At 71.2% G+C, this 113,592-nt stretch carries 108 protein-coding genes, 1 tRNA gene and 4 pseudogenes (2 of these 113 only partly in view); 51 read left to right on the top strand and 62 right to left on the bottom strand.

The genetic code is table 11. From position 1 onward, the window contains the following. From ACYVF7_RS34740 to ACYVF7_RS34790, 11 genes are all read right to left on the bottom strand, one after another. On the bottom strand, nt 1-391 hold the 5' end (the start) of the coding sequence (locus ACYVF7_RS34740) for an FKBP-type peptidyl-prolyl cis-trans isomerase (RefSeq protein WP_460349050.1). 518 nt of this gene lie to the left of the window's left edge; 391 of the gene's 909 nt are visible here — the first part of the coding sequence; its start codon is at nt 389-391; its stop codon lies off the left edge, out of view. 25 nt (nt 392-416) lie between these two features. After that, a complete protein-coding gene (locus ACYVF7_RS34745) occupies nt 417-1,772 on the bottom strand; it encodes an FKBP-type peptidyl-prolyl cis-trans isomerase (protein ID WP_460349052.1) in 1,356 nt (451 codons plus the stop codon). Nucleotides 1,773-1,857: 85 nt separating this feature from the next. After that, complete coding sequence (gene pafA, locus ACYVF7_RS34750) at nt 1,858-3,216, bottom strand: Pup--protein ligase (protein ID WP_345436671.1); 1,359 nt, start codon at nt 3,214-3,216, stop codon at nt 1,858-1,860. Between the two features lie 255 nt (nt 3,217-3,471). Then, nucleotides 3,472-4,212, bottom strand: coding sequence for a proteasome subunit alpha (gene prcA / locus ACYVF7_RS34755; RefSeq protein WP_460358273.1), 741 nt, complete (start codon nt 4,210-4,212; stop codon nt 3,472-3,474). Between the two features lie 49 nt (nt 4,213-4,261). Then, on the bottom strand, nt 4,262-5,065 hold the full coding sequence (prcB, locus tag ACYVF7_RS34760; RefSeq protein WP_460358275.1) for a proteasome subunit beta: 804 nt from the start codon (nt 5,063-5,065) through the stop codon (nt 4,262-4,264). Between the two features lie 168 nt (nt 5,066-5,233). Beyond that, a complete protein-coding gene (locus ACYVF7_RS34765; RefSeq protein ID WP_460349056.1) occupies nt 5,234-6,319 on the bottom strand; it encodes an endonuclease VII domain-containing protein in 1,086 nt (361 codons plus the stop codon). A 130-nt stretch (nt 6,320-6,449) separates the two neighbouring features. Next, nucleotides 6,450-6,659 (bottom strand): ubiquitin-like protein Pup, encoded by a 210-nt coding sequence (locus tag ACYVF7_RS34770; protein ID WP_360879454.1) that lies wholly within the window; start codon nt 6,657-6,659, stop codon nt 6,450-6,452. A 235-nt stretch (nt 6,660-6,894) separates the two neighbouring features. After that, complete coding sequence (dop, locus tag ACYVF7_RS34775) at nt 6,895-8,409, bottom strand: depupylase/deamidase Dop (protein WP_460349058.1); 1,515 nt, start codon at nt 8,407-8,409, stop codon at nt 6,895-6,897. Nucleotides 8,410-8,715: 306 nt separating this feature from the next. Further along, nucleotides 8,716-10,488, bottom strand: coding sequence for a proteasome ATPase (gene arc / locus ACYVF7_RS34780; protein ID WP_460349060.1), 1,773 nt, complete (start codon nt 10,486-10,488; stop codon nt 8,716-8,718). A gap of 238 nt (nt 10,489-10,726) precedes the next feature. After that, a complete protein-coding gene (locus ACYVF7_RS34785; RefSeq protein ID WP_460349062.1) occupies nt 10,727-11,698 on the bottom strand; it encodes a tRNA (adenine-N1)-methyltransferase in 972 nt (323 codons plus the stop codon). Nucleotides 11,699-11,707: 9 nt separating this feature from the next. Then, nucleotides 11,708-12,838: a site-2 protease family protein gene (locus ACYVF7_RS34790; RefSeq protein WP_460349064.1), complete on the bottom strand. Its 1,131-nt coding sequence runs from the start codon at nt 12,836-12,838 to the stop codon at nt 11,708-11,710. Between the two features lie 174 nt (nt 12,839-13,012). Here ACYVF7_RS34790 and ACYVF7_RS34795 point away from each other — a divergent pair, with 174 nt between their 5' ends. The 6 genes from ACYVF7_RS34795 (at nt 13,013) to ACYVF7_RS34820 (ending at nt 20,175) form a co-directional block, all read left to right on the top strand. Continuing rightward, entirely contained in the window at nt 13,013-13,927 is a 915-nt protein-coding gene (locus ACYVF7_RS34795) for a RecB family exonuclease (RefSeq protein WP_460349066.1), read from the top strand. Nucleotides 13,928-13,990: 63 nt separating this feature from the next. Next, a complete protein-coding gene (locus ACYVF7_RS34800; protein ID WP_460349069.1) occupies nt 13,991-14,620 on the top strand; it encodes a 3'-5' exonuclease in 630 nt (209 codons plus the stop codon). A 74-nt stretch (nt 14,621-14,694) separates the two neighbouring features. Further along, the gene (locus ACYVF7_RS34805; RefSeq protein ID WP_460349071.1) at nt 14,695-15,882 is read left to right on the top strand and encodes a sensor histidine kinase; all 1,188 of its coding nucleotides are present in this window, start codon (nt 14,695-14,697) and stop codon (nt 15,880-15,882) included. After that, on the top strand, nt 15,883-16,560 hold the full coding sequence (locus ACYVF7_RS34810) for a response regulator (protein WP_252783550.1): 678 nt from the start codon (nt 15,883-15,885) through the stop codon (nt 16,558-16,560). Nucleotides 16,561-16,870: 310 nt separating this feature from the next. Continuing rightward, nucleotides 16,871-17,665: an ABC transporter ATP-binding protein gene (locus ACYVF7_RS34815; protein WP_460349074.1), complete on the top strand. Its 795-nt coding sequence runs from the start codon at nt 16,871-16,873 to the stop codon at nt 17,663-17,665. Next, entirely contained in the window at nt 17,662-20,175 is a 2,514-nt protein-coding gene (locus tag ACYVF7_RS34820; RefSeq protein ID WP_460349075.1) for an ABC transporter permease, read from the top strand. Before ACYVF7_RS34815 ends, ACYVF7_RS34820 begins: the two co-directional genes overlap by 4 nt. A 32-nt stretch (nt 20,176-20,207) precedes the next feature. Here the strand turns inward: ACYVF7_RS34820 and ACYVF7_RS34825 are convergent, their stop codons facing one another. The 9 genes from ACYVF7_RS34825 to metH form a co-directional block, all read right to left on the bottom strand. Then, entirely contained in the window at nt 20,208-21,911 is a 1,704-nt protein-coding gene (locus ACYVF7_RS34825; RefSeq protein WP_460349077.1) for an ABC transporter substrate-binding protein, read from the bottom strand. Between the two features lie 239 nt (nt 21,912-22,150). Next, the gene (locus tag ACYVF7_RS34830; protein WP_460349079.1) at nt 22,151-23,239 is read right to left on the bottom strand and encodes an ABC transporter ATP-binding protein; all 1,089 of its coding nucleotides are present in this window, start codon (nt 23,237-23,239) and stop codon (nt 22,151-22,153) included. A gap of 76 nt (nt 23,240-23,315) precedes the next feature. Continuing rightward, the gene (locus ACYVF7_RS34835; protein ID WP_460349081.1) at nt 23,316-24,368 is read right to left on the bottom strand and encodes an ABC transporter ATP-binding protein; all 1,053 of its coding nucleotides are present in this window, start codon (nt 24,366-24,368) and stop codon (nt 23,316-23,318) included. Further along, nucleotides 24,365-25,378: an ABC transporter permease gene (locus ACYVF7_RS34840; RefSeq protein ID WP_460349083.1), complete on the bottom strand. Its 1,014-nt coding sequence runs from the start codon at nt 25,376-25,378 to the stop codon at nt 24,365-24,367. The genes ACYVF7_RS34835 and ACYVF7_RS34840 overlap by 4 nt, the downstream gene beginning before the upstream one ends. A gap of 79 nt (nt 25,379-25,457) precedes the next feature. Continuing rightward, complete coding sequence (locus tag ACYVF7_RS34845) at nt 25,458-27,209, bottom strand: ABC transporter substrate-binding protein (protein ID WP_460349085.1); 1,752 nt, start codon at nt 27,207-27,209, stop codon at nt 25,458-25,460. Between the two features lie 47 nt (nt 27,210-27,256). Beyond that, nucleotides 27,257-28,255, bottom strand: coding sequence for an ABC transporter permease (locus ACYVF7_RS34850; RefSeq protein WP_460349087.1), 999 nt, complete (start codon nt 28,253-28,255; stop codon nt 27,257-27,259). Between the two features lie 251 nt (nt 28,256-28,506). After that, nucleotides 28,507-28,941, bottom strand: a complete 435-nt coding sequence (locus tag ACYVF7_RS34855; RefSeq protein WP_460349089.1) for a hypothetical protein — start codon at nt 28,939-28,941, stop codon at nt 28,507-28,509. 214 nt (nt 28,942-29,155) lie between these two features. Next, nucleotides 29,156-29,806, bottom strand: coding sequence for an HAD family hydrolase (locus ACYVF7_RS34860; protein ID WP_460349091.1), 651 nt, complete (start codon nt 29,804-29,806; stop codon nt 29,156-29,158). An 81-nt stretch (nt 29,807-29,887) separates the two neighbouring features. Then, nucleotides 29,888-33,361, bottom strand: a complete 3,474-nt coding sequence (metH, locus tag ACYVF7_RS34865) for a methionine synthase (protein WP_460349094.1) — start codon at nt 33,359-33,361, stop codon at nt 29,888-29,890. Between the two features lie 257 nt (nt 33,362-33,618). Between metH and ACYVF7_RS34870 the strand changes: the two genes are divergently transcribed. Both ACYVF7_RS34870 and ACYVF7_RS34875 read left to right on the top strand, forming a co-directional pair. Next, nucleotides 33,619-34,077 (top strand): universal stress protein, encoded by a 459-nt coding sequence (locus ACYVF7_RS34870; protein ID WP_460349096.1) that lies wholly within the window; start codon nt 33,619-33,621, stop codon nt 34,075-34,077. A gap of 101 nt (nt 34,078-34,178) precedes the next feature. Further along, nucleotides 34,179-35,027, top strand: coding sequence for a PAC2 family protein (locus tag ACYVF7_RS34875; RefSeq protein ID WP_460349098.1), 849 nt, complete (start codon nt 34,179-34,181; stop codon nt 35,025-35,027). Nucleotides 35,028-35,245: 218 nt separating this feature from the next. Here the strand turns inward: ACYVF7_RS34875 and mshC are convergent, their stop codons facing one another. After that, nucleotides 35,246-36,508: a cysteine--1-D-myo-inosityl 2-amino-2-deoxy-alpha-D-glucopyranoside ligase gene (gene mshC / locus ACYVF7_RS34880; RefSeq protein WP_460358278.1), complete on the bottom strand. Its 1,263-nt coding sequence runs from the start codon at nt 36,506-36,508 to the stop codon at nt 35,246-35,248. 195 nt (nt 36,509-36,703) lie between these two features. Between mshC and ACYVF7_RS34885 the strand changes: the two genes are divergently transcribed. Further along, nucleotides 36,704-37,675: an alpha/beta hydrolase gene (locus tag ACYVF7_RS34885; RefSeq protein ID WP_460349100.1), complete on the top strand. Its 972-nt coding sequence runs from the start codon at nt 36,704-36,706 to the stop codon at nt 37,673-37,675. 4 nt (nt 37,676-37,679) lie between these two features. Here the strand turns inward: ACYVF7_RS34885 and ACYVF7_RS34890 are convergent, their stop codons facing one another. Genes ACYVF7_RS34890 through ACYVF7_RS34900 form a run of 3 tightly spaced genes read right to left on the bottom strand, consistent with a single transcriptional unit; the run spans nt 37,680 to nt 39,696 of the window. After that, a complete protein-coding gene (locus ACYVF7_RS34890; RefSeq protein ID WP_460349103.1) occupies nt 37,680-38,444 on the bottom strand; it encodes an SCO1664 family protein in 765 nt (254 codons plus the stop codon). 27 nt (nt 38,445-38,471) lie between these two features. Then, nucleotides 38,472-39,023 (bottom strand): DUF3090 domain-containing protein, encoded by a 552-nt coding sequence (locus tag ACYVF7_RS34895; protein WP_460349105.1) that lies wholly within the window; start codon nt 39,021-39,023, stop codon nt 38,472-38,474. Between the two features lie 10 nt (nt 39,024-39,033). Next, nucleotides 39,034-39,696, bottom strand: a complete 663-nt coding sequence (locus ACYVF7_RS34900; protein WP_460349107.1) for a histidine phosphatase family protein — start codon at nt 39,694-39,696, stop codon at nt 39,034-39,036. Between the two features lie 103 nt (nt 39,697-39,799). Here ACYVF7_RS34900 and corA point away from each other — a divergent pair, with 103 nt between their 5' ends. Continuing rightward, nucleotides 39,800-40,771: a magnesium/cobalt transporter CorA gene (gene corA / locus ACYVF7_RS34905; RefSeq protein WP_460349109.1), complete on the top strand. Its 972-nt coding sequence runs from the start codon at nt 39,800-39,802 to the stop codon at nt 40,769-40,771. A gap of 6 nt (nt 40,772-40,777) precedes the next feature. On the opposite strand, the gene ACYVF7_RS34910 is transcribed toward corA, so the two are convergent. After that, complete coding sequence (locus tag ACYVF7_RS34910) at nt 40,778-41,596, bottom strand: undecaprenyl-diphosphate phosphatase (protein ID WP_460349111.1); 819 nt, start codon at nt 41,594-41,596, stop codon at nt 40,778-40,780. A 152-nt stretch (nt 41,597-41,748) separates the two neighbouring features. On the opposite strand from ACYVF7_RS34910, the gene ACYVF7_RS34915 reads away from it, so the two are divergent. The 4 genes from ACYVF7_RS34915 (at nt 41,749) to ACYVF7_RS34930 (ending at nt 46,583) form a co-directional block, all read left to right on the top strand. Next, a complete protein-coding gene (locus tag ACYVF7_RS34915) occupies nt 41,749-42,687 on the top strand; it encodes an aldo/keto reductase (protein WP_460349113.1) in 939 nt (312 codons plus the stop codon). Between the two features lie 277 nt (nt 42,688-42,964). Continuing rightward, a complete protein-coding gene (locus tag ACYVF7_RS34920; protein ID WP_460349115.1) occupies nt 42,965-44,569 on the top strand; it encodes a helix-hairpin-helix domain-containing protein in 1,605 nt (534 codons plus the stop codon). A gap of 434 nt (nt 44,570-45,003) precedes the next feature. Continuing rightward, nucleotides 45,004-45,306 (top strand): hypothetical protein, encoded by a 303-nt coding sequence (locus ACYVF7_RS34925; protein ID WP_460349118.1) that lies wholly within the window; start codon nt 45,004-45,006, stop codon nt 45,304-45,306. A 185-nt stretch (nt 45,307-45,491) separates the two neighbouring features. Continuing rightward, nucleotides 45,492-46,583 (top strand): serine hydrolase domain-containing protein, encoded by a 1,092-nt coding sequence (locus ACYVF7_RS34930; protein ID WP_460349121.1) that lies wholly within the window; start codon nt 45,492-45,494, stop codon nt 46,581-46,583. Between the two features lie 101 nt (nt 46,584-46,684). Here the strand turns inward: ACYVF7_RS34930 and fabI are convergent, their stop codons facing one another. Together fabI and ACYVF7_RS34940 are read right to left on the bottom strand one after the other, a co-directional pair. Beyond that, on the bottom strand, nt 46,685-47,452 hold the full coding sequence (fabI, locus tag ACYVF7_RS34935; protein WP_460349124.1) for an enoyl-ACP reductase FabI: 768 nt from the start codon (nt 47,450-47,452) through the stop codon (nt 46,685-46,687). Between the two features lie 247 nt (nt 47,453-47,699). Further along, nucleotides 47,700-48,404, bottom strand: a complete 705-nt coding sequence (locus tag ACYVF7_RS34940) for a beta-ketoacyl-ACP reductase (RefSeq protein WP_460349127.1) — start codon at nt 48,402-48,404, stop codon at nt 47,700-47,702. Nucleotides 48,405-48,520: 116 nt separating this feature from the next. Here ACYVF7_RS34940 and ACYVF7_RS34945 point away from each other — a divergent pair, with 116 nt between their 5' ends. Both ACYVF7_RS34945 and ACYVF7_RS34950 read left to right on the top strand, forming a co-directional pair. Beyond that, the gene (locus ACYVF7_RS34945) at nt 48,521-50,020 is read left to right on the top strand and encodes a TldD/PmbA family protein (protein ID WP_460349130.1); all 1,500 of its coding nucleotides are present in this window, start codon (nt 48,521-48,523) and stop codon (nt 50,018-50,020) included. Further along, a complete protein-coding gene (locus ACYVF7_RS34950; protein ID WP_460349133.1) occupies nt 50,017-51,408 on the top strand; it encodes a metallopeptidase TldD-related protein in 1,392 nt (463 codons plus the stop codon). The genes ACYVF7_RS34945 and ACYVF7_RS34950 overlap by 4 nt, the downstream gene beginning before the upstream one ends. A 78-nt stretch (nt 51,409-51,486) precedes the next feature. Here ACYVF7_RS34950 and ACYVF7_RS34955 read toward each other — a convergent pair whose 3' ends face one another. After that, a complete protein-coding gene (locus tag ACYVF7_RS34955) occupies nt 51,487-51,699 on the bottom strand; it encodes a dodecin (RefSeq protein WP_460349136.1) in 213 nt (70 codons plus the stop codon). Nucleotides 51,700-51,784: 85 nt separating this feature from the next. Between ACYVF7_RS34955 and ACYVF7_RS34960 the strand changes: the two genes are divergently transcribed. From ACYVF7_RS34960 to ACYVF7_RS34995, 8 genes are all read left to right on the top strand, one after another. Beyond that, entirely contained in the window at nt 51,785-52,840 is a 1,056-nt protein-coding gene (locus ACYVF7_RS34960; RefSeq protein WP_460349139.1) for an alpha-hydroxy acid oxidase, read from the top strand. After that, the gene (locus ACYVF7_RS34965; RefSeq protein ID WP_460349141.1) at nt 52,837-53,190 is read left to right on the top strand and encodes a DUF3099 domain-containing protein; all 354 of its coding nucleotides are present in this window, start codon (nt 52,837-52,839) and stop codon (nt 53,188-53,190) included. The genes ACYVF7_RS34960 and ACYVF7_RS34965 overlap by 4 nt, the downstream gene beginning before the upstream one ends. A gap of 355 nt (nt 53,191-53,545) precedes the next feature. Continuing rightward, complete coding sequence (locus tag ACYVF7_RS34970; RefSeq protein WP_460349143.1) at nt 53,546-54,580, top strand: cation diffusion facilitator family transporter; 1,035 nt, start codon at nt 53,546-53,548, stop codon at nt 54,578-54,580. After that, entirely contained in the window at nt 54,577-55,011 is a 435-nt protein-coding gene (locus ACYVF7_RS34975) for a hypothetical protein (RefSeq protein WP_460349146.1), read from the top strand. The genes ACYVF7_RS34970 and ACYVF7_RS34975 overlap by 4 nt, the downstream gene beginning before the upstream one ends. After that, the gene (locus tag ACYVF7_RS34980) at nt 55,005-55,250 is read left to right on the top strand and encodes a monovalent cation/H+ antiporter complex subunit F (RefSeq protein ID WP_460349149.1); all 246 of its coding nucleotides are present in this window, start codon (nt 55,005-55,007) and stop codon (nt 55,248-55,250) included. Before ACYVF7_RS34975 ends, ACYVF7_RS34980 begins: the two co-directional genes overlap by 7 nt. Continuing rightward, nucleotides 55,247-55,516, top strand: coding sequence for a monovalent cation/H(+) antiporter subunit G (locus ACYVF7_RS34985; RefSeq protein WP_460349152.1), 270 nt, complete (start codon nt 55,247-55,249; stop codon nt 55,514-55,516). The genes ACYVF7_RS34980 and ACYVF7_RS34985 overlap by 4 nt, the downstream gene beginning before the upstream one ends. Continuing rightward, entirely contained in the window at nt 55,509-55,637 is a 129-nt protein-coding gene (locus ACYVF7_RS34990; RefSeq protein WP_460349155.1) for a hypothetical protein, read from the top strand. Before ACYVF7_RS34985 ends, ACYVF7_RS34990 begins: the two co-directional genes overlap by 8 nt. A 53-nt stretch (nt 55,638-55,690) precedes the next feature. Then, nucleotides 55,691-55,957 carry a hypothetical protein gene (locus ACYVF7_RS34995; RefSeq protein ID WP_460349157.1) on the top strand — a complete coding sequence of 89 codons (267 nt, stop codon included), beginning with the start codon at nt 55,691-55,693 and terminating at the stop codon, nt 55,955-55,957. Here the strand turns inward: ACYVF7_RS34995 and ACYVF7_RS35000 are convergent. Next, nucleotides 55,902-56,069: a hypothetical protein gene (locus tag ACYVF7_RS35000; RefSeq protein WP_460349159.1), complete on the bottom strand. Its 168-nt coding sequence runs from the start codon at nt 56,067-56,069 to the stop codon at nt 55,902-55,904. The two genes, ACYVF7_RS34995 and ACYVF7_RS35000, sit on opposite strands and share 56 nt — an antisense overlap. A gap of 111 nt (nt 56,070-56,180) precedes the next feature. On the opposite strand from ACYVF7_RS35000, the gene ACYVF7_RS35005 reads away from it, so the two are divergent. Then, on the top strand, nt 56,181-56,351 hold the full coding sequence (locus ACYVF7_RS35005) for a hypothetical protein (RefSeq protein ID WP_460349162.1): 171 nt from the start codon (nt 56,181-56,183) through the stop codon (nt 56,349-56,351). On the opposite strand, the gene ACYVF7_RS35010 is transcribed toward ACYVF7_RS35005, so the two are convergent. Next, complete coding sequence (locus ACYVF7_RS35010; protein WP_460349166.1) at nt 56,341-57,012, bottom strand: hemerythrin domain-containing protein; 672 nt, start codon at nt 57,010-57,012, stop codon at nt 56,341-56,343. The genes ACYVF7_RS35005 and ACYVF7_RS35010 overlap by 11 nt on opposite strands. Nucleotides 57,013-57,262: 250 nt before the next feature. On the opposite strand from ACYVF7_RS35010, the gene ACYVF7_RS35015 reads away from it, so the two are divergent. Both ACYVF7_RS35015 and ACYVF7_RS35020 read left to right on the top strand, forming a co-directional pair. Then, nucleotides 57,263-57,469: a hypothetical protein gene (locus tag ACYVF7_RS35015; protein ID WP_460349169.1), complete on the top strand. Its 207-nt coding sequence runs from the start codon at nt 57,263-57,265 to the stop codon at nt 57,467-57,469. 339 nt (nt 57,470-57,808) lie between these two features. Then, on the top strand, nt 57,809-58,462 hold the full coding sequence (locus ACYVF7_RS35020) for a DUF1275 family protein (protein WP_460349172.1): 654 nt from the start codon (nt 57,809-57,811) through the stop codon (nt 58,460-58,462). Between the two features lie 254 nt (nt 58,463-58,716). Here the strand turns inward: ACYVF7_RS35020 and ACYVF7_RS35025 are convergent, their stop codons facing one another. The 4 genes from ACYVF7_RS35025 to moaA form a co-directional block, all read right to left on the bottom strand. Then, nucleotides 58,717-58,947, bottom strand: coding sequence for a DUF6457 domain-containing protein (locus ACYVF7_RS35025; protein ID WP_460349174.1), 231 nt, complete (start codon nt 58,945-58,947; stop codon nt 58,717-58,719). Beyond that, entirely contained in the window at nt 58,940-59,524 is a 585-nt protein-coding gene (gene mobA / locus ACYVF7_RS35030; protein ID WP_460349176.1) for a molybdenum cofactor guanylyltransferase, read from the bottom strand. Before mobA ends, ACYVF7_RS35025 begins: the two co-directional genes overlap by 8 nt. A 395-nt stretch (nt 59,525-59,919) precedes the next feature. Further along, nucleotides 59,920-60,231 carry a DUF3467 domain-containing protein gene (locus ACYVF7_RS35035; RefSeq protein ID WP_460349178.1) on the bottom strand — a complete coding sequence of 104 codons (312 nt, stop codon included), beginning with the start codon at nt 60,229-60,231 and terminating at the stop codon, nt 59,920-59,922. A gap of 9 nt (nt 60,232-60,240) precedes the next feature. Next, nucleotides 60,241-61,230 carry a GTP 3',8-cyclase MoaA gene (gene moaA, locus ACYVF7_RS35040; RefSeq protein ID WP_460349180.1) on the bottom strand — a complete coding sequence of 330 codons (990 nt, stop codon included), beginning with the start codon at nt 61,228-61,230 and terminating at the stop codon, nt 60,241-60,243. 224 nt (nt 61,231-61,454) lie between these two features. On the opposite strand from moaA, the gene ACYVF7_RS35045 reads away from it, so the two are divergent. Continuing rightward, nucleotides 61,455-61,949, top strand: coding sequence for a hypothetical protein (locus tag ACYVF7_RS35045; RefSeq protein WP_460349182.1), 495 nt, complete (start codon nt 61,455-61,457; stop codon nt 61,947-61,949). Nucleotides 61,950-62,446: 497 nt separating this feature from the next. Here ACYVF7_RS35045 and ACYVF7_RS35050 read toward each other — a convergent pair. Further along, nucleotides 62,447-62,913: pseudogene (locus ACYVF7_RS35050) on the bottom strand (transposase); the annotation flags it as partial. Between the two features lie 187 nt (nt 62,914-63,100). Between ACYVF7_RS35050 and ACYVF7_RS35055 the strand changes: the two are divergent. The 3 genes from ACYVF7_RS35055 to ACYVF7_RS35065 all read left to right on the top strand — a co-directional run bounded on the left by ACYVF7_RS35055 (nt 63,101) and on the right by ACYVF7_RS35065 (nt 65,173). Further along, nucleotides 63,101-63,628 carry a helix-turn-helix domain-containing protein gene (locus ACYVF7_RS35055; RefSeq protein ID WP_460349184.1) on the top strand — a complete coding sequence of 176 codons (528 nt, stop codon included), beginning with the start codon at nt 63,101-63,103 and terminating at the stop codon, nt 63,626-63,628. Next, entirely contained in the window at nt 63,625-64,005 is a 381-nt protein-coding gene (locus ACYVF7_RS35060) for a transposase (RefSeq protein ID WP_460349186.1), read from the top strand. The genes ACYVF7_RS35055 and ACYVF7_RS35060 overlap by 4 nt, the downstream gene beginning before the upstream one ends. A gap of 532 nt (nt 64,006-64,537) precedes the next feature. Then, the gene (locus ACYVF7_RS35065) at nt 64,538-65,173 is read left to right on the top strand and encodes a DUF6082 family protein (protein ID WP_460349188.1); all 636 of its coding nucleotides are present in this window, start codon (nt 64,538-64,540) and stop codon (nt 65,171-65,173) included. Between the two features lie 490 nt (nt 65,174-65,663). Here the strand turns inward: ACYVF7_RS35065 and ACYVF7_RS35070 are convergent, their stop codons facing one another. The 8 genes from ACYVF7_RS35070 to ACYVF7_RS35105 form a co-directional block, all read right to left on the bottom strand. Further along, a complete protein-coding gene (locus tag ACYVF7_RS35070; protein ID WP_460349190.1) occupies nt 65,664-66,857 on the bottom strand; it encodes an RtcB family protein in 1,194 nt (397 codons plus the stop codon). 119 nt (nt 66,858-66,976) lie between these two features. Then, the gene (gene selB, locus ACYVF7_RS35075; RefSeq protein ID WP_460349192.1) at nt 66,977-68,737 is read right to left on the bottom strand and encodes a selenocysteine-specific translation elongation factor; all 1,761 of its coding nucleotides are present in this window, start codon (nt 68,735-68,737) and stop codon (nt 66,977-66,979) included. Further along, nucleotides 68,728-70,032: an L-seryl-tRNA(Sec) selenium transferase gene (gene selA / locus ACYVF7_RS35080; protein ID WP_460349194.1), complete on the bottom strand. Its 1,305-nt coding sequence runs from the start codon at nt 70,030-70,032 to the stop codon at nt 68,728-68,730. The genes selB and selA overlap by 10 nt, the downstream gene beginning before the upstream one ends. A 9-nt stretch (nt 70,033-70,041) precedes the next feature. Continuing rightward, a complete protein-coding gene (locus tag ACYVF7_RS35085; protein WP_460349196.1) occupies nt 70,042-70,188 on the bottom strand; it encodes a hypothetical protein in 147 nt (48 codons plus the stop codon). A gap of 611 nt (nt 70,189-70,799) precedes the next feature. Further along, nucleotides 70,800-70,946 (bottom strand): DUF397 domain-containing protein, encoded by a 147-nt coding sequence (locus ACYVF7_RS35090; protein WP_460349198.1) that lies wholly within the window; start codon nt 70,944-70,946, stop codon nt 70,800-70,802. A gap of 10 nt (nt 70,947-70,956) precedes the next feature. Beyond that, a complete protein-coding gene (locus ACYVF7_RS35095; RefSeq protein ID WP_460349201.1) occupies nt 70,957-71,832 on the bottom strand; it encodes a helix-turn-helix domain-containing protein in 876 nt (291 codons plus the stop codon). Between the two features lie 353 nt (nt 71,833-72,185). After that, nucleotides 72,186-72,785, bottom strand: coding sequence for a DJ-1/PfpI family protein (locus ACYVF7_RS35100; RefSeq protein ID WP_460349203.1), 600 nt, complete (start codon nt 72,783-72,785; stop codon nt 72,186-72,188). After that, nucleotides 72,782-73,738: a GlxA family transcriptional regulator gene (locus ACYVF7_RS35105; protein ID WP_460349205.1), complete on the bottom strand. Its 957-nt coding sequence runs from the start codon at nt 73,736-73,738 to the stop codon at nt 72,782-72,784. Before ACYVF7_RS35105 ends, ACYVF7_RS35100 begins: the two co-directional genes overlap by 4 nt. A 144-nt stretch (nt 73,739-73,882) precedes the next feature. Between ACYVF7_RS35105 and ACYVF7_RS35110 the strand changes: the two genes are divergently transcribed. Then, on the top strand, nt 73,883-74,407 hold the full coding sequence (locus ACYVF7_RS35110) for a DinB family protein (RefSeq protein WP_460349207.1): 525 nt from the start codon (nt 73,883-73,885) through the stop codon (nt 74,405-74,407). 14 nt (nt 74,408-74,421) lie between these two features. Here the strand turns inward: ACYVF7_RS35110 and ACYVF7_RS35115 are convergent, their stop codons facing one another. Next, a complete protein-coding gene (locus tag ACYVF7_RS35115; protein ID WP_460349209.1) occupies nt 74,422-75,093 on the bottom strand; it encodes a hypothetical protein in 672 nt (223 codons plus the stop codon). A 328-nt stretch (nt 75,094-75,421) separates the two neighbouring features. Continuing rightward, the gene (locus ACYVF7_RS35120) at nt 75,422-75,817 is read right to left on the bottom strand and encodes a MarR family winged helix-turn-helix transcriptional regulator (RefSeq protein ID WP_460349211.1); all 396 of its coding nucleotides are present in this window, start codon (nt 75,815-75,817) and stop codon (nt 75,422-75,424) included. A gap of 85 nt (nt 75,818-75,902) precedes the next feature. On the opposite strand from ACYVF7_RS35120, the gene ACYVF7_RS35125 reads away from it, so the two are divergent. After that, nucleotides 75,903-77,372 (top strand): MFS transporter, encoded by a 1,470-nt coding sequence (locus tag ACYVF7_RS35125; RefSeq protein WP_460349213.1) that lies wholly within the window; start codon nt 75,903-75,905, stop codon nt 77,370-77,372. A 42-nt stretch (nt 77,373-77,414) separates the two neighbouring features. On the opposite strand, the gene ACYVF7_RS35130 is transcribed toward ACYVF7_RS35125, so the two are convergent. The 5 genes and pseudogenes from ACYVF7_RS35130 to ACYVF7_RS35150 all read right to left on the bottom strand — a co-directional run. Beyond that, nucleotides 77,415-78,215: a protein phosphatase 2C domain-containing protein gene (locus ACYVF7_RS35130; protein WP_460349215.1), complete on the bottom strand. Its 801-nt coding sequence runs from the start codon at nt 78,213-78,215 to the stop codon at nt 77,415-77,417. A gap of 311 nt (nt 78,216-78,526) precedes the next feature. After that, nucleotides 78,527-79,210: an alkylmercury lyase family protein gene (locus ACYVF7_RS35135; RefSeq protein WP_460349217.1), complete on the bottom strand. Its 684-nt coding sequence runs from the start codon at nt 79,208-79,210 to the stop codon at nt 78,527-78,529. A gap of 75 nt (nt 79,211-79,285) precedes the next feature. Next, nucleotides 79,286-79,858, bottom strand: a complete 573-nt coding sequence (locus ACYVF7_RS35140) for a TetR/AcrR family transcriptional regulator (RefSeq protein ID WP_460349219.1) — start codon at nt 79,856-79,858, stop codon at nt 79,286-79,288. Between the two features lie 114 nt (nt 79,859-79,972). After that, on the bottom strand, nt 79,973-80,614 hold the full coding sequence (locus ACYVF7_RS35145; RefSeq protein ID WP_460349221.1) for a sensor histidine kinase: 642 nt from the start codon (nt 80,612-80,614) through the stop codon (nt 79,973-79,975). A gap of 172 nt (nt 80,615-80,786) precedes the next feature. Continuing rightward, nucleotides 80,787-81,089 (bottom strand): annotated as a pseudogene (locus tag ACYVF7_RS35150) (HAMP domain-containing protein); the annotation flags it as partial. On the opposite strand from ACYVF7_RS35150, the gene ACYVF7_RS35155 reads away from it, so the two are divergent. The 7 genes from ACYVF7_RS35155 to ACYVF7_RS35185 all read left to right on the top strand — a co-directional run bounded on the left by ACYVF7_RS35155 (nt 80,992) and on the right by ACYVF7_RS35185 (nt 89,843). After that, on the top strand, nt 80,992-81,501 hold the full coding sequence (locus ACYVF7_RS35155; RefSeq protein ID WP_460349223.1) for a hypothetical protein: 510 nt from the start codon (nt 80,992-80,994) through the stop codon (nt 81,499-81,501). The pseudogene ACYVF7_RS35150 and the gene ACYVF7_RS35155 overlap by 98 nt on opposite strands. Before the next feature lie 189 nt (nt 81,502-81,690). Then, nucleotides 81,691-82,338 (top strand): HAD family hydrolase, encoded by a 648-nt coding sequence (locus ACYVF7_RS35160; protein WP_460349225.1) that lies wholly within the window; start codon nt 81,691-81,693, stop codon nt 82,336-82,338. A gap of 47 nt (nt 82,339-82,385) precedes the next feature. After that, on the top strand, nt 82,386-83,120 hold the full coding sequence (locus ACYVF7_RS35165) for a hypothetical protein (protein ID WP_460349227.1): 735 nt from the start codon (nt 82,386-82,388) through the stop codon (nt 83,118-83,120). Between the two features lie 107 nt (nt 83,121-83,227). Continuing rightward, entirely contained in the window at nt 83,228-83,611 is a 384-nt protein-coding gene (locus ACYVF7_RS35170; RefSeq protein ID WP_460349229.1) for a hypothetical protein, read from the top strand. Between the two features lie 2 nt (nt 83,612-83,613). After that, nucleotides 83,614-84,534, top strand: a complete 921-nt coding sequence (locus tag ACYVF7_RS35175) for a hypothetical protein (protein WP_460349231.1) — start codon at nt 83,614-83,616, stop codon at nt 84,532-84,534. 2 nt (nt 84,535-84,536) lie between these two features. Then, nucleotides 84,537-88,793 (top strand): CHAT domain-containing protein, encoded by a 4,257-nt coding sequence (locus ACYVF7_RS35180; protein WP_460349233.1) that lies wholly within the window; start codon nt 84,537-84,539, stop codon nt 88,791-88,793. Between the two features lie 153 nt (nt 88,794-88,946). After that, complete coding sequence (locus tag ACYVF7_RS35185; RefSeq protein ID WP_460349235.1) at nt 88,947-89,843, top strand: LysR family transcriptional regulator; 897 nt, start codon at nt 88,947-88,949, stop codon at nt 89,841-89,843. A 69-nt stretch (nt 89,844-89,912) separates the two neighbouring features. Here ACYVF7_RS35185 and ACYVF7_RS35190 read toward each other — a convergent pair whose 3' ends face one another. The 4 genes from ACYVF7_RS35190 to ACYVF7_RS35205 all read right to left on the bottom strand — a co-directional run bounded on the left by ACYVF7_RS35190 (nt 89,913) and on the right by ACYVF7_RS35205 (nt 92,178). Next, nucleotides 89,913-90,707 carry an SDR family oxidoreductase gene (locus ACYVF7_RS35190; protein ID WP_460349237.1) on the bottom strand — a complete coding sequence of 265 codons (795 nt, stop codon included), beginning with the start codon at nt 90,705-90,707 and terminating at the stop codon, nt 89,913-89,915. Between the two features lie 264 nt (nt 90,708-90,971). Then, nucleotides 90,972-91,067: transfer RNA gene (locus tag ACYVF7_RS35195), tRNA-Sec, on the bottom strand. 14 nt (nt 91,068-91,081) lie between these two features. Next, nucleotides 91,082-91,786, bottom strand: a complete 705-nt coding sequence (locus ACYVF7_RS35200) for a YidC/Oxa1 family membrane protein insertase (RefSeq protein WP_460349239.1) — start codon at nt 91,784-91,786, stop codon at nt 91,082-91,084. A gap of 125 nt (nt 91,787-91,911) precedes the next feature. Continuing rightward, nucleotides 91,912-92,178: a DUF6412 domain-containing protein gene (locus ACYVF7_RS35205; RefSeq protein WP_460349242.1), complete on the bottom strand. Its 267-nt coding sequence runs from the start codon at nt 92,176-92,178 to the stop codon at nt 91,912-91,914. A 179-nt stretch (nt 92,179-92,357) separates the two neighbouring features. Here ACYVF7_RS35205 and selD point away from each other — a divergent pair, with 179 nt between their 5' ends. The 3 genes from selD (at nt 92,358) to ACYVF7_RS35220 (ending at nt 94,988) form a co-directional block, all read left to right on the top strand. Next, complete coding sequence (gene selD / locus ACYVF7_RS35210; RefSeq protein WP_460349244.1) at nt 92,358-93,365, top strand: selenide, water dikinase SelD; 1,008 nt, start codon at nt 92,358-92,360, stop codon at nt 93,363-93,365. Between the two features lie 72 nt (nt 93,366-93,437). After that, nucleotides 93,438-94,079: a trimeric intracellular cation channel family protein gene (locus ACYVF7_RS35215; protein WP_460349246.1), complete on the top strand. Its 642-nt coding sequence runs from the start codon at nt 93,438-93,440 to the stop codon at nt 94,077-94,079. A 150-nt stretch (nt 94,080-94,229) separates the two neighbouring features. Continuing rightward, entirely contained in the window at nt 94,230-94,988 is a 759-nt protein-coding gene (locus tag ACYVF7_RS35220; RefSeq protein WP_460349248.1) for an LppU/SCO3897 family protein, read from the top strand. Nucleotides 94,989-95,009: 21 nt separating this feature from the next. On the opposite strand, the gene nrfD is transcribed toward ACYVF7_RS35220, so the two are convergent. The 4 genes and pseudogenes from nrfD to ACYVF7_RS35240 form a co-directional block, all read right to left on the bottom strand. Further along, entirely contained in the window at nt 95,010-95,969 is a 960-nt protein-coding gene (gene nrfD, locus ACYVF7_RS35225; protein ID WP_460349250.1) for an NrfD/PsrC family molybdoenzyme membrane anchor subunit, read from the bottom strand. After that, on the bottom strand, nt 95,969-96,805 hold the full coding sequence (locus tag ACYVF7_RS35230) for a 4Fe-4S dicluster domain-containing protein (RefSeq protein ID WP_460349252.1): 837 nt from the start codon (nt 96,803-96,805) through the stop codon (nt 95,969-95,971). The genes nrfD and ACYVF7_RS35230 overlap by 1 nt, the downstream gene beginning before the upstream one ends. A 2-nt stretch (nt 96,806-96,807) precedes the next feature. After that, nucleotides 96,808-100,022: pseudogene (gene fdh, locus ACYVF7_RS35235) on the bottom strand (formate dehydrogenase). 142 nt (nt 100,023-100,164) lie between these two features. Next, on the bottom strand, nt 100,165-100,791 hold the full coding sequence (locus ACYVF7_RS35240; protein ID WP_460349254.1) for an FMN-dependent NADH-azoreductase: 627 nt from the start codon (nt 100,789-100,791) through the stop codon (nt 100,165-100,167). 94 nt (nt 100,792-100,885) lie between these two features. On the opposite strand from ACYVF7_RS35240, the gene fdhD reads away from it, so the two are divergent. Both fdhD and ACYVF7_RS35250 read left to right on the top strand, forming a co-directional pair. Continuing rightward, nucleotides 100,886-101,695, top strand: a complete 810-nt coding sequence (gene fdhD, locus ACYVF7_RS35245) for a formate dehydrogenase accessory sulfurtransferase FdhD (RefSeq protein WP_460349256.1) — start codon at nt 100,886-100,888, stop codon at nt 101,693-101,695. Nucleotides 101,696-101,737: 42 nt separating this feature from the next. After that, nucleotides 101,738-102,631 carry an alpha/beta fold hydrolase gene (locus ACYVF7_RS35250; protein WP_460349258.1) on the top strand — a complete coding sequence of 298 codons (894 nt, stop codon included), beginning with the start codon at nt 101,738-101,740 and terminating at the stop codon, nt 102,629-102,631. Between the two features lie 99 nt (nt 102,632-102,730). Here the strand turns inward: ACYVF7_RS35250 and yczR are convergent, their stop codons facing one another. Continuing rightward, on the bottom strand, nt 102,731-104,149 hold the full coding sequence (gene yczR, locus ACYVF7_RS35255) for a MocR-like transcription factor YczR (RefSeq protein WP_460349261.1): 1,419 nt from the start codon (nt 104,147-104,149) through the stop codon (nt 102,731-102,733). 128 nt (nt 104,150-104,277) lie between these two features. Between yczR and yczE the strand changes: the two genes are divergently transcribed. Further along, a complete protein-coding gene (yczE, locus tag ACYVF7_RS35260) occupies nt 104,278-104,913 on the top strand; it encodes a membrane protein YczE (RefSeq protein ID WP_460349263.1) in 636 nt (211 codons plus the stop codon). A gap of 1 nt (nt 104,914) precedes the next feature. Here yczE and ACYVF7_RS35265 read toward each other — a convergent pair whose 3' ends face one another. Then, nucleotides 104,915-106,171, bottom strand: coding sequence for a LuxR C-terminal-related transcriptional regulator (locus ACYVF7_RS35265; RefSeq protein ID WP_460349265.1), 1,257 nt, complete (start codon nt 106,169-106,171; stop codon nt 104,915-104,917). A 31-nt stretch (nt 106,172-106,202) separates the two neighbouring features. On the opposite strand from ACYVF7_RS35265, the gene ACYVF7_RS35270 reads away from it, so the two are divergent. Continuing rightward, nucleotides 106,203-106,859, top strand: coding sequence for a hypothetical protein (locus tag ACYVF7_RS35270; RefSeq protein WP_460349267.1), 657 nt, complete (start codon nt 106,203-106,205; stop codon nt 106,857-106,859). A 384-nt stretch (nt 106,860-107,243) separates the two neighbouring features. Here the strand turns inward: ACYVF7_RS35270 and ACYVF7_RS35275 are convergent. After that, a pseudogene (locus ACYVF7_RS35275) lies at nt 107,244-107,705 on the bottom strand (AAA family ATPase); the annotation flags it as partial. 233 nt (nt 107,706-107,938) lie between these two features. On the opposite strand from ACYVF7_RS35275, the gene ACYVF7_RS35280 reads away from it, so the two are divergent. Both ACYVF7_RS35280 and ACYVF7_RS35285 read left to right on the top strand, forming a co-directional pair. Continuing rightward, nucleotides 107,939-108,841 carry a hypothetical protein gene (locus ACYVF7_RS35280; RefSeq protein WP_460349270.1) on the top strand — a complete coding sequence of 301 codons (903 nt, stop codon included), beginning with the start codon at nt 107,939-107,941 and terminating at the stop codon, nt 108,839-108,841. Next, complete coding sequence (locus tag ACYVF7_RS35285; RefSeq protein WP_460349272.1) at nt 108,838-109,515, top strand: hypothetical protein; 678 nt, start codon at nt 108,838-108,840, stop codon at nt 109,513-109,515. Before ACYVF7_RS35280 ends, ACYVF7_RS35285 begins: the two co-directional genes overlap by 4 nt. 131 nt (nt 109,516-109,646) lie before the next feature. On the opposite strand, the gene ACYVF7_RS35290 is transcribed toward ACYVF7_RS35285, so the two are convergent. Beyond that, nucleotides 109,647-111,182 (bottom strand): MFS transporter, encoded by a 1,536-nt coding sequence (locus tag ACYVF7_RS35290; protein ID WP_460349274.1) that lies wholly within the window; start codon nt 111,180-111,182, stop codon nt 109,647-109,649. Nucleotides 111,183-111,338: 156 nt separating this feature from the next. On the opposite strand from ACYVF7_RS35290, the gene ACYVF7_RS35295 reads away from it, so the two are divergent. Both ACYVF7_RS35295 and ACYVF7_RS35300 read left to right on the top strand, forming a co-directional pair. Further along, nucleotides 111,339-113,138, top strand: a complete 1,800-nt coding sequence (locus tag ACYVF7_RS35295) for a glycoside hydrolase family 15 protein (RefSeq protein ID WP_460349276.1) — start codon at nt 111,339-111,341, stop codon at nt 113,136-113,138. A 20-nt stretch (nt 113,139-113,158) separates the two neighbouring features. Further along, a protein-coding gene (locus tag ACYVF7_RS35300) for a flavoprotein (RefSeq protein WP_460349278.1) crosses the window boundary here: on the top strand, nt 113,159-113,592 show its 5' portion. 94 nt of this gene lie beyond the right edge of the window; only the first 434 of its 528 coding nucleotides appear in the window; its start codon is at nt 113,159-113,161; the stop codon falls past the right edge of the window.

Genomic DNA, 113,592 nt, shown 5'->3' on the forward strand with positions numbered 1-113,592 from the left:
CATAACCCTGGTTCGGCGGGATGACCGCCAGCACCCGGCCGCCCGGCCGCTGGCCCTCGAGGGCCTTGTTCAGGCCGGTGACCAGGCGGCCGTACGGGAACATCGCCGGCCGCCCGGCGTCGTAGCTGCTGGCGACCAGCTTGTGGTCGCCGCCGTTCCAGCGGTACCCGACGTAGTTGGCGACCACGAGGTCACCGTCGGTCACCTCCGGGCCCTTGCCCTTGCGCAGCGTCTCGACCTTCAGCTTCCCCGACGGTGACGACCCCGGGATCGTCACCGTCGGCTGCCGGCCCACGACACCGGCGACCTTCAGGCCGTCGGGCAGGTCGCCCCCACTGCACGCCGTGACGGCGGCGAGGGGAAGCACCGCCAGTGCGGCAACCCGCCGCATGCGCGAACCTCCGGACACCAGGCGATCAGTACGAGCCGAGGACGTCGACGACGAACACCAGCGTGTCGGTGCCCTTGATGCCGCCCTGCGGGGAGCCCTGCTTGCCGTACCCGTCGTTCGGCGGCACGACGAGCAGGACCCGGCTGCCGGCCTTCACGCCGACCAGACCGGTGTCCCAGCCCGGGATGACCTGCTTGACGCCGATCGGGAACGACGCCGGCGCGCCGCGCTTCCAGGACGAGTCGAAGACCTGCCCGTTGCGCCACAGCACGCCGTGGTACTGCGCGATCAGCGTCTGGCCCTTCTGCACCACCGGGCCGTTGCCCTGGATCAGGGTCTTGACCTGGAGCTTGTCGGGCGCGCCCGTGGACGGGATCTTGACCGTCGGGGCGGTGCCGGCCGCTCCGGCGGTCACCGTCGGCAGCTTGGGATCGTCGACCTTCTGCGGCGTGCCCTGCGCCGACGAGGTCTTGCCGTAGGCGTTCAGCAGGTCGACCGCGACGACGACGTCGTCGGTCTTGGCGAGCTGCAGCGACTGGGCGATCTGGTCGCCGACCTCCTGGTACGGCAGGGTCATCACCAGACGCGTGCCCGCCTTGCGGCCGACCAGGGCCTTGTCGAGCGGGGACAGGCCGGTCAGCTGGCCCGACTGCCCGACGATCGGCTGCTTCTTCGTGTAGGTGTTCAGCAGCTCCTTGCCGCCGCCCTTGGCCGCCCACTTGTAGGCGACCAGCTGGGCGACCACCAGGTCGCCGTTGGCCACGGCGGCGCCCGACCCGCGGACGGCCTCCACGACCTGCCGCTTCGCACTCGGCTTGTCCTTCGGCACCTTGATCGTCAGCGCCTTGCCGAACGCACCCGTGGCCTTCGCCGCCGGCGCCGGGAGCGTCTCGTACCAGACCGCCGCGCCGGTCGCCAGCCCGACGAGCACCACGGCTGCCGTCACGAACAGGATCCTGCGCCGCTTCGCCTGCGCGCGAGTGCCCGAGCGCGGCGCGCCACGGCCCTTGGCGCCCAGCGCGTGCGGCTGGAAGTCCGTCTGGGTGATCTCCTGGGCCGCCGGCATCCTCAGCTTGATCGGGTCCGGATGCGCGAACCGGCTCTTCGGCTCGTCGTCCGCGTCGTCCTCGCCCGAGTCGGTGTCGGTCGCGTCGGCGGCCTCGGAGCCGGAGGCGGCCGCCTCGGCGTCCTCAGCGGCCTCCTCGGACTCGCCCACGGTGTCCTGCGGCTCCTCGGCCTCCGCGCGCGCTTCCTCAGTCTCGGGCCGCTCGGCGGCTCCGGGCTCGCCGCCCGCCGGCGCGTCCGCCGCCGGGGCGTCCGCCCCCTCGGCGTCCTGCGGCTCGTCCGTACGCGTCTGCGCGCGGCCTTTGACTTCAGACATCTTCTCCACCGTTCGCGGGTCGACGACTATCGCGACAAGGTACCCACCCTGTCAGCGGGCATCTAAAGGTAGCGTGAGATCGCCGCTACATTCCCGCGATCAGCTTGTCGACGCGGTCATCGACCGACCGGAATGGGTCCTTGCACAGCACCGTCCGCTGTGCCTGGTCGTTCAGCTTCAGGTGCACCCAGTCGACCGTGAAGTCCCGCCGTTTCTCCTGCGCCTTGCGGATGAACTCCCCGCGCAGCCGCGCCCGCGTCGTCTGCGGCGGCACCGACTTGGCCTGGAAGATGTCCAGGTCCCGGGCCACCCGCTCGACGGCGCCCTTGCGCTCCAGCAGGTAGTACAGGCCGCGGCCGCGGTGCACGTCGTGGTAGGCCAGGTCGAGCTGTGCCACCCGCGGCGAGCTCAGCGGCAGGTCGTACTTGCGCCGATACCGCTCGATGAGCTGGAACTTCGTCACCCAGTCGATCTCGCGGGCGACCAGGTCCAGATCACCCGTCTCGACCGCGCGCACGGTCCGCTCCCACAGGTCGAGCACCCGCAGCACCACCGGATCCGCGCCGCGCCGGTCGATGAACTCCCGCGCCTTGTCGAGGTACTCCTTCTGGATCTCCAGCGAGCTGGCCTCCCGGCCGTTGGCCAGGCGAACCTTCCGCCGGCCGGTCATGTCGTGGCTGACCTCCCGGATCGCCCGGATGGGGTTCTCCAGCGTCAGGTCACGCATCACGACCCCGGCCTCGACCATGCGCAGCACCAGGTCCGTCGCGCCGACCTTGAGCAGCATCGTCGTCTCGCTCATGTTCGAGTCGCCGACGATGACGTGCAGCCGGCGGAACCGCTCGGCGTCCGCGTGCGGCTCGTCCCGGGTGTTGATGATCGGCCGCGACCGTGTCGTCGCCGACGACACGCCCTCCCAGATGTGCTCGGCGCGCTGGCTCACGCAGTACACCGCGCCCCGGGGAGTCTGCAGCACCTTGCCGGCGCCGCAGATGATCTGCCGGGTGACGAGGAACGGGATCAGCACGTCGGCCAGCCGGCCGAACTCGCCGTGCCGCCCGACGAGGTAGTTCTCGTGGCAGCCATAGGAGTTGCCGGCCGAATCGGTGTTGTTCTTGAAAAGGTAGATGTCACCCGCGATGCCCTCCTCGCGGAGACGCCGCTCGGCGTCGACGAGCAGACCCTCAAGGATCCGCTCCCCCGCCTTGTCGTGTACGACGAGCTCGTCGACGCTGTCACACTCGGGCGTCGCGTACTCAGGATGACTGCCGACATCGAGGTACAGCCGTGCCCCATTGCGCAGGAACACGTTGCTGCTACGGCCCCACGACACCACTCTGCGGAACAGGTACCGCGCCACCTCGTCGGGTGACAACCGCCGCTGCCCTCGGAAGGTGCACGTTACGCCGTACTCGTTCTCCAACCCGAAGATGCGCCTATCCACATCCGCAAGGCTATGCGTCCGAGGGCCGCCGACGGTAGAGATCGCGGAGGGGATGACGTGACGGTTGCGACGGTCCCCACCGGCGGACGACGCTCGGCGGGCTCGCCAAGGCCGTCCCACGGCGGGCTGGAGCACCGCCTACAGGCCCGTGGCCAGGCACAACGATGAACACCACCGGCCACGATCTTTACGTTGTAGATCAATAAAAGGGACAGCGCCCGCCGCGCCCCGAAGGGCACGACGGGCGGCGTCACGTCACTCCGCGGCGCTGTCCTCCGCCTCGGAACCCGACTCGCCCTGCTCCGCGGCGGACTCGGCCTCCTCCAGCAGCGCCCGGATCCGCGCCGCCGGCAGCCGCCGGAACAGCCGGTGCGTCCGATTCCGGTCCAGCACCGCGACCTCCAGCTGCTCGGCCTCCAGGTGCCGGTCGGCGTCCTGCCGCTCCAGCGCCCGCACCCCCAGCCGAAGCGCCCGCGCCAGCGTGAGCTCCTCCTCGAAGTGCTCCTGCAGCGCCGCCGCGACCTGGTCGGCCTGCCCGCCCATCGCGACATAACCGCGCTCATCGGCGACCGACCCGTCGAAGGTCAGCCGGTAGATCTGGTCCGAGGCGGCGTCCTCACCCAGCTCCGCGACGACCAGCTCCACCTCGTACGGCTTGTTCATCTCGGTGAACACCGTGCCCAGCGTCGTCGCGTACGCGTTCGCCAGGCCCCGCGCGGTCACGTCACGGCGGTCGTACATGTACCCGTTGACGTCGGCGTAGCGCACACCGGCCTGACGGAGGTTCTCGAACTCGTTGTACTTGCCGACCGCGGCGAACGCCATCCGGTCGTAGATCTCACTGATCTTGTGCAGCGCACGGGACGGATTGTCGGCCACGAACAGGATGCCGTCGTCGTACTGCAGCACGACGACGCTGCGGCCGCGCGCGATGCCCTTACGCGCGTAGTCGGCCTTGTCCTTCATCTGCTGTTCGGGCGACACGTAGAACGGCATGGACACCGGTGGCGTTCCTTACTACTCGTTCAGTACTCGATCGCGGACGTTACAGCAGCGGAGCCGACGGCCCGCCGGGCGATTGCATCCGCCCCTCGACGACCCGCTCCGCCAGACCACCGACCTCCTCGTCCGGCATCCGCCGGTACCCGTCGGCGGTGACCACGGCGACCACCGGGAAGATGCGGCGCGCCAGATCCGGTCCGCCGGTGGCCGAATCGTCGTCCGCCGCGTCGTACAGCGCCTGGAGGGAGGCGATCACCGCGTCCTCCTCCGCCAGGTCCCGCTGGAACAGCTTCTTCAGCGCACCCTTGGCGAACACCGACCCCGAGCCGATGCTGTAGAACTCGTGCTCCTCATAACGCCCGCCGGCCGGGTCGTAGCTGAAGATCCGGCCCTGGTCCCGGTCCTCGTCGTAGCCGGCGAACAACGGCACGACCACCAGCCCCTGCAGGGCCATGCCGAGGTTGCCCCGGACCATCGTGGCCAGCCGGTTGGCCTTGCCCTCCAGCGAGAGCGTACGGCCCTCCATCTTCTCGTAGTGCTCCAGCTCGACCTGGAACAGGCGCACCACCTCGAGACCGATGCCCGCGGTGCCCGCGATCGCGACGGCGGAGTACTCGTCGGCGCGGTAGACCTTCTCGATGTCCCGCTGAGCGATCACATTCCCCGCGGTCGCCCGCCGGTCGCCCGCCATCACCACCCCGCCCGGGAACGTGATCGCGACGATCGTCGTACCGTGCGGGATCTGATCCCCGGCCGACACCCCCGCCGGAAGCTCGCGCGCGCCCGGCAGCATCCCCGGCGAGTACGACGACAGGAACTCGGTGAACGACGGGGGGCCCTGGCTCATGAACGCGCCCGGCAGACGCCCCGGCGCGGAACCTTGCGACGTCACACGACTCCTTCCAAAGGCAACGGATGCGATGCGCCTCCGCAACTCAGACCCTACTGTCACTGCGACGTCAGGCGCATTCCGCGTGATCCCTGCCCTCGTCCGCCCAGGGCGAACCCGACTCCCTCAGTCAGCGGACGTCAAGACATACTCCGGCGGCCCCAGCGGCTCCCGCGGCAACGCCTCGAGATCGGGAAACCCCGGATCACTCAGATCCAGAGCGGGAAACCACAACTCGGCCGGCTCCGCACTCGCGACCGTCACGTCCGTCTCCCAGGGGTCCACGGAGTCCCCCTCGGCCATGGCGTGCAGCAGCGCGAGATCGTCCGTGCAGGCCCGCCCCAGCTCCCAGCCGGGATCGACCATCTCACCGGACCGTCGCGGCCGTACGACTGCCACCTCGTAGCCGCCGTCCTCGGTCAGCAGCAGCCCCGACAACCCACCGGTGAGGTACTCGATCGCCCTGCGCACCACCCACGGATCGTCCCGGAGCTGCCCCATCCCCGTATTGCAGTCGGCGCACAGGATCCCCCGTACGTCACTGGTGACGTGATCGTGATCGACATGCACGGCGGCCGCCGTACGGCAGATCGGGCAGACGCCGCCCTGCCGTTCGATCAGCCGCTCGACCTCGTCCGCACCGATTCCATACCGCTGCGTCAGCCGGTAGTGGCGACGGCTCTTCGCGTCTCCTCGCGAGCGGCGTGACACCCGTTTCGGCTGATACGGCTCCCCCAGCCTGCACTCGAGATAGTCCACGGCGCGCCGCATCACTGTGGGATCGTCCTTGAACTGGCCGAGTGCACCATTGCAGCTGAAGCAGAGCATGCCCCGGACCTCTCCCGTGGCATGGTCGTGATCGACGTGCAATGAACGACGGTGCAGGCAGATGAGGCAGAGGTCCCCGTGCCTCCTCGAAAGCTCCTCGACCTCTTGCTCGGTCAGCCCGTATCGACGCTTGAGGTGATAGCTGCGCACACTGCCGTGCTTGTTGGCCTTGATCTCGGCCATGATCTGGTTGTGGCACGGCTTGCAGTATGCAGTCAGACCCGTCGAGGTGGATCGATTACGACCAAACTCAGAGACCGGTTTTGTCTCTTCGCATTGCGGACAGTATTTCATGCCACCCGGAACTGCCGAATGGCGTCGATATTCGCGCGCCGACTTCCCTTCCGCCGCCTGCTTCTTTCGATAAGCGGCGGCGTTGCGCAAGCCGAAGCACTCTTTGCAGTACAGGGCGAGCCCGTCGGGTGACTGCTTCCGGCGCCAGAACTCTGACGCCGGTTTAACCTCTCCGCAGTCTTTGCATCTTTTGTCCGGAGGGATTAAATCGGACATATCCTCACTGGCCGCCCTTTTGTACGTATGAACGGACAAATTCCTCTGCGTTCTCTTCGAGAACTTCGTCGATTTCGTCCAGAATTGCGTCGACGTCGTCGGTCAGTTTCTCCTGGCGTTCCTGGACGTCCTCGCTGGGCGCGGCCTGGGTCTCGTCGACCTCTTCCTCGCGCCGGGTCGTCTGCTTCTGACCGCCAGTGTCCCTCGTTGCCATGAGTGATCCTCCCGTTCGTGCCGAGACCTTGACTCTATCGTCGCCCGCCGACATGGAGTGGATCACGCACCGTGTGCCACGCCGATCGACGGTTGGTCTTCTGACGCCGTTATCGCCAGTGGCGATCTCCGCGAAACGGGCATAGCCGTCACAACTGTGCAGCGATCACAGCCGCCACCCGCTCACGCGACCGCCCGTACGCGGTCCGAGGAGGGCGTACGGGCGGGCGTGCGGGTCATTCGCCGGTGAGGGCGGTGACGAGGTCCGCGGCGGTGCGGCAGCGGTCCAGGAGCGTCCCGACGTGCGCCTTGGTGCCGCGCAGCGGCTCGAGCGTCGGGACCCGCTGCAGCGACTCCCGGCCGGGCACGTCGAAGATGACCGAGTCCCAGGACGCCGCCGCGACGGAGTCGGCGTACTGCCGCAGGCACCGGCCCCGGAAGTAGGCGCGGGTGTCCTCCGGCGGGTTCTCGATCGCCGCCTCGATGTCGGCGTCCGTGATGATGCGCTCCATGCGCCCACGGGCGGCGAGGCGGTTGTACAGGCCGCGCTCGGCGCGGACGTCGGAGTACTGCAGGTCGACGAGCTGCAGGCGCGGGTGGGACCAGTCGAGCCCGTCGCGGCTGCGGTAGCCCTCGAGGAGCTCGAGCTTGGCGACCCAGTCGAGCTCGCGGGACAGCTGCATCGGGTCCTCGCCGAGCCGCTGCAGGACCGACTCCCAGCGGGCCAGGATGTCGGTGGTCAGCTCGTCGACGTCGCTGCCGAAGCGGTCCTCGACGTACTTGCGGGACTGCTCGAGGTACTCCATCTGCAACTGGACTGCGGTCATCTTGCGGCCGTCGCGCAGCGTGAGCAGGTGCTTGCAGCTGGGGTCGTGGGAGATCGCCCGCAGAGTGGCGACCGGCATGTCCACCGACAGGTCCACGGTGAGGAAGCCGTCCTCGATCATGGCGAGGACCAGGCCCGTCGTGCCGAGCTTGAGGTAGGTGGAGACCTCGCTCATGTTCGCGTCGCCGATGATGACGTGCAGCCGGCGGTACTTCTCCGGGTCGGCGTGTGGCTCGTCACGGGTGTTGATGATGGGACGTTTGAGGGTGGTCTCGAGGCCGACCTCGACCTCGAAGAAGTCGGCCCGCTGGCTGATCTGGAAGCCGTCGCCGCGGCCGTCGACACCGATGCCGACCCGGCCGGCGCCGCAGACCACCTGCCGGGTGACGAAGAACGGCGTGAGGTGCCGGACGATGTCGGAGAACGGGGTCTCCCGGCGCATCAGGTAGTTCTCGTGGCAGCCGTAGGAGGCGCCCTTGTTGTCGGTGTTGTTCTTGTAGAGCTGGATGGGGTGGGTGCCCGGCACCCGGGCGGCCCGGGCGGCGGCGTCGGCCATGACGCGCTCTCCGGCCTTGTCCCAGATCACGGCGTCCCGGGGGTTGGTGCACTCGGGCGTGGAGTACTCCGGGTGGGCGTGGTCGACGTAGAGGCGGGCCCCGTTGGTCAGGATGACGTTGGCCAGCCCGAGGTCCTCGTCGGTGAGCTGGGAGGGGTCGGCGACCTCCCGTGCCAGGTCGAAGCCGCGGGCGTCGCGGAGGGGGTTCTCCTCCTCGAAGTCCCACCGCGCCCGCCTGGCCTTCGCCGCCGATGCCGCGAGGTAGGCGTTGACGACCTGCGAGGAGGTCACCATCGCGTTGGCCCCTGGCTGACCGGGAACGGAAATGCCGTACTCGGTCTCGATACCCATCACCCGCCGCACGCTCATAGGTCCGAGCCTAATGCGCCATGGCCGTGGTCCAGCGCGGCACGGCGGGATCGTGATGCGAAACGCGTCGTAGGAGCAGGGCCGGGGTGCCCGCAAGCGGTCATCACAGGCCCGCTGGGGACGGCGGGCGGGCCGGGACGGCGAACGTGTCGTAGGCGGCGTGCGGAGCCGTGGGAGCGCCTGACGCGGCCGGGCGCGGCCTCCCCCGTACTAGCGCTTCCGGATGCGGTCCAGAGCCGTACGGGTGCCGGAAATGCCGCGTGGCGGCCGGAACGGGTGTTCCGGCCGCCACGGGGTGGTGCTGGGTCAGAGGTACTGCCCGGTGTTCGCGACGGTGTCGATCGAACGTCCGGCCTCTGTGCCCTGCTTTCCGGAGACGAGGGTGCGGATGTACACGATCCGCTCGCCCTTCTTCCCGGAGATGCGGGCCCAGTCGTCGGGGTTGGTGGTGTTGGGCAGGTCCTCGTTCTCGCTGAACTCGTCGACGCAGGCGGCGAGAAGGTGGGTGACCCGCATGCCCTTCTGACCGTGGTCGAGGAAGTCCTTGATGGCCATCTTCTTGGCCCGGTCGACGATGTTCTGGATCATCGCTCCGGAGTTGAAGTCCTTGAAGTACAGGACCTCCTTGTCACCGTTGGCGTAGGTGACCTCCAGGAAGCGGTTCTCCTCGGTCTCGCTGTACATCCGTTCGACGACCCGCTGGATCATCGCGTCGACGGTGGCGTCCGCCGAGTTGCCGTGCTCCTTCAGGTCGTCGGGGTGGAGCGGCAGGCCGGTGAGGATGTACTTGGAGAAGATGTCCTTGGCCGCTTCGGCGTCGGGACGCTCGATCTTGATCTTCACGTCGAGTCGGCCGGGGCGGAGGATCGCCGGGTCGATCATGTCTTCCCGGTTGGAGGCGCCGATGACGATGACGTTCTCCAGGCCCTCGACTCCGTCGATCTCCGACAGCAGCTGGGGGACGATGGTGTTCTCGACGTCGGATGAGACACCGGATCCGCGGGTGCGGAAGATGGAGTCCATCTCGTCGAAGAACACGATCACGGGGGTTCCCGCGGAGGCCTTCTCGCGGGCCCGCTGGAAGACGAGGCGGATGTGCCGCTCGGTCTCGCCGACGTACTTGTTGAGCAGCTCGGGGCCCTTGATGTTGAGGAAGAAGCTCTTCCCCTCGGCTCCGGTCTTCTCGGCGACCTGCTTGGCGAGGGAGTTGGCGACCGCCTTGGCGATGAGGGTCTTGCCACAGCCGGGCGGGCCGTACAGCAGGACTCCCTTCGGGGGACGGAGCTGGTGCTCCCGGAACAGGTCGGCGTGGAGGTAGGGCAGCTCGACGGCGTCGCGGATCTGTTCGATCTGCGGTCCGAGCCCGCCGATCTCCTGGTAGGAGATGTCGGGAACCTCTTCGAGGACGAGCTCCTCGACCTCCGCCTTGTGGATCTTCTCGTAGGCGTATCCGGATCGGGTGTCGAGCATGAGCGAGTCGCCGGCGCGCAGGGCTACTCCGCGCAAGGGCTCGGCCAGCTTGACGACGCGTTCTTCGTCGGCGTGCGCGATCACGAGGGCGCGTTCGCCGTCTTCGAAGGCCTCCTTCAGCATGACGACCTCGCCCTGCGTCTCGAACTCGAGCGCGGCGACGACATTGAGCGCCTCGTTGAGCATGACCTCCTGGCCACGCTGCAACTCGTCGGTCTCAATGCCCGGACTGACGTTCACCCGTAGCTTGCGGCCACCGGTGAAGATGTCGACCGTGCCGTCCTCGCGTGCGGCGAGGAACGTTCCGAAGGCCGACGGTGGCTGCGCGAGCCTGTCGACCTCCTCCTTCAGGGCGATGATCTGCTCTCGGGCTTCCTTGAGAGTCGCCACGAGACGTTCGTTCTGGCCCGTTACCGCGGCCAGGCTTGCCTGCGCCTCGTGAAGGCGCTCTTCGAGTACACGAACTTGTCGGGGGGACTCCGCGAGCTTGCGGCGCAGCACGGAGATCTCCTCCTCCAGGAAGGAGACCTGCGTCTGGAGGTCGCGGACCTCCTTTTCGTGCTGCGCCTTACGCGCCCCGGCATCGTCACGAGCGGCCACGCTCGTCACCTCCTCAGGCAGAGACGACGACCTATCTGAAACCCTACCTATCCCGAGCGCCTCCGTAACCTGGCCCGTGGGTACTCGTGTCGTGGCGTGGGAACCATGTTCTGGATGAAGTGGCAGGTCTGTGAGGTGGAGGACCTGCGGTGGAAGCCCCCGGTCTAGGACAAAAAGATCGCTTCGAGGGCCGAACGGCGCAAGTCCTCGCGTTCGGACAGGGCCGTTCGGGGTGGAGAGATTCTCGTCACTCTCCGGACAGATCGGGTTCGGCGGCGGCTTCCCGGGGCGTCGTCTCGGCTTCGCGGGGCGTCGTCTCGGCCTCGCGGGGCGTCGTCTCGGCGTCGGCGTAGGCACCCTTGGCGGGGCGTCGGCGGCGCGCCGGGGGGCGTACGCCGTCGGCGAGGCGCCGCGCGGTGGCGAGGAATCCGGTGTGGCCGACCATGCGGTGGTCGGGGCGTACGGCGAGGCCTTCGACGTGCCAGGAGCGGACGAGGGTCTCGAAGGCGTACGGCTCGGCGAAGGTGCCGTGCTCGCGGAGGGCCTCGACGACGCGGGAGAGCTGGGTGGTGGTGGCGACGTAGGCGCAGACCATGCCGCCGGGGACGAGGGCCTTGGCGACGGCGTCGAGGCATTCCCAGGGGGCGAGCATGTCGAGGACGACGCGGTCGACGTCGGTGTCGGCGAGGACGTCCTCGAGGGAGCCGACGGTGAGGCTCCAGGCGGGGTGCGGGGCGCCGAAGTAGCCCTCGACGTTGGCGCGGGCGATGTCGGCGAAGTCCGCGCGGCGCTCGTAGGAGGAGACGTGGCCGTGTTCGCCGACGGCGCGCAGGAGCCAGCAGGTGAGGGCGCCGGAGCCGACGCCGGCCTCGACGACGCGGGCGCCGGGGAAGATGTCGGCGGCGGCGAGGATCTGGGCGGCGTCCTTGGGGTAGACGACGGCGGCGCCGCGTGGCATGCGCAGGGTGTGGTCGGAGAGGAGGGGGCGGAAGGCGAGGTACTCGGTGCCGCCGGAGGAGCGGAAGACGGTGCCTTCAGGGCTGCCGATGATCTCGTCGTGCGGGATGGAGCCCTTGTGGCTGTGGTAGAGCTTGCCGGGCTGGAGGGTGATGGTGTTGATGCGGCCCTTGGGGTCGGTGAGCTGAACCCGGTCGCCGGGACGGAACGGTCCGTGCGGGACCTTGGGCATGCGGGAACCGGCGGTGGAGGGTTCGGTCATGTTCTAAGGCTACGGCTTCGCGACGGTACGGCTGACGTCCTCGGTGACGAGCACGCCGTACATCTCCCCGGTGGGTTCGACGAGGAGGTATTCGGTGGCGGGGGCGCGCTGGATCGCGGCGAGGAGGTCCTCGCCGGCGAGGTCGGCGGGCAGGATGAGGTCGGGGTCGAGGGTGCGGGTGAGGCCGGCGGCGTCGACCCAGGGGCGGCGGTGCTCGGGGGTGGCGTTGACGGCGCTCTCGCTGACGATGCCGATCGGGGCGCCGTCCGGTTCGACGACGACGATGGCGCCGGCGCGGGCCTCGCGGGCGCGGCGGATGGCCTCGGCGAGGGGCAGGTCCTGGGGGACGCGGACGGCGCGGCGGGCGAGGGCGCGGGCGTTGAGGAGGGGGATGCGCTCGCGGAGCTCGGCGACGCGGATGGCCTCGCCGGCGCCCATCCAGATGAAGGAGGCGACGAGGGCGCCCCACAGCACGGTGAGCCAGTGGTTGCCGCCGGTGACGGACATGGCGGCGCTGGCGGCGAGGACGGCGATGGCGACGCCCCGGCCGATCCAGCCGGCCGTGACGGTGGCGGTGCGCTGCCGTCCGGTGATCTTCCACACGCCGGCGCGGACGATGCGGCCTCCGTCGAGGGGCAGCCCGGGCAGGAGGTTGAAGACGCCGACGATGAGGTTGGCGACGGTGAGCGCCTCGAGGAGCAGCTCGGCGACCGGGGGCAGGGTGGCGAGGTGGAGGGCGGCGAAGCCGCCGGCGGCCAGGGCGAGGGACAGGATCGGGCCGGCGGCCGCGACGGCGAACTCACGGCCGGGGGTGCGGGGCTCGCGTTCGATCTCGGAGACGCCGCCGAGGATGTGCAGCGTGATGGCGCGCACGGGGAGGCCGAATCTCCGGGCGACGACGGAGTGGCTGAGCTCGTGGACGAGCACGGACGCGTACAGCAGCACGGCGTAGGTGAAGGCGACGAGGAAGCTCTCCGGCCGGTCGACGATGCGCAGCGCGGTGGGCTCGAACATCACCGTGATGATGATCGCGACGATGAACCAGGTCGGCGAGACGTACACCGGAATGCCGAACGGCCGGCCCATGAGGATTCCCGGGCGGGTGGGGCGTTCGCCGTCGCGGGGGGTGCTGTCTGCCACGTTCGGAATGGTACGCGGCGGGTCGTCAAGGCGGCCTAAGGGCGTGTCCGACGAGTCCCGTTCGTAGCGAGCGGTCTCCGCGCAGCCGGACTGCGGATTCGTCGGACACGCCCTGAGGTCGCGAGGCGCGGTCCCGGCCCGAATCTGTCGCAGGTCTCCCCTAGGGTTGCGGGCATGACGGCCATCGAGACCGCCGCGGCCCGGTCGGGCGGCGACGCCAGCGTGATCGGCACGTTGTCCCCGTCGCGGGCGGGTGATTTCATGACGTGCCCGTTGCTGTACCGCTTCCGGGTGATCGACCGGATCCCGGAGCGGCCGAGTCCGGCGGCCGTGCGCGGCACGCTCGTGCACGCGGTGCTGGAGCGGCTGTACGACATCCCGGCGGCGGGGCGGACGCCGGCGGCGGCGCTGGAGCTGCTGGGGCCGGAGTGGGATCGGCTGCTGGCCGAGGAGCCGGAGCTGGAGACGCTCTTCGACGGCGCGGACGACGAGACGGACGTCGAGGCGGCGCGCGCGGAGTGGCTGGCAGAGGCTCGGACGATGGTCGAGCGCTACTTCGCGCTGGAGGATCCGCGGCGGCTGGAGCCGGCGAGCCGTGAGCTGTACGTGGAGACGGTCCTGGATTCGGGGCTGCTGCTGCGGGGCTACATCGACCGGCTCGACGTCGCTCCGACCGGTGAGGTGCGGGTCGTCGACTACAAGACGGGCAGGGCGCCGAGCGCGGACTTCGAGGCGCGGGCGCTGTTCCAGATGAAGTTCTACGCGCTGGTGCTGTGGCGGCTGCGCGGCACGGTGCCGAGGCTGCTGCAGCTGATGTATCTCGGCAACGGCGAGGTCCTGCGCTACTCCCCGGACGAGGCCGATCTGCGGGCGACCGAGCGGAAGGTCGACGCGCTGTGGCAGGCGATCCGCCGGGCGATGGACTCCGGTGAGTGGCGGCCGCGCAAGAGCCGGCTGTGCGACTGGTGCGACCATCAGCAGCGCTGCCCGTCGTTCGGGGGCGAGCCCCCGCCGCTGCCGGCCGCGCCCGCCGGAGCGGCGGCGCCGCAGGACGAGGTTTCCCCCCGCGACCCGCGCGACGACGTGTGACGGCGGCACGGTAGGCGGAAAACCAGGTGACCGGGCACTCGGTGACCGGCATGATCGGCTGATATGAGCCGGAACCAGACACTGCGATCGCTCAGCCGGCCTTCTCCCGACGTGTACATCTCGGCCGACGTGGAGGCCGACGGCCCGATCCCCGGCCCGTACTCGATGATCAGCTTCGGGTTCGCGGTCGCGGCGACGTACGACGGCCGAACGTTCGCGCGACGGGATCCGGAGGCGACGACGTTCTACGCCGAGCTGCGGCCGATCAGCGACGAGTACGACCCCGACGCGCTGGCCGTCAGCGGGCTGGACCGCGACCGCCTGCTACGGGAGGGCCGTGATCCGGCGGAGGCGATGACGTCGGCGGCCGAGTGGGTGCGGTCGGCCGCCGGCGCGGAGGGCGGCAAGCCGGTGTTCGTGGCCTATCCGCTCGGCTTCGACTGGATGTTCCTCTACTGGTACTTCGTGAGGTTCGCCGAGACGGGGTCGCCGTTCGGGCACTCGCGTTTCCTGGACCTCAAGACGCTGTACGCCGCCAGGTCCGGGGAGACGGTGACCCGGTCGGTCAAGGGCAGGATGCCGCGTCACCTGCTGTCCCGGCGGCCGCACACGCACAACGCGCTCGACGACGCGATGGAGCAGGCCGAGCTGTTGCAGAACCTCATGGCCTGGAACGCCAGGGAGGACGGCTGACTCATCCCGCAGGAGGAGACGGGATCCGCGCGCAGGAGGGGACCACATCCGGCCACACGCCCTAACGTGTGGGTGTGTCCGAGCTCATCCGTGGTCGCCGCGCGTGGCTGGAGGCGCATCCGATCATGGCGGATGCGCTGATGTCCGTTCTTCTGGCGGCGGCCTTCCTGGCCGCGGTCACGCTTCAGGGCGACAACGGCGCGTCGGGGACGCGGCCGGACGCCTTCAGCCTCGTACTGAGCAGCATGGCGCTGCTGTCCCTCACGGTGCGGCGGCGGGTCCCTGTGACGGTGCTGGGGTTCGCGACGGGCGTGTGCGTGGCGCTGACGGCGACGGGGTACGACATTTCGGCACCCGCGGTGGCCGTGCTCATCGCCACGTACACGGTCGCGGCGCATCGCGGGCTGGCGACCAGCCTTCCGGCCGGCGCGGCGACGCTGATGGCGTTCATTGTGATGCTGATCTCGCTGGGCGCCGACTTCTGGCCGACGGTGACCAACGCGATCCTGTTCATCGGCGTGTGGTGGCTGGGGCGGAGCCTGCGGCTGCGCCGGGCGTACCTGGACGAGCTCGAGGCCCGGGCGCGGCGTCTGGAACGCGCGCGGGAGGCCGACTCGCGGGCGGCGCGCACGGAAGAGCGTTCGCGCATCGCGCGGGAGTTGCACGACGTGGTGGCCCACCACGTCAGCGTGATGACCGTGCAGGCGGGCGCGGCGCGGCGGATCCTCGAGCGGGACCCGGACGCCGTACGGGACGCGCTGACGACGATCGAGCAGATGGGCCGTACGGCGCTGGGCGAGATGCGGCGCGTGGTGGGGGTTCTGCGGACGGAGGCCGAGCCGGTGCGCGGGGAGCTGTCGCCGCAGCCGGGGGTGAGCGACGTCGGCGAGCTGGTGGATCACCTGCGGGAGACGGGGATGCAGGTGCAGCTGTGGATCGAGGGGGAGAGCCGGTCGCTGTCTCCGGGCGTCGACCTCGCGGCGTTCCGGCTGATCCAGGAGGCGCTGACCAATACGCTGAAGCACGCCGGCCCGCAGGCGCGGGCGTGGGTGCGCATTCACTTCACCGATCGCCACCTGACGGTGGAGGTGGAGGACGACGGCCGGGGGCTGGCGGCCGGGCTCGGGCAGTCCAACGGCAGCCGTGGGCATGGGCTGGTGGGCATGCGCGAACGTGTCGCCCTTTATGGTGGCGATCTGCGGATCGGACCGCGTTCGGGCGGTGGCTTCGAGGTCCGCGCCCGTTTCCCGTTGGAGGTCTAGGTGACGATCAGGGTGCTCCTCGTCGACGATCAGCCGCTGCTGCGCACCGGCTTCCGGCTCATCCTCGAGGGGGAGCCGGATATCGCGGTGGTAGGCGAGGCCGGTGACGGCGCGCAGGCCGTGGAGCTCACGCGGACGCTTCTGCCGGAGGTGGTCCTGATGGACATCCGGATGCCGGGCGTCGACGGGATCGAGGCGACACGGCGGATCGTCCGGGAGGGCGCGGCCACGCACGATCCGCGGGTGCTGATCCTGACCACGTTCGACCTGGACGAGTACGTCGTCGAGGCGGTACGGGCGGGGGCCAGCGGATTCCTGCTGAAGGACGCGCCGCCGGAGGATCTGGTGACCGCGATCCGGATCGTGGCGGCCGGTGACGCGATCGTCGCGCCGAGCGTGACGCGGCGGCTGCTGGACAAGTTCGCGACGCGGCTGCCGGCCGTACGGGAGACGGCGCCGCCGCGCGGGCTGCGGATGCTCACCGAACGGGAGCTGGAGGTGCTGCGGCACGTCGCCCGGGGGCTGTCGAACGCGGAGATCGCGGCGGAGCTGGTGGTCAGCGAGACGACGGTGAAGACCCACGTGGGCAACCTTCTCGCCAAGCTGGGACTGCGCGACCGCGTGCAGGCCGTCGTGTTCGCCTACGAGACGGGCCTCACCCAGCCGGGTCAGGGATAGCCGGCGCGGGTCGCCCTCCCGAGGTCACTCCCTCCAAGGTCGCTCTCCCGAGGTCGCTCTCCCGAGGTCGCTCCCTCCAAGGTCGACCTCCCGAGGTCGCTTCCGCCGAGATCGCCCTCACGAGGTCGCTTCCCAAGATCGCTTCCGCGGGGTCGCTCCCCCGAGAGGGTCTCCTCCCGCAGGAGGAGACCGGCGCACCGCTCCATCTGCGGGTGGAATCATGCTCCGTTCGCTGGGCCGACGAAACCGTTCGAGCCGCGCCCTAGTCTCATCTGCGACAACCCCGACATGCGAGCAGGGAGCCTCCTCCGTGACCGATTTCCCCTCCCCCGTGACCGGCGGTCCGCCCGGTCCCGTCGTCGCCGCGCCGGCCGCGCGCGCCGAGCGGATCACCAAGGAGTACGGCCGGGGTGACGCGAAGGTCGTCGCGCTGAACGAGGTGTCGGTAGATCTGCCCGCAGGCCGGTTCACCGCGATCATGGGGCCCTCCGGCTCGGGAAAGTCGACCCTCATGCACTGCATGGCGGGTCTGGACTCGGTGAGCGCCGGGCGGGTGTTCATCGGGGACGTCGAGCTGACCCGGCTGGACGACAAGCGCCTGACGCGGCTGCGTCGGGACCGGATCGGGTTCATCTTCCAGGCGTTCAACCTCGTGCCGACGCTGACGGCGCTGGAGAACATCACGCTGCCGCTGGACATCGCCGGCCGTAAGCCGGACCAGGCGTGGCTGGACACCGTCGTCGACACGATCGGGCTGCGTGATCGGCTGAAGCACCGGCCGAGCGAGCTGTCCGGCGGCCAGCAGCAGCGGGTGGCGTGCGCCCGTGCCCTGGTCGGCCGCCCGGAGATCATCTTCGCGGACGAGCCGACCGGCAACCTGGACTCCCGTTCGGGCGCGGAGGTCCTGTCGTTCCTGCGCAGCGCGGTGCGGGAGATGAACCAGACGGTCGTCATGGTGACGCACGACCCGGTGGCGGCGGCCTACTCGGACCTGGTGCTGTTCCTCGCCGACGGGCGGCTCGTGGACCAGATGGCGGATCCGACGGCGGAGAAGGTCCTGGAGCGCATGAAGGGCTTCGAGCTGCCGGGGGTCGGCTCCCGGTGATACTCAAGGTCACCGTGCGCAACCTGGTCGCGCACAAGCTGCGCCTGGCGCTGACGGCGTTCGCGGTCGTGCTCGGGGTGGCGTTCGTCGCCGGGACCCTCGTGTTCACCGACACGATGAGCCGCCAGTTCGACCAGCTGTTCTCCAAGACCGGCAAGGGCGTCGCGGTGCAGGTCCGGCCGAAAAAGGTCGTCGACGGCGGGGACGGCCAGAACGGCGCGGAGGCGCCGACGCTCCCCGCGTCCCTGGCCGCGACCATCGCCAAGGTGCCGGGCGTGGGGCGGGTGCACGGCTCGGTGGGCGGCTTCGCCGCCCTGGTCGGAAAGAACGGCAAGGTGGTCGGCGGGTCCGGGGCGCCGCAGCTGGGCACCGACTGGGACCCGGACAACAAGGACTTCCCGCTGAAGGCGGGGCGCGGCCCGGCTGGCCCGGGCGAGGTCGCCATCGACGACAAGGCGGCCGCCAAGGCCGGCCTGAAGGTCGGGGATCAGACCCGCGTCATCATCCAGGGGCCGCCACAGACCGTCGCGGTCGTCGGGATCGTCGACTCCGGCAACCTCATGGGCGCCACGGTCACGGCGTTCGACCAGCGCACCGCGCAGCGGCTGCTGCTGAAGCCGGGACGGTTCAGCGACATCACCGTGGCCGCGCAGGGCGGCGTCTCCGAGACGGCGCTGCGCGACCGGATCCAGCAGGTGCTGCCGTCGCCGGACTACGAGGCGATCACCGGCACGAAGATGCGCGACGAGAACAAGAGCGAAGTCGGGCGCATCCTGTCGTTCATCCGGACGTTCCTGCTGGTGTTCGCGGTGATCTCGATCTTCGTCGGCGCGTTCATCATCTTCAACACCTTCTCGATGCTGGTCGCCCAGCGCTCCCGCGAGCTGGCGCTGCTGCGCGCGGTGGGCGCCTCGCGCCGGCAGGTCACCCGCGCGGTGCTCGGCGAGGCGATCGGCGTCGGGTTCGTCGGCTCGACGATGGGCCTGGCCGCCGGCGTGGGCCTCGCGCTGCTGCTGCGGCAGCTGTTCAATGCGCTCGGCGCCGAGTTCCAAGGCGGGCTGGCCTTCACCTACAAGCCGGTGCTCTGGTCGTACGCGGTCGGCATGGTGGTCACCGTCGTGGCGGCCTACTTCCCCGCCCGCCGGGCGGCGAAGATCCCGCCGGTCGCCGCGATGCGCGACGACGTCGCCATGCCCCAGCGGTCGCTGCGGATCCGCGTGCTGGTCGGGTCGCTGGTGACCGCGGCCGGCGTGGTGCTGGCCGGGCTCGGGCTCGGCGGGTCGGGGCTTGCGCTGCTGGGCGTGGGCCTGGCGCTGGTCTTCCTCGGCGTGGCGATGCTCGCTCCGGTGATCGCGCGCCCGGTCGTGAAGGTGGTCGGCGCGGCGTATCCGCGGCTGTTCCGCACGCCGGGCCGCCTGGCGAAGCAGAACGCCCTGCGCAACCCGCGCCGTACGGCGGCGACCGCCTCGGCGTTGATGATCGGGCTGGCGCTGGTCAGCGGGATCAACGTGATGAGCGCGTCGGCGAAGGCCTCGATCTCGCGGCAGGTCGACAAGAGCTTCGCCGCCGACTACATGGTCTCCGCGACGGCACGGGCGTTCAGCCCGGCGGAGCCCGCGCAGGCGGTGCGGTCCGTGCCCGGCGTCGAGCTGGTCACGGCGCTGTACTCCGGCCGGTTCGCGGTCGGGAAGAAGGCGCAGCCGTTCCTGGCCACCGACCGCCCCGAGGACCTGAAGCGCACGGCCCGGCTGTCGCTGGTGTCCGGCTCGGCGGACCTCGGCGATGACGGCCTGCTGGTGGCCGAGCCGACCGCCACCTCCGACCATCTGCAGGTGGGTTCGACGATCCCCGTCCGCTTCCCCGACGGCAAGACCGCCTCGGTACGGGTCGCCGGCGTGTACGCCAAGAACCCGCTCCTGGGTTCGCGGGTGCTGGCGCTGCCGGCCTACCTGGCGCACACGGACCGCCCGACGGGCACCGGTCTGATGATCAAGACGACGAAGGCCGACGCCGCCACGAAGAAGGGCATCGAGAGGGCGCTGAGCGCCTTCCCGGACCTGCAGGTGCAGGATCAGTCGGACGTGAAGAAGAGCGTCCAGAAGAGCGTCGACCAGTTCGTGACGCTGCTGACGGTCCTGCTGGCGTTGTCGATCATCATCGCCGGGCTCGGGATCATCAACACCCTGGCGCTGTCGGTGATCGAGCGGACGCGGGAGATCGGGCTGCTGCGGGCCATCGGCACCAGCCGCCGGCAGACGCGCCGGATGATCCGCCTGGAGTCGGTGCTGATCGCGCTGTTCGGGGCGGTGCTCGGCATCGGCATCGGCGTGATCTTCGGGATCGGCGTGCAGCGGGCGGTCAGCGACCAGGGCGTGAACGTCCTGAGCGTGCCGGTCTCCACCCTCGTCGGCTACGTGATCCTGTCGGCGGTCATCGGCGTCCTCGCGGCGCTCTGGCCGGCCTGGCGTGCCTCCCGGATGGACGTGCTGAGGGCGATCGCCTTCGAGTGAGTCCGGGCCGTCCCCCTGACCGCCGTGTCCGGTCAGGGGGACGCCGTCGTCCGGAGGCCGAGCGCGGCGAAGTCGTACGTCCCGTAGGCCGGATGGACGTAGACGCCGGTGAGGGCGTCCGGCCGGTACAGCACGGTCTTCTCGGTGAGAAGGGGCACGAAGGCGGCCGACTCCATGACGGCGCGGTCGGCCTCGGCCCACGTGTCCGCCCGGCGCCGGTCGTCGGAGATCCCGGTGCCCTCGGTCAGGATCCGGTCGACGCGCGGGTCGCGCAGTTCCGTGAGGTTCGGGTTGTTGACCTTCGCGACGGGGCCGGTCAGGGGCCGCAGGAAGGCGTAGCCGGTGGGCCGGTCCGCGGCCCAGGCGTCGATGAGGATACCGAGGCCGTGCCGGTGGACGTAAGCGGGCGAACCGGCGGTGCTCCCCCACTGGAACGCCGACAGGGTGGTGACCTGGGCGCCGATGCCGACGTCCGCCAGGGACCGGCGCAGGGCCTGAGCGGCGTCGACGTCGCCCGGGCGGTCCCCGCGTACGGCGACGCCCGTGGTGAACCCGCCGGGGCGGCCGCACGCCCGGAGCTCCTGCCGGGCCCGCGTGAGGTCGCGGGGGTACGGGTCGGCGGGCCGGTACCCGGTGACGGTGGGCGGCAGCACGTGCGTGGCCGGAGCGCCCACGGCGGGGCCGCCGGAGGCGCGCTGGACCGCGGACCGGTCGACGGCGTACTGGACGGCGCGGCGGCAGTGGACGTCGCCGAACGGTTCGACGCCGGTCGACAGCGCGGCATAGCGCTCCAGCCCGGTCGGCGGGTCATCCGCCCGTGCTCTCGCCGCGGGCGACGCGAGGATCGCGGTGCGCGTCTCCGGCAGGACTCCGGCACCGGCCAGGTCGGCGTCGAGGGACCCGGCGCGCAGCCGGGCGTCCAGGTCGGCGGCTGCGACCCTCTCGGTCACCTCGATGCGGTCGGGCAGGGCCGCGCGGTTCGGGTCGTCACGCCAGTGCGGGTTGCGCACGAGCGTGAAGCCCGTGCCGACGTCGTGCCGCGCGAAACGGTAGGGCCCGGTCGACAGGGGGTGCTTCTCGTAGGCGAGCCGGGTGTCCTTCGCCGCAGGAACGGGCGCGGTCTGCGGGCTCGCCGCCAACTGGTCGAAGTCGAAGTCGGGGCGTCGCAGGTGGAACACGATCGTACGGTCGTCCGGGGTGGTGACGCCGGTGAAGTGGTCCAGGTCGCGGTCGAGGTAGGGACCCCAGTAAGTGCCGGTGAGCGCCTCGCGCAGGTCGCGGGGCCCGTGGGTGAGCTGGGCGGTGTAGCCACTGCGGGCGACGGCGTACTTGACGTCGCGGGCCCGTACGGGGGTGCCGTCCTCGTACGTGAGGCCGCGCCGCAGCCGGTACGTCCAGGTCCGGCCGCCGTCGCCCGGCCGCCCGAGGCCCTCGGCCAGGTCCGGCACGAGGCGCAGGCCCGCCGCTCCGGGCGCCGGCGCGTAGGTGACGAGGGAGCGCGCGTACAGGCGGGCGAGGTCCGCCTCGTAGGCCAGTCCGATGTCGCCGGGGTCGAGGGAGACCGGGGCGTCGGTGACGGCCAGGCGCAGGGTGCCGCCGCGGGCCGTCGACGGGCGCACGACCCCGGACGACGCCTGGTCGTACGACGTGCCGGGGCGCGCGGTGGTCCGCCCGCCCCCGCAGGCGGCGACGCCGAGCACGAGGAGGACGGCGCAGGCCGTGAATCTACCTCTCACGGATAAATCATTGCAACGAGTGCATGTTTGCACCAAGCGCATGCCGTGAGAGCTTCGCCACCTTCCGCGCCCTGGACGACGCCCGCGCACCCCGGAGCGCCGCCTGAGGACCCGGCACTCCGTACCGCCGCCTAACACGGCCGCGCGCCGCGTACCGCCGCCTGACGGCCGGACGCGAAAACGCCCGCCCCCGCGCCGTCGGGGGCGCGGGGGCGGGCGTGCGTTCCGGGTTGGTCGCCCTAGTCGGCGAGGCCGGCCTCCTCGGCCGCCTTGGTGACCTTCTCGCCCGCGCCCTCCGGGGCGTTCTCCGGGAAGTGGCAGGCGACGCTATGCCCGGGCAGGATCTCGACCAGCGGTGGCTCGACCGTGCCGCAGATCTCCTGGGCCTTCCAGCATCGCGTGTGGAACCGGCAGGCCGGCGGCGGGTTGAGCGGGCTGGGCACGTCGCCCTGCAGCCGGACGCGCTCGCGGCCCTTGCGCTTGGTCGGGTCGGGGATCGGGACCGCCGACAGCAGCGCGACGGTGTAGGGGTGCATCGGGCTCTCGTACAGGCCCTTGCCGTCGGACATCTCGACCATCTTGCCGAGGTACATCACGCCGATCCGGTCGGAGATGTGGCGTACCACCGACAGGTCGTGGGCGATGACGACGTAGGTGAGGTTGAACTCCTCCTGCAGGTCCTCCAGGAGGTTGACCACCTGCGCCTGGATCGACACGTCGAGCGCGGAGACCGGCTCGTCCGCGACGATGAGCTTGGGCCGCAGGGCGAGGGTGCGGGCGATGCCGATGCGCTGGCGCTGACCGCCGGAGAACTCGTGCGGGTAGCGGTTGTAGTGCTCGGGGTTGAGCCCGACGACCTCGAGGAGGTCCTGGACGGCCCGCTTGACGCCGCTCTCGGTCTCGATGCCCTGCAGCCGGAACGGCGCGCCGATGATCGAGCCGACGGTCTTGCGCGGATTCAGCGAGGAGTACGGGTCCTGGAAGATCATCTGCAGGTCGCGCCGCAGCGGCCGCATCTTCCCCTGGGAGACGTGGGTGATGTCCTGACCCTCGAAGATGATCTGGCCGTCCGTCGGCTCGAGCAGACGAGTGATCATCCGTCCGGTGGTGGTCTTGCCGCAGCCGGACTCCCCCACCAGGCCGAGCGTCTCGCCCGGGCGCACCGTGAAGTCGATGCCGTCGACCGCCTTGACCGCGCCGACCTGGCGCTTGATCACCGCGCCACGGGTCACCGGGAAGTGCTTGCGCAGCCCACGGACCTCCAGCAGCGCGTCGCCGTCGTCGGCCGGCCGCTGCTCCGCCACGACCTCGCTGTCGGGTGTAGTCACTGTCTCTCCAGTTCACTCCGGCCCGCGGGCCGGTGCCGTCCGTGGACCGCCGGCGCCGCGCGGCCGCCGCTGTCGCTCAAAGCCTCGGCCGGATCTCGTCGTTCCAGATGCGCCGCCGGTCGTCCCGGGCGAGGTGGCAGGCGACCCGGTGGCCCGGCGCGATCTCGCTCAGCTCCGGCCGCTCGGTCTCGCTGCGGCCCTCGTTGAGCTCAGCGTAGGCGCAGCGAGGGCTGAACGCGCAGCCCACCGGGACGTTGATGAGGCTGGGCGGGGAGCCCTTGATCGGCAGCAGGCGCTCGGACCGGTCGCGGTCCAGGCGCGGCATCGAGCCGAGCAGGCCCCAGGTGTAGGGGTGCTCGGGCCGGTGGAAGATGTCCTCGGCCGAGCCGTACTCCACGCACCGTCCGCCGTACATCACGAGGATGTCGTCGGACAGCTCGGCGACCACGCCCAGGTCATGGGTGATCATGATGACGGCGGAGTCGAACTCCTCCTGCAGGTCGCGGATCAGGTCGAGGATCTGCGCCTGCACCGTCACGTCGAGCGCCGTGGTGGGCTCGTCGGCGATGAGCAGTTCGGGGTCGCAGGACAGCGCCATGGCGATCATCGCGCGCTGCCGCATGCCGCCGGAGAACTGGTGCGGGTAGTCGTCGACGCGCCGGTCCGGCTGCGGGATGCCGACCCGGCCCAGCATGTCGATCGCGTGCTTGCGCGCGACCTCCTTGCTGACGTTGTTGTGGATCCGGTACGCCTCGATGATCTGGGCGCCGATCGTGTAGAGGGGGTGCATCGACGACAGCGGGTCCTGGAAGATCATCGCCATCTTCCGGCCGCGCATGCGGCGGACCTGCTCCGGGGAGGAGCCGACGACCTCCTCGCCGTCCAGCCAGATCTCGCCGGAGACCTTGGCGTTGCGGCGGTTGTGCAGGCCGAGCAGGCCGAGGCTGGTGACGCTCTTGCCCGAGCCGGACTCGCCGACGATGCCGAGCGTGCGGCCGCGTTCGAGGCTGAACGACAGCCCGTCGACGGACTTGACCAGGCCGTCGTCGGTCGGGAAGTGGATGCGCAGGTCGCGGACCTCCAGGAAGGCCCGGGGCCCCGCCGGGGCGGCGGTCTGGTCCTCGGTCACGACAGCCTCACCCTCGGGTCGATCACCGCGTACAGGACGTCCACGATGAGGTTGGCCAGCACGATGAAGAACGCGCCGAGCATGACCACGCCGAGGACGCTCGGGAGGTCGTTGTTCCTGATCGAGTCGATGGCGAACTTGCCCAGCCCGGGCAGGGAGAAGGTGCTCTCGGTGAGCACCGCGCCGCCGAGCAGCATGCCCAGGTCCAGGCCGAAGATGGTCAGCACCGGGGTGAGCGTGGCCCGTAGCGCGTGCCGGACGATCACGGTGCGCTCGGGCAGGCCCTTGGCGCGCGCCGTCCGGATGTAGTCCTCCCCCATCGTCTCGAGCATGCCCGCCCGGGTGAGCCGGGCGTACAGGGCCGCCTGGAGGAAGGCGAGGGTGACCCAGGGCAGGGCCATGTTCGACGCCCACTGGAGCGGATTGTCGGTGAATCCGACGTAGGTCCCGGCGTCGGGGAACCATTCGAGCTTGTCGCGGAAGATCGCCAGTGACAGCAGGCCGGTGAAGTAGATCGGCAGCGACACCCCGGCCAGCGCGAGGCCCATCGACAGACGGTCGACGACCGTGCCCCGCTTCAGCGCGGACACGACGCCCGCCGAGACGCCGAACAGCAACCAGATGATCGCCGCGCCGGCCGCGAGCCAGAGGGTGATCGGAGCACGGTCGAGCAGTGTCGGCCAGACCGGCGTCTGGTTGATGAAGGAGTAGCCGAAGCACGGCGGCCCGCACCAGACCTTCGAGGGGCCGGCGTCAAAGTGGGCGCCGACGACGATGCCCTTGACGAAGTTCCAGTACTGGATCGCCAGCGGCTTGTTCAGCCCGAGCCGTATCTCGACCTCGTGGACCGCCTGCGGACCGGCGCTCTTGCCGACATACCGGGACGCGAGGTCCGCGGTGGTGGCCCCGGTCAGCCTCGGCACGAGGAAGAAGATCGCGAACGTCACCATGCTCACGATGACGAGCAGCGCGATCGCGGCGAGCAGACGCCGGATGAGGAATGTGACCACAGTGCCCGGCCACGGTGGCCGGCGGGCGCATCGCCCGCCGGCCACCGACGGCCTTCACCTGCCTTCTAGGGAAGAGAAGTTACTTCACGCCCATCTGGACGAAGTCGTACTCGCCGTTGAGGCCCTGGTTGATGAACGCGTTCTTCGCGGACGGCGGCCGGTACATCAGGCCCTTCACGTTCAGGAACGGCACGATGTAGGCGTCGTCCATGACCTTGGCGTCGATCTGGGCCCACAGGTCGTTCCGGGCGTTCGTGTCGGCGGTGACCACGGCCTTGTCCAGCGTCTTGTCGACCTCGGAGTCCTTGACGCCGAGGTTGGTGTTGCCGGCATCACGGATGACGCGGCTGTCGACGATCTGGGACAGGTAGCCGAAGCCCTCCGGCCAGTCCGCTGCCCACGCCATCATCATCAGGCCGAGGCCGTTCTTTTTCACGTACTCCGGCTTGCCGGCGTACAGCTTGAAGTAGTCGCCCTGCGGGTACTTCTTGATGTCCGCCTGGATGCCGACCTTCGCGAGGCTCTGCTGCAGCGCGAGCGCGGCGTTGACCTCCTTGGTCCGCTCGGTGCGGGCGCTGATGGAGGTCTTGAAACCGTTCGGCTGGCCACAGGCCGCCAGCTCCTGCTTGGCCTTGGCGATGTCCCCGTGGTTGTCCGCGCCGGACGGGTACGGGTTCATGTCCTTGCTGCCCGGCAGCACCGGCATGATCAGGTGGGTGGCGATGTCGCCGCCCGAGAGCGGGCCGCCGAAGGCGGTCTGCATGGCCTGCTTGTCGGCGGCGTACTCGATCGCCTTGCGGCAGTGGATGTTGTTGAACGGCGCGACGTCACCGGAGACCGCGACGTACCACAGGCGGGCCGTCGGGGCGGCGTCGGCGTTCTTCTTCAGCCGCGGCTGCGACTGGATGCGGCCGGCGGCGGCCGCCTGCACGCCGGTGCTCTGCACGTCGCTCTGCAGGGTCCCGTTGATGAGGCGGTTGTCGACGTCGTCGGCGTTGATCCCGAGCTGGACCTCGACCCGGTCGGGCAGCTGCTTGCGGTTCGGGTCGGTGCTCGGGTCCCAGTTGGTGTTGCGGACCAGGACGATCGACTTGTTCGGCGTGTAGCTCTCGAACTTGTACGGGCCGGTGGCGACGACGTGCTGCTTGTAGTTCGCGCCCGTGTCCTTGGCCGGCGGCACCGGCATCGTGGACGGCAGCATCGCGAAGTAGTCGAACGCGCCGAACGGCTTCTTCAGGTGGAAGACGATCGTCGAGTCGTCCGGCGTGTCGATGGCCTTCAGACCCAGCTTGCCCGGGGTCTTGTCGTTGTAGGGCGAGGTGTAGCCCTGCGTGTCGAGGTAGTCGTTGAAGTACGTCGGACCGTTCGGGAAGGTCTTCTTGTCCAGCGACCGCTCGATGTCGTACTTGATGTCCTGGGTCTTGATCGGCGTGCCGTCTTCGTACTTGATGCCCGGCTTGATCTTGTAGGTCCAGGTCTTCAGGTCGGCGCTGTGCTGGCCCGGGCCCTGCGCGAGGTCGGGGGTCAGCTGGAGGCCGTCCTTGCCCGGCACGGACTTGAACATCATCAGCGTCCGTCCGTAGAACCGCGCGAAGTTCCACGAGAACGCGTAGTAGGTGTCGGCCGGGTCGACGTTGTCCCAGTCGCCCGCGTTGGCCAGGTGCAGCGTGCCACCCGTCTTGGTGGACGGGTTCACGACCCGCGTCAGGCCGGCGTTGAACGAGCCGTCACCGCTGCTGCTCCCGCTTGAACCACCGCTCCCGCCGCCACAGGCGGCCAGGGCGAGGGTCGCCGCGAGCCCCGTCGCGACGAGAGGGATTGATCTCCTCATTTGGCTACGTTCCTCCTTGTGGGACATTTCTTGGGGAAAGCGAGTGGTCAGCGGGTCCGCGGGTCCAGAGCGTCGCGGAGACCGTCGCCGAACAGGTTGAAAGCGAGCACCGTGATGAAGATCGCGACACCGGGCACGATCATGAACCAGGGGTCGAGCGAGTAGATCGGTACCGCTTGGGAGAGCATGCCGCCCCAGGTCGGGGTGGGCTCGTTGACGCCCACGCCGAGATAGGACAGCGCCGCCTCGAACAGGATGTTCGTCGGGATCAGCAGCGTGGAGTACACCAGGATCGGCGCGACGAGGTTCGGCAGCAGCTCACGGAACAGGATGTACGGGGCGCGCGCTCCCATCGACCGCGCGGCGTCGACGAACTCCCGCTCGCGCAGCGACAGGGTCTGGCCCCGGATGATCCGGCCGATGTAGGCCCAGTTGAAGAAGCCGATGACGAAGATCAGCAGCGCGATGCGCAGCCCGTTGCCGGACAGCCCGAACGCCTTGCCCTGCACGACGCCGCCGAGCGCGATGGCGAACAGCAGGATCGGGAAGGCCAGGAAGACGTCCATCGCCCGGGCGATCACCGTGTCGACCCAGCCGCCGAAGTAGCCGGCGATCATACCGAGGACGGTGCCGATGATCACGGACAGGAGCGTGGCCAGGAAGGCGATGAGCAGGGAGATGCGGGCGCCGTAGACGATGCGGCTGAAGATGTCCCGGCCGTTGGTCGGCTCGACCCCGAGCGGGAACTTCCCGCTGATCCCCGAGTGCCACGGGCCGTGCAGCGGGCGCTGGAGGTTCGGGTCGATCTGGTCCTGGTGGAACTGGCTCGGCGGATGCCCGAACCAGGAGCTCAGCAGCGGGGCCAGGATCGCCATGAGGATCAGCAGGATCACCACGACACCGCCGGTGATCGCGAGCTTGTCGCGCCGCAGCCGCATCAGCGCGATCTGACCGAGCGAGCGCCCCTCGATCTTGCGCGCGCCACCGAGGACGGCATCGGGCTGTGCCTCGAGCTCCGATCCGGTGACCTCGATCGGTGCGGTCACGACAGGTACCTCCAACGCGCGCATTGTTCATTCAAGGACCGTCCCGGAGCCTCCGTGAGGACCCCGGCCATTTCAGTCCATCGGAGAGGGAACCTATCCTCTCCGGAATGACTCTCACGCCCGTGAGCAGCCTGGCGCTAGTACCCGTGTCTCGATTGTGATCTCGTCGTCATCAAGGGCAGACGTGATCTCGCGGAGGCGTGAACCCCCGAACGCGGAGCGTTACCCTCTTTTCATATCTTCGCAGGTCATCAGCTGATACCACGGTTCTTCAAAATCTTTTCGATCTCCGCGAGGTCCGGGTCGACCGCCGATCCCGGGGTCGTCCGGCGGCTCTCGAGCTCGCCCTTCGACGCACCCTTGGACGCGCTCTTGGGCGCCTTGGGAGCGCTCTTGCGACCGGGCTCGTCCTCGGCCGGCGAGCCCTTGCGCAGCATGACGCCCGAGGCGACGTAGAGGAGCGCGCCGAGCCCGAACAGGGCCACTCCGACCCACTTGACCGGGCTGAACGCCAGATCGGCCAGGAACTTGGTCAGGCCGGTGAGGTAGGCGCCCATCGGCACCATGGACCAAGCGGCGCCCCGCATGCCCGAGGCGGCCCCGCGCCTGCGGTAGGCACCCCAGCTGCCCAGCAGGCCCAGCACCGTGGCCGCCAGGCTGATCGTGAACAGAAGGACATCGCTCATTGACGCACCTCACCGCTGCGGGGGGCGACCCTTCCGGCGCGAGCGAAGCCGCCGGGCCGGCCGGGCCTCACCCCCGACCCCTGTCGTGACCTCTCCATCGTGACACGTCATGACGCGTCTGGCACTCCTCCTCCGGGACCGTTCCGGGTACTCCCCCGGCATGACCCGGGGCGATCCCTGAGGCGGCCGGTCAGCCGATCCCTGAGGCCGCCGGTCAGATCAGGGCCCGCAGGCGGTCCAGGTCGACCTCGCGCAGGGAGGTCACGACCGTACGGCGCGGCGCCGCGTCGATCGGCACCACGCTGGGCACCGCGACGACGTGGCAGCCGGCGGCCGCGCCGCTGGTCGCCCCGTTGAGCGAGTCCTCCAGGGCGACGCAACGGCGCGGGTCGACGTCCAGGAGGCGGGTCGCCGAGAGGTACGGCTCAGGGTGGGGCTTGGTGCGGCTCACCTCGTCCCCGGCGACCGTCACGGTGAAGCTGTCGCGCCCCAGGCCGTCGAGGGCGTACTCCATCAGGGCCCGGTGGGTGGAGGAGACCAGCGCGGACGGCAGGCCGGCGGCGCGGACCTCGTCGAGCAGGTCGCGGGCGCCCGGCATCAGCGGGACGTCAGCGCGCAGCCGTCCGGCCATCGCGTCGAGCAGCCTGCGGCCGACCTCTTCGGGGGCGGCGGGCGTACCGGTCAGCTCCAGCATGTAGGCGACCGTGCGATCGAGCGAGCCGCCGACCAGGAACTCCTGGTGCTCCGGCCCCCACGACCCGCCGAGCCAGGCCATCACGTCGGCCTCGGCCTCCAGCCAGAGCCGCTCGGAGTCGAGCAGCAACCCGTCCATGTCGAACAGGACCGCCTGCAGCACCCGCACCATCTCCCTCCCAGGTCCCCCGCGGAAATGGGGCAACGAAGGGTACCCGCACCGGGAGACGGAACGGTGGGCCTCAGGTGTACGTCACGTGTTGAAGTACTTGGCCTCCGGGTGGTGCACGACGATCGCGTCGGTGGACTGCTCCGGGACGAGCTGGAACTCCTCCGACAGCGTCACGCCGATGCGGTCCGGCCGCAGCAGCTCGACGATCTTGGCCCGGTCCTCGAGGTCCGGGCAGGCGCCGTACCCGAGGGAGAACCGCGCGCCCCGGTAGCCGAGCTTGAAGAACTCCTCGAGGTCGCCGGGGTCCTCGCCGCCGAATCCCAGCTCCGAGCGGACGCGGGTGTGCCAGTACTCGGCGAGCGCCTCGGCGAGCTGCACCGACAGGCCGTGCAGCTCGAGGTAGTCGCGGTAGGCGTTCTTCTCGAACAGCTCCTGGGTGGCCTTGCTGATCTTCGGGCCGACCGTCACGAGCTGGAAGCCGATCACGTCGGTGTCCCCGGACTCGTGGGGCCGGAAGAAGTCGGCGAGGCACAGGTGCCGGTCGCGCCGCTGGCGGGGGAAGGTGAAGCGGGCGCGCTCGGACCCGTCGCCGTCCAGCACGACCACGTCGTCGCCCTCACTGACGCACGGGAAGTAGCCGTACACGACGCCGGCCTCGACGAGCCCCTCGGTCTGGATGCGGTCCAGCCACATCCGCAGCCGGGGCCGCCCCTCGGTCTCCACGAGCTCCTCGTACGAGGGGCCGTCGCCGCCGCGCGCTCCGCGCAGGCCCCACTGGCCCATGAAGGTGGCGCGCTCGTCGAGGAAGGCGGCGTAGTCGGCCATCGGGACGCCCTTGACGACCCGGTCGCCCCAGAACGGCGGCTCGGGGACCTTGTTGTCGGTGGCCACGTCGGAGCGCTTCGGCATGTCCTCCGGCTCGGTGACCTTCAGCTTCGCCCCGCCGGCGACGCGGCGGCGGCGAAGCGGCGGCAGCGCCGCGCCCTCCTCGCCGCGCTTGACCGCCATGGCCGCGTCCATGAGCCGGAGTCCCTCGAAGGCGTCCCGGGCGTAGCGGACCTCTCCCCCGAACAGCTCGGCGAGGTCCTGCTCGACGTAGGCGCGGGTCAGCGCCGCGCCGCCGAGCAGCACGGGCCAATGCTCGGCGAGCCCCCGGGAGTTCAGCTCCTCGAGGTTCTCCTTCATGATCACCGTGGACTTGACCAGGAGGCCGGACATGCCGATCACGTCGGCGCGGTGCTCCTTGGCCGCTTCGAGGATCGCCGACATCGGCTGCTTGATCCCGAGGTTGATCACCTCGTAGCCGTTGTTGGACAGGATGATGTCGACGAGGTTCTTGCCGATGTCGTGGACGTCGCCCTTGACGGTGGCCAGCACGATCCGGCCCTTGCCGCCCTCGTCGGTCTTCTCCATGTGCGGCTCGAGGTAGGCCACGGCGGTCTTCATCACCTCGGCGGACTGCAGCACGAACGGCAGCTGCATCTCGCCGGAGCCGAACAGCTCGCCCACCGTCTTCATGCCGTCGAGGAGCACGTCGTTGACGATCTCCAGGGCCGGTCGCCGGCCCAGGGCCTCGTCGAGGTCGGCGTTCAGCCCGTCCAGCTCGCCGTCGATGATGCGGCGCTTCAGCCGCTCCCACAGCGGCAGGCCGGCGAGCTCGGCGGCCCGGTCGGCGCGCATCGCCGCCGCGTCGACGCCTTCGAACAGCTCCAGGAACCGCTGCAGCGGGTCGTAGCCGTCCCGGCGCCGGTCGTAGACGAGGTCGAGCGCCACCTGGCGCTGCTCGTCGGGGATCCGCGCCATCGGCAGGATCTTGGAGGCGTGCACGATCGCGGAGTCCAGGCCCGCGTTGGCGCACTCGTTGAGGAAGACGGAGTTGAGGACGATGCGGGCGGCCGGGTTGAGGCCGAAGGAGACGTTGGACAGGCCGAGCGTGGTCTGGACGGTCGGGTGCCGCCGCTTGATCTCGCGGATCGCGTCGATCGTCTCGACGGCGTCGCGCCGCGACTCCTCCTGGCCGGTGCCGATGGTGAAGGTCAGGCAGTCGATGATGATGTCGTCGGGGCGCATGCCCCACGTGCCGGTCAGGTCCGCGATCAGCCGGTCGGCGACCCGGGCCTTCCACTCCGCCGTACGGGCCTGGCCCTCCTCGTCGATCGTCAGGGCGATGACCGCGGCGCCGTGCTCCTTGACGACCGGCATGAGCCGGGCGGTGCGGGACTCGGGGCCGTCGCCGTCCTCGTAGTTGACCGAGTTGATGACGGCGCGGCCGCCTAGCATCTCCAGCCCGGCCTGGATGACCGGCGGCTCCGTCGAGTCGAGCACGATCGGCAGGGTGGAGGCGGTGGCGAACCGGAACGCCAGCTCCTTCATGTCGGCGACGCCGTCGCGACCGACGTAGTCGACGCACAGGTCGAGCATGTGGGCGCCGTCGCGGGCCTGGTCACGGGCGATCTTGACGCAGTCGTCCCAGCGGCCCTCCAGCATCGCCTCCCGGAACGCCTTGGAGCCGTTGGCGTTGGTGCGCTCGCCGATCGCCAGGTAGGAGGTGTCCTGCCGGAACGGCACGTGCTGGTAGAGGGAGGCGGCGCCGGCCTCCGGCCGCGGCCGGCGGGTGGCGACCTCCCGCCCCCGTACCCTCTCCACGACGTGGCGCAGGTGCTCGGGGGTGGTGCCGCAGCAGCCGCCGACCAGCGACAGGCCGAACTCCCGGGTGAAGGTGTCGTGCGCGTCGGCCAGCTCCCCCGGCGTCAGCGGGTAGAACGCGCCGTCCGCGGTCAGCTGCGGCAGCCCGGCGTTGGGCATGCACGACAGCGCGGTGGTGGAGTGCCGGGCGAGGTAGCGCAGGTGCTCGCTCATCTCGGCCGGGCCGGTCGCGCAGTTGAGGCCGATGACGTCGAGCTCGAGGGGCTCCAGGGCGGTCAGGGCCGCGCCGATCTCCGAGCCGAGCAGCATCGCGCCGTTCTGCTCGATCGTGACCTGCCCGATGAGGACCGTGCCGGCACCGGCCCTGGCGATCGCCCGCTTGGCGCCGATGATGGCCGCCTTGGCCTGCAGCACGTCCTGGCAGGTCTCGATGATGAGGGCGTGCGCGCCGCCCGCGATCAGGCCGGCGGCGTTGCGCTCGTACGCGTCGCGCAACTCGGCGAAGGGCACGTGGCCGAGCGTCGGCAGCTTCGTGCCGGGGCCCATCGAGCCCAGGACCCAGCGCGGCCGGCCGGGCGTCGACAGCTCCGCGGCGACCTCGCAGGCGATCCGCGCCCCGGCCTCCGACAGCTCCTCGATGCGCTCGGTGATGCCGTACTCGCCGAGGTTGCCGAGGTTGGCGCCGAAGGTGTTGGTCTCGACGCAGTCGACACCGGCGGCGAAGTACTCCGCGTGCACCCGGCGCACGATGTCCGGTCTGGTCACGTTGAGGATCTCGTTGCAGCCCTCGTGACCCTCGAAGTCGTCGAGGGTCGGGCCCGCCGCCTGGAGCATCGTCCCCATGCCGCCGTCGGCCACGACGACACGGTCACGGAGGGCCTGGCGAAGGGTCTCTGGCGTCGCACTCATGGGCCCTTAGCCTATCGGCGGCCCTCCCGGACCTCGATCCGTGCGCATCCCCGGCCCAGGCCCCGATCGTGTGTGTGCCAGGCCACGGCCCCCGGCCCCCGGCCCCGATCATGCGCGTTCCAGGCCCCCGGCCCCGATCGTGCGCGTCCCCAAGGCCGCCGTCCGGCCGAACGTGATCGACGTCTCGGCCCGCGTGCGTTCCGTAACCGTTACGGTCGAGGCGCGTTGTGACTTAGGGATCAAACCTAGGAGGGCCCGTGGGTTCATACAGCACCGTCCTCGTCGGCACCGACGGTTCCACATCCTCGTTCCGGGCGGTCGAGGCCGCGGCGCGGATCGCGGCCGACGCCGGTGCGACGCTGGTCCTCGCCTGCGCCTACCATCCGATGCCCGCCCGTGAGCGGCAGCACGCCGCCGACCGGCTCGGCGACCTCGCCTACAAGATCGAGGGCTCCACGCCCGCCGACGACGCGCTGCGCGCCGCCCGCGAGCGGGCCGTCGCCGCCGGCGCCCGCGACATCGACGAGGTCGCCATCGAGGGTGACGCCGTCGACACCCTGGTCGAACTGGCCGGCGACCGCCACGCCGACCTGATCGTGGTCGGCAACCGCGGGCTGAACAGCCTCGCGGGCCGGATACTGGGCTCCGTGCCGGCGAACCTGTCCCACCGCGCCCCCTGCGACATCCTCATCGTCCGGACGACCGACGGCCGGTGACGGCCGCCGTGAAACCTGACGTGATCTCAAGGGGACGCCAGGGCGGGTACAGGACATAGGCTGGACATGTCGTTTATCGGACGTCGATGGGGAGGCAGCGCGTGGTCGAGCTCGACGATGTGCCGGAGCTCGTCGAGCCGGTGGTGATCGCCGCCTTCGAAGGGTGGAACGACGCCGGCGAAGCGGCGAGCGGAGTGATAACCCACCTGGAGGAGAGCTGGGGTGCCACCCCGCTGGCGGCGCTCGACCCGGACGACTACTACGACTTCCAGGTGACGCGGCCCACCGTCGAGATGGTCGACGGGCAGACCCGGCGCATCAGCTGGCCGACGACCCGCCTGTCGGTGGCCAAGCTGCCGGGCTCCGACCGTGACGTGGTGCTGATCCACGGCATCGAGCCGAACATGCGCTGGCGGGCGTTCTGCCGGGACCTCGTCGGCATCATGCTCGAGCTGGGCGCCGAGACCGTCGTGCTGCTCGGCGCGTTGCTGGCCGACGCCCCCCACACCCGTCCCGTGCCGGTGACCGCGGCCTCCTCCGACGCCGGCCTGGCCAAGCGCATGCGACTCGAGCCGGCCCGGTACGAAGGTCCGACGGGCATCCTCGGCGTGTTGCAGGACGCCTGCGCGAACGCCGACCTGGAGACGGTCTCCCTGTGGGCCGCGGTGCCGCACTACGTGGCGCAGCCGCCGTCCCCGAAGGCGACGCTGGCGCTGCTGCGGTGGGTCGAGGACATCCTCGACATCTCGGTGTCCCTCGGCGAGCTGCCCGAACAGGCGCGGGCCTGGGAGAACGGCGTCAACGAGCTCGCCGAGCAGGACTCGGAGGTCGCGGAGTACGTCCGCGCCCTGGAGGAGCAGAAGGACGCCACCGAGCTTCCGGAGGCCAGCGGCGACGCGATCGCCCGGGAGTTCGAGCGCTACCTGCGCCGCCGCGGCGACTCCGAATAGCCGAAGAGCCCGCCGCTCCGAGCGCCTCGGTGAAGCACCCGGGCGGTGTCCCGGACCACCCTTGCGGGGCGCTTGGTCGTACGGCGCCGGACCACCGCGGAGTCTTGCGAGGCGCCGGGTCGGTGAACGGTCCGGCCGGGCCGCGTAGAGCCGCGTCGGTGAACGGCCCGGCCAAGCGGTGAGCGGCCCCGGCGAGGACAGGCCTCGCCGGGGAAGCGTCACAGTTCGATGCCGAGGAGCGCGTCGAGGGCGGCGCGGACCAGGCCGGGCGCGGCGGCGTCCGCCTCCCGGTCCTCGTCGGTGACGCTGAGCGCGTGGTCGGCCCAGCGGTCGACGGCGAGGAGCGCCGCGGGCGCGTCGAGGTCGTCGGCGAGGTGTCGCCGGATCCGGCCCACGAGATCGCCCGCCGGGGGCGCCGCCGGCAGCAGGACCGACTCCCGCCAGCGGGCCAGGCGTGCCTGGGCGCGAGTCAGGTCGTCGGCGGTCCACTCCCAGTCGGAGCGGTAGTGGTGGTCGAGCAGCGCGAGCCGGATCGCCATCGGGTCGGCGCCGTCGGCGCGCAGGCGCGACACGAAGACGAGGTTGCCGCGCGACTTGGACATCTTCTCGCCGTCCAAGGCGACCATGCCCGCGTGGACGTACGCCTTGGCGTGCGGGCGCTCCCCGGTGGCGACCTCGGCGTGGGAGGCGCCCATCTCGTGGTGGGGGAAGACCAGGTCCGAGCCGCCGCCCTCGATGTCGAAGGCCATGCCGAGGTTGTGCACGGAGATCGCCGAGCACTCGACGTGCCAGCCGGGCCGGCCCCGCCCGAACGGGGAGTCCCAGGCCGGCTCGCCGGGGCGCTCGGCCTGCCAGAGGAGGGCGTCCAGGGGGTCCTTCTTGCCCTTGCGGCCGGGATCGCCGCCGCGCTCGGCGAACAGCGGCAGCATCTCCTTCGGCGACAGGCCGCTCACCGATCCGAACGACGGGTCGACGGAGACCGGGAAGTACAGGTCGCCGTCCAGCTCGTACGTCGCGCCCTTGGCCCGGAGCCCGTCGATGAACTCGACGATCAGCGGGATCGACTCGACGGCGCCGGCGTACTCACGGGGAGGAAGCACGCGCAGGGCGGTCATGTCGTCGCGGAACAGCGCGATCTCCCGCTCGGCCAGCACCCGCCAGTCCTCCCCGGTCTGCCCGGCACGCTCGAGCAGGGGGTCGTCGATGTCGGTGGTGTTCTGCACGTAGTGGACGTCGCGCCCGGTGTCGCGCCACACGCGGTTCACCAGGTCGAACGCGAGGTAGGTCGCGGCGTGACCCAGATGGGTCGCGTCGTAAGGCGTGATGCCGCAGACGTACATCCGCGCGGTCGGGCCGGGATCGGTGGGGCGTACGGCGCCGGCGGCCGAGTCGTAGACGCTCAGCCGGACGTCGCCGGGGGCGGGAAGGCCGTGTTCGGCCAGGCTGGGGACCTTGGGGGCGGGCCACGATCGCATACCCAGCAGCCTAACCGCAGCTACCGGGCGGCCCGTCGGGCAGGTTCGGCCCACGGACGATCATTCGTATACCCGGACACGGTTCCACCTCGCGGGCAAAGGGTAAAGAGTCGCCCATGTGGCGTGGAATAACTGCTGGTCCATCGGCGATATGGAAGTCTGGTTGCGCCCGTCCCCTCCCCCAGGTCTGAGTCCACGTCTGTGTCGAAACACCGTAGGAAGCGCCGTCGCTCGCCGCTGGCGGGCCTTTCCGTGTGGGCGGGAACACTCGCGCTGGCGCTCGGACTCGCGTACGTGACCGTCACCGTGGGCCTGCACCACGGCGCGGCCGACACCCGCCACCCGGCCGACGTCGACACCCCGTCCCCGGCGCGCCCGGGGCTGACGCAGATCCAGGTCACCGACCCGGCCGACCACAAGGCGTACGGGGTGTACGTGTGGCGTCCGGACGTGCCGGAGACGCGCAAGCTGCCCGTCCTGTACTTCCTGCACGGCGTGCCCAGCGACCCCAAGACCCTGATCGACGACGAGGGGCTCGCCCGGCAGGTCGCGGCGTACGTCGCCCACGGGGGCACGCCGTTCGTGCTGGCGGTGCCGGACGGCAACGGCAGCCACCACGACGACACCGAATGGGCGAACGCCGTCGACGGGTCCGACCGGATCGAGGACCGGCTGCTCAACGAAGTGATCCCCGCCGTCGAGGGACCGCACCGCCGGGACGCCGCACACCGCGCCATCGGCGGGTTCTCCATGGGCGGGTACGGCTCGATGAACCTCGCGCTGCGGCACCCCGACGTGTTCGGCTCGGTGACCTCGATCTCCGGCTACTTCCACGTCGACGACCCGTCGCACATGTTCGCCGACAAGGACGCCGTCATCACCGCGAACCGGCCGGACCAGAACCTCACCGCCGCCCGGCGGCTGCGGATCTTCCTGTCCGCCGCCGAGAACGATGACAACGACGTCATCAAGGGCGAGCCGCAGCGGTTCAAGAAGCTGCTCGACGCCGCGGGGGTGCCGGCCGTGCTCGACGTGCGCCCCGGCGAGCACGACTGGGACTACGTGCGCAGCGTCCTCCCGGACGCCTTCGGGTTCCTCGCCCAGGGCTGGACGAAGGCCGGAGCGCCGGGCCCGGTACGCGACTCCCCCAGCCCGACCGGCTCGCCCCAGTAGCCGCCTACAGGGGCGGCCACGGGATGGCGGGCCAGTCCTCCGGAGGGTAGGGGTGGATCCGGTGTTTGAGCATGAGCTCGATCCGGCCGTGGATCGCCTCGATCTCCTCGCCGGTCAGCAGCGCGGACAACCGTCGCGCGAAGCCGTCCCGGGTGAAGGATCGGCGCACCCGCTGCAGGGCGTCGACGGCCTCGGAGGTGAGGGTCTTGCCCCGCCACTGCCACAGCACCGTGCGGAGCTTGTACTCGGCGGAGAAGCACACCCCGTGGTCGCAGCCGTAGACGTGGCCGCTCCGGATCGGCAGGAGGTGGCCGATCTTCCGGTCGGCGTTGTTGACCACGGCGTCGAAGACGGCCATGCGGCGCACGGCCGGGTCGTCGCCGCGCGACAGCGCCAGCAGGTCGACCTCGGTGTCGTGCTCGATCCACAGCTGCACCATGCCGGGCCCGAAGGGGCCGTCGCGGTGCACGGTCGGCGGCACGACCTGCCAGCCCATCTCCTCGGAGACCAGATAGGCGGCGACCTCACGGCCGGCCAGGGTGCCGTCGGGGAAGTCCCACAGCGGGCGCTCGCCGGACACGGGCTTGTAGACGCAGTTGGCCCGCAGGTCGTCGTGCGCGATCGAGCAGTACAGCGTCGCGTTGCTGGCCGCGACGAGTCGCCCTTCGATGGTCATGTCGCCGTGCTGCAGAAGTCGGAGGGCGGCCTCGGTGTCCGCGGGTGTCAGTGCGCCGTCACCGCCGACGCCGGACCTGGAGGGCTGACTCATGGCTTAAGTGTCCAGGGGATCGAGGTCTCAGCCAAGATGGCCGTTCTGCCGAGGGCACACGTGGCCCTGGGCGTCGAGCGGGAGCCCGCACAGCGGGCACGGCGGCCGTCCCGCCGCGACGATCTTCAGGGCCCGCTGCGCGAACGCGCGTGCCTGGGCGGCGGTGATGGTCACCCGCAGCACCACGACGGCGGGGTCGTCGCTGCCGATGTCGGCCTCGTCGTCCTCGCGCTCGGTCATCTCCTGAGCCTCGATGACGACGCGCTGATCGTCCGGGTCCCAGGCGAGGGCCATGGTCCCGACCCGGAACTCCTCTTCGATCGGCTGCTCGAGGGGCTCGTCGTCCTGCAGTTCGACGGGCGCGACCGCGGGCACCACCGTGGCGCCCCCGCCCTGGCGCAGGACCTCGTCCAAGAGCTCTTCGAGGCGTTCGGCCAGCAACGTCACCTGGAACTTCTCCAGCCCCACACTGGTGACGCGACGTCCGTCCCGCGCCTGAAGGAAGAAGGCGCGATCCCCCGGCTGGCCGACGGTGCCCGCCACGAACCTGTCGGGCATGTCGTATGCGATGACCGGCATGAGGATGACCCTACGCTCCGCCGCCGACCGCTGCGTCACTGTCCCGCCCCGACTTCGCAAGAAGATCGTCGACTCGGCCGCCGACGTCGTTCAGGCGCACGAGGAACGGGCGCAGCTCGGTGTAACGGATGACGGTGAGAGCCGCCGGGTCGGCCTGGATCCGCTGGAACTGGTCCAGGTGGAGACCGAGCGCGTCGGCCACGATCGCCTTGATGATGTCGCCGTGGCTGCAGACGAGGTAGGTGGCCTCCGGGGCGAGCCGGGCGTTCCACTCCCGGACCGCGGACACGGCCCGGTGCTGCGCCTCGGCGAGGGACTCCCCGCCGGGGAACCGGGCGGCGCTCGGGTGCGCCTGGACGACCTTCCAGAGGTCCTCCTTGGCCAGCTCCTCGAGGGGGCGGCCGGTCCACTCGCCGTACCGGACCTCGCCGAACCGCTCGTCGGTCTGGACGCCCAGACCGTCGCGCCCGGCCAGGATCGCCCGCGCGGTCTCCTGGCAGCGCTCCAGCGGACTCGAGACGATCACGTCCAGGGACACCGGCGCGAGCCGCGCCGCGAGCTCGGCGACCTGCCGCCGGCCGCGCTCGTCCAGGTGCACCCCCGGTGTCCAGCCCGCGAGCACCGGCCCGGTCATCTCGGTCAGCCCATGGCGTACCAGCAGAAGTGTGGCCACCCGGTGAACTCTAGTCGCAGTTCGAACGGTGCTTGCCGCGCGTTTCGCTGGGTAGGCACCGTTGGACGATTTGTTAACCCCCGATGCGTCACAATGTGCTGCCATGATCATGGATTGCGCCATCTACCGAAAGGGCGAGCGGCAGACCGTCGACGGCGATCTCAGCGACGCCCTCGACCTCGCTCGCGAGAACGGCGACGCCTTCATGTGGATCGGCCTTCACGAGCCGACCCGCGAGGAGTTCGACCTCGTCGCCGACGAGCTGAAGCTCCATCCCCTGGCGATCGAGGACGCCGTCAACGCCCACCAGCGGCCCAAGCTCGAACGCTACGGCGACGCGCTGTTCGTCGTCGTGAAGACGCTGCACTACGTCGACGAGACCTCCGACATCGAGGTCGGCGAGATCATGCTGTTCGTCGGCGCGGACTTCGTCATCACGGTCCGGCACGGGCAGGGCAGCCCCCTCAAGGAGGTGCGCCGGCGTCTGGAGGGCGACGCGGACCTGATGTCCTACGGGCCCGGCGCCGTCCTCTACACGGTCCTCGACGAGATCGTCGACCGGTACGAGACGATCGCGCACGAGGTCGAGACCGACATCATCGAACTGGAGCGCCAGGTCTTCTCGCCGGAACGCACCACGGTGACCGAGAAGATCTACGACCTCAAGCGCGAGGTGCTCGAGTTCCGCGGCGCGGAGGACCCGCTCATCCCGGTCCTGCAGGACATCGTCAAGCGCCGGGTCCAGCTCCCGGACGGCGCGCTGGAGTACTTCCGCGACGTCCTCGACCACCTGCTGCGCGTCGATGAACGCGTCGACTCCCACAGCGAGCTGCTGACCAACGTGCTGAACGCGCACCTGGCCCAGGTCGGCATGCAGCAGAACGAGGACATGCGCAAGATCTCCGCCTGGGCGGCGATCCTCGCGGTGCCCACGATGGTCACCGGCGTGTACGGGATGAACTTCACGCACATGCCGGAGCTGAAGGAGTCGTGGGGCTACCCGGCGGCGCTCCTGGTGATCCTGGGGATCTGCGTCGGGCTGTACCGCTGGTTCCGCAAGAGCGGCTGGCTCTGAGGCGGATCAGGTCGCGGTGATCGCCCCGGCGGCGAGCAGGCCGATCAGGACGCCGCCGAGGGCCACGCGGTAGTAGGTGAACAGCAGCGTCGAGTGGCGGACCAGGAACTTCAGCAGCCAGGCGATCGAGGCGTAGCCGACCACGAACGACACGACGGTGGCGACGGCCGTGCCGGCGACCGGCAGGCCGCCATCGCTCACCTTGCGCAGCTCGAACAGGCCGGACAGGACCACCGCCGGGATGGACAGCAGGAAGGAATAGCGCGCCGCGGCCTCGCGGGTGTACCCGAGGAAGAGGCCGCCGGTGATGGTGGAGCCCGACCGCGAGGACCCGGGAATCAGCGCGAGGCACTGGAAGCCGCCGATGATCAGCCCGTCGCGCATGTTCAGGTCGCCGACCTCGAGCTTCTGCCGGCCCGCCCACTCGGCGATCATCATCACCAGGCCCATGACGATGAGCGAGCCCGCGTTGATCCAGAGGTTGCGGGCCGGGCCCTCGATCAGGTGGTTGAACGCCAGGCCGACGACCGAGACCGGGATCGTGCCGAGCCCGACGTACCATCCCATCCGCGCGTCGAGATGGCCGCGCAGCTCCTTGTCGAAGAGGCTGCGGAACCACGTGCCGATGATGCGGACGATGTCCTTCCAGAAGAAGAGCAGGACCGCGAGCATCGTGCCGAGCTGGATGACCGCCGTGAACGCCGCGCCCGGGTCCTTCCAGCCGAGCAGCCGCGGCACGATCAGAAGATGTGCCGAGCTGGAGATCGGCAGGAACTCGGTGAGGCCCTGCACGATGCCCAACACGGTCGCTTGCACGAAGTTCACGGGTACGGTCTCTCCTTGAACACCCGACCGGCCGGCACGGGATCGCCGAATGACGATGGCAGCCTAGTGCCGCGACGGCCCCGGCTCGTCCCATGGGTGCGCGTGTCCCCGAGTGCGGACGAAGCCCTTGACTGCCGATACGCTCCGCAGGCATGAAACAGCGTCACCTCGGCCGGAGCGGCCTGGCCGTTTCCCGTCTCGGCCTCGGAACGATGACGTGGGGCGGGGACACCGAGGTCGAGGACGCCGCCGCCCAGCTCGCCGCCTTCGTCGAGGCGGGCGGCACCCTGATCGACACCGCGGACGTCTACTGCGGCGGCGAGAGCGAGCGGGTGCTCGGCGCGCTCATTGGCCAGGTCGTCGCCCGTGACGACCTGGTGATCGCCACCAAGGCCGTGCTCACCGCGGACGGCACCCGCGACGCCTCCCGGCGTCACCTGCTGCGCGCCCTCGACGACTCCCTGGAGCGGCTGGGCGTCGACCACGTGGACCTCTGGCAGCTGCACGCGTACGACGCGCACACCCCGCTCGAGGAGACGCTGTCCGCCCTCGACGACGCCGTCGGCTCCGGCCGGACTCGCTACGTGGGCGTGTCGCACTTCGCCGCGTGGGAGCTCGCCCGCGCGGCGACCTGGCAGAAGGCCTGGCCGGGCCGCACGCCCATCGTCTCCACGCAGGTGGAGTACTCCCTGCTGCGGCGCGACATCGAGGACGACGTGCTGCCCGCGGCGGCCGAGCTCGGCGTCGGTGTGCTCCCCTGCTCGCCGCTCGGCCGCGGGGTGCTCACCGGCAAGTACCGCACCGGCATCCCTGCCGACTCACGGGCGGCGACCCCGCACTACGCCGAGTTCGTGCAGCCCTACCTGAGCGAGCGCGGCGCCCAGATCGTCGAGTCGGTGTCCACGGCCGCCGAGGGACTCGGTGTGTCGCCGCTGGCCGTCGCGCTCAGCTGGGTGCGCGACCGGCCCGGCGTGGCCGCCCCGATCATCGGGGCGCGCACGGCGGTCCAGCTGGCCGCGATCCTCAAGGCCGAGGAGGTCGCCCTGCCGGCCGAGATCCGCGACGCGCTCGACGACGTCTCATCCGAGTGACGCACCCGCCCGGCGGACACGCGGGCGTCCGGTGCGAGCCCGTGCGAGGCGACGACCGTAGGCCGTGCGATTCCTCCGAGTGACGCCCCGGCGGGTGCGCGGGCGTCCGACGCGACTCCGTACGAGACGACGATCGCAGGCCGTGCGATTCCTCCGAGTGACGCGCCGCCCGGCAGGTACGCGGGCGTCCGGGGCGACTCCGTACGGGGCGATGATCGTAGGCCGTGCGATCGTCCGGGCCCATCGCCGGGGGCGACGGCACTAAAGTGTGCGAGCGATGACTGAGACCTTCTCCGGCCCTCTTTCCGAGGTGGCCGAGCTCTTCGCGGCCACCGACGTCCCGGCCCGGCTCGCGCCCGAGGCGCTGGCCCGCCTCGGCGAGACCGCCGCCAAGACCCTGCGCGACGACCCGTGGCGGTTGATGGAGATCCCCGGCGTACGGCCCGAGCAGGCCGACTTCTTCGCCCGCCGGCTGCTCGGCGGGGACACCGGGCCGCACGATCCGCGCCGCGCGGCGGCGCTCGCCGCGCACCTGCTGCTGCGGGCCGCGGGCGACGGCCACACGGTCACCGCCGCGAAGGCGATCCTGTCGGCCCTGGAGCCCTTCGACCCGGGCGACGCCGTGGAGGCGCTGCGCGCGTCCATCGCCGCCGGGGAGATCGCCGCGGTGATGGATGAGGCGTCCGAGAGCGAGCTTCTCGGCCTGGCGCGCCTCACCACCGCGGAGGAGACGGTCGCCGAGGGCCTCGCGCGGCTGACCGCCATGGCCGACCCGCTGCCGGCCGCCGACGGCGTCCCTGCGGCGGTCTTCGAGAGCGGTGTCAGCGTGCTGGCGGGGGCGCCGGAGGCCGTGGAGGAGGTCCTGCGGGGGTTGCGCGACGTCCCCGGCGTGATCGTCACCGCCCCGACGGACCGGGCCGCGCAGGCGCTCGGCGGAGCCCGGTCCCTGCACCTACTGCTGGAGCCGGGGCCGGGCGGCTACTCCCGTGGGGAGGACCGTCCGCTCGAGGCCGACCTCGTCGTCGTGGCAGAGGCCGGCACCCTCGACGTCGAGCGCGCGGCCGCGCTCGTCGAGGCCTGCATGGACGGCACGCATCTGGTGCTCGCCGGCGACCCGGCGGCGCCGTCGCCGTCCGGCGCGGGCCGCGTCCTCGCCGACATCATCGCCTCCGGCACGGTGCCGGTGACGGAGCTGCCCGCCGCGCCGCAGGACGTGATCGGCCGGCTCACGGCCGCGGTCCGGGAGGGGGCCCTCGCCGCGGTGGAGTCCCCGGACCGCGAGGTCGTCATCGTCCCGGCGGCCGAGTCCCGCGAGGCGGCGCACCGCACGGTCCAGCTCGTCACGGACTCGATCCCCCGCGCGCTGGGCATCCCGGCCGAGGAGATCCTCGCGGTGACGCCCGTACGCCGCGGGGAGGCCGGCGCCGACGCGCTCAACCGTGCGCTGAAGGACAGGCTCAACCCCGGGCCGGGCCCGTACGACGCCGGTGACCGGGTCGTCGCCGTCACGGACCTGCCGGGCGCCGCGGCGGGCGAGTTCGGCTCGGTGATCGGCGCGGACCCGGACCGGGGCATGCTGGAGGTCGCGTTCCCGTCCGGTAAGGCGACAGTCCCCGCGTCGGCGGTGCGGCACGGCTGGGCGGTGACCGTCCTCCGTGCCCAGGGCACACGCTGGCCGGCCGTCGTGGCCGTGCTGCCCGGGGAGGCGGGCGGCGCGTTGTCCCGGCCGCTGACGGTGGGCGCGTTCAGCCGGGCGCGGCGGCACCTGTCGGTGGTGCACGCCGCCGGCCCGGAGCTGGCCCGCGCGGTGCGCGATCGCGCCGAGCCGTCCCGCCGCACCCGCCTCACGGCGCTGCTGCGCGAGAACATGGCGGATCTGTAAGGCCTATCGTTTAACGCGTTTCCATGTAACGCTCGTCTCGTTGGACCAGTTGTCAGTAACAACGGGAGACGACTTCAGGGGAGCGACATGGCCTCAAGGCGAGACTGGCGGCGCGTCGGCGTCGCGTCGGCGACGGTGTCCGCCGGCGCGATGGTGTTCTTCATGGCCGCGCCGGCCCGGCGTCGGCGTCTTCGCGCTCCACGGTCCGTACGGCGGGCGAATGCAAGCTCGGTCCCCTCCTCTGCAGCATCCTGGGCGGCGGTACCGGCAAACCGGCGAGCCCTCCGAAGTCGGGCGGGTCCACCAAGCCCAAGCCGAAGCCCAGCACGCCGAAGAGCAGGCCGTCCTCTGGTCATTCAGGCCACTCCGGGTCCGGCTCGGGCGGCGGGTCGCACTCGGGTTCGGGCGGCGGGTCCGGATCCGGATCCGGCTCGGTGGATCAGCCGGTCGCTCCCCCCGCGGCGGGCGCGAACGGGGGCGCGCCGCAGGTGGCAGCGCCCCAGCAGCAGGGCCCCGCGCTGCCCGACATCACCTCCCAGAACCCGCTCGTGTACCCGCAGGACTCGCCCGTCCGCCAGGAGCAGACGACGCCGGCCCGCCTGGTGGCGGCCAGCGACCCGGCGGGAGAGCCGGTCCCGCCGCTGCTCGTGGCGACCGCCTCCGGGCTGATCGGCGCGGTCACAGCGCTGAACCTCAGCGTGCTCAACCGCCGCCTGCGGCGACCGCGCTCCCGCTGACGGGTGCGCTCGGCCGTGACCGGGAAGCCCCATCGTCGTCGCCGCTCAGGCGGTCGGCCGCGCCCGTCGGCGCCGCATCGCCACCCGCGCCCGTCGGCGCCGCATCGCCACCCGCACGCGTCGACGCCGCGACGCCGCCCGGGCCCGGCGTCGATCCGCCCGGCTCTCGCCCGCGGCGAGGGCCGTTGACCGACTGGGCGGAACACGCGCCTGAGGAACTCGGCGTCGACCCGGCGCGGCTGTCCCGCGCCCTCGACCTCGTCGGCGCGCGCGGTGGCGCGGCGCAGCTGTGCGTGCTGCGGGAGGGGCGGGTGCTCCTCGACCGCGCGCTCGGCTGCCGCCCGGACGCGTTGTTCTGCCTGTTCTCGGCCGGGAAACCGGTCACGGCGTTGCTGGTCCACCTGCTGGCCCAGCGAGGCGACCTGGCGCTCGACGAGCGTGTCGCGGCGTACTGGCCGGAGTTCGGCCGGCGCGGCAAGGAGGACGTCACGGTGCGGCAGGTCCTCCAGCACCGGTCCGGTGTCCCGGTGGCCCGCGGAGTGGCGGGCGACGCGCTGGCCATGCGGCACTGGGAGCGGGCCGTACGCGAGGTCGAGCGGGCCCGTCCACGATGGCCGCCCGGCCAGGTCCCCGCCTACCACATCCTCACCTACGGCGTGATCCTCGGCGAGCTGGTCCAGCGGGTCGCCGGAACACCGGTACGGGCCCTGCTCCAGGAGGCGTTCCTGGGTCCACTCGGCCTGACCGACCTCCACCTGGGGCTCCCCCGCCCGCTGTGGTCCCGGCATGTTCCGGTGCGCTCCGCCGGACCGGCCGGGCGGACGGCGGCGATGCTGTTCAACCGGCGTTCGACACGCGAGGCGGTCATCCCCTCCGCGGCGGTCTCCGCGACCGCGCGCGACCTGGCACGCTTCTACCAGGCGCTCCTGGACGGCGGCGCGCTGGACGGCGTACGGATCCTCCAGCCGGCCACGGTCGAGGAGGCGGCCCGGCCCTCCAGCGACGGTGAGGTCGACCGTTTCCTCGGCGTGCCGATCCGGTGGGCGCAGGGGTTCCAGCTGGGCGGCCCGGTCCCGGGAGGCGACCTGAGCCGGCCGATGGGCCGGCTCAGCAGCCCGCGGGCGTTCGGCCACAACGGCAGCAACTGCTGCATCGCCTGGGCCGACCCGTCGCGGCGGCTGGTCTTCGCCTACCTGACCGACCTGCTGCCCTCCGGGCCGCGCGGCGCCCGCCACGTGAGCGAGGTCGCCGACGCCGTCCTCGCGGCCTGCCGCTGACCGCACCGCCGACAGGCGGTCCGGCGCCGGGGCCGGCCGCGTGATGCGCGGACGGCCCCTCGCGGCGACCCGTACGACCGAGGACCAGCCTCCGGTGGCGCTCAGCCGCCGACGGCGTGGACGCCGCCGTCGACGTGGACGATCTCGCCCGTCGTCGCGGGGAACCAGTCGGACAGCAGCGCCACGCAGGCCTTCGCGGTCGGCTCCGGGTCGGCGACGTCCCAGCCCAGCGGGGCCTTCTCCGGCCAGACGTTCGTGAACTCCTCGAAGCCCGGGATGCTCTTGGCCGCCATCGTCTTGAGCGGCCCGGCGGCCACGAGGTTGACGCGCACGCCGTCGGGGCCGAGGTACTTGGCGAGGTAGCGGGCGGTGGACTCCAGGCCGGCCTTGGCCACGCCCATCCAGTCGTACACCGGCCAGGCCTGCGTGGCGTTGTCGAAGTCCAGGCCCACGACCGAGCCGCCGTTCTTCATCAGCGGCAGGCAGGCGGCCGTGAGGGACTTCAGGGAGTACGTCGAGATCTGCACCGCGGTGGCGACGTCGTCCCACGGGGTGTTCATGAAGTTGCCGCCCATCGCGCTCTGCGGCGCGAACCCGATGGAGTGCACGACCCCGTCGAGCCCGTCGACGTGCTCGGCGACCTTCCCGGCGAGGCCGTCGAGGTGCTCGGTGTTCGTGACGTCCAGCTCGAGCACCGGCGGGGTCTCCGGGAGCCGCTTGGCGATGCGCTCGACGAGCGACATGCGGCCGAAACCGGTCACGACCACGCTCGCGCCCTCCTGCTGGGCCAGCCGTGCCACGTGGAAGCCGATGGAGGCGTCGGTGAGGACGCCGGTGACGAGAATCCGCTTGCCGTCGAGAATGCCCATTCGCTGTCCCATTTCCAGATATCGGCCGCCGTGCGCTGCGGCCCGGTGCTCGTTGTCAGGATGCGCCGATCGTCGCTCCCCGGGGAGCCGATCCACCGGCCATCGCTCCCCCGGGAGCCGATCCGCCGATCGTCGCTCCTCCGGGAGCTGGTCCACCGGCCGCCGCTCCCCGGGGAGCCGGTCCGCCGGCCGCAGGTGCCCGCGGACGGCCGGCCGGTGATCGGCGGCCGGCCCGGGGCACCGACGGTCAGTGGCCCATGCCGAGGCCGCCGTCGACGGGGATGACCGCGCCCGTGATGTAGGCGGCGTCCTCCCCGGCCAGGAAGCGGACGGCCTTGGCGATCTCTACGGGCTGGGCGACGCGGCCCAGCGGGATCTGCTTCTTGATCGCGGCCTGGCGGTCCTCCCCCAGCGCCGCCGTCATGTCGGTGTCCACGAAGCCGGGCGCGACGACGTTGACCGTGATGTTGCGGGAGCCGAGCTCGCGGGCGAGCGACCGGGCGAAGCCGACCAGCCCGGCCTTCGAGGCGGCGTAGTTGGCCTGGCCGCCGGAGCCGAGCAGCCCGACGACGGAGGAGACCAGGATGATCCGGCCGTTGCGCTTGCGCATCATGCCGCGCACCGCGCGCTTGGCGAGACGGTAGGCGCCGGTGAGGTTGGTGTCGAGGACGGAGGTGAACTCCTCTTCACTCATCAGCGCGAGCAGGTTGTCCCTGGTGATGCCGGCGTTGGCCACCAGCACCTCGACCGGGCCCTGCTCGGCCTCGACCTTGCCGAACGCCGCGTCGACGTCCCCGGTGCTCGTGATGTCACAGCGCACGCCGAACAGGCCCTCGGGGGGCTCTCCGGAGCGGTAGGTCACGGCGACGGCGTCCCCGGCGTTCTTCAGCTCGTGGGCGATGGCCAGCCCGATTCCGCGATTGCCTCCGGTCACGAGGACGGAGCGACTCATTCGACAAACCTCCAGTTCGGTCGGTGGCGAGCCTATTGCGCTACCGATAGGTAACACGAGGACGCCACCGCCAAGGGAGACCTGCCGGTCTTTGTAGGACGCGATAGGTTGCATCCGTGCGAGAGATCGATCCAGAGTTCACCGCCCTGCCGTCGCGCGCCCTGGCCGACGCGGCACTGTCCAGAGCGCGCGACCTCGGCGCCGAGCACGTCGACTTCCGCCTCGAACGCATCCGCCATCAGACGCTGCGGCTGTCCGACGGCAATCTCGAGACGGCCCTCGACGCCGACGACGTCGGCTTCGCCGTCCGCGTGATCCTGGACGGCACGTGGGGGTTCGCGGCGGGCATCGACCTGACCACCGACGCCGCCGCCCGCGTGGCCGAGCAGGCGGTCGAGGTGGCCAAGGTGGCCAAGGCCATCAACCGCGAGCGCATCGAGCTGGCCGCCGAGCCGGCCCACGGCGAGCGGGTGTGGATCTCCTCCTACGAGGTCGACCCCTTCGACGTGCCCGTACGCGACAAGATCGCCCTGCTGGCCGACTGGAGTGCCCGGCTGCTGGGCGACGACCGGGTCGCGCACGCCGACGCGTCGCTCCTGCAGGTCAAGGAGAACAAGTTCTACGCCGACACGGCGGGCACCGTGACCACCCAGCAGCGGGTGCGGCTGCACCCGGTGCTGAACGCCGTCGGCATCCGCGACGGGGCGTTCGACACGATGCGCACGCTCGCCCCGCCGGTGGGCCGGGGCTATGAGTTCCTCACCGGAAGCACGTGGGACTGGGACGACGAGCTGGCCCGCATCCCCGAGCTGCTCGCCGAGAAGCTCGCGGCGCCATCGGTCGAGGCCGGGGCGTACGACCTCGTCATCGACCCGTCGAACCTCTGGCTGACCATCCACGAGTCGATCGGCCACGCGACCGAGCTCGACCGCGCGCTCGGATACGAGGCCGCGTACGCCGGCACGTCCTTCGCGACGCCCGACAAGCTCGGCAGCCTGCAGTACGGCTCCAAGGTCATGAACATCACCGGTGACCGCACCGCCGAGCACGGCCTGTCCACCATCGGCTACGACGACGAGGGCGTCGAGACCCAGCAGTGGGACATCGTCCGCGACGGCCTTTTCGTCGGCTACCAGCTGGACCGGCGGATCGCGCACCTGACCGGGGCCGAGCGGTCGAACGGCTGCGCGTTCGCCGACTCGCCGTCCAGCATGCCGCTGCAGCGCATGGCGAACGTCTCCCTGCAGCCGGCGCCGGACGGCCCGTCGACCGAGGAGCTCATCGCCGGGGTCGACCGCGGCATCTACGTCGTCGGCGACAAGAGCTGGTCGATCGACATGCAGCGCTACAACTTCCAGTTCACCGGCCAGCGGTTCTACAAGATCGAGAAGGGCCGGCTCGCGGGCCAGCTCCGCGACGCCGCCTACCAGGCGACCACCACCGACTTCTGGAACTCGATGGAGGCCGTGGGCGGGCCGCAGACTTACGTCCTCGGCGGCGCGTTCAACTGCGGCAAGGGCCAGCCCGGCCAGGTCGCGCCGGTCAGCCACGGCGCGCCCTCCGCGCTGTTCCGCGGCGTCAACATCCTCAACGCGGTGAAGGAGGCGGGCCAGTGACCACCCCGCAGGAGACGGTCGAGCGGGCGCTGTCGCTGTCCCGCACGGATGACTGCGTCGTCATCGCCGATGAGTCCAGCGGCACGAACCTGCGCTGGGCGGGCAACACGCTGACGACCAACGGCATCGCCCGGTCGCGGCGGCTCACCGTCATCGCGATCAAGAAGAAGGCCGACGGCGTCTCGACCGGGGTCATGTCCCGTACGGGCGTGACCGAGGACCAGATCGAGGACCTCGTCCGCGCCGCCGAGCGCGCGGCGGCCGACAACGCCCCGGCCGAGGACGCCGCGTCGCTGGCCGACGCGTCCGAGGCCGGGCCGTCCGGCCGCTGGGAGGATCCGCCCGCCGAGACGTCGATCGGCGTGTTCGAGGGCTTCGCGCCGGCGCTCGGCGAGGCGTTCGCCGCCGCCGAGGCGAACGCGCGCCGGCTCTACGGCTTCGCCGAGCACACGATGAGCAGCACTTTCCTCGGCACGTCGTCCGGGCTGCGGCTTCGGTCCGACGAGCCGACCGGGAAGGTCGAGCTGAACGCCAAGTCCGCCGATCTGTCCCGGTCCGCGTGGAACGGCGTGGGCACTCGCGACTTCCGCGACGTCGACGTCGCCGGGATGGCCGACGAGCTCGCCCGGCGGCTCGAGTGGGGGAAGCGGCGGATCGACCTGCCCGCGGGCCGCTACGAGACGCTGCTGCCGCCGAGCGCGGTCGCCGACCTGATGGTGTACCTGTACTGGTCGGCCGGGGCCCGTGACGCCCACGACGGCCGTACGGTCTTCAGCAGGCCCGGTGGGGGCACGCGGGTCGGCGAGAGCCTGTCCGAGACGCCCATCCGGCTGTACAGCGACCCGGCCGCGCCCGGACTCGAGTGCACGCCGTTCGTGGTGGCGCACGCGTCCAGCCGCGACTCTTCGGCGTTCGACAACGGCGTCGCGCTGCGCCCCGTCGACTGGATCTCCGAGGGCAGGCTCTCCGCGCTGATGCAGTCCCGCTACTCGGCGCGGCTGACCGGCCTGCCCTTCACGCCCGGGGTCGACAACCTGCTCATGGAGGTGCCGGGCAGCACGGCCACGCTGGACGAGATGATCGCCGGCACTCGGCGCGGGCTGCTCCTCACCTGCCTGTGGTACATCCGCGAGGTGGACCCGCAGTCGCTCCTGCTCACCGGGCTGACCCGCGATGGGGTGTACCTCGTCGAGGACGGCGAGGTCGTCGGCGAGGTCAACAACTTCCGGTTCAACGAGAGCCCGGTCGGGATGCTGCAGCGCGTAGCAGAGGCCGGCGCGACGGGGCGGACGCTCGCGCGCGAGTGGTCGGACTACTTCACCCGGACGGCCATGCCGCCGCTGCGGATCCGGGACTTCAACATGTCGACGGTCAGCAAGGCCAGCTGACCCGGCCGCTCCCGGCCGCCTCCAGCCGGAGGTGGCCGGGACGTTCCGATGCTCGGCGCGCCCGGCGCCAGGCTCCGCTCAGGAGTCCTCGAGGCGGAAGCCCACCTTCAGGCCGACCTGGTAGTGCGCCACCTCACCGTCGACGATCTGCCCGCGCACCTCGATCACCTCGAACCAGTCCAGGTGGCGGAGCGTCTCCCCGGCCCTCCTGAGGCCGTTGCGGATCGCGGCGTCCACGCTGTCCGGCGAGGTGCCCACGATCTCCGTTACCCGGTACGTCCGATCCGTCATGGCGTTCCTCCCACGGGGCGGTTTTGATCGACCTCTTCCCACGCACCGTGCGCCCCATGCGGTGATGTGGGGCAGGCTGGCTGCCGTGTTCTCCAATGAAGCGGACCATCGGCGGCTCGTCGAGCGGGCGCGGCAGGCCCTGGCATCCGACGTCTTCGACTTCTACGCCGGCGGCGCCGGTGACGAGACGACCCTCGCCGCCAATGAGGCGGCCTGGCGCGCCGTACGGCTGCGTCCGCGGGTCCTGCGCGACGTCTCGAGGATCGACTCGCGGGTCAGCGTGCTCGGCCGGGAGCTGCCGGCTCCGGTCGGCGTGGCCCCGGTCGGCTATCAGCGGCTCGCCCATCCGGAGGGCGAGGTGGCGATGGCGCGCGGCGCTCGGCGGGCGGGTGCGCTGCTGACGGTCTCGTCGCGCAGTTCCCGGCGGATCGAGGAGGTCGCCGCCGAGGCCGGTCCGTGGTGGTTCCAGGCGTACGTCCTGCGCGACCGCGGCCTGACGCGGGAGCTCGTACGGCGGGCCGCCGCGGCCGGGGCGACGGCGATCGTGCTGACGGGTGACACGCCGTACCTTGGGCGGCGGCGCCGGGACCGGGACGCCGGGCTGATCCCGGACGAGATGTTCGGGGTGAACCTCGGGCCGGGGTTCGACCGGGCCCTCGCCGAGCAGGCGGCGGACGTGACCTATGCCGACGTCGCCGCGCTGCGGGACGTCTCCGGCCTGCCGGTCGTGGTCAAGGGCGTCCTGCGCGGCGACGACGCACGGGAGTGCGTCGCGGCGGGCGCGGCGGGCGTGTGGGTGTCCAACCACGGCGGGCGCCAGCTCGACGGCGCGGTCGCGACGGCGGAGGCCCTGCCCGAGGTCGCCGACGCGGTGGGCGACGCCGCCGAGGTGTACGCCGACGGCGGCGTCCGTACCGGCGTGGACGTGCTCCGGGCGCTGGCGCTGGGGGCGCGCATGGTGTTCGTGGGACGGCCGGCGCTGTGGTGCCTGGCCGTGGGCGGCGCGGACGCGGTGACCGCCGGGCTGACGGAGCTGGGCGACGCGCTGACGCGGGCGATGGGGCTGGCGGGGACGGCCACGACGGCGGAGATCACCCGGGGGCTTGCCCGGACCGACCCGGGGACTAACGTGGAGGAGTGAGGGTCAAACCGCGCGGCCGGCGACGCGAACAGCCGGTGGTCTACACCGTGACGGACGCGCGCAAGCCGCTGTCCGAGGACATCCGCTACCGCGAGCGCCGGTATCTGATCATGATGGGCATCCGGGCGCTCTGCTTCCTGCTGAGCATCCTCTTCGCCTTCGCGCTGCCCGGCGCCTGGCGCTTGCTGGCGGTCGTCGCGCTGATCGCATCGGTCGTGCTGCCGTATATTGCCGTGATCTTTGCCAACGGCGGACGCGAACCTGAGTCTGGTGCCCGATTCGCACCATATGAGGCAAGTGACGTTGACCGAAAACAGATTTCCGGCCCTCACGACGAAATCGGCTCGTGACAATCTCTTGACTAACTCAGGGGGGGTTCGGTGTACGATTTGTACCGGCGCCCTGGTCCCCCGTCGGGGCGCCCGTGCCGGTGTTCCGGGCCCCCGTCGGAACACCGATGATCGCGACGCCGGGAGGATTGCCCCCGTATCCTCCCGGCGTCGCCATTTCTCCGGCCAGCCGGTCTGACAAGCTGTAAGGCCTAGTCAGGACATCCGATCGCCGGATCCGGCCATCCTGGCGCGGGCCGCGCGCCGCAGGCCTCGCAGGCGCATGGACTCTCCCTCACGGGCCTCGTAGGCGCATGGACTCTCCCCACGGGTCTCGTGGGCGCATGGACACTCCCTCACGGGTAACGAGACCCCCATGAATCGGTCAACGCGCCGCACGGTCCTCGTCGCCGGCGCCGCCAACCTCGTCGTCGCCGCGACCAAGCTGGCCGCGGGGCTGATCTCCGGATCGAGCGCGATGCTCGCGGAGGCGGCCCACTCGCTCGCCGACACGCTCAACCAGGTCTTCCTGCTGGCGTCGCTGCGGCAGGGCGACCGTCCGCCCGACGAGGCGCATCCCTTCGGGTACGGCCAGGAGCGCTACTTCTGGTCGCTGCTGGCCGCGTTCGGCATCTTCGTCGCGGGGGCCGGTTTCTCCGTCTTCGAGGGCGTCCTGGCCATGACGCGGACCCATCAGCACGAGAGCCCCTGGATCGCCTATGTCGTGCTGGCGGTCTCGTTCGTGGCCGAGAGCACCTCGTTCGCCCGTGCCGCGCGGCAGATGCGCCAGGAGGCCGGCGACCAGGGGCGCCGCGTCCTGGAGCACGTGCGCCGCAGCCCCGACATGACCGTGAAGGCGGCGCTGTTCGAGGACTCGGCCGCGGTCATCGGCCTCGGCCTGGCCGCGATCGGCCTGGTCCTCACCCAGATCACCGGGTCGTCGACGTGGGATGGCGCGGCGTCCGTCGCCGTGGGGATCCTGCTGATCGTCGTCGCGTTCCGGCTCGGCCGCGACAGCAGGGAGATGCTCATCGGCCACGCCGCCGACCCCGACGAGCAGCGGCTGATCGCCGAGGAGATCGACGCCACGGAGGGGATCGACGACGTTCTCGAACTGCTCACCATGCGCATCGGGCCCGACCACCTCCTCATCGCCGCACGGGCGAGCTTCGGCGACGGGATCACCGCCGACCGGGTCGAGGACCTCGCCGAGGACGTCGACCGGCGGGTCCGCGAGCGGCTCTCCGTGACCCCGCACGTGTTCATCGACCCGACCCGGCGCCGGTCCGCCGCCGAACGACCGCGTTTCGAACCGGGCGAGCGGGTATACGGCCCTTCGTGTTCCGACGACGGCGACAGGCCGCGGGCGGGCTCGGAGGACGACGACCCCGTCACCGGTCGGCCCGCGTGACCGCGCGTGCCGTGCTGGAACCCCTGATCTGGTGGGCGGCCCTGTACGCGATCTACGTGGTGATCATCTCCACCGTCTCGCCGACCGAACTCGTGGTGGGCTTCGCCGGCGCGGTCGTCGGCGCCGCGGTAGCAGTCGCGACGCGACGGGTCCTGCTGCGCGGCGTGCCCCTCTCTCCCCCGCGGCTCCGCGTCCTGCTGCTCCTTCCGTCGCAGATCCTGCGGGACTGCGCGGTGTTGTTCCGGCCGGTCCGGGGCGGGTTCGCCGATGTGCCCGTGCCACCCGGACGGGGAGGCGGCATGGCGACGCTGGTGCTCTCGGTGGCGCCGGGGACGTACGTCGCGCGGGTCTCGGAGGACAGCGAGGTCCTGCTCCTGCACCGGGCGGAGACCCACCCATCCCACCTCGAACGCGAGGTGACGTCATGCTGATCGCCGCCCTGGCCCTACTGGTCGGAGCGGTGGGCCCCTGCCTGCTCGTCACACTGCGGGGAGACCCTGCCGACCGCCTGACGGGGCTGATCCTCGCCGGGCCGGTGGCCACGCTCGTCCTGCTGTTGCTGGCCGCCGCGTACGGGCGGCCGGCCTACCTGGACGTCGCGTTCGTCCTCGGCCTGCTGTCGTTCGCGGGCTCGCTGGTGTTCGCCCGGTTCATCGGGCGGACGCTGTGAGCGCCGTCCTGATCGGGCTGGGATCGGCCGTCACCGTCCTCACCGCGCTCCGGCTGCTGCTCGCCCGGGACCTGTTCGCACTCCTGCACTTCGTCGGGCCCGCGACCGCGCTGGCCGTGCCTCTCATCATCGCCGGGCTGGCCCTGCGGCAGTGGTCGTCCTGGCACGACGTCCTCAAGCTCGTCCTCATCGGCGTTCTCCTGGTCTCCACCGGTCCCGCCACCGTCGTCGCGGCCGCACGGGCGAGGCGGACCTCCGATGGGTGAGGCGCTCGTCTACGCGGCCCTCCTGCTCGTGGTCGTCATGGCGACCGGGGTGGTGCTCACCCGCGACCCGGTACGCCAGGCGATCGTGCTGTCCGCCTACGGGGCGCGACACCCGTTCTGATCGCGATCCTGCTCGCGGCGACCGGACGATGGATCCCGCGGCGGCTGGTCGACGTGATCGCGGTGGTGACGATCCTCGCGGTGATGGCGATCTACCACGCGCTGATGCTGCTGTTCGCGACCGCGATGTGCGCGTTCACGCTGACCGGCGACCTGTTCGACGCCTTCGTCTTCTTCGAGCTCATGGGTGTCATCGCGTACGTCTTGACGGGCTACAAGGCGGAGGAGCCGCAGGCAGTGCACGGAGCGGTCAGCTTCTCGGTCCTCAAAGGACCGGGCTGTACTTGCGCAGTTCGTACTCGCGCGGCACCCCGCGCTTGAAGGCCACACCGGATACCCAGCATGCGGCTTCGTTGACCGTGCGCAGGGTGTGTTTCAGCGCCGCCGCCTGCACGGGCGTCGGCATCAGCTTTACCTGCATCACGACCTTCACGAATCGTGACCGTATCATCGCTTTATGTCACTGCGTCGGGAAATCGGACTCATCTTCGCGGGGGAAGCACGAGTTCCCCGGCCACATCCGCACGAACGTGGAGCGGCTGGCGTGGTGCTGGCGGCCGCGGTCGCCGTGCTCAGCCTGCGGCATGGGGCACCGAGGGTCCTGCGCCCGGTGACGTCACGGCTGCGTGCGGCGCACTCGGGCCATGTCGGGGACTACGCCGCCTGGCTCACTGCGGGGGTGGCGTTCTTCGGCCTGCTCCTGTTCATGGTGTGAGGCGGGCGGACCTCCCGTCCAGCCCATGTGCGGGCCACCCGCCGAATCCGGGTGCGGGCCACCCGCCGACTCCGCGTGCGGGCAGGTCGAAGCCGCGTGTGGGCAGATCGAAGCCGCGTGCCGGCCAGCCGCCGAACCCGCGCTGGAACCATCCGTCCCAGCCCCCGATCGGCGGAACGTCCGCCGTGCCGGCGGACGGCCAGGCGGACGTCGCCCGCTCGGCGCGTTCGACCTTCCTGCCGAGCTCGCGAAGCATGTCGGAATCGCAGGCGCCAGCCAGCCGGGGGAAGATGTTCGCCTCCTCGTGCTCGAGGTGCTCACGGGTCGTCCCGACCAGGCGGCGGAAGACCTCGTCGAATCGCGCGTCGGACGGGTCGAGGCCGTCCAGCTCCTTGATCGTCTGACGGGCCCGGGCATGGGCGGCAAGATTCTCCGCGGCGAGCCGGTCCCCGTCCGGTACGTGCGCGCGCACCGCCGGATAGAGGTACTCCTCCTCGACGACAGCGTGGCGCATGAGCTCAGTGATCACTCTCGCCACCACGTAACGGCGTCGTCTGTCTCCGGGAGAGAGCGCGATGACGCGGACGAACATGTCCTCGACTCGGCGGTGATCCCGAGTGAGAACGTCGATGACGTTCCGGGACCCACGATGGGTCGGCACGATGCCTCCTTGTCCGCCGACCCTGGGCGAGCGACAGCCCCCGCCCACGCGGAGTCGGCTGTCTGCTCAACCGTTGCGCCCCGCCTACCCCGCGACCCCCGACGCAAACTAATGCCCGCAAATACGGACAGTCAGGGTTAGATTGGGGATGACCTGCCTGGCAGGCAAGGGCGGCTCGGCGGCCGCGCGATGGCCTCGTGACGGCCGCGCGACGGCCTCGGCAGAGCCGGAGATCGGTCAGACTGGGACGGTGACCGGTTCCGAACCCCTCCAGTGCTCCGCCAAGGACTGCCGGGCCGACGCCCGATGGGCCCTCCGCTGGAACAACCCGAAAATCCACGATCCCGACCGGCGGAAGGTCTGGCTCGCCTGCGACGAGCACAAGGAGCACCTGAGCGCGTTCCTGTCCCGCCGGGGCTTTCTGCGCGACACCGTCCCGGTCGACGAGGTGCGCTGAGCGTCTCACCGAGTCCGCGGACGCGGCAGCCCCGGAACGCTCGCGTGGCGGCCCGCGATGCACGCGGGGCGGCCTGGAACATGCACGCGACGACCTGAAACGTGTGCCGCGCGGACTGGAACAACCGCCCGGCGGCCCAAAACGTGCGCGGGGCTGCCTGGAACGTGCGCGGGTGGGAACACGATCCATGTGACGCCGGGGAGACGCTTCGCGAGGTCCGCGCGGGACCGGTGGATCGCGTGGTCCTCCAAGACCCGGTCGCCTCGTCGGCCGCCTCGGCCACGATGGTTCGCGCGGCCGCCGGGCACGCCTCGGCCGGGAGCCGTCACGGCGGCGATCGTGCTGCTCGCACTGGGTTCTGGAGCGGCCGACGCGTTCAGCTTCGTCGCGCTCGGTGCCGTGTTCACCAGCGTGATGACCGGCAACCTCGTGCTGCTCGGCGTCGCCGTCGTCCATACCGACCCCGGCGCAGCCGTGCGCGCCGCCGTGTCGATCGCGGCGTACGCCTCCGGGGTGCTCGGCGCGGCCTCATGGCTCAGAGACACCGGGCCCGCTGGCTCCGGCCCGTGGCCCGGACGCGTCATCGGCGTGCTGACGGTCGTACCGGCGGCACAGACCGCCGTGCTCGCCGTGTGGCTTGCCGTGGCCACCCGCCCCGCCACCGTCCTGCAGATCACTCTGATCGCGGTGTCCGCCGCGGCGATGGGCGTGCAGAGCACCGCGGTCAATACGCTCGCGGTGAGCGGAGCCGCCACCACCTACCTCACCGGAACGCTGACCGCGCTCATGACCGAACTGGCCACGACCGGCTCCCCGCCCACCATGCGACGGCGGCTGGGAGTGCTGGCCGCCGCCCTCACCGGCGCCGCGCTCGAGGCGGTCCTCCTGACCTGGGCGCGCCCCGCGGCACCCGGGCTTCCGCTGGCCGCCGCCCTCATCGTCGTGACGACCTGCGTCCTCGGCCCGACCGCGCCTTCTCACCGACGACCGTGACCGCTGACCAGCGGCCGCCGGTCCCGCGCCGGCACCTCGCGGAACCGGCGCATCGCGCGGTCAGCGGCTTCCGTGTCGACGCATCGCAGCGTCACCAGCTCGCGACCTCAGCGCCGCACAACGTCCGTAACCGCAGCGCGACGGCACCCGACCCCCGGGCCCGCGTTCCGCGTGATCAGCACCTCGCGGAGCCGGCGCCTCGCGTTGTCAGTGCCGCGCGGAGCCAGCGGCTTCCGCGTCGACGCATCGCGGCGTCAGTGGCTCGCGTCCCAGTCGGCGGCGAGGGCGGTGACGCGGGCGGCCGCGTCTCGGGCGGGCTCGCCTCGGCCCACGGCCAGCCCGAGCAGGTAGGCCGTGAGCGGAGCGGCGGGTCGCGCCACTCCGTGCGCGACGTCGCGCGCGAGGTCGAGGATCAGGTCACGGTCCACCTCGGCGGGGTCGATGCCCAGCTCCGCGCATGCCGTGTCGAGCCAGTCGTCAAGCACCGTTCTCCTCGATCAGCCGTGCCGCCTCGGCGACGTCGTCCTCCGTGTCACAGTCGTACCACGCGGGCCGGCGATGCACGGTCGCTCGCAGACGGGCGGGTTCGAGCGGCGCCATCAGCCCCCGCAGCGAAGCACCGGAATACCCGGCGAGGGCGGCGCGCAAGCCGGCGGTCCGCCACACGCCGGCCAGCCACTGCGGCCGGTCTCCGTCATCGACGAAGACGGCCCCGGACCGGCCCCGCGCCCGGCGGCGCAGCGCGTTGACGTCGTCCGTGGTGAGGAACGGCAGATCGGCGGCGAGGACGGCCACCGACGGCGCCCGGACCTGCGCCAGCCCGGCCCGCAACGCGGGAACCGGTCCGGATCCCGGCGGATCCTCGCGTACGGTGACGGCGGCGGGCAGCTCCGGACGGTCCGGCCCGACGAGCACGATCCGCTCCGCGTCCGCCACCGCCGTACCGACGCGGGACACCAGCGACCGGCCGCCGACGAGCGTTCCTGGCTTGTCGGCGCCGCCAAGCCGCGACGCGGCCCCGCCGGCGAGGATCACAGCATCGTACGGGTCGACCACCGTCACGGCCGCTCCTGCCGCCGGATCGCCTGCCGTGCCACGCGCACTCGCCACCACTCGCCCACCGTCATACGTGCCCCCGCCCCGGATCGCATCGCCCGCCGCCGTACACGGCCTCACCCCCGACCCGTCCGATGGCATTCGCGGCCCCGCCGCCGGAACGCGCACCGTCGTACACGCCCTCGCCCCGGATCGCATCGCCCGCCGTCATGCGCGGCCCCGCCGCCGGAACGCCCACCGTCATACACATTCCCGTCCCGGATCGCATCGCCCGCCGCCGTACGCGACCTCACCCCCGGCCCGTCCGCCGTCATACGCGGCTTCACCCCCCGGCCCGTCCGCCGCCGTGCGCGGCCTCGCCGCCGGAACGCCTGGCGTCATGCGCGTCCTCGCCCTCCGGATCAGCCGTCCTCATGCGGGCTCTTGCCGCTCTCGCGCTCGTAGGCGCTGAGGTTCTGCTCGAGGGCCTTCATGAGCTCCCAGACCTGGCTCGGCGGGATCCGTACGCGGGACACCACCTGGGCCGGGACGTGGACGTAGGAGGTGCCGCTCTCGGTGTCCTCCATCACCTCGGGCGGGCGTACGGCGGTGGAGAAGTCGATCACAAAGGAGTCCTGGGTGCGCCACACGGAGGCGAAGCCGGCGTACACGCCGACCTCGTGGTCGGGCGGCACGCTGATCTCGACCCGGTGTTCGCTCGGCTGATCCGTCACGTCGTCTTTTTACCCGCCGATCGCGGACATCGGACGTGCGGGCTGCAGGAAACCGATGTCGTCGATGCCGTGGCCCGCGCGCTTGGCCGCCACGGCGGCCGTCCAGCGCTCGGCGAGCTCGGTGTCGGACGCGCCGGAGCGCAGAGCACCGCGCAGGTCGGACTCCTCTCGGGCGAACAGGCAGTTGCGGATCTGGCCGTCCGCGGTGAGCCGGACGCGGTCGCACGCCCCACAGAACGGCCGGGTGACCGAGCCGATGACACCGACTCTGGCCGGCCCGCCGTCGATGAGGAAGATCTCGGCAGGGGCGCTGCCGCGGGCGGCGGCGTCCTCCGGGACCAGCGTGAACTCCGCCGTCAACCGGTCGAGGATCTCATCGGCGGTGACCATGTTCTCCCGCCGCCAGCCGTGCTGGGCGTCGAGGGGCATCTGCTCGATGAACCGCAGCTCGTAGCCTCGGTCGAGGCAGAAGCGCAGCAACGGCACCGCCTCCTGGTCGTTGACGCCGCGCATGAGCACCGTGTTGACCTTCACCGGCCGCAGTCCCGCGCGCTCGGCGGCGTCGAGCCCGGCGAGCACGTCCGGCAGCCGGTCCCGGTGCGCGAGCCGGGCGAACGTGTCGCGGTCGAGGGTGTCGAGGGAGACGTTCACCCGGTCAAGGCCCGCGTCGCGCAGCGGCTCGGCGAGCCGGGCCAGGCCGATGCCGTTGGTCGTCAGCGACACCTGTGGGCGCGGGCGCAGCGCGGTAGTGCGCGCCACGAGGTCCACCAGCCCCCTGCGGAGCAGTGGCTCGCCTCCGGTGTAGCGGACCTCGGTGATTCCGAGGCGCTCGACGCCGACGGTGACCAGGCGGATCACTTCCTCATCGGTGAGGAGCTCCGGCTTGGGCAGCCACTCGAGGCCTTCCGGGGGCATGCAGTAAGTGCAACGCAGGTTGCAGCGGTCGGTGAGCGATACACGAAGATCGGTCGCCACCCGGCCGAAGCCGTCCACCAACAAGGACGAACCCCCTCTATCGATACGGACACTTCAGCCTATGTCGCCACACCAACGATCTGCGCGCCCCGCCCGGCCTTCTGTGACGTTTAGCGATCTTTCGGCATTTCTCCAGAAAGCACGGAACGGCCCCGTGAAGTTACATGATCATGGTGACTGGACGGGGCACGCCCGTCCCTCCCGCGCCCAGCGGGAGCCGCCTCCTATGGAGAGTGAGAGTCACCCAGGTGAAGCTCAGCACCACGCTCGCGGCCACCGGCGTCGCCGGCGCGATCGCCGCGTTCGGTCTCGCGTCCCCGGCGCAGGCCGCCGTCTCCCCGACCGCCAAGCCGGCCGCCTGCTCGGTCGCCAAGAACAAGCTGGTCCTCGCCTTCGCCCACGACTTCGTCGTGGGCAAGAACAAGATCGACCAGCCGCTGTCGATCAGCACGAAGGGCAAGAAGAACTGCCTTCTCAGCGGCCGGCCGCTCGTCAAGCTGCTCGACAAGAAGCACCGGGTCATCAGCTTCTGGCTGGGCACCCCGGGCAAGGTGTTGGTCGGGCCGAAGCACCAGGCGGTGTTCCACCTGACCTACACGTTCGGGGGCAAGCACACCGTCCGTCCGGCGTACGTCAGTGTCTCGATCCAGCGTCACGGCGGGACCTTCAAGCCGGTCCGGTGGAATGCCAAGAACCCGAGCTCGAAGATCAAGGTCGGTCCTCTCAAGCCCTGGATGGACTGAGACCGGCGGTATGCGAGCGGCGAGCCGCCGAGCGAGATCGAGCCCTGGTAGGGGCCCGGGCGGCGATCCGCAGCCGGTGACGAACGAGCCGGCGACGAGGCGAGCATCGCCGTGAGCACGCCGGAGCCGTCCCCACCTCTTCGGTGGGGACGGCTCAACGGCTCCAGGTGAGCCTGCGGCGCCCGCCGGGGCGCAGTGGCCCGGCGGGCGTTCCGTCAGCCCTTCACGCAGGAGATGCGGCGAGTCTAAGTGATCAGGCCGAACGCGGGCGATTGCTTTCTGACCTGGGGCATGACCCCTGCTTCTAGTGTCTACGGCACTCATCTGCTCTGCCCTGGCTGTCCTTTGGGAACGGTCTGGCTACAAGGCAGGCGGTTAAGGAGCAGGTTGGACTGAACCGCTATGGCCAACGGCAACAATCTGGATGTGTCGTCTCTGCCCTTGGACTGCTCCTGGACTGCCCCAACTGAGCCTCTTGGATGATCTGGTCACATCCTTAGCCGTTCTTGAGGACTGTTCGTCCAGATCTGCCGCCAGATCTCGCACAGGACGCCAGTGAAGGCCCGCATGAGCCTCGTCCAGATGAGCAGCGGCGTCGGGACACTTAGCCTCCAGACTGGGCATGACCCGGCCGTGCTGGGCGGCCACTTCCTCGGCGGCGGACTGGCCGAAGATGGTCCGCACCAAGGTCGCGACCCACGGCTAAGCCGACTTCCGAACCTTGGTCAGCAGATTCTGCAGGTAGTGGGTGCGGCGGCACTGCCAGGCCGCGCCCAGCAGCGCCAGAGCGACGGCCTCGGGCCCCGGTGGGCATCGGAGATGACCAGCTGAACCCGACGCTAGGCCGCGCAAGACGCCAGCCAACCGGAACCCGTCCTCGCCAAGGTCACCTCCACCCGAGAATCTCCCGATGCCCATCGGCATTCACGCCAGTCGCCACCAGCACGTCGACGCCTGCGGCGCGACAGCGTCGTGAATCATCCCTGCGCGTAGTTGGTCACACGCATCTGAACGCTCGCCCGGTCGCACACGGTCTGGAACGAGTCGCCGTAGACACCCACGACTAGTGCCGTGTCCAAGATCGTTCGTGTAATTGATCTTTAGCCAGGTGTTGGCCAGGCTGCTTTCGAATGCGATCTCGGAGGTGGTTGATGGGGCGTCCCCCGGAGGTTTCCGTCCGGCCGGTCACGATGAGCGAAGGCCAGCGGTTGCAGCGGATCGGGCGGACCTCGAAGGATCCGGTGAAGCTGCGGCGGGCGATCGTGGTGTTGATGTCGGCTCAGGGCCAAAGCGTCCCGGACATCGCTCACCTGCTGGACTGCTCACCGGAGTACGTCCGTGGCGTGATTCATGACTTCAACGACATCGGGTTCAAGGCCCTGGACCCAAAATGGAGCGGGGGCAGGCCGAAGACGATCGGTGAGGCGGTCCGCCGCCGGATCCGCCTGATCACCCGATGCCGCCCCCGCGACCTGGGCCTGCCCTTCAGCACGTGGAGCCTGAGCAAACCCGCCGAACACCTGGTGGCCACCGGGGTGGTCGCATCCATCAGCCGCGAGTCGATCCGGCAGATCCTGCGGGCCGGTTGGATCACCTGGCAGGCCACCAAGACCTGGAAGGCCTCAGGCGACCCGGACTTCATCACCAAAGATGCGCCGTGTCCTGGAGCTTTACGATGACCCGCCGGCCGATGGCCGGGTGGTATGCGCCGACGAGTTCGGCGTTGAACCTGCAACCACGACCCGGACACGCATGGCGGGCGGCCGGTCACCAGGCCCGGTCGCGCGCCACCTACAACCGCCGGGGCGGGGTCCGGCACATGCTCGCCGCCCTCGACCTGACCAGCGGCAAGATGATCTACCGGATCCGCGCGCGGAAACGATCCGATGAGTCCTTGTCATTCCTGAAGATCCTGCGCGCCCGCCGGCCGGGCGAGAAGTTGTACCTGGTCCTGGACAACTTCTCGCCCCACAAACACCCCGACGTGATGTCCTGGGCATCCGGCCACGACATCGAACTGGTCTTCCTGCCCACCTACGCCTCGTCGCTGAACTAGATCGAAGCCGAGTTCGCCGCCTGCGCTACTTCGCCCTGTCCGGCACCGACCACCGCACCCACTCCGAACAAGGCGACGCGATCGCCGGATACGTCCGCTGGCGCAAGGCCCGTGCTCAGCCCAAACGCGACTTCGCCCCCGAATCAACGATCCGCACCTGGACCGGTTACATGACCAACGTTGCATGACGCGGCACTAGCGCAAGCGGCTTGATCGTCTACTCTCCGCTACAGGTCGGCCCCTGATGCCATCTTCGGGCACGGTGCGCACTCATCTCGATCGTGCTCCGGATAGACCCTCTCGACGAGCCCCTCGGTCTAATGTCATGGCACGCACCGTCCTTCACGTACGTCCAACATAAGCCTCCCACCTACGGACATAGGAGCACACCATGGCGACCTCCCGTCGATCAACTTCAGATTCAAGCACCCTCCTACGGAGAGCGTCTCAAGCGAGACGACCTGCGACGCTTATTTTTCTGACCAGCATCACCCTTCTACTAATAGCCGCATCCCCTCTTGCGCTAAATAAAATGACCAAAGAACGCAATATCGACTGGGCGCAACTCAGTAACATCGGTCAGTCTTATGGAGCAATTTCGGCCATACTTAGCACGCTTGCCGTCGCAGGTGTTGCCTATTCTCTAATATTGCAATCAATGGACGCCCTACATGCTCGGCGACATGGAGCGAGGACTACACATTCGGAGCTTATGAATATGGCAATGAGTGATCCAGTTTACATGGCCTGCTGGGCCAGCCTTCCACACCATCGATCGCATGACGAAAGACGCCAATCGCTCTACGTAAGCATGATCATCAACCAATTTGCCTATCTCTGGGAGACCAAGAGTATCGACGAGCCAAGCCTCCGGGCACTCCTAACCATTGAGCTATTCGCAGCGGAACCAGGACGAAAATACTGGGAGCTCTACGGAAATAACTGGTGGCCGACTGACGCCAACAAAAGAATGCACCGCTTTATGGAGATTGCCCACGAAAGCTACCGTGAAGTAACCAGACCAGAAACGCCAACCACTCATGAACGAGCATCAGGAGGAAATCGCCGGACCGCCACTGAGTCTCGCGACGTCGCTATAGCTATGGCAACATGCGCGATTCTTATCGGTGGTGCCATTTATCGCAAAATCTCCCGCGCCTCTCGGTAATCGCTTCTACCACCACTAACACGATCATAGGTTGCTTGAGCCATCGTACGGTTCAGGCATCCGGGGCGCTTAGTGTGACACCTTTCGATATTCCTCTAAGTGGAATAGGATGGTTGACCGTCCCGCGCCACGCGATGACCCAGACGCTGATTGAGCAGAGCCAAAACGTCGACGTCTAGGGATGGTTATGGCTACGGATGCGGCATGAGCGTTTACGCTGGTAACAGGCGTGGCGGCGTGATATGAGACGGCCATCGCGTGATCCGTCGATGCAAAGGAACAAACGCGATGGCCGTGAACAACAGTGTGGAACCTGCCTGGCGATTCGCGAGCAGATCTTGGGGTGTCAGCCCGATCCGCTGAGGACGCAAAATGCATCACGCCACCGCGTTACCGGCTCATTCGCACCCGGCGATCTCCAGGGCAGATCCGGAGCGGAGTGCCCTAGATGTTCCACGAGACGAACATCCCAGCAGTTCAGAAGGCCAATCTAGCCCTTGACGCAGATCAGCTGGCGCAGGTGGGCGACCACCTCCACGAGGTCGGACTGCGCCTCGATCACCGACTCGATGTCCTTGTACGCCCCGGGGATCTCGTCGATCACCCCGGAGTCCTTCCGGCATTCGACGCCCTTTGTCTGCTCGATCACGTCGTCGACAGTGAACGACCGCTTCGCCTGGTTGCGGCTCATCCTCCGGCCCGCGCCGTGCGACGCGGAGTTGAAGGCCTTCTCGTTGCCCAATCCGCGCACGATGTACGTGCCGGTCGCCATCGATCCCGGGATGATGCCCAGGTCCCCGTCGCCCGCGCGGATCGCGCCCTTGCGGGTGACGAGCAGCTCAACGCCGTCGTACACCTCCTCCGCCACGTAGTTGTGGTGGCAGGAGATGACGTCGTCCCAGCGGACGCGCTTGCCGGCGAAGAACCGCGTGACGACGTTCTGGGTAAGGGCCATCATCAGGGCGCGGTTGCGCCGAGCGTAGTCCTGCGCCCAGAACAGGTCCCGGCGGTACTCCTCCATCTTCCGGGTGCCGTTGATGAAGACGGCGAGGTCGCGGTCGGGCAGGTCCTGGTTGTGCGGCAGGCGCATCGCGGCCTCAATGTGGTGCTCGGCCAGCTCCTTGCCGATGTTGCGCGACCCGGAGTGCAGGACGATCCATACCGAGCCCTCGTCGTCGGCGCAGACCTCCAGGAAGTGGTTGCCCGAGCCGAGCGTGCCGAGCTGCGACGTCGCCTTGCCCCGGCGGGACCGCGCGACCGGCGCCAGCTCGTCGTACCGCTTCCAGAACTCGTACCAGCTGCGTTCCTTCAGCCCGGGTACGGCCGAGGGGTCGACGGGCACCTTGTGCGCCCCACGCCCCACCGGCACCGCCTTCTCGATCTTCGCCCGCAGGCGGCTCAGGTCGTCCGGCAGGTCCGCCACGGTGAGGCTGGACTTGACCGCGGTCATCCCGCAGCCGATGTCCACGCCGACCGCGGCCGGCGCCACGGCATCGCGCATCGCGATCACCGAGCCGACGGTCGCGCCCTTCCCGTAGTGCACGTCGGGCATGACCGCGAGGCCGTGCACCCACGGCAGGCTCGAGACGTTGCGCAGTTGGTCGAGCGCCACCGATTCGACGTCGGCCGGGTCGGTCCACATCCGGATCGGAACGTGGCCGCCCTTGATCGTGCGGTACGGCATCACCATCTCCTCTCCAGATCGTCGGTGAGCCGGGTCTATGACGCCAGACGAGGCCTGCCCGGTTCAACCGAATTAATGCTCGGTGACGGGTGCGCGGCGTCCGGCGGATGCGGTGCCGGTCATCCCGACGACCGGCATCCCCGGCCTGGGGTGAGGGTGCGGCGGCCGTCCTCCGCTCGTACGGTGACGCGGCTCCGGTCGAGGTGCTCCAGGAGGGGCACCGCCACCCGGCGGCTGGTGCCGAGGGCGTGGCGCGCCTCGCTGACCGTGAACGGCTGGGGCAGCCCGGCCAGGACGCGTGCCGCTTCGGCGTCCGCGCCCGGCAGCAGGACGATCCCATCGGCGATCTTGAGCAGGGCGCCGGATCGGACGGCCGCGCCGAGCGCCCGCTCCGTCAGCCCCAGCTCGGCCAGCCGGCCCGCCTCCGGGGCGCGGAACGGCTCTTTCTCCAGATCGTCGCGCAGCCGCCGTACGGCGTCGGCGATGGGCTGCGGGAGGGCCGCGCCGCCCGGCTCGTGGATCCGGCCGGCGCCGAGGCGCAACGGGGGTTCCACCAGCGCGTCCACCAGGCGGCGGTCGGGCAGCCCGAGCGCGGAGCGGGCCGCCTCGACCGGCAGGCCGGGGTTGAGCGGGTCGGCCGCCGCGTGCCCGCGCACCTCCTCCGCCAGGCGGTGCCGGAGGGCGGCCCAGTGGGGCGGGTCGGCGAGCCAGTCGGCGGCGACGGGCTCCGCGTCCGGCGAGACGCCCATCGCCCGGAGGTCGTGTTCGCGGATCAGCCCGTACCGGCGAAGGAGAGTCGCGGCGTCCGGGGTGCCGGACGCAAGTTCCTGCGCGCGCGCCGTGGCCGCTCCGCGCCGCCGCAGCGCCGGCGGCCGTACGTCGAGCACGGTGACCCCGGCGACGCGGCGGGCGCCCGGGTCGCGCAGCAGCGCCCGGTCGCCGATGTGCAGAGGCAGCGGCCGGGTCAGGACGAGCCGCGCGGTGTCGTCGCCCAGGGGCCGCAGGCGTACGGGAACGGCGGCGGAGCCGATATGCAGGACCGGCTCGCGGGGCAGCGTCCGGGCCGCCGCACCGTGGAGGCGCACGTCGACGAGGTCGGTGACCGTCCACTCGTCGCTCGTCAGCGCCATGCCGCGGGCGACCTCGTCGCGGTCGACGCCGCGCAGGTTGATCGCCACACGGGCGACGGCGGGTACGGTGTCGGCGGCCTCCTTGAGCGTCTGCAGGGCCCGGACGCGTACCGGGCGGCCGTCGAGGCGGAGCTCGGCGCCGACCTGGATCGTCCCGGCGGGGAGGGTGCCGGTGACCACCGTGCCGCTGCCCTTGATCGTGAAGGCGCGGTCGACCCAGACCCGGACGGGCGCCGCGACGTCGGGCGCGGGAAGCCGGGCGACCAGCCGGTCGAGGGCGTCTCGCAGGACGGGCAGGCCCGCGCCGGTGGCGCCGCTCACGGTCACCGCCTCGACCTGCCCCAGACCGGTGCGGGCGATCTCCGCGGCCGCCTGGTCGCGGGCGGCGCCAGCCTCGGCGAGGTCGGCGCGGGTGACCACGAGGAGGCCGTGGCGGACCCCGAGGGCGTCGATCGCCGCCAGATGCTCGGCGGACTGGGGCATCCAGCCCTCGTCGGCGGCGACCACGATCATCACGGCGGGCACGGGCCCGACGCCGGCGAGCATGGTGGTGACGAAGCGTTCGTGGCCGGGGACGTCCACGAACGCGATCCGCTCTCCCGACGGCGACGTCGTCCAGGCGTACCCGAGGCCGATGGTCATGCCACGGCGGCGCTCCTCGGCCCAGCGGTCCGGTTCCATCCCGGTAAGCGCCCGGACCAGCGTGGACTTGCCGTGGTCGACGTGGCCAGCGGTGGCGATCACATGCACCGGCGCCCCTCCCCTGCCGCGACCGCCCGCTCGATCCGCCCGATCAAGTCGGCGTCGTCGAGTTCGGCCGGGACGGTGCGCAGATCGAGGAGCAGGCGGCCCGACTCGAGCCGGCCGACGATCCCGGCGCGGCGCAGCGGGTCGACGTACGACGCGGGGAGGCTGACGGCCGCGCTCGGCAGTTCGACGCCGGGTGCTCCGCCGCCGCCGACCCGGGCGACGGATTCGACGGCCGAAGCATCGTGCTCGGTCAGCCGCTTGGCCAGCTGCACGGCCCGGTGTCGCAGTGCGCGGGCGTCGGCGTGCAGGGCGTGCGTGGTGGGCGTTCGAGGGCCGCGGACGGTCGCCTCGAGGGCGGCGAGGGTGAGCTTGTCGACGCGCAGCGCGCGGGCTAGGGGATGGCGCCGCAGGCGTTCGACCAGGTCGGCCCGGCCCAGCAGCAGGCCCGCCTGCGGACCGCCCAGCAGTTTGTCACCGCTGGCGGTGACGAGGTCGGCGCCGTCCCGTAGGACGCTGGCGGCGTCGGGCTCCTCTGGCAGGGTCGGCTCGGCGGCTAGCAGGCCCGAGCCGATGTCGACGACGACCGGGACGCCGAGCCGGGCCAGTTCGCGCACTGACGACTGCGCGGTGAAGCCCTCGATTCGGAAGTTGGAAGGATGGATCTTGAGCACGAACCCGGTGTCGGGGCCGAGCGCGGCCTCGTAGTCGGCGGCGATCGTGCGGTTGGTCGTGCCGACCTCGCGGAGCCGCGCGCCGGTGGAGACGAGCAGGTCAGGGAGGCGGAAACCGTCCCCGATCTCCACCATCTCGCCGCGGCTGATGATGATCTCCCGGTCGTGCGCGATCGCGGTGGCGGCCAGCACGAGGGCGGCCGCGTTGTTGTTCACGACATGGGCCGCCTCGGCGGCCGGGCACGCCTCCACCAGGGCCGCGAGGGCGCCGGCGCCCCGCCGTGTCCGGTGCCCGGTGGCCAGGTCGTACTCTACGTCGGTGCAGCCGGCGGCGGCGAGCACCGCCTCCCGGGCGGCCTCGGACAGCGGGGCGCGGCCCAGATTGGTGTGCAGGAGAACGCCCGTCGCGTTGATCACCGGTCGCAGGGTCGTGGCATGCGCTGGCAGCGACCCGACCGCCACGTCGGCTACGTCGTCGGCAACGATCTCACCGCAACGCGCGCGCTCCTGTGCCACCTCGACCGCCGACTTCACGATGCCGCGCCCCAGCCGGAGGATCGCCTCCGCAAGGCGCGGGTCGGCGAGCACAGCGTCCGTGCGCGGAACTCGGCGTCGGTTGTCCATGTCAGAAACCTACGACCGGGCCGCCTCCGGACGCCACGGCCAGTCTCCGTACACGCCGCACGACTGCGCCCGGATCCCGCTGACCATCGGCGTCATCCGCAACACCTTCCCGCGGGAGAAGGCCACCGCCAGCATCGGGATCGTCAGCGCAACCATGGGCGTCGGCGTGATCGTGACCGGTTTGATCGCCGACCACACCTCCAGTTACCGCCCGGAGTTTATGGATCGCCACCATCCTGGCCGCGGTCGGCCTCATGCTTGTGACGCTGAGCGGACGCGACGTCGGCGTTTGCGCAGGCGACCGTCCCGACTTCCTCGGCGCGACTTTCCTGGCCGATCTTCTCGTGTGCCTGCTATTGGCGACAGTGAAGGCAACGACTGAGGATGGTCTTCCGCGATGGGAGCGTCGGGCATGCCGCGCTAGCCGGCGAACACTGCCGGAGTGATCGCCGATGTGCTGCAGGGCGACATCGCCGGCGGACGGATCCGAGGTGCCCATCCGCCCTCTGGCCGGTCTGCCATGGCAATGATCGCACGCTGGGTTGGGTCGCCTCCGGAGCCGCGCCGTAAGGGCACGCTTTGACTTCCTACCCTGGACAGGACGATGGCCGACTCGGACATTTGCGCTCCGCCATGCACCATTCGACATCGAAAGAAAGCCCACTTCCCCCGCAACGTCAACGAAGGAAGTGGGACCAAATCACACACTGTCGCTCACAGTGGATCTGCGAGCGATCTTGCAGTTCAGGTTATTCAGTTGCCATAATTCAGGGCCTAATCGAATCTGCCGAGTCAGCCTCCGCGCCGACCGAAGTCGTCAAAGCGACCTCGACGCACGCCTGATTGGCCATGCTTCGGAACGATTTGCGCCAAATGACGCCGGGATGCTCCACTACTTCCTGCACTGTTGTCACCTCCCTTCATCTAAGGTCTCCACGCATCCCGGGCAATCCTGGAGATCAGGTCCATGGATTCCGCAGGCCCGAGCGCCTCTGCACTGAGTCGTTCGAAAGTGAGCCTATGCCGGTAGGTTTCGGTCTCTTCTTCGAGATATGAGCAGCCGTTTAGGTGCTCGATATACGTGACATCATGGAACTTTATACCGCCGACTTGCGGGAACTGCAGAAGCGTGAAGGACCCCGTGGCGGTCGGATGGGGCCCGTCAAGTGGAAGAACTTGAAGGGTGAGGTTGGGGAGTTCGGCCAATTCCAGGAGGTGTTCGAGCTGCTCGCGCATGACTTCCGTGCCCGCGTAACGCCGCAGCAGGGTGGCCTCATCAAGGACGATGGAAAGCCGCAGCGGTGTCTCGCGAGTGAGCACGGACTGGCGCGCCAGCCGGGTCTCCACACGGGCGTCCACCCGGCTCGGCGGGACCATCTCGATCGAATGGAGCCACTGCTCGATCGCCGACGCGTAGGCCTCCGTCTGGAGCAGACCGGGAACGACCTGCGTCTCCCACTGGCGGATCTCCTCCGCCTCCATCTCCAGGCCGATATAGGAGGCGTACGGCTCGGGAAGGGCGTCGGAGTAGGCCTCCCACCATCCCTTGCGCACCGCGTCCCTGGCGAGTTGGAGAAGCTGCTCGCGGTACGTGCCCTCGACACCGTAGAGCTCCAGCAAGCTCCTCACGTCTCCTAGACGGGGGGCTTGACGGGCGTTTTCAATGCGGCTGACCTTCGAGGCGGACCAGCCGAGACGCTCGGCGACGTCATCACCGGTCAGTTCGGCTCTCTCACGGAGGCGGCGCAGCTCTGTGGCCAGTCTACGGTTACGAACCGTGCCACTACTGGGCCCGGGCACCTTTGTCCTCCCCAGCCGACCGACGAGACTCCCTCGGCCGTGCGTTACTACATGGCATAACCGTTATAGAGGTCAGCCGTAATGGTGTCAAGAAATCGCCGTCGCAACCTTTAGTGAAACTTGCGACGCAATATACCTTAGCGGGCGAGGTACGGCGAATCGATGACGAACCGAGCCGGCGGCCTTGCACCGCTACCCGCATACATAGCAGCACGGCAATCACCTCGGCCGCCGCCCTTCCCATCTTGTGACGCTGACCACATGACCACCAGACGCCCCGCCACCGCATATCGCGTGGTGGCGGGGCGAGTCCGCCCGAGAGGCCGGGAGCGCTCCGGGTCCTGGGACAGTGCTCAGGCGCCGATCGGCTCGTCGGCGAGGTACGGCGGTGCGGGCTCGTACTGGATGTACCTGCGGACGGCCCGGGCGTGCTCCCTGCCGTGCAGGCGCCCGACGAGCCACAGCGCCATGTCGATGCCCGCCGAGACGCCCTGGCTGGTGACAAGGTTGCCGTCGACGACGTAACGCGCGTCCCGTACGACGGTGACGTCGCCGCGCGACTCCAGCGTGTCCTCGAACGCGTGATGCGTCGCCACCTTGCGTCCACGGGCGTGCCCCGCCTCGTGGAGGAGCAGCGCACCGGTGCACACGCTGGTGACCCACGACGCGTCGGCGCGCCGGAGCCAGTCGATCAAGGTCGGGTTGGACACCTCACGGCGGGTCCCGTTCCCGCCCGGCACCAGCAGAACGTCGAGAGGCGGGTGATCGCCGAAGGAGTGGTCGGCCAGTACCCGGAGCCCCTTGTTGCAGCGCACCGGGTCAGGCCTCTCGGCGATCGTCACCGCGGTGTCGGCCCCGTCACGGAGCATGGAGGAGGCGGTGAAGACCTCCCATGGCCCGACGAAGTCCAGCTCCTCCACACCGTCGAACAGCAGCAGTCCGTAGGTCGTCACGCGTACTCCTTCGTTGATCGAAAACGGTCCCGATAGTCGGACGGGGGAACGCCGACGTGCCGGTGGAACGCCCGGCGCAGCGTCTCGGCGGTGCCGAAGCCGCATCGCCGGGCGATCGCGTCGACGGGGTCGTCGCCCTCGGCCAGCGCGCGGCGCGCCGCCTCGACGCGCACGCGCTCGACGTACGCCGCCGGGGGCACGCCGAGCTCGGCGGTGAAGCGGCGCTGCAGGTGACGGGGGCTCAGACCGGCCCTCGCGGCCAGTTCCTCGACGCCGTGGCGCTCCCCGGGCGCCGCGTGCACGGCGTCCACCGCGAGGCGGATGGGGTCGCTCGACGGCTGAGCCGACCACAGCGGAACGCTGAACTGGGACTGGCTTCCCGGCCTGCGCAGGAACATCACCAGCTCCTGGGCGACGGCGTGGGCCCGGTCCCGGCCGAGGTCCTCCTCGACCAGGGCGAGCGCCAGGTCCATGCCGGCGGTCACCCCCGCGGACGTCCAGAACCTCCCGTCGCGGATGAAGATCGGGTCGCAGTCGACGGTCAGCTCCGGATGCTCGGCGGCCAGTTGGTCGCGGCGTCTCCAGTGCGTGGTCACGCGGCGGCCGGCCAGCAGCCCCGTCGCGGCCAGCAGGAGAACGCCGCTGCATACGGACGTGGCACGCCGGGCACCCGCTCCGGCGTCGGCCACCCACTCGACCAGCGCCCGATCCCGCCGGGCCTCGTCGACGCCCGGTCCGCCCACCACGATGAGCGTGTCGACGTCACCGGGGCCGACGTCTCCCACGCCGTACTCCGCGTGGACCGGAAGACCGCTCCGCGAGCGTACGAGCCCGGCCCGCGGAGCGACGATCCGGCACCGGTATCCGGCGTGGCCGAAGACCTCGTGCGGCCCGACGAGGTCGAGCGGCTGGAATCCGTCGAAGACGACGAGGGTGACGTTGGGCGCGTCCATGTCCCCAGCCTCTTCCGGCCGGGAGAATGGCGTCAACGACGGGCACCCCACGGATCGCGCCATGGGGTCGGAGTAGGTGGCGACTCACCAGGGGCCTGAGCAGGTGGCGGCTCCTGGAGCTCGGGAGCCGCTACCGTCGGAACGGTGATCGCCGCCAGAGACCCCGCGCCCGAGCCGCCGCAGACGATGAGCGACCCGGCCGATCTTCTCGCCGCTTACCTCGACTTCTACCGGGACGCCATCCTGCGCAAGCTCGAGGGCCTGTCCGAACCGCAGCTGCGCACGAGCGCGCTGCCGAGCGGCTGGACGCCCCTGGAGCTCCTCAAGCACCTGGCCCACGTCGAGCGGCGCTGGCTGTGCTGGGGATTCGCCGGAGAGCAGGTCGCGGACCCCTGGGCCGACGACGGGCCGGACGGCCGATGGCACGTCGCCGACGACGAGACCGTCGCGGACGTCACGGCTTTGTTCATGACGCAGTGCCGGCGTTCCCGGGAGATCGTCGCGGGGGCGCGACTGACCGACGTGGCGGCCAGCGGCGGCCGGTTCACGCCGCCGGCGGTCCGCCCGGCGCTGAGCCGGATCCTGTTCCACCTGCTGCAGGAGTACGCGCGGCACGTCGGGCAGCTGGACGTGGTCCGGGAGCTGATCGACGGGTCCGTCGGCGAGTGATCAGACCGCGATGATCATTCGGCGGGGAGCTCTGGCTGGATGAGTACTCGTCGCTCGCGCCGCCAGAGCCGGCGGACCGCGTCGCGCAGATGCGGCTCGGAGCGGGTCCGTGCGACGAACTCCTCCGGGGTCCGGGCGCCGGTCAGCGCGGACAGTCCCGGGGACGTCGTGAGGAGCCGGGCCAGGAGCTCCTGCTGACCGGCCAGGCGGATCGGGGCGCCGCTCCGGTCGACGAGGCAGCCGTGGCGCCCGGCGTACAGGTCGCAGGCGCGCAGCCGGCCCAGGCCGGGAAGCGAGGCCGAAGCCGACGCGGGCAGCCGCGTCCGGTGGTAGTTCGGCTCGGTGGCGTCCACGGCGGTCAGCTGTTCGTCGTCGAGCCACAGGACCATCAGCTCCGTGCTCGCGCCCGGCTCCAGGACCGGGGCCGCCGGGACGTATCCCGGCCTGCTCACGTGGGCGGAGGCGCCGGCGACCAGTCCGTCCACCCGCGCGTACGTCATCGGGACGACCACGCGTGCCAGCCCCGCGAGCTTGCGGACGATCTGGGCGGGTGAGGCGTTCGATCCGACGGCCAGGACCGGCCGGCGGTCGGCCATGAGCGGCCGGCCGCAGGACCGCAGGGCGTCGTCGAGCGGGACCTCCGGTCCGCCGAAGACATGGGGCGGCACCGCGGCGGTGTCGAGCATCCAGCGTCCGGTCCGTGCGGCGGGGCCGGCCGGTGGGAAGGCGAGCGGTGATCCGCCCGCAGGCCGAGGAAGCACCCGTCAACGAGGAGGCCCGATCCGGGCGGCAGGCGGCCCGGGTAGGTCAGCGGCCGGGTGATCGGGTCGTCGCCGAACCCGAGGGATCGCAGCTCGCGCCCGGGCGCGGTGATCCGCGGGTGCGGTGTGGCCGGGGCCGGCCGGATGGGGAGTGCACGGCTCTCCTGCCGCCGTCCTGTCGGCCAGGACACGGCGCGGGGTGGTGGAGGACGGTCTCCGCCGAGGATAACCCGCGGCCGTCAGACCTCGCTGGTCAGACCGTGGCCGGCGTGGCCGTGAAATGCTCGGCGAGGACGGAGCGTTGCGTCTTGCGCGCCCGCTCGTGCCGCTCCCGCCCGGTGGTGGTGAGCTTCACGAAGATGGCGCGCCGGTCGTCGGCGCACATGCTGCGCTCGACCAGGCCGTCGCGCTCCAGTCGGGCCACCGTGCGCGAGAGCGCGCTCTGGCTGAGGTACATCGCACCGGCGAGGTCGTGCATCCGGAACTTGTCGCACGAGGCGTCGATCAGCCGATCGAGCACCTCGAACTCGCTCATCCCGATGCCGTGAGCCTCCTGCAGTGCGCGATCGAGAGCACACGAGACCGTGCTGTAGCAGGCCAGGAGGTCACGCCAGCGTCGCACGAGCTCGGTTTCGCCCGTCTCCGTCATGGCCGGACCTTAGCATGCTCGAACATCAAATGCAAACGCATTTAATGTTTGGACATCTGATGCATGTGCATGTAACTTCGGTGCGGTGACCACGACAGCACTCCCAGACTCACCCACCCTCCCCGGCGCCCTGGCCGATCAGCACCGGTGGTCCGCCCGGCTCTGGGGCATCCTCGCCGTTCTCTCCCTGGTCCTCTTCCTCGACGGACTCGACGTGTCGATGGTCGGCGTCGCGCTCCCGTCCATCGGCTCGGCCCTGAGCCTGTCCACGTCGAGCCTCCAGTGGATCGTCAGCGGATACGTCCTGGGCTACGGCGGACTGCTGCTGCTCGGCGGTCGCACCGCCGACCTGCTCGGCCGCCGGCGGGTCTTCCTCATCGCGCTCGCGGTCTTCGCCGTCGCCTCTCTGCTCGGCGGCATGGTCGACTCCGGCCCGCTTCTGATCGCCACTCGCTTCATCAAGGGCGTCAGCGCCGCGTTCACCGCGCCCACCGGGCTGTCGATCATCACGACGACGTTCGCGGAGGGCAAGGCGCGCAACAAGGCCCTGTCGATCTACACCGTGTTCGGCGCCAGCGGCTACTCCTCCGGCCTGATCTTCGGCGGCCTCATGACCGGGATCGGCTGGCGCTGGACCTTCCTGATGCCCGTTCCGATCGCGATCATCGCGCTGGTCGCCGGGCTCTCCCTGATCCCCCGCGACCGGGCGGCGACCGAAGGCGGCCATGACATCCTCGGGGCGCTCACCTCGACGGCGGCCATGCTGATCCTGGTGTACGACCTGGTGTCCGCACCCAACCGCGGCTGGACCGCCCCGGTGACGCTCGCGCTCTTCGCCGTCGCCGTCCTGCTCCTCGGCGCCTTCGTCCTGGTCGAGCGCCGTGTCCGGCACCCGCTGATCCGGCTCGGCATCCTGCGCAAGGGCACGCTCGTCCGCGCCAACCTCGCGATCGTCGCGCTGTTCGGCTCCTACACCGCGTTCCAGTTCATCGTCACGCTCTACCTGCAGTCCGTCCTCGGCTGGAAGCCGATCACCATGGCCCTGGCCCTGCTGCCCACCGGGCTCCTGGTGGCGCTCAGCGCCCCGTTCACCGGAACGATGATCGACCGGTTCGGCACGGCCCGGTTCATCGTCGGCGGGATGATCGCGATGACGATCGGCTACGTGCTGTTCCTGCGGGTCGACACCCACCCGGTGTACGTCGTCGCCATCCTGCCGACGGCGCTGCTGCTCGGCGTCGGCTTCGCCCTCGGCTTCCCGTCCATCAACGTGCAGGCCACCGCGGGCGTCGATGACCACGAGCAGGGCCTGGCCGCCGGGCTCGTGCAGACCGCCAGCCAGGTCGGCGCCGCCCTGGTCCTGGCCGTCACCACCGCCATCATCTCCAGCGATGACGCGCGGTCGGCGGTCCGCTCGCCGGCGACCATGCTCGCCGACTACCGGCCCGGCCTGGTCTTCGTCACGGCGGTGGCCCTCGGCGGGCTGGCCATCACCCTGGTCCCGCTGCTGCGCCGCCGCACCGCGCGGCAGGAGGCGCTGGAGGCGCTCGACTGACCCACCCTCGATTCGGTCACCCGGGGAGCCGTCCCCGGGTGATCAGTCGTTTCGGGGGCCGGAACGCCCGGACTCCGGGGCTGGCCCGTCTCCCCCGTGGGTCGCGAACAGCGCCGTGGCGTCGTCGTGCGGTTTCGCGCCCGGTATCGGCCGCTCCCGCTCCGCCTGCCGTACGAGGTCGATGACGTGGGCCGGGCCGCCGGTCCGCAGGGCGCCGAACAGCCCCGGCCAGTCGTAGCCGTAATGGTCGATCAGCCGGGTGACCCCATCGGTGCACATGGCGATCTCCTCGACCTCCGTCTCCGGGAAGGCCGCCGTCACCGCCTGGTGGGCGGCCTCCGGCACACTGCTCGCGACCCAGAATCCGCCCGGCCGGTTCCGGTGCGCCCGTACCTTCTCCAGCGTGTACGGACGCCCGCCCGGCAGGTGCGCGACGCGGTCGTCCTCCACCACCTGGAGCGATCCGTCGCGGCGGCGCACCGCGATCGGCGAGTCGGCCAGGAGGAGGCACTCGACCATGCCGTTACGCCGGCGCATCGCCGCGACCGTCGACGACGGGCTGTCCGGGTTGGACAGATCGCACGTTCCGGCGTGCGAGGCGCACACCTGCTCGATCGACTCCGCCACGATGTCCGCGAGCGATCCGCCGGCGCCGTCCGCCAGGCGGGCGCTCAACGCCGCCGCGAGCCGGCGCACCAACCACGCGACGTCATGGACGCATCCGCTGTCGACGCCGGTCGGCGCGGTCGCCCCGTCGAGCACGATCGCCCAGTCCGGACCGGCGACCACGCAGTCCTCGTTGACGCCGCCCGGAGCGGCCTGGGTCGCATAGGTGATCTGCACGATCCGATCGTCCCGTGGCCCCGCGCCTCACGGGACCCCGCCCCCACCGCTCCCGCCGGAGGCGTCCGACAAGGCGCTCCGGTGTCGAACCGATGCGAGCGCCGCCCGGTCAGGGCATCGACCCGGGACAGAGCCCGGTCAGGACTTCGACCAGCACCGCTCCGAGGGCGAGACGTCCGCCGCCATGGTGTGTCCGGGCCGGAGCGGACCGGGTCGGATGTCCGGGCAGGGCAGGTGCCCGGGCAGGGCAGGTGCCCGGGCAGGGCAGGTGCCCGGACCCGGCGGCCGTCCGCCTGCTCGTGCGCCATCGGTCAGGGCAGCCGCCAGAAGTCTCCGGTCAGGCCCGCCTCGGTGAGCAGGCGCTGGTTGTGCTCCGTGGTGTGCGGCCGGAAGTCCGGGGCGATCCGGTCGCCGTACCAGGGCCGGGACAGCGCCCAGACGGTGGCCGCGCCGACGGCCCGGCCCATGGTCCGTCCCGTACGCGACGTCCAGGCGGCCAGATGGTCCGGTGAGCAGAACAGCCGGATGTTGGAACAGGTGTAGACGACGTCGTCCCACCACCGGGCGGCGGGCAGTGGGAAGTGCACGGTCAGCTCCGGCTCCGGTGGCCGTTCGGGTCCGGAGGTGACGCGATGACGCCGGCCGCACTCCGGGCACGCCGTGTCGATCAGGACGTCCAGCCCGAGCGCGGCGCTGATGCCGAAGGAGTCCCACGCGCAGCCGCCCCACCAGTGACGGTCGTCGCGGCCGTCCAGCGGTGACACCACGAATCCCATCGGGGCTGCGGAGAAGGGGTGGGCCATCCGGACCACGTCACCGGCCGCCCCCAGCACGAGGGCGTGACGGACGGCCAGTTCACCGAGGCCCCGTACCGTCTCCTCCGGCGAGCGCCCCCATCTGACCGCGAGTTCGCCCGCCGACGGCGCGCGCCCCTCTTCGGCGAGGGTCGCGTAGATCGCCGTGCGCAGGTCTTCCAGCCGCGGTTCGTCGTTCATCCGTCCCCCTGTCGCATCGCCGGCCATCCGGCACCGATCGCATCGTGGATCATCCGGCGCCGATCGCGTCGTGGATCATCTGGCACCCGTCGCGTCGTCGATCACCAGCGCCGCCATTCGCCGGGCCGCCCGGACCGGCGCGGCGTCCTGCCGGATGACGCCCTGGACCGCCGCTCCGTCGATGAGCACGAGCAGGTCGCCCGCCAGCCTGTCCGCGTCCGCCGCGCCCGCCTCGGCCGCCAGCCGGACGAGCGCGGAGGTCAGCCGGGCCTTGTGCTCACGTGCCGCCGCCCATGCCGGGTGGGCGGCGTCCTCCAGTTCGCTGACGGCCTTGACGAACGGGCACCCGCGGAAGGTGGCGTCGCCGCTCTCGATCGCGTCGGCGATGCGGTCGAAGACCGCGAGCAGGCGGTCCCGCGGGTCGCCGGGCTCCTCGGGCAGGAGCCAGGCGCGGTGCGGCGCGTCGCGCTGCCGCAGCGTCTCCGCGACCAGTTCGTCCTTGCCCGCGAAATGCCGGTAGAGCGACATCTTTCCGATGCCGGCCCGCGCGGCGAGCGCGTCGATGCCCGTGTTGCCGATGCCCTGCTCGTAGAACATCGCCTCGGCCGCCCGCAGCAGCCGGACCCGGGCGTCCTTCGTTCCGGTCACAGCCCGTACGATACAGATCGGTATCGTACGGCGGCAAGGCGCGGACCGGCGCGAAGGGGCCCCACAGCAGGACGACCAGCGCCGTGAGCGCCGACACCCGGACGACCGCCGCCCTCATCGCTCGCCCTCCGTATCGGCGTGTTCCGGCACCGGCCGTTCCGTCCCAGGCCCGGCCGACGCCCCGGACGCGCCCGGCGTTTCAGGTACGCGGGCGGACGCGCCCGGCGTTTCACATACGCGGGCGGACGCGGCGGGCAGTTCGATCCGCACGCGCAGACCGCGCGGTTCGGCCGCGGACAGGTCGAGCCGCCCGCCCGACGCGGCGACCAGTGCGTGCGCGATCGTCAGACCGAGCCTGGAGCCTTCGACGTTCTGGTCGGCGGGACGCCGCCAGAACGGCTGGAGCGCGTCGCACGCCTCCTGCGGGGTCATGCCGGGGCCGGTGTCGGTGACGGACACCGCCACCCGATCCGGCGGGACGGCCTCGACGGCGACCGTCACCGTGCTTCCCCGCCCGGAGAACTTCACCGCGTTGTCGATGATCACGTCGAGTGCCTGGTCCAAGGTGTCGGGGGCGGCGCGAGCGTGGAGTTCCCCCGGCTCCGGGCCGGTGATCCGCACCCCGCGCCGGGCGGCGAGCTCCCGCCACCCGTCGACCCGGTCCCGCGCCGCCGCCAGGACGTCCACGTCCACCGCCCTGACCGCGTTGGCCTCGGCGGAGGCGAAGGCGAGCAGCGAGTCGTAGAGACGGGCCATGCGGCCGACCTCCTCCAGCGGCCATCGCGTGGTCGTGGCGTCCGTCGGGGGCCACCGAGGGCTCCAGGTTCTCCAGCCACAACCGCAGCGCCGCGAGCGGTGCGCGCATCTGGTGGCTGGCGTGGGAGACGAACGAGCGCTGTCGCTCCAGCAGCACCGCGATCTGGCTCACCATCGCGTTGAACGACGCGGCCAGCCGGCGCAACTCGGGTGGCCCGGTGCCGCTCGCCACCCGCTCCTCGAACCGTCCCTGACTGAGCGCGTGCGCGGCGAGATCGAGCTCGGCCACCGGCCGCAGCACCCACCGGGCGACGAGCGCGACCACCACCACGCCCCCGAGGACGGCCAGCAGGGTTCCGGCCAGCAGCCGGCCCCAGGTGTCGACGATCCCCGCCCGCAGCCGCCCGGTCGGCGAGATGGTGACGGCGGCACCGATCACCTCGCCGTCGTTGGTGACCGGATTGGCGACGACCATCGGCGCGCGCCGCCAGGGCCAGATCGTGCGGTTCACGGATGCTCTCGCCGGTCAGCGCCTCCTCGATCCGGTCCCGTACGGGCCTGGGGCGCAGGTCGAGGCCGGGCTGGGAGCCGATGGCGAGCATGCGGTCCCGGTCCACGATGGCCACCCGGATGCCGAACAGCGTGTCGTACTGTCGCAGCTCAGCGCGCAGAGCGGCGGTCCGGCCGGTGCGCAGCGCCGTCTCGGCGACAGAGGCGAAGCGGGCGGTGTCGTCCGCCCGGTCGATGTACATCGCCTGGGAGTAGCGGGCGGCCACGTCGGTCGCCAGCGGATACGCCATCGCCAGCACGGCGGCGGCCAGCAGCGGCAGGTAGGTGAGGTACAGGCGCCACCGCATCCTCATTCCCCGCAGGGGACGATGCGGTAGCCGACGCCGTGCAGTGTCTCGATCCGTACCTCGTCGCCGAGCTTGGCGCGGAGCGTAATCATAACTCGCGGGATCGGGGCCGCACGAGGGACTCACGGCTCATTCCGAGGCCCGGACCGCCCGGCCGGGAGCCGTCCCTCGCGTTTATTCGGTGGTGCCGCCGGGCGTGATCATCCACACTGGGTTGCCGTGGGATCGCTGCACGTCTTCGACATGGACGGAACACTCCTCGAGGGAACGACTGCCAGCCTGCAGATCGCCCGGCGCCTCGGGTCGACGGCGGAACTGGTCGAGCTGGAGGCGCGGTTCGCCGCCGGTGAGATCGACACTCGGGGGTTCTCGGCCGCCGTCCACCGGATGTGGCGGGACCTGACGCCGTCGGCGGTCGCCGACGCCTTCGCCTCCAGTCCTTGGCTGACCGGCATCCGCGAGGTCTGCGCCGACATCCGCGAACGCGGCGAACGGTCCATGGTGATCACCATGTCGCCCGACTTCTTCGCGCGGCACCTCCTGGAACTCGGCTTCGACGAGGTGGTGGCCTCCCGGTTCCCGGCGCTGCCCCTCGTGGAACCGCTGGATCCGGCGAACGTCCTCACCCCGGATGACAAGGTCCGCATCGTGGAGGAGATCTGCGAGCGGGCCGGTCTCGCGCACTCGCGATGCGTCGCCTACGGCGACTCGATGTCCGACGCTCCGCTGTTCCGCCGCCTGGCCAAGACGGTCGCGGTGAACGCGGATCACCACCTCGCGGACCTGGCCGTCCTCAGCTACCGCGGCAACGACCTGACCGAGGCGTACGCGCTCGGCCGCGCCCTCCTCACCGACGCTCCCATCTGAGTACAAGTACGGATGTCGGTCGCGCCGCGGGCTGCGATCGTGTGCGTATGCGACGACTCGTGCCGATCACCGTGACCCTGTTCCTCGTCGGGGGGTGCGGTGTGATGCCGTCCGCGGAGAACAAGGCGACCGATGACGCGCGCGACAAGGCCCGGCGCGTCGAGAACCGGCTCTACAGCGGAGGCGTCCGGTCCGCGCAGGACATGGGTCATCTCGCGGACGACGTCGAGGGCGTCGACGTCATGCGGGTGACCGGCACGACGACCGCGCGGGGCGACGGGGTCGGCGTGATCATCCGGGTCTCCGGCACCGCCTCGAAAGGCTGGGTGGAACCAGAGGAGATCACCGTGCTCCGCTGTTTCGAGCTGCGGTTCTCCCCCAAGACCTCATGGGGCACCGAGCCGCGCGATGTCGAATGCCCGCCTGGCGGGCCGCTCACGTTCACGCCGTGGCCGAAGGGCCCGGAGATTCCCTACGAGCGGCTGCGGAAGGCCCTCCCCCGCGTACCGCGCGGGGGCGCGGTGGACGAGCGGAAGGTCCGCGAGGCCGTCGCCTCCCTTCACCTCGATCCGGCGATCCACGCCGATGTCCAGGCCGCAGAGGGTGTGGTAGGGGTCTCGCTCCTGGTCAAGCCGTATCTCGGCGACGCGCTCGACTGCGTTCTGGCCCGGGTGGCTCCGGGCCGTACGGACGTGTGGTCCCCGTCGCGGATCCAGCGCATGCCGGGCGAGGGCGGGTGCGATGTCGGCAACGCCGTCCACCCGATGCCACCCCCGCACTGACGGTCGGCGGGTTCGCCGGGCGCCGCGGGTGGACGAGTGATTCAGGTGGCCGGCTCTCTGGCTGTTAGGCCTTTCACAGCGCTCGTGGCGGCTGGGATCCTCAGGGGGTGGCCGTGGAGCGGGAAGTGATGATCGTACGGGCGGCGCGGACCGTCCGGGAGCGGATCGCGGAGCTGCTCGGAGCAGAGGCCGGCGAGGTGAGCGAGCGGCTGGACGCGCTGCTCGCCGAGCGGAGGCCCGACGTTGACGCGATCGTGGAGTTACTGAGCGGGCGGGACGCGACGCGGCAGGCGATGCGGGCGGAACTGACCGCGATCCAGCAGGAGGAGACGCGGGCCGACTACGCGGCTCCGGCGGGGCTCGCCGCCCCGGCCGCACCGATCGTTTACAACTGCCTGGTGTGCGGGTTCGCCTATCCGGTGTTCGAGGTCGGTGAGCCGTATCCCGAGGCGTGCCCGAACGGGCACGGGCGTCTGATCGAGGCGGGCTGAGGATGTTCGGGGCCGTCTGGACACCGCTCGGTGGGAAGGTCGCGGACAAGTGGGCGGCACTGCTGCTCTCGCCGGTGCTGGTGTTCTGGGGCGGCGGCGTGCTCGCCTGGGTGTACGGGCACGGCGGGTTCACTGGAAGGAGCTCCGGCTGGCGGGCCCTGGACCGGCAGTGGCGGCGGTCCTTCGACCAGCCGACCGCGGCCGCGCAGGTGGTGCTGATCATCCTGGCGCTGCTGGTCGTCGCGGCCTCGGCGCGGATCGTCGCGACCCTGACGCTGCCGGCGCTGCGCCTGCTGGAAGGGTACTGGCCACGCTGGGCCGAGCCGCTCCGGAACTCGATGGTCCGGCTTCGGTCGAGGCGCATCGACCGGGTCGCGGCGCGATGGCGGGAGCTCGCCGTCAAGAAGGAACGCACCGGAGCCGAGCAGCTGGAGTACGCCAGGCTCGACGCCGGCCGGGCGGCGGTGCCGGCCGTACCCACCGACCGGATGCCGACCCGCATCGGTGATCTGCTTCGCGCCGCCGAGACCAGGCCTCGGCAGCGGTACGGGCTCGACACCGTCACCTGCTGGCCGCGGCTGTGGCTGGTCCTGCCCGAGCAGTGCCGTACGGAGATCGGCGCGGCGCGGGCCAAGGTGGACGAGGCCGCCACCGTATGGATCGTGGCGGTGGCGTTCGCGGTGTGGACGTACTTCACCTGGTGGGCGCTGGTGGCCTCGGTCGTCGTCGCCGCGGTCGCCCACCGGGTGCTGCTGTCCGCGGCCACGGACTACGCGGTGCTCCTGCAGTCGTGCTTCGACGTCCATCGCAAGTCGCTCTACGAGGCTCTCGGCGTCCCCTGGGACACCAGGACGGAACCGCAGGACGGCCTGCGCATCACGACACACCTCGCACGTGGAACGGCCCTCGGCGAACAGGAGTAGGCGTGGAACTCAGGCACCGGCTGCAGGCGGAACTGGCCGTCCGGCGTCTCGCCGGCAGCCGGACACTCGACGACGCGGCGATGATCCTTCGTGATCTGCCCGACGAGCTGCTCGAACGCGTCGAGGCCGTCAGCGTCGACCGGTTACACCAGGCTCGCCGAGGGACCGGCGCGGAGGCACGACGCTGGGAAGGCCTTGCCTGGGCCGTCCAGTCCGCCCGGCTGCGAGGTGCGGGCGGCCTGCCACGGCTGCCCCGCCGAAAACGGCTGCTCGGCGCCACGGTCGCCCATCTTCAGGCCGGGGTCGAAACGGTCATCTACTCCGACGACGCCGGGCAGGTGGCGCAGGCGATCGAGGAGTATCCCGAGCTCCTCAGCCCGCACGTCGCCACCGCTCTCGAAGATCTCGTCGAGAAGCTGACCCTCTCCGACCGGAAGTTCGCCACGGCCCATCGCGTCCGGCTGCGGCTGGAGGGGCTTCGGCAGGGCGGGCGCTTCCATCCGGACGAGTTCCTTCCGGCCGGCGAAGCCCAGCGGAGGCTGATGGCCCTGGTGGAGCGTTTCGTCGAGCTGCGTGAAAGCTCCGACGACCCTCGCGTAGTCGACGCGATGCTCGAATACGGCGACCGGATACTGGGCCACCCCCAGTGGGCACAGGTGGATCCCGAAAGCCGGATGCACCTGCTGAGCGACATCGCCAATGGCTGGCATCTCCGCTTCGAGGACAGCCGCGCCGAGGCGGACGGAGAGCGAGCCCTGGAGCTCTACCGCGACCTGGTCACCGAGACCCCGCTGGACTTCCCCGACCACCCCGGCCTGCTCGCGAACCTCGGCAACTGTCTGCGCCATCTGCGGCGTGCCGAGGAGGCGGTGACGGTCCTGCGCGTGGCGGTCACGGCGGCGGGCCCCGGCTTCCGCAGAATCCACCTGCTCCTCAGCAACCTCGGAATCGCGGCGCTCGACGTGGCCATCTCACGCGACGACGGCGCCGCCCTGCACCGGGCGCTGGCCGCCCTCACGCTGGCCGTGGACGGCCACGACGATCCCGAGTTCCCGACGTTCCTCACCAATCTGAGCCGGGCGATGCTGCTGCGATACCAGCGCGAGGGCCGTCCCGAGGACCTGACGGGCGCGCTCGGCAATGCGCGGAGCGCCGCGGAGCTGGCTCCGCGGAACTTCTACGTCCAGGGCCACCTCGCCGAGGTCCTCGCCGTGACAGGCCAGAACCAGGACGCCCGGACGTCCCTCGACCAGGCCCTGGGGTTGGTACCGCCCAGGCAGCCCGAACGTGCGATCTACGCTTCCCTGCGCCAGTTCTTGATCGACGAGCCTCGGTCTCCTGCTGCCCCCGGCGAGCGCCCGACCATGGACGACATCCGTTCCCTGGTGAACACGGCCACCGACACCGAGCTCCCATCCTCCGAACGCCGCCCGGCGCTCGACCGCATCGTTCAGACGCTGGAAGTCAGTGTCGAACGGGCGGCCTCCCGCGAGGACGAACTCCGCTGCCTCGACCAGCTCGCGAGCGCCCTCACCACCCGCTACACCGTGTCCCGCGACCTGAGCGACCTCGACCGCGTCATCGACCTCGACACCCGGCTCGCTCAGGACGACCCGTCCCCGCTCAGGACGCTGCAACTGGGAGCACGGCTGTTCGACCGCCATCACGACATCCCCTCACTCGACACGATGCGCAGAGCCGTGACGGTCCTGCGCGAGGCCTACGCGGCCTGCCCCGCCGACGACCCCGATCGGTGGGAGTACGCCGAGGAACTCGGGACCGCCATCACCGAGCTCTATCTCCTGACCGGCGACGAGGACTTCCTCGCGGAAGCACTCACCTACGACGCGGAGGCCCTGCGGCTGCTTCCCGCAGACCATCCGGAACGTCCCGGCGTTCTCCTCGACGTCGCCATCGCCCGCTACGAACTGGCCCGCCCCGGGGAAGACGTCTCAGGTCTGCTCAGCGTGGGCGCCGGCGATCCGCTGGCGGAGGGACGTTTCGGGCTCCGCCTTCGCGCCCGGTATCTGCGCCTCGGCGACGTCGCCGCCCTGGAGGCGGCGATCACCCTTCACCGCGCGGCGGTCGAACACGCCACGAGCGAACTCCAGACCGCCTACCTGACCGCCCAGCTGTGCGGAACCCTGCGTCTCCAGGCGGGCTCGGCCGACCGGGCCGCGGCGCTCGCCGAGGCCGAAGGGCTCCTGCGCGAGCGCATGGCGGCCATCGAGGATCCCGACGCCCACTCCATGCTCACTTCCAACCTGGCGGGCACTCTCTTCGAGCGCTACGAGGCGACCGGCGACGGCGCCGCCTTGGACGAGTGCATCCGACTGGACGAAGCGGCGATCAGGCACACCGAACGCGCCGACCCCGAACTCATGAGCGGCCTCGGCACCGCGCTCAACGCTCGTTACACGCTCCTGGGCCGCAGGCAGGACCTCGACCGCGCGGCGGCGCTCCTGCGCCAGGCGGTGGACCTGGAGGTCAGGGGACCGGAACGCGCGGTCTTGCGCAACTCCCTCGGAGTGACCCTCCGCCTGCAGGCGCAGGCCGACGACCGGCCAGAGCTGCTGGCCGCCGCCGCGACCCTGATGCGGCAGGCCGTCGAGGAACTGCCACCCGGCGCGCCGTACCGGGCCCAGTACATCGCCAACCTCGCCGGCGTCACGCTCGAACTGGACCAGGACGAGGAGACCCGGGTCGCCGCGGTGTCCGCCATCCGCGAGACGCTGGACGCCGCGCCTTCCCCGGCGGGCCGAGCGAGCCTGCGGCTCTCCCTCGGCCGCCTCCTCCGCGCCACGGACGAACAGGCGGCCGCGACCGAGCTGGCCGCCGCGACGGCCGCGACCGATCCCACCGTCCGGATGAAGGCCTACCGTGCGCTCGGCGAGCTGCTGATCGACCGAGAGTTCTGGACGGCGGCCGCCGACGCGCTCGTCAGGTGCGTCGGCACCTTCGGTGAGATCTTCGACCGCCAGGCCACGCGGCCCTACCAGGAGGCCTGGCTCAAGGAGAGCTCCGGTGTCCCGGCGCTGGCAGCCCACGCGCTGGCCAAGGCGGGCGACCTGGATCGCGCCGTCGAGATCCTCGAGTCCGGCCGGACGCGACTGCTCAACCAGGCGCTCGTGGCGAGGCCCGCCATGGTCAGAAGGCGGCCGCCGGAGCACCCCGTCGTCCACCTCCTGGCCGCCGCCGACGACGGCCTGGCGATCATCACCCGGCCCGACGGCACACGGCAGGCCCTGTGGATCCCCGAGCTGGGCACCGACCTTCCCGCTCGGTTCGGGACCTACGCCGAGGCGCTGGTCCGCCAGGAGGGTTCGGAATGGCCGCGGGCCCTGGACCAGATCACCTCGTGGCTGGGTGAGTCCGTCCTGGCACCCCTGCTGGAAGCCGCCGGGACACCGCCGGATCTCACGATCATCCCCGTCGGCTTCCTGGCCTTTCTCCCCCTGCATGCGGCGTGGACCGCCGATCCGGCGGCTCCCGGAGGCCGCCGATACGCCCTGGACTCCACGGCCATCCGCTACGTACCGAATGCCGCGCTGCAGGCCGGGGAAGCGACCGCCCCATCGGCCGTGCTGACGGTCGCCGACCCGGAGCCCGTCAGCGCGGACCCGCTCCCCTACGCCCGGCTGGAGTCCGCAGGCGTGGCCGCCCACTTCTCCGACGCCAGAACGCTCATCGGCCCCTCGGCCACCAAGGACACGGTCGGCGCGCTCCTGCCGCGGTACCCGGTGATCCATCTCGCCTGCCATGCGACCACCGACGTCCGCTTCACCCTCGACAACGGCCCTCTCCTGGCCGGCGACGACGTGCTCAGCCTCCGCGACATCCTGGACCTCCCGCTGGCGGCCGACCTGGTCATAGCCTCCGCCTGCCAGACCGCATTCCCCGACGCCGGCCTGCCCGACGAACTCGTCAGCCTCCCCACGGGGCTGCTCCAGGCGGGCGCCAAGGCGGTCATCGCCTCATCGTGGAAGGTCCCCGACGCATCGACCATGGTCCTCCTCCTGGCCACCTGCCAGATCTGGCTGTCCGGCGCCGACGCGACGCGCGTGCCCGAGGCCCTCCGCTCGGCCCAGCGCTGGCTCCGCACCGCCACCACGTCCGACATCCTCGCCCGCTTCACGGGCCCGCCCTGGCCCTCCGAGATCTCCCAGGCCCTCCGCCGCCTGCTGGCTTTCGAAGAACCCACCGCCACCCCCTTCGCCCACCCCGTCCACTGGGCGGCCTTCGCCTACTACGGCCCCTGACTTCAGCCGACCGCGACCGGCGAGGAAAGAGCGCGGTGGCCGTGACGATCCAACCGGCACCGAAGAGAACCCTTGTGGTGCCACCCACTTACACTCTTACAACGATTACAGATGGGTGGGCCGCGGTCCACCGCGGGGAGGAGACGGGAGCCGATGAGCCTTCGTCAGTTCGAGTACGCCCTGGCCGTTGCGGAGGAGGGCTCGGTGACGGCGGCGGCGGAGCTGCTGCACGTCGCTCAGCCGTCGGTGTCCCAGCAGATCCGCGGCCTGGAGCGGGAACTCGGCGTGGAACTGTTCGCCCGCACGCCGACCGGACTGGTGCCCACCGTGGTCGGCCGCGCGTTCCTGCGGGAGGCGGAGGTCGCGGTGAGCGCGGCGCGGCGGGCGAGTGCGACGGCGCGGGCCGGTGCCGATGAGCTGGTGGGCGAGCTGGTGGTCGCGGCGCAGATGGGCTTTGGCACGCGGCAGCTGCCGGGCGCGCTGGGCGCGTTGCGCCACCGCTTCCCGCGGCTGGAGGTCACCGTCTTCGAGGAGCCGAGCTCCGCCGAGCTGGAGCGACTGGGGCGCCGGGGCGTGCTGGACCTTGCCCTGATGGCGGCGTGCGAGCAGTCCCCCGACGACGCCCACCACCTCGGCGACGAGGAGTTCGTCGTGGTGCTGGGCGCCGGGCACCGGCAGCTCGCCGCAGACCGGGTCGAGCTGCGCGAACTGGAGGGAGAGCCGTGGGTGAGGTTCGACCGCGACAGCGCGCTCGACGGCGTGCTGCTGAATGTGCTGCGGGACAACGAGCTGACCCCTGCCACGGCCGCCCGCGTGTCCCAGACGGCGACGGCCGTGCGCTGGGCCGCCCACGGGCTGGGGGTGACGCTCGTCCCGGCCTCCGCGGTGCCCCACGGTCACGAGCACCTCGTTCGCCCGGTGTTCCCCGTCGTGTCCCAGCCCGTCATCGCCGTGGTCCGGCACGGCGCGGGCCCGGCGGAAACCGCCCTGCTCGAACTCCTGCGCCAGGAGACCTGGCACAATTCCGCATTCTTCTCGCCGGCGTCCTGACGGCCGATAAGGGAGCGGGCGCCGCTGAATTCTCTTTATCGAAACCGGCGTTCCGGAATGCCGCCGGCGTCAACCCCGGTGGAATTCGCCGCCGTCCACGACGAGATTGCTCCCGGTCAGCCAACTCGCCCGGTCGGACACGAGGAACAACACCGCGTTGGCAATGTCGTCGGGCCGACCATCACGCCCCAGCGGCACGGTGATGTCGGTCGCGCTCGGCGCCGCGGTGTTGTTCTGGTCCGGCGCCGCGTCCATCCGCGCCCACTGCTCCCGCGTCGCTTCGCCGCCGGGAGTGGCGGTCCTGCCAGGAGAAACCGTGTTGACCCGGATTCCGAACGGGGCCAACTCCAAGGCCAGTCCCCGGCTGTAGTTCTCCAGCGCCGCCTTCGCCGCCGTGTAGTGCAGGAACGGCGCTACCGGGGTGGGGACCACGGCCGAGGAGACGTGCACGATCATCCCCGAACGCCGTTCCCGCATCCCCGGTGTCAGCAGCGAGTCCAGCCGCACCGACGCCAGGAGGTTCAGGTCCAGCGCGTCCTGCCACTCCTCGTCGGGGATGGCGGAGCTGCCCTTGTGCGGTCGCGCCCCACCCGCGTTGTGGACCAGGACGTCCACCCCGCCGAGCATCTCCTGCGCGGCCGCGGCGAGCGCCTCCGCGCCGGCCCGTGTCCGCACGTCGGCCTCCACGAAAGCGGCCCCCTCCGGCACCGTGCTCGTCGCCGACCGGGCGGTCGTGAGCACCTCAGCGCCCGCGTCCAGGAGCTGGCGCACGACGGCCGCTCCGATTCCGCGAGAACCACCAGTGACCAGGGCCCGCTTTCCCGCGAATTCTCGCGTTCCCGATCCGTTCTCGATCGTGGTCATGCCACCGGTCCTCTCGAATTGCGTGTTCGTCCGCCCGACGAAAAGGATCGCCGTGCGCAGAGCGCGAATCTTCGGAGAAATCGCGGTGAGCACCTCGTCGAGCCGTTTCACGGTACGTCCGGAAAAGAAAGAGCGGCAAAGACGAAAAGTCAGCAGGCACCATAGGGAATTCCTATGGCACTGGCACAGCATGGCACCCGCCGCAGCACTCACGACGCGCGTCGACAGCGCCGTTTTCGCTGGTCAGCGCAGCATCAGGAGGAGTGGCGGAGGCGTACGGGAATCGAACCCGCCGACGACGCCGAGCGCCGTCCAAAGGTTTTGAAGACCTCGGGGGCCACCAGGCACCCTCCCGCCTCCGCCGCTGAGCCTACTCATCCCACGCTGGTGCCGCGCCAGAGGATGGCGCGTTCGGCGGCGCTCCACGCGGTAGAGGTCAGCAGGTACAGGCCCGCCGCGAGTGGAACGTACGCGGCGACCAGGACGGTGCCGAAGGGCAGCAGGCGCATGACCGCCCCGACGGCTCCCGGCTGAGGAGTCTGGCCCGTGGACATGCGGCGTGACGTCCACCAGGCGACCATGGCCAGCAGGAGGAACACGGCGAGGAAGACCAGGCTGTGCGGGCCGAAGGCGCCCGCCGACAGGAGCCAGCGCCGCCCGAGCGGCACGCCGAACAGTGTCTGGGCGAGCAGCAGGTTGGCGTGGCCGCCGACGGACGGGGACAGGAACAGCCGGTAGACGACGGTGAAGACGGGCAGCTGCAGGAGGGCCGGGCCGACGCCGGCGAACATCGACGTGCCTTCGGCCCGGTACAGCGCGGTCACCTCCTGGTGGGCGCGCAGCGGGTCGTCGCGATGGCGTTTCCTCAGTTCTTCGACCTGAGGGGCGAGCCGGAGGCGGGCTCGGCCGGCGGCGGCCTGGCGGCGGCTCAGGGGAAGCAGGGCGAGGCGGACGCCGGCGGTGAAGACGACGATCGCGAGGGCGGCGCTGAGGCCGCCGGTGAGCGGGTGGAGGGCGGAGGTCAGTCCGGTGACGAGGTCGTACGCGACGCGTACGGCGTCGTCGAGAACAGCGAGCATGGGAGAAGAGCCCCTTCGAGCAGGTCGTGGACAGGCGGAAGGGCCGCGCCCGTCACCGGCGTCCGCCGCGTGCGCGGACGCGGCAGGCACCAGTGATCAAGGGACGGCGGCGAGAACGCCTCGTCTCACGGGGCTCGAACGCGCGGGCGGCCGGGCGCGTCGGGATCGCGGAGCCGTACGAGCGCGGAGCGGCCCGCGCGGTCGCGGAGCGCGGCGGCGCGTACGGGCGTGTCCGCGGCGATCGCCGTCGGGGCGTGGTGGACGGCCAGGACGATGAGCCCGGCGACGGCCAGGGTCGCGGCCGCGATGAGGACGGCCGACGGGGTGAGCGCGTCGGCGAGATCCCACCACGCGATCATTGCCGCGAGGGCTGCGGCGAGTACCCGGGCCATGTCCTGACTGACGCACTTGATCCGCGCCCGGTTCCCACGGATCGTCCCCTGGATCCGATACCCCGGCCCCACGGACCCCGTATCCCAGGCCTGGTTCCCACGGATCCGATGTCCCCCGCCCGGTTCCCACGGATCCGGCGTCCACGGCGCGGCGACGGCCGCGCGATAGGTTTCGCGGTATGGGAGAGAGCGGAGCGCTCGGGACGACCTACCGTCTGACGCAGTACGCGCACGGTGGCGGATGCGCCTGCAAGATCCCGCCCGGGGAGCTCGAGGAGGTCGTGGCCGGGCTCATCGACGCGGAGCGCCCGGACGATCTACTCATCGGGCTGGACGACGGCGACGACGCCGCGGTCGTGCGGATCCAGGGTGACCGGGCGGTGGTGGCCACCGCCGACTTCTTCACGCCGGTCGTCGACGATCCGTACGACTGGGGGCGGATCGCGGCGGCGAACGCCCTGTCGGACGTCTACGCCGTCGGCGGGGTCCCCGTCGTCGCGGTGAACCTCCTGGGCTGGCCACGGGACACGCTCCCGATGGAGCTCGCGCGGGAGGTCCTGCGCGGGGGGCTCGACGTGGCGCGCGAGGCCCGCTGTCACCTGGCGGGCGGGCACAGTGTGGACGACCCGGAGCCGAAGTACGGGATGGCGGTGACGGGGCTGGCGGATCCGGGCCGGCTGTTGCGCCTGGACGCCGGGCGGCCCGGCACTCCGCTGTCCCTCACCAAGCCGCTCGGGGTCGGCGTGCTGAACACCCGGCACAAGGCGACGGGCGAGGTGTTCTCGCAGGCCGTCGCGGCGATGACGACGCTGAACGCCGAGGCGTCGCGGGCCGCACTGGAGCGGGGTCACCGCTGCGCGACCGACGTGACCGGGTTCGGCCTCCTGGGGCACCTGTACAAGATGGCGCGGGCGAGCGGTGTGACGGCGGTGGTCGACTCCGCGGCCGTCCCCTATCTGGAGGGGGCGCGGGACGCCGTGCGCGCGGGATACGTCTCCGGGGGGACGCGCCGCAATCTGACGTGGGTGACGCCGCACGCCGACTTCGGCGCGGCCTCGGAGGAGGACCGGCTGCTGCTGGCCGACGCCCAGACCTCCGGCGGGCTGCTCGTCGCCGGTGAGGTGCCGGGCGCGCCGGTGGTGGGCGAGCTCGTCGCCCAGGGGCCGGACGCCCTGGTCGTCCGCTGACGCGTTTCCGTACGTCACCGAGGCGGCACCCCGTGTGGCCGGTTCGGGGACGGACAAGGCATGATCCCAGCTGTGAGCTCCGTGCACGGCACCGACGTGGAGTACGTCGCCGACCTGACCGGGATCTTCGTCTTCGCGGTCACCGGCGCGCTGGTCGGCGTGCGCAAGCGTTTCGACGTCGTCGGCATGGCGGTGCTCGCGGAGATCACCGCGTTGGGCGGCGGGGTGTTGCGGGACCTGGTCATCGGGGCCGTGCCGCCGGCGGCGTTCCAGGATCTGGGATACACGACCGTCCCGCTCGCCGCGACCGCGCTGACCGCCGTCTGGCATCCGCATCTGGAACGCATCCGCCGGACGGTGCTCGTGCTCGACGCCGCAGGGCTGGGGCTGTTCAGCGTGGCGGGCGCGATAAAGGCCCTCGCCTTCGGCCTGGGGTCGCCGGCCGCGGTCGCGCTGGGGGTGATGACGGCGATCGGCGGCGGCATCCTGCGCGACGTGCTGGCGCGCGAGGTGCCGAGCGTCCTCCACGATCGCCAGCTGTACATCGTCCCCGCTCTCCTGGGCGCGACGACCGCCACGGTCGCGTACGGGCTGGGCGCGCACGGATACGCCGTGACCCTCGTCACGGCCGCGCTGGCGTTCGGGGTCCGGCTGCTGGCGATCCGGCTGCGGTGGCGAATGCCGCGGGCGCGCGGCCTTCAGGACCGCACGTGAAACGTTCCTGTCCGGCTTCGGTCAGGCGCGGATCAGTGGGATCCGGGAGCCGAAATCTAACGTCTTAGGTAAAGGCTGGTTTGCACAGCGGGCCGCAGACTAGTTGGCTAGTACAGCTTTGTGGGGTTATGCAACGAGGGGCGGTTGTCCGTGCACGAATCACCTGAGGGCTACGGCCAGGGGCCGTACTCCAACCAACCGCAGGGTCAGGGCGGCTACCCTCCCCAGCAGCCGTACCCGGGTCAGGGCTATGGGCAGGGCCAGCAGCCCTACCCGGGCCAGGGCGGCTACGGCGAAGGCCAGCAGTCGCCGTACTACCCGAATGACCCGAACCAGCCGTACGGCGCTCAGCCGCCCGGTGGCCAGCCGCCCGGCGGCGGCTGGGGTGGAGGCGGCGGGTACGGACCGTCTGAGCCGGGCGGACCCGGTGGCTGGGGGCCGCCGCCGGGGGGAGGACGGAAGAACAACGGGCCGGTCATCGTCGTGGCGATCGTGGCCGCGCTGGTCGTCCTCGGGGGTGGCATCGCGACCGCCGTGGCGCTGAGCGGCGGCGACGACAAGAAGAAGCCGCCGATCGCCGTCAGCACGTCGCCGCTGCCGACCACGTCGCCGACGGGGGGCTACCCTACGGTCGAGCCGTCCGACAGCCCTTCGGTGCCCACGTCCTCGCCCACGCTGGACGCGGCGGCGACGGCGCAGCCGGGTGACTGCGTCAAGAACGCGGGCACGCAGTCGAAGCCGCACCTGGAGGACTCGAGCTGCCACTCGGGCGCCTACAAGGTGCTCAAGCGCTACAGCGGCACGTCGGACTGGGACAAGTGCAAGGGCGTCCCGGGCTACACGGCGGCGTACCGCCGGCGCAACACCTACACCTTCATGAGCTTCGTGCTCTGCATGAAGAAGCTCTGACCGGCGGGCGGGGTCCGGCGTTCACGGGACGGTACCGCGCTCGCGCTGCGGGACGACGGTGTACTTCGGGTCCTCGGCCGAGGTGTGCCCGGCGTACAGCACCGCGAAGCGGGTGCACAGCGCGCCTCCGGTGAGCGACAGGCCGGCGAGGACGCCGGCCACCCGGCTTCGCCCTGCCGCGAGAGTGCCGGCCGCTCCGACCGCGGTCAGCGCTCGCCCACAGCGCATCAGGACGCCCGCGCGTCCGATCCGGTACGGCTCGGAGATCAGTTCCGGCTGCTCGCGCATGCCGACGCCGCGTTCGAGGGCCCCGGCGGCCGCCAGTTCGAGTCCGGCGCCGAGCAGTGCCATCCGGCGGGCCGGCCCTGCCTCGCCGCGCGGCGTGGCGATCATGCCAATGGCGCCGCCGCTGGCCAGTGAGCTGCCGGTGAACAGCAGCGGCAGGTGACGGTAGGCCTCGTGCCAGGCGGGCACGGCCGTGTCGGCCAGCAGCACGCCCGTGTAGGTCGCGACGATCGGGCCGGTGACCGCGGAGGCCATGCCCGCCGCGCGGCCCAGCGACGGGGCGATCCCGGTGACGGCGGACGCGGCGGCGGCCGTGGTGAGGCCGCCCTGCCCGGCGAGGACCCAGGAGCCGACGCTCATCGGCGAGGTGGGCTTGAAGACCCGCAGCATGTTGAAGAACCGCTCCGGTCGGCCGAGCTCGGCGATGAGCAACCCGCCGCCCGCCGCGGCCGCCGCCGCGGCCGTGAGCCTGCCGGTCAGCGCGAGCCTGGGCCGCCCGGTCGCGTCGGCCAGCGCCGCCATCGTCGAGGAGGCGCCCGACAGCCCGCCCAGGTAGAGGTAGGCGGGCATGTGCGGAGCCTTCCAGCGCGGCTTCTTCAGCACCGGCCGGCCGTAGTAGGAGCGGAACTCGGCGCGCGGGACCATGCGCTCCTCCCCCGCCCACCCTCCGCCACGCCCGGTGCGGCCCGACGACATCAGCGCCTCCTGAGGAACGACAGGGCCGTCCCTCCGGCCAGGGCGAGTGCGGCGCCGCCGGCCCACCGCCACATGGCGGGCAGGTCGCGGGTGGTGACGACCGGGTCCGGCGGCAGGCCGTACACCTCGGGCTCGTCGAGGAGCAGGAAGAACGCGCCCGCGCCGCCGACGCCGTCGCCCTCGTCCTCGCCGTAGAGGCGCGCCTCGGTCACGCCGTCCTCGTGGAGCGCGTCGAGGCGGGTCTGGGCGCGTTCTCGCAGTTCGTCGAGGGGACCGTACTGGATGGAGTCGGTCGGGCAGGCCTTGGCGCAGGCGGGTTCGAGACCGGAGCCGGTCCGGTCGTAGCACAGGGTGCACTTCCAGGCGCGGCCGTCGTCCTCGCGGCGGTCGATGACGCCGTACGGGCACGCGGACACGCAGTAGGCGCAGCCGTTGCAGATGTCCTCCTGCACGACGACCGTGCCGACCTCGGTGCGGATCAGCGCGCCGGTGGGGCAGACGTCGAGGCACGCGGCGTGGGTGCAGTGCTTGCACACGTCGGAGGCCATGAGCCAGCGGGTCTCGGCACCGTCGCCGACCTGGTGCTGCCGGGTCTGCTCGACGAACGCGACGTGCCGCCAAGTGCTCGCGCCGAGCGCGCCGGTGTTGTCGTACGACATCCCGGTGAGCGTGAAGCCGTCGTCGGGGACGCCGTTCCACTCCTTGCAGGCCACCTCGCACGCCTTGCAGCCGATGCAGACGGACGTGTCGGTGAAGAACCCGTGGCGCTCGGGCGGATCGGGGTAGCCGGCGTTCTCTGCCACGTCCGGGAGCGGTCCGTACAGGCTGTTGCTCATGGTCAGTCCTCCGGGATCCCGGCCATGCGGCGGTAACGGCGCACGAGGGCGCGCAGGGCCGGGCCCTGCGGACGGCGGCCGGGCTGGATGTCACAGGTGGCCGCCTTGCTCTCCTGGATGTGGGTGTTCGCGTCCAGCACGATCGGCAGCAGGTCGTTGGCCGAGTCACCGCGGACGACGCCGGCGGAGCCCCAGTGGTATGGCAGCCCGACCTGGTGGACGGCGCGGCCGTGGACGCGGAGCGGCCTGACGCGGTCGGTGACGAGGATCCGGGCCTCGATGGCGGTGCGCGCGGAGATGATCGTCGCCCAGTCGCCGTGGACGAGGCCGCGTTCGGCGGCCAGCTCCGGCGACACCTCGCAGAACATCTCCGGCTGCAGTTCGGACAGGTACGGCAGGAACCGGCTCATGCCGCCCGCGGTGTGGTGCTCGGTGAGCCGGTAGGTCGTGACGACGTACGGGTAGACGTCGCCGCCGACGGGGTTGTAGCGGTTGCCCGGACGCGGGTAGAGCTGCCGGGTCGGGTTCGCCTGCTGCCCGTACAGCAGGTTGCGCACCGGCGACTCCTGCGGCTCGTAGTGGGCTGGCAGCGGGCCGTCGACCAGGCCGCGCGGGACGAACAGCCAGCCCTTGCCGTCCGTCTGCATGATGAACGGATCGGTCCCGGCCAGGGCGGCCTCGGCGGTGGCGCCGGGCGGCGGTTCGTACGACGGCGGCTTGGTCTTCTCGAAGTCGGGGACGTCGTGGCCGGTCCACTGCTCGCCGTCCCACCAGACGTAGGCCTTGCGCTCGCTCCACGGGCGTCCCTGCGGGTCGGCGGAGGCGCGGTTGTAGAGGATGCGGCGGTTGGACGGCCACGCCCAGCCCCACTCGGGCGCGACCCAGGACTGCTCCGAGCCGGGCTTGCGGCGGGCGGTCTGGTTGACGTCGTCGGTGAAGCAGCCGGAGTAGATCCAGCAGCCGCTCGTCGTCGAGCCGTCCTCCTTCAGCGCGGTGAACCCGCTGAGCGTCCTCCCCTCGGCGTCATATCCGTTGATCTCGCGGAGCACCGCCTCCGCGGACGGGTCGTCATACCGGCCCTCGGTCGGGTAGTCCCAGGTGAGGTCGAGGACGGGCCGGTCGATCGGATCGGCCGAGCCGGCCAGCCGCTCGCGGATCCGCAGGCCCAGGTGGTACATGAACCACAGGTCGCTTCGGGCGTCGCCCGGCGGTTCGAGCGCCTTGTGGTGCCACTGCAGGAGACGCTGGGTGTTGGTGAACGTCCCGCCCTTCTCCACGTGGGAGGCCGCGGGCAGGAAGAACACCTCGGTGCCGATCTCCTCGGAGGTCCACTCCCCCGACTCGAGCTCCGGGCCCTCCTTCCAGAAGGTCGCGCTCTCGATGAGCTGCAGGTCCCGGACGACCAGCCAGTCGAGGGAGGCCAGCCCGAGACGCTGCAGCCGGCCGCCGAGCCGACGGCGGGGTTCTCCCCCATGAGGAAGTAGCCCTTGACCTTGCCGTCGATCTGGTCGAGGACGGTCTGGTACGTGCCGTGGTCGCCGGTGAGGCGCGGCAGGTAGTCGAAGCAGAAGTCGTTGGCCTCGGTGGCGGCGTCGCCCCACCACGCCTTGAGGAGGCTGACCATGAAGGAGCGCTTGCGCCCCCAGAAGCCGGTGTCCCCCGCGGCGCGTTCGAGGTAGGTGTCGAGGTCCTCGTGCTGGTGGGCGTACGGCATCGGCAGGTAGCCGGGCAGGATGTTGAACAGGGTGGGGATGTCCGTGGAGCCCTGGATGCTCGCGTGGCCGCGCAGGGCGAGGATGCCCCCGCCGGGCCGCCCGATGTTGCCGAGCAGGAGCTGCAGGATCGAGGCGGTGCGGATGTACTGCGCGCCGACGGTGTGCTGGGTCCAGCCGACGCTGTACACCCAGGCGGTGGTGCGGTCCGGCCCCGAGTTCTCGACGACCGTGTCGGCGAGTTCGGCGAAGTCGCGCCGGGAGATACCGCAGACCTGCTCGACCATCTCCGGCGTGTAGCGCGCGAAGTGCCGCCTCAGCACCTGGTAGACGCAGCGCGGATGCTGAAGCGTCTCGTCGCGGTGCTCGGCGGGACCGGTCCGGGCCGCGGTCGCCTCGTACGTCGCGCCGGGTCCGTGCTCCTGGGTGATGCGCCGGTGAGGCTCCTCGTCGCCCTTCTGCTGCTCCTCGCGTGCCCCGGCCGCCGGTGCCGTCGGCTCACCGCCGTCGGCGTACGCCCAGGTCTCCGGGTCATAGGAGTGGCTGTCGGCGTCGTAGCCGGAGAACAGCCCGTCGAGGTCCTCGGTGTCCCGGAAGTTCTCGTTCAGGATGACCGCGGCGTTGGTGTAGCGCAGGACGTACTCGCGGAAGTCGTGGCCGCCGGTCAGCACGTGGTTGATCAGCGCGCCGAGCAGGACGATGTCGCCGCCCGCGCGGATCGGCAGGTGGCGGTGCGCCATCGCGCTCGTGCGGGTGAACCGCGGGTCGACGTGGAAGATCCGCGCGCCGCGTGCCTTCGCCTCCATCACCCACTGGAACCCGACCGGGTGGCACTCGGCCATGTTCGAGCCCTGGATGACGATGCAGTCGGCGTTGGCGAGGTCCTGCTGGAACGTCGTCGCGCCGCCGCGCCCGAAACTGGTCCCCAGACCGGGGACGGTGGCGGAGTGTCAAATACGGGCCTGGTTCTCGATCTGGATCGCCCCCAGCGCGGTCCAGAGCTTCTTGATGAGGTAGTTCTCCTCGTTGTCGAGCGTGGCGCCGCCGAGGTGCGCGAAGCCCATCGTGCGCCGGACCTTCTTGTCCTCGACGGTGTTCTGCCAGCCGTCCCGGCGGGCCTCGAGCACCCGGTCGGCGATCATGTCCATCGCCTCGTCGAGGCCGAGCCGCTCCCACTCGGTGGCGTACGGCCGGCGGTACAGCACCGTGGTCTGCCGGGTCGGCGACGTGACGAGCTGCTTGCTGGCCGAGCCCTTCGGGCACAACCGGCCGCGGGAGATCGGCGAGGCGGGGTCACCCTCGATCTGGACGACCTTCTCGTCCTTGACGTAGACCTTCTGCCCGCAGCCGACCGCGCAGTACGGGCAGACGGAGTCCGCCACCCGGTCGGCCGTCTCGGTGCGCGCCACGAGGGCGTCCGTGCGCCGGGAACGCGCCGCTCGGCCCCGCCCCAGCGGGTCGGCGCCGGTGAGCTGGCGGATCACCGGCCAGGCGTCGATGCCCACGTCCGCTCGTCGCCCCCTCCCGGTAGATCTCCTCCTCGCCCGCCCCTTCCCCGCTTCACGGCTTTTGAACCGCCGCTCTTCTCCGGAACCGCGGAGGGCTCGCCGGAGGTCCGGCGAGCCCTGCCGTTCGGGTCCTCCGCGCTCAGAAGGCCTTGCCGAGGTCGTGGGCGCGGGCGAGCGCCGCGCGGCGGCCGGCGTCCGCGTCGGCGGTGACGAGGTTCGGCCGGAACTCCACGGCCTCGACGTCCATGATCCCCGCCCAGCGCAGCCAGTCCTCGAAGAAGGGCCGCTGGAAGTCGTTGCCGAAGGCGGGGCCGCGCCCCTCGCCGTAGACGGCGCCGGTGTAGACGACGGCCGCCTTCTTGCCGCGCAGCAGGCCCGTGTAGCCCTTCTCCGGGTCGAACGCGAACACCATGCCGGGCTGGGACACGACGTCGATGAACTGCTTGAGGATGTACGGCACTCCGGCGTTCCACATCGGGACGCTGAAGAGGTACCGGTCGTAGGAGTCGAACCGCTCGAAGGTCTCGCGTGCGGCCCGCCAGGCGTCGGCCTGCTCGCCGGCCGGCTCCTCGCCCGCGAACACCGCCATCTTCGCGGCGGCGGCGGGCGGCCCGAACGCCGGCAGGGTGCCGTCCCACAGGTCGAATGCGTCGACGACGTTCCCTGGCGCGGCCTCCTGGTAGGCGTCCAGGAAGGCGCGTGCGAGGCCGAGCGACTCGGATCGGTCACCGCGCGGAGACGCGGAGATGTGCAGCAGACGGCTCATCGGTTCACCCTTTCAATCGGACCATGGTCCGGTTATCCGTGGCATCGGAGATTACCGGACTGCGGTCCGATTCTTCAAGCGGTACCGTCTGGGCATGGGCCGAGTGACCGTGCGACGGCGGATCGCGCACATCGACGAACGAGGACGCCGAGCGAAGCCCGACACGCTCGTCGTCGAGGAACCCCTCGAGATCCGCCTGGCGGGACGCCCGCTGTCGGTCACGATGCGGACGCCGGGGAACGACTTCGACCTCATCACCGGGTTCCTGTACGCCGAAGGCGTCATCCGCGCGGCCGCCGACGTCGCCGCGATGCGCTACTGCTCCGACACCGACACCTTCAACGTCGTCGACGTCACCCTCGCCGACGAGGTACGCCCGCCGGAGGTCTCGGTGGAGCGCTCCTTCTACACGACCAGCGCGTGCGGGGTGTGCGGGAAGACCAGCATCGACGCGATCCGGCAGCGCGCGGCGTACGACGTCCGGTCCGACGCGACCGTCCTCGACCCGCAGGTGCTGGTCTCGCTGCCGGAGACGCTGCGCCGGGCGCAACGGGTGTTCGAGCGGACCGGCGGGCTGCACGCCGCCGGGCTGTTCGACGCGACCGGCGCGCTCCTCGTCCTCCGCGAGGACGTCGGACGGCACAACGCCGTCGACAAGGTGATCGGGTGGGCGCTGAAGGACGGCCGCCTGCCGCTGACCGGCCACGTGCTCCTGGTCAGCGGCCGCGCGTCGTTCGAACTCACCCAGAAGGCCCTGCTGGCCGGGATACCGGCGCTGGCGGCCGTGTCCGCGCCGTCCTCGCTCGCCGCCGAGCTGGCCGAGGAGTCCGGCATGACACTCGTCGGCTTCCTCCGCGGGCACTCCATGAACGTCTACTCGGGAGCCGAGCGGCTCAAGGACTGACGGCGAGTGCGGTAGTGGGCGCGTGGCCGTACGGTGGACGGCATGCCCGACGACACGCGAACGCGCCGGATCCGCGGCGACGGCGTCGACCTGGCGGTGTTCGAGCGCGGCTCCGGGCCGACGGTGCTGCTCGTACACGGCTATCCGGACACCCACGCCGTCTGGAATGGGGTCACCGCGCAACTGGCGGACCGGTTCCACGTCGTGGCGTACGACGTGCGGGGCTCGGGAGCGTCATCCCGCCCCTCAGGGCGGGAGGCGTACGGGTTCGGTCATCTCCTGGCGGACATGAGCGCCGTGCTCGACGCCGTCTCCCCCGACGCGCCGGTGCACCTCGCCGCCCATGACTGGGGTTCGATCCAGTCGTGGGAGGCCGTCCGTACGACGCCGGAGCGGTTCGCGTCGTTCACGTCCATCTCCGGACCCTGCCTCGACCACGCGTCGTACTGGTTCCGGTCACGCCTGCGGCGGCCCTCCGGCGTGCCGGCCGCCGCACGGCAGCTGCTGCACTCCTGGTACATGGCGGCCTTCCAGGTGCCGGTGGTGCCCGAACTGGTCTGGCGGCACTGGCTGGCCGGCCGCTGGAGCCGGCGCCTGGAACGGGCCGAAGGCGTCCCGGCCGGCGACGGTCACCCGGCCCCGACACTGCTCCAGGACGCCATCGCGGGCCTGAACCTGTACCGGGCCAACATGATCGGCCGGAGCCGCGGCGCGCACCGGACCGGCGTCTCGCCACACGTCACCGTGCCGACGCAGGTCATCGTGCCCACCGAGGACGCCTACGCGACCCCCGCGCTGGCCGCCGAGGCCCCTCGCCCCTTCACCGAGCACCTGCGCGTACGGCCCGTCCCGATGTCACACTGGGGGCTCCTCGCCCGGCCGGAAGAGATCGCGCGACTCATCGCCGACCACATCGATCACACCGCCTCCGCCTGAGGCGCCCCCGGCAGCCGCGAACCGTGACGAGGAGGCGCCGGGCATCCCCGGACGGCCACTCGACCACGCGCGGGTGTTCGAGCGGACCCACCCGGGCCATCAGACGAACGCGGGTCGAGGTGGTTGTGCGCCGGCGGCCTCGCGGCAGGCCGCGGCGAGGCGGGAGACGGCGTCTCGCAGCACCTCCGGCGGGAGCACGTACGGCACGCGTACGTGGTCGTCGAGGACGCCGTCCACGCCGAAGGCCGTCCCCGGCACGACGTGCACGCCGTACCGGGCCGCGGTCGCCGCCAGCGCCGTGCTCGACGTCCCCGGCAGCCGCACCCACAGTGACAGGCCGCCCGGCGGGACGGTGAACTCCCAGTCCGGGCACTCGCGGCGCAGGGTGTCGGCGAGGGCCGCGCGGTGTTCGCGCAGCATGGCACGCCGCTCGTCGGCCACCGCGTCCATGCGGCCGAGCAGCTCGGTGACGATCAGCTGCTCCAGCACCGGGCTGGCCAGATCGACCGACTCCCGGGCCTCGACCAGCCTGCGGACGAGCGCCTGGGTCGCCCGGATCCACCCGATCCGCAGGCCGCCCCACCCGACCTTCGACGCCGACCCGATGCTGATCACGCGCCCGTCGGTGTCATGGGCGGCGAGTGGGCGCGGCCTCGCGACGTCGTCCACGGCCAGTTCGGTGAAGGTCTCGTCGGTGATGACGTACGTTCCGGTGGCCCGCGCGGCCGCCACCAGCGCGGCACGGACGTCGTCGTCCATGAGCCGGCCGGTGGGGTTCTGGAAGTCGGGGATGAGGTACGCCAGCCGGGCGGCGGACTGCCGCAGTCCGCTCGTGATGAGCTCGGGATCCCAGCCGGCGTTGACGCCCGCCGGCACGAGGCGCGCCCCCGCGCGGCGCAGCGCGTCGAGGGCGTGCGGGTAGGTCGGTGACTCGACGAGCACCGGATCGCCGGGGCGTACGAACGTCTGGACGATGAGGCACACACCGTGCTGCGCGCCGGTCGTCACGAGGATCTGCTCCGGCAGGGTGGGCACGCCGCGGGCGGTGTAGCGCGCGGCGATCGCCTCGCGGAGCGTCCACAGCCCGAGCGGCTCGTAGCCGGGCCCGCGGGTGTGGCACGGGAGCTCGGCCACGGCGGCGGCGACGTCGTCCTCGAAGCCGCGCGGGGCGGGCGGTGAGACGCAGGCCAGGTCGATGAGCGTCCGGTCCTCGGCGAGGCCGTGGCGCGCCGCCGCAGGGCGGCCGGCGGGCAGTGCCGTCCAGCTGCCCGCGCCCTGGCGGCTCTCCACGTATCCCTCGGCGCGCAGCGCGTCGTACGCGGAGGTCACCGTCGTCCGGCTCAGTCCCAGGGCGGCCGCGAGGTCGCGTTCGGCGGGCAACCGCGTGCGCAGCGGGAGCCGGCCGTCGAGGATGAGACCTCGGAGGCTCCGCGCCAGCGCGGCGTACAGGGGCCGGCCCTCCGGCGCACCGCCGAGGAGCCGGGCAAGGCCGGTGGCATTGATCGTCCGTGACGCCATATAGCCACTTTTCCTGATTGGCCATTAATCGGCAAGCCACTTCCATGAGTGAATGAGTCATCCCGGACGAGCGACCACGAATCATCCAGGGATCCGCAGGCAGGCTCGTCAATGATCAGAGGAGACCCGTGATCGTCCGCCGATTGGCCCAGCTGTATGTCGGATTGGCCCTCTACGGCCTCGGCATCGCCCTCCAGGTGGCCTCACGGCTCGGCAACGACCCGTGGGACACCCTCCACCAGGGGCTCGCCCGCCAGACCGGGCTGTCGATCGGCACGTGGATCATCATCGCCGGCGTGGCCGTGATGGCCCTGTGGATCCCGCTCCGCCAGCGGCCCGGGATCGGCACGATCAGCAACGCCATTCTCGTCGGCCTGTTCGCCGACCTCTTCCTGTGGGCGCTTCCCCATCCCGGCGGCCTCGCCCTCCGCTGGGGCTACCTCGTCGCGGCGATCATCGTCGGCGGGTTCGCGACGGGCTGCTACATCGGGGCCGGTCTGGGCCCGGGACCGCGCGACGGACTGACCACCGGCCTGGCCGCGCGCGGGCACTCTATCCGCGTCGTCCGGACCGGGATCGAGCTGACGGTGCTCGCCGCCGGCTGGGCGCTGGGCGGCACCGTCGGCATCGGCACGCTCGTCTACGCGGTGGCCATCGGCCCGCTCACGCACGTCTTCATCCCGATGCTGCAGATCAAGGGGGCACCGGAGCCGCACCGGCGCCCGGCCGTGCCCGTCCCGGCCGAGGGCTGCAACGCGCCCTGAGCTACGCCGTGGGGAGCACGGCGAGGGCCGCCTTCAGCCCGCGCCGCGAGTCGATTCCCAGCTTGCGGTACGCGCTGGTGAGGTGGATCTCCACGGTGCGCCTGCTGACGAACAACGTCTGCGCGATCTCCCGGTTGGTCGCCTCATCGGCGGCGAGCCGGGCGACGCGGAGCTCGGCGGCGGTCAGGGACAGCGGTCCGGTGAGCAGTTCCCGTCGCGGTCGCGCGCCCGTGGCGGTCAGCTCCTCCGTCGCCTGCGTGGCGAGCGGGCGGGCTCCGATCCGGGCCGCGAGGTCGAGACCCCGGCGCAGCGGTGGCTGGGCGTCGGCGCGCCGGCCCGCCCGGCGCAGGGCACTGCCGTAGTCGACGAGCGCGCGGGCCCTTACCAGATCCGCCGACGAGTGCTCCGTGACCGCCACGGCCTCTTCCAGGAGCGCGAGCCCGCCGGTGCCTCCCTCGATCAGGCCGGTCGCGCGCAGGGCGATGCCGATGGCGCGAGTGGCGCCGAAGCGGCGGGCGAGCTCCAGGTCCTCGGCGGCCAGGTCCATCGCCGCGGTGCGCTCGCCGAGGGCCAGATGGGCCAGGGCGGCGTCCGAGCGCCACTCCGCGAAGTTGGGATTGGTGTAGCCGGCGCCGCTGAGCGCGTCACCGCAGGCCCGCAGATCCCGCAGTGCTTCCTGGAAGCGGTTCTGCCGCAGCCGCAGCCGGCCGCGCGCCAGGTGGACGAAGTGGCCGATGAGGAGGCGCACCTGATCCTCGGCCTCCAGTCCGCGTTCGGCGAGGATGGTCTGGGCCTCGGCGACGGCCCCGCGTTCGGCGAGCGCGTCGACCAGGACGGCCGCGGCGAGCGGGATCTCGCGGGCCTGGTCCTCTTCGTGGAGGGCGAGCGCGGCACGGCCATCGGCCTCGGCGTCCAGCAGGCGCCCGGCGTGAAGGGTGGCCCGTGAGCGGAGCACGAGGAGGTAGCGGAACTCCCCGGCGTCGCCGCGGCGTCTCGCGTCGTCGATGCCGCGGTCGAGCACCGCGATGGACTCGGAATGATGATCGGCGATGCCCAGCGCGGCGTTGGTGAGGTTCGCCAGGACCCATCCGTCGCCTGCGGGCAGCGGTCCGCTCGCGGCCCTCGTCGCAAGGTCCGCCACCTCGGTCGCCGGACGGTCGCCCGTCACGCAGGCGCCGAAGGCCAGGCAGGCCAGGATCAGGCGTTCGGCGTCCGTGGCACCGCTCATGCCGGCGGCCAGCCGGTCCAGCCTGCCCATCCAGGTGCCGGGGGGCTCCCTGGAGGCGAACGTGGCCACCGCGAAGGCCGCGTGCAGCCGCAGCGGCAGTTCGGAGCCGGGGTCGCCGATCGCGCGGCGGGCTCGTTCGAACGTCTCCCGGGCCTCGTCGGCCCGCGGCCTGCACCATGATCATTCCGAGGTCCAGGGCCAGCTTCCCGCGCGCGAGCGGGTCCTCCGTCAGGTCGAACGCGGCGCGCAGCGCCTCGGCGGCCTCCTCCGGGCGGTGCGCCATCCCTTGGGCGTATCCGAGGTCGGCGAAGAGGCGGGGCCGCTCGGCCGCGGCGGCCGGCTCGGCGAGCGCGCGCGTCAGACAGGCCGCGGCCGTCTCGGGTGCGCCCCGGGCGAGGGCGCCGGCCGCGGCGGTGCGCAAGGCGCCGACGACGAACGGGTCGGCCTCGGGTTCGGCGGCCAGGAGGTGGGGGACGAGCGTCTCCGGCGGAGCGTCGTCCGCCGCGAGGATCAGCGCGGCCCGCTTGTGGTCCGCGGCGCGGCGCACGTCGCTGCCGTCGGCGTACACGGCGGTGCGCACGAGCGGATGGACGAATTCGATCGGGCGGGTCGCCGTGATGATCGACTCCCGGGCGAGCGCGTCGGCGATCTCGGCCGCCCTGGGCTGTTCGACGCCCGCGAGACGCGCCGCCCGGTGCAGGTCGGTGACCGGTCCTAAGACCGCGAGCGCGCGGGCGAGCCGGACGGCTTCGGGGCCCACGCCTGTCAGGCGGCTCAGCACGGCCCGGGAGACGGTCTCCGGGCGCAGGTCCTCCACGCGTCCCGCCTCGGCCGCCACGGGCCGGACCCGATTGGCGCGCAGGCTGGTGAGCGCCTCGGCGAGCAGGAACGGGTTCCCGCCGGTCGCCCGGGCGCAGGCCCGGCAGAAGACGTCGTCGGCGGCGCCGGACATCCGCTCCCGGACGAGCCCGGCGACGGCCCGGTCGCTGAGCGGGCGCAGGACCAGGACCTCCGGGTGGGTCCCACTCAGCGCGCGGGTCAGGCCGGAGCCCGGCGTCCCCGGGCGTCCGCAGAGCAGGAGCAGGGCGGGCAGATCCGCGATCCGCCGGGCCAGGTGGGAGATGAACCGCAGCGACGCCTCGTCGGCCCAGTGCGCGTCGTCCACGGTCAGCATCAGCGGGCCCTGCTCGGTCAGGTTGGAGCACAACCAGTACAGCCCGTGCACGACGTTGCCGGTGGCCGACTCGGGGCCGCCCCCGGCGCCGAACACCGGTGAGGCGAGCGCCGCCGCGCCGCTGAACGGCTCCGAGTCGGCCGACCGCAGCACGGGCTCGAACAGCTGCCGGACGATCGCGAAGGGCAACTCCTGTTCCAGCTCGCCGCCGACCGCCGTGAGAACGCGGACACCGCGGTCGCCCGCCGCCGCCTGTGCCGCCCGAAGCAACGCCGTCTTGCCGATGCCGGGAACCCCTTCGACGAGCAGGACCGCGCCCCGGCCGGCGCGGGCGGCCGTGAGCAGGTCGCTGATCGTGGCGAGCTCCTGGTCGCGCTCGTACAACGGCATCGGCGCTCCCCCGGTCGTCCACCGCGCTCACGCCCGGTCGGCGAAACACTTCGGTGGGTACCACGATGCAGGATCAGCCCCGCCGAAGCCATGGTTTCCTCAGGAACGCCGAGCCGGAACCCCGGACGCCGCGGGTCGAACCCGACCGGCGGGCACCGGTCGGCTCCGATCGGCGGGAGCCCGGAGGCCGTGGTGTGCGCCCGCGCCTTCTCCCCCTGATCCGAGGAGGAACCGTGGTCACGCGGCAGATGCTCTCAGCGGCCGTCTGCGCGGCGGCCCTGACGATCGCCGCTTGTTCGCTGGCCCCGGCGATGATGCCACGCGGCTACGCCGGGCCGGTCCGCGCGCTGGACAGCACCCCCGCGGTCACCGGTGGTGACTCGTCCCCGCCCGTCGTCCCGACGCCGTCGGCCGGATCTCCGGAGCCCCCGCCAGAAGCCATTTTCCCCCACGTCACGGCGGTCGTCAGCCCGGGTTCCGGCCACCCCGGGGACTCGATCAGGATCTCGTTCGTCATCGACAGACCTGGATGGAGGGTCGACTTCTGCAAGGTGAGGTTCCGCGCGGGTCCGACCACGACCTGCCCGACCGGCTCGGGCGGACCCGTCGACCTGCGCGTCCCCGCGGACGCCGAACCCGGCAACACCTCGATCGACTGGACCGCCTACTACCGGCTCGATGAGCCGGGGACCTTCGACGGGAGTCGGCACGCCGATGACAGCGCGCCGTTCTTGGTGCTCGATGCGGCCAGTCCCGCCGGCAGTCCGTCGGACCCCGGCGATGGCCGGTCCTCCCCGGTGGAGTCGCCGATCGGACTCCCGGCCGGACCGCCGCGCACCGCCCCGGACTCGGCCGATGGGCCGTCCTTCCCGGGACTCCCCCTGCTCCTCGGGCTGGTCGTCGCCGCGGGCGGGGCCGCCGCCCTGGTCGCACGCCGGTCCCGGTCCCGTACGGCCGTTCCCGCGCCCAGCGGGCCGATGCGGCCGCAGGCCGGTCCGCGAATCCGGGCCGTGGCCCGCCCCGACCCCGCGATCCGGGTGACGGCGGAAGAACCCCCCGACGGCCGTACGAACGTCGTGCGGCTCGAGACCCACGGCGGCGTCGTGGCCGTGGACGTTCAGGAGGTCAGCGAATGATTCCCGCGGATTCCCCGGTCACCGCCCGGGTCGTCCTCTTCGGTACGGACGACGCGGTGGCGAGGCTGACCCGTGACCTCTCGTCCGGCCCGGCGGACGCGACACTCGGATCGGCGCTGCGCGGCCTGTCGGCGGCGGTCCGCGAGACGGCGACCCGTGAGATCGCCACTGTCGGCGCCGGGCTTCTCGAGCTCGATCTGGGCGGTCTGCTGGTGACGGGGTGGCAGAGGTACCGGGCGCTCGTCGAGGCGGGTCACCGGACGGCCGCGGCTCCGGGCCGGCAGGAGATCGTGGACATCCTCACCCACCGGATCGGCGTCTCGGCCAACCCGCACGTCGACCTGCTCGTCAACGACGTGCGGGTGGCGACGATCCACTTCGGCCTCGGACTCGAGTTCCAGGTGCGGGCGCTCACGGCGGTGGTCCGGGCGGGACGGATCGTCGCCCTGGAGTCCGGACGCTGCAAGGTCACGGCGAGCCTCTCGATCGAGGGGGTCGAGGTGGCCTCCCGTTCCGCGGAGTCCGACCTGCGCCTGCTGGTCCACGTCGGCGCGGGCATCCCCCTCGTTCCCGAGGCGCCGGACGTGAACGCCCCGCCGCCCGGCCACGGATTCCCGGGGGCACCCCGGCGGGGCGGTCCGGTCCCGCCAGGACGGAACGGTCGGATCCGCTGAGGGGCAGCGGCCACGCCCGCTGAGGCGGAACGGCCGACCCCCGCAGGGCGAGAGACCGGGCAGGCCCGCCAAGGATCGGGAGGGCCCCGCCGGGGCGAGCGGGGGCGGCCCTGGCCGGGCGGAGTGGCAGGTCAGGCGCCGGCCGGTCCGGTCCCGGTGGCGCCGGTCCCCGGCTCGAGCCGCCGTCCGACGGTCCCGGCGGCCCGGCGCGCGGCCGACAGCGGGGTGGCGACGTCCTCCAACGACGTGCGCTCGGCCCGTACGCCACAGATCGCCTCGACCAGTCCGGCGAGGAGCATGATCCCCGCCGCGATCAGGTAGGCGATGAACAGCCGGCCCGGGTTCGGGTGGTCCTTGTCCCCGATCAGCGAGCCGAAGATCGTCGGGCCGAGCGCGCCGAACACCTGCGCGACCGCGAAGAACAGCGCGATCGCCTGGGCCCGGAGCTCCAGAGGGAAGATCTCGCTGACGGTCAGGTAGCCGGAGCTGGCCGCCGCCGAGGCGATGAAGAAGATCACCGACCAGAGGATCGTCTGGGTCAGCGCCGACAGCTCCCCGAGCTTGAACAGGTAGCCGCTGATCGCCAGCAGCGTCCCGGACAGCAGGTAGGTCCCGGCGATCATCCGCTTGCGGCCGATCGTGTCGAACAGGTGCCCGAGGACCAGCGGGCCGAGCAGGTTCCCGGCGGCGAAGGCGAAGAAGTACTTCGGGACGTCGTGGTCGGCGACGCCGTAGAAGTGGGTGAGCACCAGCCCGTACGTGAAGAAGATCGCGTTGTAGAGGAACGACTGGCTGATCATCAGCACCGCGCCGAGCAGCGACCGCGAGGGGTACTCGCGGAACAGCGTGCGCCCGACGGTGAGGAACGACACGGACTCGTGCGGGTGGACGTCCAGGTAGCGGCTCTCGTCGACCGGAGGCAGGCGATGCCCCGACGCCTCGACCTCGCGTTCGATGAGCGCGACCGTCTCCTCCGCCTCCTCGGCGCGCCCGTGCATGAGCTGCCAGCGGGGGCTCTCCGGCAGGGTGCGGCGCAGCCCCCAGATCCCCACGCCGATCACCGGCCCGATGAAGAAGCCGATCCGCCAGCCCAGGTTCTGCGGCAGCAGGTCCGGGTTGAGCAGCACGTACTCGCCCAGCGAGGCGAGGATCGCGCCGAACCAGTAGGTGCCGCTGACCGCCAGATCCACCCGGCCGCGGTACCGCGCGGGGATCAGCTCGTCGATCGCCGAGTGGATCGCGGCGTACTCCCCGCCGATGCCCATCCCGGCCACGAACCGGAACAGCAGGAAGATCCCGTAGTTGAACGACAGGGCGGTGAGGGCGTTGGCCGCGAGGTACAGCCCGAGGGTGGCGATGAACAGCTTGCGGCGGCCGAGCCGGTCCGACAGCCGGCCGAACACCAGCGCGCCCGCCACCTCGCCGAGAAGGTAGACCGTCGCGGCGAACCCGACGTCCCGCGAGCTCAACCCCAGCGTGCCGTGGTGTTGCAGCACCGGCCCGACGATGCTGGCGATCTGGATCTCCAGCCCGTCCAGGACCCAGGCGACGCCGAGCGCGACGATCATCCGCGTGTGGAACCGCGACCAGGGGAGCCGATCGATCCGCGCGGGTACCAGGCTGCGAACGACGTCCGGCGACGCCGCCGGGTGATCGGTCTCGTGCATGTCATCTCCTTGGTCCGCGCACCATTGCGAGGGACAGAGGAGACGTAACCGACCGATTCCCCGATAAACAACGCGCGGAACGGGCATGTTTGACGGTTACGCGACCGTGGCGAAGCGCTACCGTACGACGGGGATCCGCTACAAGAGGGGGCTGGGGTGCCCGGACGTATCGAGGACTACGCGCTCATCGGTGACCTGTTCAGCTGCGCGCTCGTCGGGCGGGACGGCTCGATCGACTGGATGTGCCTGCCGCGCTTCGACTCCCCCGCCTGCTTCGCCGGCCTCCTCGGGACGCCCGACAACGGCCGATGGCAGATCGCCCCGGTCTCCGGCGGCCAGGCGACGCGCCGCCGCTACCGCGGCGACACCCTGATCCTGGAGACCGAGTGGGACACCCCGGACGGCACCGTCCGGGTGATCGACTTCATGCCGGAGCGCGGCGAGGCGGCCGACGTCGTCCGCATCATCGAGGGCGTCTCGGGCCGGGTCCCCATGCGCCTCGATCTGAGGATCCGGTTCGACTACGGGCGGGTCATCCCCTGGATGCGCCGCATCGGCGACCATCTCACCGGCATCGCCGGTCCCGGCTCGGTCTGGCTGCGCACCCCCATCGAGCTGGAGGGCCGCGACTTCGCCCACCGCGCGACGTTCGTCGTCTGCGAGGGCGACTCGCTGCCGTTCGTGTGCACGTGGCATCCCTCGCACCTGCCCGCTCCGCGCGACGTCGACCCGTACGAGGCCCTCGAGGGCACCGAGCGATTCTGGACCGACTGGGCGCGGCAGTGCACGTACGACGGCCAGTACCGTGACGCGGTCGTACGCTCGCTGGCCACCCTCAAGGCGCTCACCTTCGAGCCCACCGGCGGGATCATCGCCGCCGCCACGACCTCGCTGCCGGAGGCTATCGGCGGGGTGCGCAACTGGGACTACCGCTTCTGCTGGCTGCGCGACGCGACGATGACCCTCGAGGCGCTGCTGCGCAGCGGCTACCGCGACGAGGCGAAGGCCTGGCGGGCCTGGCTGATGCGCGCCGTGGCCGGCGAACCCCAGGACCTGCAGATCATGTACGGCGTGGCCGGGGAACGCCGGCTGGAGGAGTACGAGTTGCCCTGGCTGCCCGGGTACGAGGACTCCCGGCCCGTCCGTGTCGGCAACTCCGCGTCCAAGCAGCTGCAGCTCGACGTCTTCGGTGAGGTCGCCGACTCGCTGTTCCTCGCCCTGAACAGCGGGATCCAGCCCGAACGGCACGCCTGGTCGCTGCAGCGCGCGCTGACGGGCTTCCTGGAGGAGCACTGGGGCGACCCGGACGAGGGCCTGTGGGAGGTCCGCGGGCCGCGGCGGCAGTTCGTCCACTCGAAGGTCATGACGTGGGTCGCGGTCGACCGCGCCGTCCGCATGATCGAGACCTTCGACCGCCAGGGCCCGCTGGACAAGTGGCGGGCGCTGCGCGACGAGATCCACCGCGAGGTGTGCGCCAAGGGGTTCGACTCCGACCGCGGCACGTTCACCCAGTCGTACGGGTCGCAGGAGCTGGACGCCGCCCTGCTGCTCATCCCCCGGGTCGGCTTCCTGCCTCCCGACGACCCGCGCGTCGTCGGCACGGTCGAGGCGATCCAGCGCGAGCTCACCGTCGACGGCTTCGTCGAGCGGTACCAGACCGGCGAGCAGGAGCACGGCGTCGACGGCCTGCCGGGACGCGAGGGCGCGTTCCTGGCCTGCAGCTTCTGGCTGGCCGGCGCGCTGCAGCAGATCGGCCGGGTCGACGAGGCCCGCGAGCTCTTCGAACGGCTGCTGGACCTGCGCAACGACGTCGGTCTGCTGGCGGAGGAGTACGACCCGCGGCTGCGCCGTCAGGTGGGCAACTTCCCGCAGGCGTTCAGCCACGTGCCCCTCGTACTCACCGCCTACGACCTCGACGGCCACGACGGCATCCGCCGCTCGCGCGCCGCGAGCTGAGCCGCGATCGGATCAGCGACATGAGCGAACGCGGCGTCCTCTACCTCATCGTCTGCGCGTCTTCGCGAGCTCGCCGCATCGCGGAGTTGGTCGGGCTCCTTCAGGCCGATGGCTGGGACGTCTGTGTCATCGCCACGCCGCAGGCCCGGAAGTTCGTCGACACCGACGCGCTCGCCACGCAAACGGGTCACCCCGTCCGTCACGACTACAAGCACCCCGACGAGCCTGACGTGCTGCCTGCCGCCGATGCCATGGCGGTCTGTCCGGCGACCTTCAACACGCTGAACAAATGGGCGCTGGGCATCAGCGACACGCTGGCGCTGGGGCTCCTCACCGAGGCGATCGGCCTCGGCCTGCCGCTCGTGGCCGCACCGGCTCTGAACAGCGCGCAGGCCGCGCACCCGGCCTTCGGCCAGAGCCTCGCCGTCCTGCGCGCCGCCGGAGTGAACGTCCT

The sequence above is a fragment of the Actinoallomurus acanthiterrae genome, from assembly GCF_054775715.1.

Coding starts and splice junctions, on each gene's coding strand:
- ACYVF7_RS34745 (WP_460349052.1), bottom strand. CDS start 1,772: ATGTCTGAAGTCAAAGGCCGCGCGCAGACGCGTACGGACGAGCCGCAG.
- prcA (WP_460358273.1), bottom strand. CDS start 4,212: ATGCCGTTCTACGTGTCGCCCGAACAGCAGATGAAGGACAAGGCCGAC.
- prcB (WP_460358275.1), bottom strand. CDS start 5,065: ATGAGCCAGGGCCCCCCGTCGTTCACCGAGTTCCTGTCGTCGTACTCG.
- ACYVF7_RS34770 (WP_360879454.1), bottom strand. CDS start 6,659: ATGGCAACGAGGGACACTGGCGGTCAGAAGCAGACGACCCGGCGCGAG.
- dop (WP_460349058.1), bottom strand. CDS start 8,409: ATGAGCGTGCGGCGGGTGATGGGTATCGAGACCGAGTACGGCATTTCC.
- ACYVF7_RS34785 (WP_460349062.1), bottom strand. CDS start 11,698: ATGACCGAACCCTCCACCGCCGGTTCCCGCATGCCCAAGGTCCCGCAC.
- ACYVF7_RS34795 (WP_460349066.1), top strand. CDS start 13,013: ATGACGGCCATCGAGACCGCCGCGGCCCGGTCGGGCGGCGACGCCAGC.
- ACYVF7_RS34800 (WP_460349069.1), top strand. CDS start 13,991: ATGAGCCGGAACCAGACACTGCGATCGCTCAGCCGGCCTTCTCCCGAC.
- ACYVF7_RS34845 (WP_460349085.1), bottom strand. CDS start 27,209: ATGAGGAGATCAATCCCTCTCGTCGCGACGGGGCTCGCGGCGACCCTC.
- ACYVF7_RS34855 (WP_460349089.1), bottom strand. CDS start 28,941: ATGAGCGATGTCCTTCTGTTCACGATCAGCCTGGCGGCCACGGTGCTG.
- ACYVF7_RS34860 (WP_460349091.1), bottom strand. CDS start 29,806: ATGGTGCGGGTGCTGCAGGCGGTCCTGTTCGACATGGACGGGTTGCTG.
- metH (WP_460349094.1), bottom strand. CDS start 33,361: ATGAGTGCGACGCCAGAGACCCTTCGCCAGGCCCTCCGTGACCGTGTC.
- ACYVF7_RS34890 (WP_460349103.1), bottom strand. CDS start 38,444: ATGAGTCAGCCCTCCAGGTCCGGCGTCGGCGGTGACGGCGCACTGACA.
- ACYVF7_RS34895 (WP_460349105.1), bottom strand. CDS start 39,023: ATGCCGGTCATCGCATACGACATGCCCGACAGGTTCGTGGCGGGCACC.
- corA (WP_460349109.1), top strand. CDS start 39,800: ATGATCATGGATTGCGCCATCTACCGAAAGGGCGAGCGGCAGACCGTC.
- ACYVF7_RS34915 (WP_460349113.1), top strand. CDS start 41,749: ATGAAACAGCGTCACCTCGGCCGGAGCGGCCTGGCCGTTTCCCGTCTC.
- ACYVF7_RS34920 (WP_460349115.1), top strand. CDS start 42,965: ATGACTGAGACCTTCTCCGGCCCTCTTTCCGAGGTGGCCGAGCTCTTC.
- fabI (WP_460349124.1), bottom strand. CDS start 47,452: ATGGGCATTCTCGACGGCAAGCGGATTCTCGTCACCGGCGTCCTCACC.
- ACYVF7_RS34940 (WP_460349127.1), bottom strand. CDS start 48,404: ATGAGTCGCTCCGTCCTCGTGACCGGAGGCAATCGCGGAATCGGGCTG.
- ACYVF7_RS34955 (WP_460349136.1), bottom strand. CDS start 51,699: ATGACGGATCGGACGTACCGGGTAACGGAGATCGTGGGCACCTCGCCG.
- ACYVF7_RS34970 (WP_460349143.1), top strand. CDS start 53,546: ATGAATCGGTCAACGCGCCGCACGGTCCTCGTCGCCGGCGCCGCCAAC.
- ACYVF7_RS34980 (WP_460349149.1), top strand. CDS start 55,005: ATGCTGATCGCCGCCCTGGCCCTACTGGTCGGAGCGGTGGGCCCCTGC.
- ACYVF7_RS34990 (WP_460349155.1), top strand. CDS start 55,509: ATGGGTGAGGCGCTCGTCTACGCGGCCCTCCTGCTCGTGGTCGTCATG.
- ACYVF7_RS35055 (WP_460349184.1), top strand. CDS start 63,101: ATGGGGCGTCCCCCGGAGGTTTCCGTCCGGCCGGTCACGATGAGCGAA.
- ACYVF7_RS35060 (WP_460349186.1), top strand. CDS start 63,625: ATGACCCGCCGGCCGATGGCCGGGTGGTATGCGCCGACGAGTTCGGCG.
- ACYVF7_RS35065 (WP_460349188.1), top strand. CDS start 64,538: ATGACCAAAGAACGCAATATCGACTGGGCGCAACTCAGTAACATCGGT.
- ACYVF7_RS35070 (WP_460349190.1), bottom strand. CDS start 66,857: ATGCCGTACCGCACGATCAAGGGCGGCCACGTTCCGATCCGGATGTGG.
- selA (WP_460349194.1), bottom strand. CDS start 70,032: ATGGACAACCGACGCCGAGTTCCGCGCACGGACGCTGTGCTCGCCGAC.
- ACYVF7_RS35085 (WP_460349196.1), bottom strand. CDS start 70,188: ATGGTTGCGCTGACGATCCCGATGCTGGCGGTGGCCTTCTCCCGCGGG.
- ACYVF7_RS35105 (WP_460349205.1), bottom strand. CDS start 73,738: ATGGACGCGCCCAACGTCACCCTCGTCGTCTTCGACGGATTCCAGCCG.
- ACYVF7_RS35115 (WP_460349209.1), bottom strand. CDS start 75,093: ATGCTCGACACCGCCGCGGTGCCGCCCCATGTCTTCGGCGGACCGGAG.
- ACYVF7_RS35120 (WP_460349211.1), bottom strand. CDS start 75,817: ATGACGGAGACGGGCGAAACCGAGCTCGTGCGACGCTGGCGTGACCTC.
- ACYVF7_RS35135 (WP_460349217.1), bottom strand. CDS start 79,210: ATGAACGACGAACCGCGGCTGGAAGACCTGCGCACGGCGATCTACGCG.
- ACYVF7_RS35145 (WP_460349221.1), bottom strand. CDS start 80,614: ATGGCCCGTCTCTACGACTCGCTGCTCGCCTTCGCCTCCGCCGAGGCC.
- ACYVF7_RS35165 (WP_460349227.1), top strand. CDS start 82,386: ATGCGACGACTCGTGCCGATCACCGTGACCCTGTTCCTCGTCGGGGGG.
- ACYVF7_RS35175 (WP_460349231.1), top strand. CDS start 83,614: ATGTTCGGGGCCGTCTGGACACCGCTCGGTGGGAAGGTCGCGGACAAG.
- ACYVF7_RS35185 (WP_460349235.1), top strand. CDS start 88,947: ATGAGCCTTCGTCAGTTCGAGTACGCCCTGGCCGTTGCGGAGGAGGGC.
- ACYVF7_RS35190 (WP_460349237.1), bottom strand. CDS start 90,707: ATGACCACGATCGAGAACGGATCGGGAACGCGAGAATTCGCGGGAAAG.
- ACYVF7_RS35200 (WP_460349239.1), bottom strand. CDS start 91,786: ATGCTCGCTGTTCTCGACGACGCCGTACGCGTCGCGTACGACCTCGTC.
- ACYVF7_RS35205 (WP_460349242.1), bottom strand. CDS start 92,178: ATGGCCCGGGTACTCGCCGCAGCCCTCGCGGCAATGATCGCGTGGTGG.
- selD (WP_460349244.1), top strand. CDS start 92,358: ATGGGAGAGAGCGGAGCGCTCGGGACGACCTACCGTCTGACGCAGTAC.
- nrfD (WP_460349250.1), bottom strand. CDS start 95,969: ATGTCGTCGGGCCGCACCGGGCGTGGCGGAGGGTGGGCGGGGGAGGAG.
- ACYVF7_RS35230 (WP_460349252.1), bottom strand. CDS start 96,805: ATGAGCAACAGCCTGTACGGACCGCTCCCGGACGTGGCAGAGAACGCC.
- ACYVF7_RS35240 (WP_460349254.1), bottom strand. CDS start 100,791: ATGAGCCGTCTGCTGCACATCTCCGCGTCTCCGCGCGGTGACCGATCC.
- fdhD (WP_460349256.1), top strand. CDS start 100,886: ATGGGCCGAGTGACCGTGCGACGGCGGATCGCGCACATCGACGAACGA.
- ACYVF7_RS35250 (WP_460349258.1), top strand. CDS start 101,738: ATGCCCGACGACACGCGAACGCGCCGGATCCGCGGCGACGGCGTCGAC.
- yczR (WP_460349261.1), bottom strand. CDS start 104,149: ATGGCGTCACGGACGATCAATGCCACCGGCCTTGCCCGGCTCCTCGGC.
- ACYVF7_RS35265 (WP_460349265.1), bottom strand. CDS start 106,171: ATGGGCAGGCTGGACCGGCTGGCCGCCGGCATGAGCGGTGCCACGGAC.
- ACYVF7_RS35285 (WP_460349272.1), top strand. CDS start 108,838: ATGATTCCCGCGGATTCCCCGGTCACCGCCCGGGTCGTCCTCTTCGGT.
- ACYVF7_RS35290 (WP_460349274.1), bottom strand. CDS start 111,182: ATGCACGAGACCGATCACCCGGCGGCGTCGCCGGACGTCGTTCGCAGC.